Source organism: Pseudomonas tremae, assembly GCF_001401155.1.
Lineage (GTDB): Bacteria > Pseudomonadota > Gammaproteobacteria > Pseudomonadales > Pseudomonadaceae > Aquipseudomonas > Aquipseudomonas tremae.
In genome coordinates, this window is sequence record NZ_LJRO01000352.1 from 1 (window position 1) to 110,465 (window position 110,465).

Annotated in this window: 121 protein-coding genes, 4 tRNA genes and 3 pseudogenes (1 of these 128 running past the window's edge); 83 read left to right on the forward strand and 45 right to left on the reverse strand. The window is 57.5% G+C overall.

The window, feature by feature from the left end:
- The first annotated feature begins 113 nt into the window (after positions 1–113).
- The 48 genes from birA (at position 114) to bfr (ending at position 33,947) form a co-directional block, all read left to right on the forward strand.
- A complete protein-coding gene (gene birA / locus ALO43_RS18850) occupies positions 114–1,073 on the forward strand; it encodes a bifunctional biotin--[acetyl-CoA-carboxylase] ligase/biotin operon repressor BirA (protein ID WP_054989204.1) in 960 nt (319 codons plus the stop codon).
- On the forward strand, positions 1,063–1,812 hold the full coding sequence (locus tag ALO43_RS18855) for a pantothenate kinase (RefSeq protein ID WP_054997914.1): 750 nt from the start codon (positions 1,063–1,065) through the stop codon (positions 1,810–1,812). The genes birA and ALO43_RS18855 overlap by 11 nt, the downstream gene beginning before the upstream one ends.
- A 7-nt stretch (positions 1,813–1,819) precedes the next feature.
- A complete protein-coding gene (locus ALO43_RS18860) occupies positions 1,820–2,248 on the forward strand; it encodes a hypothetical protein (RefSeq protein ID WP_005887062.1) in 429 nt (142 codons plus the stop codon).
- 142 nt (positions 2,249–2,390) lie between these two features.
- Positions 2,391–2,475 (forward strand) — tRNA-Tyr (locus ALO43_RS18865).
- A gap of 24 nt (positions 2,476–2,499) precedes the next feature.
- A tRNA-Gly gene (locus ALO43_RS18870) sits at positions 2,500–2,573 on the forward strand.
- 26 nt (positions 2,574–2,599) lie between these two features.
- Positions 2,600–2,675, forward strand: a tRNA-Thr gene (locus ALO43_RS18875).
- Between the two features lie 166 nt (positions 2,676–2,841).
- Positions 2,842–2,917: transfer RNA gene (locus ALO43_RS18880), tRNA-Trp, on the forward strand.
- A 46-nt stretch (positions 2,918–2,963) separates the two neighbouring features.
- Positions 2,964–3,332, forward strand: coding sequence for a preprotein translocase subunit SecE (gene secE, locus ALO43_RS18885; RefSeq protein WP_005887064.1), 369 nt, complete (start codon positions 2,964–2,966; stop codon positions 3,330–3,332).
- A gap of 9 nt (positions 3,333–3,341) precedes the next feature.
- Entirely contained in the window at positions 3,342–3,875 is a 534-nt protein-coding gene (gene nusG, locus ALO43_RS18890; RefSeq protein ID WP_003186097.1) for a transcription termination/antitermination protein NusG, read from the forward strand.
- 118 nt (positions 3,876–3,993) lie between these two features.
- Positions 3,994–4,425, forward strand: a complete 432-nt coding sequence (rplK, locus tag ALO43_RS18895; RefSeq protein ID WP_002555500.1) for a 50S ribosomal protein L11 — start codon at positions 3,994–3,996, stop codon at positions 4,423–4,425.
- Positions 4,425–5,120 carry a 50S ribosomal protein L1 gene (rplA, locus tag ALO43_RS18900; RefSeq protein WP_003400443.1) on the forward strand — a complete coding sequence of 232 codons (696 nt, stop codon included), beginning with the start codon at positions 4,425–4,427 and terminating at the stop codon, positions 5,118–5,120. Before rplK ends, rplA begins: the two co-directional genes overlap by 1 nt.
- Positions 5,121–5,321: 201 nt before the next feature.
- Positions 5,322–5,822: a 50S ribosomal protein L10 gene (gene rplJ, locus ALO43_RS18905; protein WP_005887072.1), complete on the forward strand. Its 501-nt coding sequence runs from the start codon at positions 5,322–5,324 to the stop codon at positions 5,820–5,822.
- Between the two features lie 79 nt (positions 5,823–5,901).
- Entirely contained in the window at positions 5,902–6,267 is a 366-nt protein-coding gene (gene rplL / locus ALO43_RS18910) for a 50S ribosomal protein L7/L12 (RefSeq protein ID WP_005768921.1), read from the forward strand.
- Positions 6,268–6,488: 221 nt separating this feature from the next.
- On the forward strand, positions 6,489–10,562 hold the full coding sequence (gene rpoB / locus ALO43_RS18915; protein ID WP_005887074.1) for a DNA-directed RNA polymerase subunit beta: 4,074 nt from the start codon (positions 6,489–6,491) through the stop codon (positions 10,560–10,562).
- 64 nt (positions 10,563–10,626) lie between these two features.
- Positions 10,627–14,826, forward strand: a complete 4,200-nt coding sequence (rpoC, locus tag ALO43_RS18920) for a DNA-directed RNA polymerase subunit beta' (protein ID WP_005887076.1) — start codon at positions 10,627–10,629, stop codon at positions 14,824–14,826.
- A gap of 197 nt (positions 14,827–15,023) precedes the next feature.
- The gene (gene rpsL, locus ALO43_RS18925) at positions 15,024–15,395 is read left to right on the forward strand and encodes a 30S ribosomal protein S12 (protein ID WP_002555494.1); all 372 of its coding nucleotides are present in this window, start codon (positions 15,024–15,026) and stop codon (positions 15,393–15,395) included.
- 122 nt (positions 15,396–15,517) lie between these two features.
- The gene (gene rpsG / locus ALO43_RS18930) at positions 15,518–15,988 is read left to right on the forward strand and encodes a 30S ribosomal protein S7 (protein WP_004397077.1); all 471 of its coding nucleotides are present in this window, start codon (positions 15,518–15,520) and stop codon (positions 15,986–15,988) included.
- A 30-nt stretch (positions 15,989–16,018) separates the two neighbouring features.
- Positions 16,019–18,124 carry an elongation factor G gene (gene fusA / locus ALO43_RS18935; RefSeq protein WP_054997915.1) on the forward strand — a complete coding sequence of 702 codons (2,106 nt, stop codon included), beginning with the start codon at positions 16,019–16,021 and terminating at the stop codon, positions 18,122–18,124.
- Positions 18,125–18,154: 30 nt separating this feature from the next.
- Entirely contained in the window at positions 18,155–19,348 is a 1,194-nt protein-coding gene (gene tuf, locus ALO43_RS18940; RefSeq protein WP_024670793.1) for an elongation factor Tu, read from the forward strand.
- A 158-nt stretch (positions 19,349–19,506) separates the two neighbouring features.
- A complete protein-coding gene (gene rpsJ, locus ALO43_RS18945) occupies positions 19,507–19,818 on the forward strand; it encodes a 30S ribosomal protein S10 (RefSeq protein ID WP_002555491.1) in 312 nt (103 codons plus the stop codon).
- A gap of 81 nt (positions 19,819–19,899) precedes the next feature.
- The gene (rplC, locus tag ALO43_RS18950; protein ID WP_005887084.1) at positions 19,900–20,535 is read left to right on the forward strand and encodes a 50S ribosomal protein L3; all 636 of its coding nucleotides are present in this window, start codon (positions 19,900–19,902) and stop codon (positions 20,533–20,535) included.
- 12 nt (positions 20,536–20,547) lie between these two features.
- Positions 20,548–21,150: a 50S ribosomal protein L4 gene (gene rplD, locus ALO43_RS18955; RefSeq protein WP_002555489.1), complete on the forward strand. Its 603-nt coding sequence runs from the start codon at positions 20,548–20,550 to the stop codon at positions 21,148–21,150.
- A complete protein-coding gene (rplW, locus tag ALO43_RS18960) occupies positions 21,147–21,446 on the forward strand; it encodes a 50S ribosomal protein L23 (protein WP_002555488.1) in 300 nt (99 codons plus the stop codon). The genes rplD and rplW overlap by 4 nt, the downstream gene beginning before the upstream one ends.
- A gap of 14 nt (positions 21,447–21,460) precedes the next feature.
- Positions 21,461–22,285, forward strand: coding sequence for a 50S ribosomal protein L2 (rplB, locus tag ALO43_RS18965; RefSeq protein WP_005887086.1), 825 nt, complete (start codon positions 21,461–21,463; stop codon positions 22,283–22,285).
- A gap of 16 nt (positions 22,286–22,301) precedes the next feature.
- Positions 22,302–22,577: a 30S ribosomal protein S19 gene (rpsS, locus tag ALO43_RS18970; protein WP_002555486.1), complete on the forward strand. Its 276-nt coding sequence runs from the start codon at positions 22,302–22,304 to the stop codon at positions 22,575–22,577.
- Positions 22,578–22,590: 13 nt separating this feature from the next.
- The gene (gene rplV, locus ALO43_RS18975; RefSeq protein ID WP_002555485.1) at positions 22,591–22,923 is read left to right on the forward strand and encodes a 50S ribosomal protein L22; all 333 of its coding nucleotides are present in this window, start codon (positions 22,591–22,593) and stop codon (positions 22,921–22,923) included.
- A 13-nt stretch (positions 22,924–22,936) separates the two neighbouring features.
- A complete protein-coding gene (gene rpsC / locus ALO43_RS18980; RefSeq protein ID WP_003176422.1) occupies positions 22,937–23,623 on the forward strand; it encodes a 30S ribosomal protein S3 in 687 nt (228 codons plus the stop codon).
- A 12-nt stretch (positions 23,624–23,635) separates the two neighbouring features.
- Positions 23,636–24,049 (forward strand): 50S ribosomal protein L16, encoded by a 414-nt coding sequence (gene rplP, locus ALO43_RS18985; RefSeq protein WP_002555482.1) that lies wholly within the window; start codon positions 23,636–23,638, stop codon positions 24,047–24,049.
- Positions 24,049–24,240, forward strand: coding sequence for a 50S ribosomal protein L29 (gene rpmC / locus ALO43_RS18990; RefSeq protein WP_002555481.1), 192 nt, complete (start codon positions 24,049–24,051; stop codon positions 24,238–24,240). The genes rplP and rpmC overlap by 1 nt, the downstream gene beginning before the upstream one ends.
- Before the next feature lie 2 nt (positions 24,241–24,242).
- Positions 24,243–24,509: a 30S ribosomal protein S17 gene (rpsQ, locus tag ALO43_RS18995; protein ID WP_002555480.1), complete on the forward strand. Its 267-nt coding sequence runs from the start codon at positions 24,243–24,245 to the stop codon at positions 24,507–24,509.
- A gap of 23 nt (positions 24,510–24,532) precedes the next feature.
- On the forward strand, positions 24,533–24,901 hold the full coding sequence (gene rplN / locus ALO43_RS19000; RefSeq protein WP_002555479.1) for a 50S ribosomal protein L14: 369 nt from the start codon (positions 24,533–24,535) through the stop codon (positions 24,899–24,901).
- Between the two features lie 11 nt (positions 24,902–24,912).
- Positions 24,913–25,227, forward strand: coding sequence for a 50S ribosomal protein L24 (rplX, locus tag ALO43_RS19005; protein WP_005887089.1), 315 nt, complete (start codon positions 24,913–24,915; stop codon positions 25,225–25,227).
- A 20-nt stretch (positions 25,228–25,247) separates the two neighbouring features.
- A complete protein-coding gene (gene rplE / locus ALO43_RS19010) occupies positions 25,248–25,787 on the forward strand; it encodes a 50S ribosomal protein L5 (RefSeq protein ID WP_005887091.1) in 540 nt (179 codons plus the stop codon).
- A 13-nt stretch (positions 25,788–25,800) separates the two neighbouring features.
- Entirely contained in the window at positions 25,801–26,106 is a 306-nt protein-coding gene (gene rpsN, locus ALO43_RS19015; RefSeq protein WP_002555476.1) for a 30S ribosomal protein S14, read from the forward strand.
- Between the two features lie 214 nt (positions 26,107–26,320).
- Positions 26,321–26,713: a 30S ribosomal protein S8 gene (gene rpsH / locus ALO43_RS19020; RefSeq protein ID WP_002555475.1), complete on the forward strand. Its 393-nt coding sequence runs from the start codon at positions 26,321–26,323 to the stop codon at positions 26,711–26,713.
- Positions 26,714–26,725: 12 nt separating this feature from the next.
- Positions 26,726–27,259, forward strand: a complete 534-nt coding sequence (gene rplF / locus ALO43_RS19025) for a 50S ribosomal protein L6 (protein ID WP_003369019.1) — start codon at positions 26,726–26,728, stop codon at positions 27,257–27,259.
- Positions 27,260–27,269: 10 nt separating this feature from the next.
- Complete coding sequence (gene rplR, locus ALO43_RS19030) at positions 27,270–27,620, forward strand: 50S ribosomal protein L18 (RefSeq protein ID WP_002555473.1); 351 nt, start codon at positions 27,270–27,272, stop codon at positions 27,618–27,620.
- 3 nt (positions 27,621–27,623) lie between these two features.
- Complete coding sequence (gene rpsE / locus ALO43_RS19035; RefSeq protein WP_003317099.1) at positions 27,624–28,124, forward strand: 30S ribosomal protein S5; 501 nt, start codon at positions 27,624–27,626, stop codon at positions 28,122–28,124.
- Positions 28,125–28,126: 2 nt separating this feature from the next.
- Positions 28,127–28,303 (forward strand): 50S ribosomal protein L30, encoded by a 177-nt coding sequence (gene rpmD, locus ALO43_RS19040; protein ID WP_002555471.1) that lies wholly within the window; start codon positions 28,127–28,129, stop codon positions 28,301–28,303.
- Positions 28,304–28,306: 3 nt separating this feature from the next.
- On the forward strand, positions 28,307–28,741 hold the full coding sequence (gene rplO, locus ALO43_RS19045; RefSeq protein ID WP_002555470.1) for a 50S ribosomal protein L15: 435 nt from the start codon (positions 28,307–28,309) through the stop codon (positions 28,739–28,741).
- Entirely contained in the window at positions 28,742–30,076 is a 1,335-nt protein-coding gene (gene secY, locus ALO43_RS19050) for a preprotein translocase subunit SecY (protein WP_002555469.1), read from the forward strand. It abuts the gene before it with no gap.
- A gap of 28 nt (positions 30,077–30,104) precedes the next feature.
- The gene (rpmJ, locus tag ALO43_RS29245; RefSeq protein ID WP_002555468.1) at positions 30,105–30,221 is read left to right on the forward strand and encodes a 50S ribosomal protein L36; all 117 of its coding nucleotides are present in this window, start codon (positions 30,105–30,107) and stop codon (positions 30,219–30,221) included.
- Between the two features lie 130 nt (positions 30,222–30,351).
- Positions 30,352–30,708 carry a 30S ribosomal protein S13 gene (gene rpsM, locus ALO43_RS19055; RefSeq protein WP_002555467.1) on the forward strand — a complete coding sequence of 119 codons (357 nt, stop codon included), beginning with the start codon at positions 30,352–30,354 and terminating at the stop codon, positions 30,706–30,708.
- A 30-nt stretch (positions 30,709–30,738) separates the two neighbouring features.
- Positions 30,739–31,128 carry a 30S ribosomal protein S11 gene (gene rpsK / locus ALO43_RS19060; protein WP_002555466.1) on the forward strand — a complete coding sequence of 130 codons (390 nt, stop codon included), beginning with the start codon at positions 30,739–30,741 and terminating at the stop codon, positions 31,126–31,128.
- Between the two features lie 18 nt (positions 31,129–31,146).
- Positions 31,147–31,767, forward strand: a complete 621-nt coding sequence (gene rpsD, locus ALO43_RS19065) for a 30S ribosomal protein S4 (RefSeq protein ID WP_002555465.1) — start codon at positions 31,147–31,149, stop codon at positions 31,765–31,767.
- Positions 31,768–31,789: 22 nt separating this feature from the next.
- Positions 31,790–32,791 (forward strand): DNA-directed RNA polymerase subunit alpha, encoded by a 1,002-nt coding sequence (locus tag ALO43_RS19070; protein ID WP_002555464.1) that lies wholly within the window; start codon positions 31,790–31,792, stop codon positions 32,789–32,791.
- A gap of 41 nt (positions 32,792–32,832) precedes the next feature.
- Positions 32,833–33,219, forward strand: a complete 387-nt coding sequence (gene rplQ / locus ALO43_RS19075) for a 50S ribosomal protein L17 (RefSeq protein WP_005887099.1) — start codon at positions 32,833–32,835, stop codon at positions 33,217–33,219.
- A 263-nt stretch (positions 33,220–33,482) separates the two neighbouring features.
- Positions 33,483–33,947 carry a bacterioferritin gene (gene bfr / locus ALO43_RS19080; protein ID WP_005887100.1) on the forward strand — a complete coding sequence of 155 codons (465 nt, stop codon included), beginning with the start codon at positions 33,483–33,485 and terminating at the stop codon, positions 33,945–33,947.
- A gap of 94 nt (positions 33,948–34,041) precedes the next feature.
- On the opposite strand, the gene uvrA is transcribed toward bfr, so the two are convergent.
- Positions 34,042–36,873, reverse strand: coding sequence for an excinuclease ABC subunit UvrA (gene uvrA, locus ALO43_RS19085; RefSeq protein WP_054997916.1), 2,832 nt, complete (start codon positions 36,871–36,873; stop codon positions 34,042–34,044).
- Positions 36,874–37,002: 129 nt separating this feature from the next.
- Here uvrA and ALO43_RS19090 point away from each other — a divergent pair, with 129 nt between their 5' ends.
- Both ALO43_RS19090 and ALO43_RS19095 read left to right on the forward strand, forming a co-directional pair.
- On the forward strand, positions 37,003–38,397 hold the full coding sequence (locus tag ALO43_RS19090; protein ID WP_005887108.1) for an MFS transporter: 1,395 nt from the start codon (positions 37,003–37,005) through the stop codon (positions 38,395–38,397).
- A 9-nt stretch (positions 38,398–38,406) separates the two neighbouring features.
- On the forward strand, positions 38,407–38,973 hold the full coding sequence (locus ALO43_RS19095) for a single-stranded DNA-binding protein (RefSeq protein WP_024691629.1): 567 nt from the start codon (positions 38,407–38,409) through the stop codon (positions 38,971–38,973).
- Between the two features lie 154 nt (positions 38,974–39,127).
- Here ALO43_RS19095 and ALO43_RS19100 read toward each other — a convergent pair whose 3' ends face one another.
- The 8 genes and pseudogenes from ALO43_RS19100 to ALO43_RS19135 all read right to left on the reverse strand — a co-directional run bounded on the left by ALO43_RS19100 (position 39,128) and on the right by ALO43_RS19135 (position 46,334).
- Positions 39,128–39,427 (reverse strand): hypothetical protein, encoded by a 300-nt coding sequence (locus ALO43_RS19100; protein WP_005887112.1) that lies wholly within the window; start codon positions 39,425–39,427, stop codon positions 39,128–39,130.
- Positions 39,428–39,523: 96 nt separating this feature from the next.
- Positions 39,524–40,627 (reverse strand): annotated as a pseudogene (locus ALO43_RS19105) (endo-1,4-beta-xylanase).
- A complete protein-coding gene (locus ALO43_RS19110) occupies positions 40,627–41,370 on the reverse strand; it encodes an inositol monophosphatase family protein (protein WP_005887117.1) in 744 nt (247 codons plus the stop codon). Before ALO43_RS19110 ends, ALO43_RS19105 begins: the two are co-directional and overlap by 1 nt.
- A complete protein-coding gene (locus tag ALO43_RS19115) occupies positions 41,367–42,128 on the reverse strand; it encodes a glycerophosphoryl diester phosphodiesterase (RefSeq protein ID WP_054997917.1) in 762 nt (253 codons plus the stop codon). The genes ALO43_RS19110 and ALO43_RS19115 overlap by 4 nt, the downstream gene beginning before the upstream one ends.
- A gap of 6 nt (positions 42,129–42,134) precedes the next feature.
- Entirely contained in the window at positions 42,135–43,241 is a 1,107-nt protein-coding gene (locus ALO43_RS19120) for an ABC transporter ATP-binding protein (RefSeq protein ID WP_053932313.1), read from the reverse strand.
- Positions 43,238–44,131: an ABC transporter permease subunit gene (locus ALO43_RS19125; protein WP_054997918.1), complete on the reverse strand. Its 894-nt coding sequence runs from the start codon at positions 44,129–44,131 to the stop codon at positions 43,238–43,240. The genes ALO43_RS19120 and ALO43_RS19125 overlap by 4 nt, the downstream gene beginning before the upstream one ends.
- Entirely contained in the window at positions 44,128–45,021 is an 894-nt protein-coding gene (locus tag ALO43_RS19130) for a carbohydrate ABC transporter permease (protein ID WP_054997919.1), read from the reverse strand. The genes ALO43_RS19125 and ALO43_RS19130 overlap by 4 nt, the downstream gene beginning before the upstream one ends.
- Positions 45,018–46,334, reverse strand: a complete 1,317-nt coding sequence (locus ALO43_RS19135; protein WP_054997920.1) for an extracellular solute-binding protein — start codon at positions 46,332–46,334, stop codon at positions 45,018–45,020. The genes ALO43_RS19130 and ALO43_RS19135 overlap by 4 nt, the downstream gene beginning before the upstream one ends.
- Before the next feature lie 166 nt (positions 46,335–46,500).
- Here ALO43_RS19135 and ALO43_RS19140 point away from each other — a divergent pair, with 166 nt between their 5' ends.
- Complete coding sequence (locus tag ALO43_RS19140) at positions 46,501–47,625, forward strand: ROK family transcriptional regulator (protein WP_005887129.1); 1,125 nt, start codon at positions 46,501–46,503, stop codon at positions 47,623–47,625.
- A 241-nt stretch (positions 47,626–47,866) separates the two neighbouring features.
- Here the strand turns inward: ALO43_RS19140 and ALO43_RS19145 are convergent, their stop codons facing one another.
- A complete protein-coding gene (locus tag ALO43_RS19145) occupies positions 47,867–48,409 on the reverse strand; it encodes a P-loop NTPase family protein (protein ID WP_024669016.1) in 543 nt (180 codons plus the stop codon).
- A 310-nt stretch (positions 48,410–48,719) separates the two neighbouring features.
- Here ALO43_RS19145 and ALO43_RS19150 point away from each other — a divergent pair, with 310 nt between their 5' ends.
- From ALO43_RS19150 to ALO43_RS19160, 3 genes are all read left to right on the forward strand, one after another.
- Positions 48,720–49,346, forward strand: a complete 627-nt coding sequence (locus ALO43_RS19150; RefSeq protein WP_024669015.1) for an FMN-dependent NADH-azoreductase — start codon at positions 48,720–48,722, stop codon at positions 49,344–49,346.
- A gap of 186 nt (positions 49,347–49,532) precedes the next feature.
- Complete coding sequence (locus tag ALO43_RS19155) at positions 49,533–50,234, forward strand: glutathione S-transferase family protein (protein WP_005887134.1); 702 nt, start codon at positions 49,533–49,535, stop codon at positions 50,232–50,234.
- Positions 50,235–50,447: 213 nt separating this feature from the next.
- A complete protein-coding gene (locus ALO43_RS19160) occupies positions 50,448–51,011 on the forward strand; it encodes a TetR/AcrR family transcriptional regulator (protein WP_005887136.1) in 564 nt (187 codons plus the stop codon).
- Between the two features lie 138 nt (positions 51,012–51,149).
- On the opposite strand, the gene ALO43_RS19165 is transcribed toward ALO43_RS19160, so the two are convergent.
- The 11 genes and pseudogenes from ALO43_RS19165 to ALO43_RS19215 all read right to left on the reverse strand — a co-directional run bounded on the left by ALO43_RS19165 (position 51,150) and on the right by ALO43_RS19215 (position 61,273).
- Positions 51,150–51,716 carry a nucleotidyltransferase family protein gene (locus ALO43_RS19165; protein ID WP_032619241.1) on the reverse strand — a complete coding sequence of 189 codons (567 nt, stop codon included), beginning with the start codon at positions 51,714–51,716 and terminating at the stop codon, positions 51,150–51,152.
- Between the two features lie 166 nt (positions 51,717–51,882).
- The gene (locus ALO43_RS19170; protein WP_024669013.1) at positions 51,883–52,653 is read right to left on the reverse strand and encodes an SDR family NAD(P)-dependent oxidoreductase; all 771 of its coding nucleotides are present in this window, start codon (positions 52,651–52,653) and stop codon (positions 51,883–51,885) included.
- A gap of 171 nt (positions 52,654–52,824) precedes the next feature.
- Positions 52,825–53,157 (reverse strand): annotated as a pseudogene (locus ALO43_RS19175) (SDR family oxidoreductase); the annotation flags it as partial.
- A pseudogene (locus ALO43_RS19180) lies at positions 53,132–53,365 on the reverse strand (hypothetical protein); the annotation flags it as partial. The pseudogenes ALO43_RS19175 and ALO43_RS19180, both read right to left, overlap by 26 nt.
- An 82-nt stretch (positions 53,366–53,447) precedes the next feature.
- Entirely contained in the window at positions 53,448–53,687 is a 240-nt protein-coding gene (locus ALO43_RS19185; RefSeq protein WP_024691635.1) for a hypothetical protein, read from the reverse strand.
- A 138-nt stretch (positions 53,688–53,825) separates the two neighbouring features.
- Positions 53,826–56,132, reverse strand: a complete 2,307-nt coding sequence (locus ALO43_RS19190; RefSeq protein ID WP_005887147.1) for a TonB-dependent receptor — start codon at positions 56,130–56,132, stop codon at positions 53,826–53,828.
- A gap of 70 nt (positions 56,133–56,202) precedes the next feature.
- On the reverse strand, positions 56,203–56,607 hold the full coding sequence (locus ALO43_RS19195) for an ExbD/TolR family protein (protein WP_005887149.1): 405 nt from the start codon (positions 56,605–56,607) through the stop codon (positions 56,203–56,205).
- 1 nt (position 56,608) lies between these two features.
- Positions 56,609–57,301, reverse strand: coding sequence for a MotA/TolQ/ExbB proton channel family protein (locus tag ALO43_RS19200; RefSeq protein WP_024669010.1), 693 nt, complete (start codon positions 57,299–57,301; stop codon positions 56,609–56,611).
- Between the two features lie 10 nt (positions 57,302–57,311).
- Positions 57,312–58,124 carry an energy transducer TonB gene (locus tag ALO43_RS19205; protein WP_054997921.1) on the reverse strand — a complete coding sequence of 271 codons (813 nt, stop codon included), beginning with the start codon at positions 58,122–58,124 and terminating at the stop codon, positions 57,312–57,314.
- A gap of 132 nt (positions 58,125–58,256) precedes the next feature.
- Positions 58,257–60,041 carry an IlvD/Edd family dehydratase gene (locus tag ALO43_RS19210; RefSeq protein WP_005887155.1) on the reverse strand — a complete coding sequence of 595 codons (1,785 nt, stop codon included), beginning with the start codon at positions 60,039–60,041 and terminating at the stop codon, positions 58,257–58,259.
- Positions 60,042–60,091: 50 nt separating this feature from the next.
- Positions 60,092–61,273 carry a fumarylacetoacetate hydrolase family protein gene (locus tag ALO43_RS19215; protein WP_054997935.1) on the reverse strand — a complete coding sequence of 394 codons (1,182 nt, stop codon included), beginning with the start codon at positions 61,271–61,273 and terminating at the stop codon, positions 60,092–60,094.
- Positions 61,274–61,387: 114 nt separating this feature from the next.
- On the opposite strand from ALO43_RS19215, the gene ALO43_RS19220 reads away from it, so the two are divergent.
- The 4 genes from ALO43_RS19220 to ALO43_RS19235 all read left to right on the forward strand — a co-directional run bounded on the left by ALO43_RS19220 (position 61,388) and on the right by ALO43_RS19235 (position 65,530).
- Positions 61,388–62,347: a LysR family transcriptional regulator gene (locus ALO43_RS19220; protein WP_054997922.1), complete on the forward strand. Its 960-nt coding sequence runs from the start codon at positions 61,388–61,390 to the stop codon at positions 62,345–62,347.
- 162 nt (positions 62,348–62,509) lie between these two features.
- Entirely contained in the window at positions 62,510–63,907 is a 1,398-nt protein-coding gene (locus tag ALO43_RS19225) for an MFS transporter (protein ID WP_054997923.1), read from the forward strand.
- Positions 63,904–64,644: an SDR family oxidoreductase gene (locus ALO43_RS19230; protein ID WP_005887164.1), complete on the forward strand. Its 741-nt coding sequence runs from the start codon at positions 63,904–63,906 to the stop codon at positions 64,642–64,644. Before ALO43_RS19225 ends, ALO43_RS19230 begins: the two co-directional genes overlap by 4 nt.
- 37 nt (positions 64,645–64,681) lie before the next feature.
- Positions 64,682–65,530 carry an ureidoglycolate lyase gene (locus tag ALO43_RS19235; protein WP_053932321.1) on the forward strand — a complete coding sequence of 283 codons (849 nt, stop codon included), beginning with the start codon at positions 64,682–64,684 and terminating at the stop codon, positions 65,528–65,530.
- Between the two features lie 50 nt (positions 65,531–65,580).
- Here ALO43_RS19235 and ALO43_RS19240 read toward each other — a convergent pair whose 3' ends face one another.
- Positions 65,581–66,399 (reverse strand): alpha/beta fold hydrolase, encoded by an 819-nt coding sequence (locus ALO43_RS19240; RefSeq protein ID WP_005887170.1) that lies wholly within the window; start codon positions 66,397–66,399, stop codon positions 65,581–65,583.
- Between the two features lie 287 nt (positions 66,400–66,686).
- Between ALO43_RS19240 and ALO43_RS19245 the strand changes: the two genes are divergently transcribed.
- The 3 genes from ALO43_RS19245 (at position 66,687) to ALO43_RS19255 (ending at position 70,921) form a co-directional block, all read left to right on the forward strand.
- Positions 66,687–68,972, forward strand: coding sequence for a mechanosensitive ion channel family protein (locus ALO43_RS19245; RefSeq protein ID WP_024669004.1), 2,286 nt, complete (start codon positions 66,687–66,689; stop codon positions 68,970–68,972).
- 142 nt (positions 68,973–69,114) lie between these two features.
- On the forward strand, positions 69,115–69,999 hold the full coding sequence (locus tag ALO43_RS19250; RefSeq protein WP_032618329.1) for a sugar nucleotide-binding protein: 885 nt from the start codon (positions 69,115–69,117) through the stop codon (positions 69,997–69,999).
- Positions 69,992–70,921, forward strand: coding sequence for an NAD-dependent epimerase/dehydratase family protein (locus ALO43_RS19255; protein WP_024669003.1), 930 nt, complete (start codon positions 69,992–69,994; stop codon positions 70,919–70,921). Before ALO43_RS19250 ends, ALO43_RS19255 begins: the two co-directional genes overlap by 8 nt.
- Before the next feature lie 108 nt (positions 70,922–71,029).
- Here ALO43_RS19255 and ALO43_RS19260 read toward each other — a convergent pair whose 3' ends face one another.
- The 5 genes from ALO43_RS19260 to ALO43_RS19280 form a co-directional block, all read right to left on the reverse strand.
- Positions 71,030–71,716, reverse strand: coding sequence for an OmpW/AlkL family protein (locus ALO43_RS19260; protein WP_024669002.1), 687 nt, complete (start codon positions 71,714–71,716; stop codon positions 71,030–71,032).
- A gap of 103 nt (positions 71,717–71,819) precedes the next feature.
- Positions 71,820–72,344: a DUF3299 domain-containing protein gene (locus ALO43_RS19265; RefSeq protein WP_024669001.1), complete on the reverse strand. Its 525-nt coding sequence runs from the start codon at positions 72,342–72,344 to the stop codon at positions 71,820–71,822.
- Between the two features lie 8 nt (positions 72,345–72,352).
- Positions 72,353–73,618: an ABC transporter permease gene (locus ALO43_RS19270; RefSeq protein WP_005887183.1), complete on the reverse strand. Its 1,266-nt coding sequence runs from the start codon at positions 73,616–73,618 to the stop codon at positions 72,353–72,355.
- A gap of 1 nt (position 73,619) precedes the next feature.
- On the reverse strand, positions 73,620–74,330 hold the full coding sequence (locus ALO43_RS19275) for an ABC transporter ATP-binding protein (protein WP_024691642.1): 711 nt from the start codon (positions 74,328–74,330) through the stop codon (positions 73,620–73,622).
- Positions 74,331–74,398: 68 nt separating this feature from the next.
- On the reverse strand, positions 74,399–74,992 hold the full coding sequence (locus ALO43_RS19280) for a DUF2796 domain-containing protein (RefSeq protein WP_053480402.1): 594 nt from the start codon (positions 74,990–74,992) through the stop codon (positions 74,399–74,401).
- A gap of 300 nt (positions 74,993–75,292) precedes the next feature.
- On the opposite strand from ALO43_RS19280, the gene ALO43_RS19285 reads away from it, so the two are divergent.
- Both ALO43_RS19285 and ALO43_RS19290 read left to right on the forward strand, forming a co-directional pair.
- Positions 75,293–75,715, forward strand: a complete 423-nt coding sequence (locus tag ALO43_RS19285) for a nuclear transport factor 2 family protein (protein ID WP_005887188.1) — start codon at positions 75,293–75,295, stop codon at positions 75,713–75,715.
- A gap of 61 nt (positions 75,716–75,776) precedes the next feature.
- Positions 75,777–76,130: a hypothetical protein gene (locus tag ALO43_RS19290; RefSeq protein ID WP_053480403.1), complete on the forward strand. Its 354-nt coding sequence runs from the start codon at positions 75,777–75,779 to the stop codon at positions 76,128–76,130.
- Between the two features lie 49 nt (positions 76,131–76,179).
- Here the strand turns inward: ALO43_RS19290 and trxA are convergent, their stop codons facing one another.
- The 3 genes from trxA to ALO43_RS19305 form a co-directional block, all read right to left on the reverse strand.
- On the reverse strand, positions 76,180–77,052 hold the full coding sequence (trxA, locus tag ALO43_RS19295) for a thioredoxin (protein ID WP_024668997.1): 873 nt from the start codon (positions 77,050–77,052) through the stop codon (positions 76,180–76,182).
- A gap of 69 nt (positions 77,053–77,121) precedes the next feature.
- Complete coding sequence (locus ALO43_RS19300; protein WP_054997924.1) at positions 77,122–77,847, reverse strand: class I SAM-dependent methyltransferase; 726 nt, start codon at positions 77,845–77,847, stop codon at positions 77,122–77,124.
- A complete protein-coding gene (locus tag ALO43_RS19305; protein WP_005887198.1) occupies positions 77,844–78,293 on the reverse strand; it encodes a hypothetical protein in 450 nt (149 codons plus the stop codon). Before ALO43_RS19305 ends, ALO43_RS19300 begins: the two co-directional genes overlap by 4 nt.
- 176 nt (positions 78,294–78,469) lie before the next feature.
- On the opposite strand from ALO43_RS19305, the gene nrdR reads away from it, so the two are divergent.
- The 9 genes from nrdR to ALO43_RS19350 all read left to right on the forward strand — a co-directional run bounded on the left by nrdR (position 78,470) and on the right by ALO43_RS19350 (position 85,134).
- Complete coding sequence (gene nrdR / locus ALO43_RS19310; RefSeq protein ID WP_005887199.1) at positions 78,470–78,934, forward strand: transcriptional regulator NrdR; 465 nt, start codon at positions 78,470–78,472, stop codon at positions 78,932–78,934.
- Positions 78,931–80,076 carry a bifunctional diaminohydroxyphosphoribosylaminopyrimidine deaminase/5-amino-6-(5-phosphoribosylamino)uracil reductase RibD gene (gene ribD, locus ALO43_RS19315; RefSeq protein WP_081000166.1) on the forward strand — a complete coding sequence of 382 codons (1,146 nt, stop codon included), beginning with the start codon at positions 78,931–78,933 and terminating at the stop codon, positions 80,074–80,076. Before nrdR ends, ribD begins: the two co-directional genes overlap by 4 nt.
- A gap of 44 nt (positions 80,077–80,120) precedes the next feature.
- A complete protein-coding gene (locus tag ALO43_RS19320; RefSeq protein ID WP_005887203.1) occupies positions 80,121–80,783 on the forward strand; it encodes a riboflavin synthase in 663 nt (220 codons plus the stop codon).
- 16 nt (positions 80,784–80,799) lie between these two features.
- Positions 80,800–81,891: a bifunctional 3,4-dihydroxy-2-butanone-4-phosphate synthase/GTP cyclohydrolase II gene (gene ribBA, locus ALO43_RS19325; RefSeq protein WP_005887205.1), complete on the forward strand. Its 1,092-nt coding sequence runs from the start codon at positions 80,800–80,802 to the stop codon at positions 81,889–81,891.
- Between the two features lie 128 nt (positions 81,892–82,019).
- Positions 82,020–82,496, forward strand: coding sequence for a 6,7-dimethyl-8-ribityllumazine synthase (gene ribH / locus ALO43_RS19330; RefSeq protein WP_024646173.1), 477 nt, complete (start codon positions 82,020–82,022; stop codon positions 82,494–82,496).
- A complete protein-coding gene (gene nusB, locus ALO43_RS19335; protein WP_005887210.1) occupies positions 82,493–82,990 on the forward strand; it encodes a transcription antitermination factor NusB in 498 nt (165 codons plus the stop codon). The genes ribH and nusB overlap by 4 nt, the downstream gene beginning before the upstream one ends.
- 16 nt (positions 82,991–83,006) lie before the next feature.
- Positions 83,007–83,972, forward strand: a complete 966-nt coding sequence (thiL, locus tag ALO43_RS19340; RefSeq protein WP_054997925.1) for a thiamine-phosphate kinase — start codon at positions 83,007–83,009, stop codon at positions 83,970–83,972.
- 134 nt (positions 83,973–84,106) lie between these two features.
- Entirely contained in the window at positions 84,107–84,724 is a 618-nt protein-coding gene (gene ribA / locus ALO43_RS19345) for a GTP cyclohydrolase II (RefSeq protein WP_005887214.1), read from the forward strand.
- A complete protein-coding gene (locus ALO43_RS19350; protein ID WP_005887216.1) occupies positions 84,721–85,134 on the forward strand; it encodes a hypothetical protein in 414 nt (137 codons plus the stop codon). Before ribA ends, ALO43_RS19350 begins: the two co-directional genes overlap by 4 nt.
- Positions 85,135–85,166: 32 nt before the next feature.
- Here the strand turns inward: ALO43_RS19350 and dxs are convergent, their stop codons facing one another.
- From dxs to yghU, 6 genes are all read right to left on the reverse strand, one after another.
- Positions 85,167–87,062 carry a 1-deoxy-D-xylulose-5-phosphate synthase gene (gene dxs, locus ALO43_RS19355; RefSeq protein ID WP_005887218.1) on the reverse strand — a complete coding sequence of 632 codons (1,896 nt, stop codon included), beginning with the start codon at positions 87,060–87,062 and terminating at the stop codon, positions 85,167–85,169.
- Positions 87,063–87,217: 155 nt separating this feature from the next.
- Entirely contained in the window at positions 87,218–88,105 is an 888-nt protein-coding gene (locus ALO43_RS19360) for a polyprenyl synthetase family protein (RefSeq protein WP_054989637.1), read from the reverse strand.
- Positions 88,102–88,347: an exodeoxyribonuclease VII small subunit gene (locus ALO43_RS19365; RefSeq protein WP_024668991.1), complete on the reverse strand. Its 246-nt coding sequence runs from the start codon at positions 88,345–88,347 to the stop codon at positions 88,102–88,104. Before ALO43_RS19365 ends, ALO43_RS19360 begins: the two co-directional genes overlap by 4 nt.
- A gap of 102 nt (positions 88,348–88,449) precedes the next feature.
- Complete coding sequence (gene metC / locus ALO43_RS19370; protein ID WP_053932327.1) at positions 88,450–89,616, reverse strand: cystathionine beta-lyase; 1,167 nt, start codon at positions 89,614–89,616, stop codon at positions 88,450–88,452.
- 65 nt (positions 89,617–89,681) lie between these two features.
- Positions 89,682–90,701 carry a PDDEXK nuclease domain-containing protein gene (locus ALO43_RS19375; protein ID WP_024668989.1) on the reverse strand — a complete coding sequence of 340 codons (1,020 nt, stop codon included), beginning with the start codon at positions 90,699–90,701 and terminating at the stop codon, positions 89,682–89,684.
- A 201-nt stretch (positions 90,702–90,902) separates the two neighbouring features.
- Entirely contained in the window at positions 90,903–91,745 is an 843-nt protein-coding gene (gene yghU, locus ALO43_RS19380) for a glutathione-dependent disulfide-bond oxidoreductase (protein ID WP_054997926.1), read from the reverse strand.
- Positions 91,746–91,923: 178 nt separating this feature from the next.
- Between yghU and ALO43_RS19385 the strand changes: the two genes are divergently transcribed.
- From ALO43_RS19385 to ALO43_RS19420, 8 genes are all read left to right on the forward strand, one after another.
- Entirely contained in the window at positions 91,924–92,700 is a 777-nt protein-coding gene (locus tag ALO43_RS19385; RefSeq protein ID WP_005887232.1) for an ABC transporter permease, read from the forward strand.
- Positions 92,697–93,401, forward strand: a complete 705-nt coding sequence (locus ALO43_RS19390; protein ID WP_054989639.1) for an ABC transporter ATP-binding protein — start codon at positions 92,697–92,699, stop codon at positions 93,399–93,401. The genes ALO43_RS19385 and ALO43_RS19390 overlap by 4 nt, the downstream gene beginning before the upstream one ends.
- Positions 93,402–93,468: 67 nt before the next feature.
- Positions 93,469–94,230 carry a glycosyltransferase family 2 protein gene (locus ALO43_RS19395; RefSeq protein ID WP_054997927.1) on the forward strand — a complete coding sequence of 254 codons (762 nt, stop codon included), beginning with the start codon at positions 93,469–93,471 and terminating at the stop codon, positions 94,228–94,230.
- Between the two features lies 1 nt (position 94,231).
- On the forward strand, positions 94,232–94,846 hold the full coding sequence (locus ALO43_RS19400) for a PI-PLC domain-containing protein (RefSeq protein WP_054997928.1): 615 nt from the start codon (positions 94,232–94,234) through the stop codon (positions 94,844–94,846).
- A 7-nt stretch (positions 94,847–94,853) separates the two neighbouring features.
- Complete coding sequence (locus tag ALO43_RS19405; protein WP_005887241.1) at positions 94,854–95,492, forward strand: HAD family hydrolase; 639 nt, start codon at positions 94,854–94,856, stop codon at positions 95,490–95,492.
- Positions 95,489–96,220, forward strand: a complete 732-nt coding sequence (locus tag ALO43_RS19410; protein WP_024668985.1) for a glycosyltransferase family 2 protein — start codon at positions 95,489–95,491, stop codon at positions 96,218–96,220. Before ALO43_RS19405 ends, ALO43_RS19410 begins: the two co-directional genes overlap by 4 nt.
- On the forward strand, positions 96,217–96,537 hold the full coding sequence (locus ALO43_RS19415) for a cupin domain-containing protein (RefSeq protein ID WP_005887245.1): 321 nt from the start codon (positions 96,217–96,219) through the stop codon (positions 96,535–96,537). Before ALO43_RS19410 ends, ALO43_RS19415 begins: the two co-directional genes overlap by 4 nt.
- A gap of 229 nt (positions 96,538–96,766) precedes the next feature.
- Positions 96,767–97,810 (forward strand): WavE lipopolysaccharide synthesis family protein, encoded by a 1,044-nt coding sequence (locus ALO43_RS19420; protein WP_054997929.1) that lies wholly within the window; start codon positions 96,767–96,769, stop codon positions 97,808–97,810.
- 339 nt (positions 97,811–98,149) lie between these two features.
- Here the strand turns inward: ALO43_RS19420 and ALO43_RS19425 are convergent, their stop codons facing one another.
- From ALO43_RS19425 to exaC, 7 genes are all read right to left on the reverse strand, one after another.
- The gene (locus ALO43_RS19425) at positions 98,150–98,881 is read right to left on the reverse strand and encodes a LexA family transcriptional regulator (RefSeq protein WP_005887249.1); all 732 of its coding nucleotides are present in this window, start codon (positions 98,879–98,881) and stop codon (positions 98,150–98,152) included.
- A gap of 358 nt (positions 98,882–99,239) precedes the next feature.
- Positions 99,240–99,767 (reverse strand): inorganic diphosphatase, encoded by a 528-nt coding sequence (gene ppa / locus ALO43_RS19430; RefSeq protein ID WP_003366402.1) that lies wholly within the window; start codon positions 99,765–99,767, stop codon positions 99,240–99,242.
- Positions 99,768–99,876: 109 nt separating this feature from the next.
- On the reverse strand, positions 99,877–100,686 hold the full coding sequence (locus ALO43_RS19435; protein ID WP_054997930.1) for a M90 family metallopeptidase: 810 nt from the start codon (positions 100,684–100,686) through the stop codon (positions 99,877–99,879).
- Between the two features lie 3 nt (positions 100,687–100,689).
- Positions 100,690–101,337, reverse strand: a complete 648-nt coding sequence (locus ALO43_RS19440; RefSeq protein WP_005887254.1) for a DedA family protein — start codon at positions 101,335–101,337, stop codon at positions 100,690–100,692.
- A 297-nt stretch (positions 101,338–101,634) separates the two neighbouring features.
- Entirely contained in the window at positions 101,635–102,498 is an 864-nt protein-coding gene (gene eutC, locus ALO43_RS19445; RefSeq protein WP_005887255.1) for an ethanolamine ammonia-lyase subunit EutC, read from the reverse strand.
- The gene (locus tag ALO43_RS19450; protein ID WP_005887257.1) at positions 102,495–103,889 is read right to left on the reverse strand and encodes an ethanolamine ammonia-lyase subunit EutB; all 1,395 of its coding nucleotides are present in this window, start codon (positions 103,887–103,889) and stop codon (positions 102,495–102,497) included. Before ALO43_RS19450 ends, eutC begins: the two co-directional genes overlap by 4 nt.
- 319 nt (positions 103,890–104,208) lie before the next feature.
- Positions 104,209–105,729 (reverse strand): acetaldehyde dehydrogenase ExaC, encoded by a 1,521-nt coding sequence (gene exaC / locus ALO43_RS19455; RefSeq protein ID WP_005887259.1) that lies wholly within the window; start codon positions 105,727–105,729, stop codon positions 104,209–104,211.
- A 225-nt stretch (positions 105,730–105,954) separates the two neighbouring features.
- Here exaC and mpl point away from each other — a divergent pair, with 225 nt between their 5' ends.
- Genes mpl through ALO43_RS19470 form a run of 3 tightly spaced genes read left to right on the forward strand, consistent with a single transcriptional unit; the run spans position 105,955 to position 108,207 of the window.
- Entirely contained in the window at positions 105,955–107,304 is a 1,350-nt protein-coding gene (gene mpl, locus ALO43_RS19460) for a UDP-N-acetylmuramate:L-alanyl-gamma-D-glutamyl-meso-diaminopimelate ligase (RefSeq protein WP_054997931.1), read from the forward strand.
- Entirely contained in the window at positions 107,301–107,930 is a 630-nt protein-coding gene (gene ubiX, locus ALO43_RS19465; protein ID WP_005887265.1) for a flavin prenyltransferase UbiX, read from the forward strand. The genes mpl and ubiX overlap by 4 nt, the downstream gene beginning before the upstream one ends.
- A complete protein-coding gene (locus tag ALO43_RS19470; RefSeq protein ID WP_054997932.1) occupies positions 107,923–108,207 on the forward strand; it encodes a YceK/YidQ family lipoprotein in 285 nt (94 codons plus the stop codon). The genes ubiX and ALO43_RS19470 overlap by 8 nt, the downstream gene beginning before the upstream one ends.
- A 101-nt stretch (positions 108,208–108,308) precedes the next feature.
- Here the strand turns inward: ALO43_RS19470 and ALO43_RS19475 are convergent, their stop codons facing one another.
- Complete coding sequence (locus ALO43_RS19475) at positions 108,309–108,950, reverse strand: oxidoreductase (protein ID WP_024670264.1); 642 nt, start codon at positions 108,948–108,950, stop codon at positions 108,309–108,311.
- Positions 108,951–108,976: 26 nt separating this feature from the next.
- On the reverse strand, positions 108,977–110,465 hold the 3' portion of the coding sequence (locus ALO43_RS19480) for a C13 family peptidase (protein ID WP_053480412.1). It continues 239 nt past the right edge of the window; the window shows 1,489 of its 1,728 coding nt (coding positions 240–1,728); its start codon lies off the right edge, out of view; its stop codon occupies positions 108,977–108,979.

A 110,465-nucleotide genomic window follows, 5' to 3' on the forward strand; every position in this document is an offset into this window, starting at 1 on the left:
AGGGTTTTTGTTTTTATGGCATTCGCCATTTCTGCTTTGAAAACACGTTTTCGTTTCTATGCATCATGCCATTGCGTGGCTATGATGCGTGCCTTACTGCCGGGCGAATTTAAATGCTGACTTTGTTAACGCTTCTTGCTGATGGTGCATTTCATTCCGGCCAGGCTCTGGGCAAGACCTTGGGGGTGAGTCGCAGCGCCGTCTGGAAGCAGCTGCAGCAGGTTGAGGCCGATCTCGGTATTGCAGTTCACAAGGTGCGAGGCCGTGGGTATCGACTTGCGACGCCCATCTCTCTTCTTAGTCCCTCAGCCATAGAGAAAGCGGGCCTCCCTGCCGACTGGTCTGTCCGGACTTATGACTCAATTGACTCCACCAATGCCGAAGCAGTAAGGCTGATTGGTCAAGACGTTTCCATGCCCTTGCTTGTTCTTGCGGAACGGCAGACCTCCGGAAGGGGGCGGCGAGGCCGCAAATGGGTAAGTCCATTTGCTGAAAATCTATACTACAGCCTGGTCTTGCGAATTGACGGTGGTATGCGCCAGCTTGAAGGCCTCAGCTTGCTGGTAGGGCTCGCTGTGATGAATGTGCTGCGTGACATTGGAGTTCATGGTGCCGGCCTCAAATGGCCTAACGATGTGCTTGTGGGAAGACAAAAGATAGCCGGCATACTTCTAGAACTTATCGGTGACCCGGCAGATGTGTGTCACGTGGTCATCGGCATAGGGGTCAACGTCAATATGCGGGCTTCTGCCGAGGTTGATCAGCAGTGGACATCTGTACGGTTGGAGACAGGGCACTTTGTAGATCGAAACGATATTGCCGCTCGAATAAGCAGCCAATTGAATGCGCTGCTGGCTGTGCATCGTAAAGAGGGTTTTGCTGCTTTCCGGGAGGAGTGGGAGCAAGGTCATCTCTGGCAGGGCGCCAAGGTCACATTGCTCTCTGGCGTGGGGGCCGTTGAGGGGGTGGTATTGGGAATCGACTCGCTTGGAGCATTACGCTTGGAAGTCAGTGGTATAGAAAAAAGCTTTAGCGGTGGCGAGCTCAGCCTGAGGTTGCGTGATGATTCTTGAGCTCGATTGCGGCAACAGCTTCATCAAATGGCGGATAACGACCAGCGATCACGCAGTGATGGTCGGTGGTGGTGTAGTGGACTCGGACGCTGCCTTGCTTGAGAGTCTCGGCAAGCTTCCTGGGGTGCCGTTCAATCAGTGCCGCTTGGTCAGTGTTCGTAGCGCAGACGAAACGGCGAAGCTTGTTGCGCTGCTGATTGATGCCTTCTCGGTAACGCCCGTGTGCGCTGCTCCGGCGCGCCAGCTTGCGGGTGTGATCAACGGCTATGAAGATTTCGGGCGTCTGGGTCTGGATCGCTGGTTAGCTTTAGTGGGCGCCTATCATCTCGTTCGTCGCGCATGCCTGGTGATTGATCTGGGGACTGCGGTGACCTCTGATTTCGTCGATGCTACAGGAGGCCATCTTGGCGGGTTCATCTGCCCAGGCATGCCTCTGATGCGCAATCAATTGCGTACGCATACTCGCCGTATCCGCTATGACGATGTCGAGGCCGAAAAGGCTCTCGCTCATAGGGTGCCCGGACGTGCCACAGCGGAAGCAGTGGAGCGCGGTTGTTCTCTGATGCTCCGCGGGTTCGCTTTGACGCAGATCGAAATTGCACGCGGTTACTGGGGGGCTGACTTTGTTATCTTCGTGACTGGAGGTGATGCTGCGCTGGTTGCAGATGTGTTGCCAGAGGCTCGAATTGTTCCGGATCTGGTGTTTGTTGGCCTGGCTCTCGCTTGCCCTTTGCGCTGAGGTACTTATGCGTTGGTTATTTCTTCTCCTTTTGATGCTAAACGGCCTTTATTACGTATGGCACCAGCAAGAGGCTCCTCTCAGGGCAAAAGAGGTCATGCCCTTATCATTGCATAGCGCCCCACGGCAGGATATTCGACTACTGAGTGAGTCGGAGGGAGGCAAGGCAGTAGGTAGTCCCGAAGCAAAATGTCTGTATGTGGGTGGCTTCGCCAGGCAGGAAGAGGCTCGTCTGGTGGAGCAGCGACTGAATAGCCTTGATATTCAGTCGCAGTTTCGGCCCGTTCAGTCGGGTGGTTCTACGGTGTACTGGTTAAAAATCACCCCGGAAAGTCGGCGTCTTGTAGAGGCAGATACAATCAGCCGGTTGAGCCAGGATTTTCCCCTGTTAAAAAATCAAATAATGTCATGTGAGGGCATTGCAACTGCTGAGTAGTTTGCATAGAATGGCGCCCGCTTCGCAGTGAGGTGAAAGTCTCATTAACGAAGCTGCAGTAGTCAACGCATGTAACCTCAGGTTTTTACTGAGAAAAAGGTTGACAGAAGGGCAGCATGAGTTGAGAATGCTGCCTCGCTTAGGAGGGGTTCCCGAGCGGCCAAAGGGATCAGACTGTAAATCTGACGTCTACGACTTCGAAGGTTCGAATCCTTCCCCCTCCACCAGATTTAGCGCAAGCTGCAAATTGCGCGGGTATAGTTTAGTGGTAGAACCTCAGCCTTCCAAGCTGATGATGCGGGTTCGATTCCCGCTACCCGCTCCAAGCTTGCAGCTTATGCATTGTGATTTGCTCTTGTAGCTCAGTTGGTAGAGCACACCCTTGGTAAGGGTGAGGTCAGCGGTTCGAATCCGCTCAAGAGCTCCATTGCTAAAGGCAGATATGAAAATATCTGCCTTTGTTTTAGGTGGTTCGGTTGTGTTGGTCCGCCTGATGTCTTGTTTGGATTCTGCTTTTGGGGCAGGTTAATCCTGAATAAGTCATTGAAAAACTCTCGTCAGGTCAGCATAATGTTCGGCCTGATTTTGCTTTTAGGTCAGTAGCTCAATTGGCAGAGCGACGGTCTCCAAAACCGTAGGTTGGGGGTTCGATTCCCTCCTGACCTGCCAGATTTCCTAGATGTAATCTGGCTTTCTTTTCACAGGATCTCCGTAGATGAATCCCAAGGCTGAAGCATCAGACTCTCGCTTTGACTTGCTGAAGTGGCTCCTGGTAGTCGTTTTGGTTGTCGTGGGTGTTGTCGGTAATCAGTACTACTCTGCTGAGCCGATCCTGTACCGCGTTCTTGCTCTCCTTGTGATTGCCGCTGCTGCTGCTTTTGTAGCGCTGCAGACTGGCAAAGGTAAGGCTTTCTTCGTTTTGGCGAAAGAAGCCCGTGCAGAGATCCGTAAAGTCGTTTGGCCTACTCGCCAAGAAACCACGCAAACCACGTTGATCGTTGTGGCTGTTGTGCTGGTTATGGCGTTGCTGCTGTGGGGGCTAGATTCCCTGCTCGGCTGGCTTGTTTCCTTGATAGTTGGCTAAGGGTGTCCCGTGGCTAAGCGTTGGTACGTAGTGCATGCTTACTCGGGTTACGAGAAGCATGTCATGCGCTCGTTGGTCGAGCGTGTGAAGCTGGCAGGCATGGAAGATGGCTTCGGCGAAATTCTGGTTCCCACTGAAGAAGTGGTTGAAATGCGTAATGGCCAGAAGCGCAAAAGCGAACGCAAGTTCTTCCCTGGTTATGTGCTTGTACAGATGGATATGAATGAGGGTACTTGGCACTTGGTCAAGGACACTCCTCGTGTCATGGGTTTCATCGGCGGTACTGCCGATAAACCGGCACCGATCACCGACAAGGAAGCGGAAGCGATTCTGCGTCGTGTCGCTGACGGTAGCGACAAGCCGAAGCCGAAAACGCTGTTCGAGCCGGGTGAGGTTGTTCGCGTCACCGACGGTCCGTTCGCCGATTTCAACGGTACGGTTGAAGAAGTTAACTACGAAAAGAGCCGTATTCAGGTGGCGGTGCTCATTTTCGGACGCTCTACTCCGGTAGAGCTAGAGTTTAGCCAGGTCGAAAAGGTCTAGCTGAGCTGAAATCCCATACCCCGCAGCTTATAGGCTGTGGGGTTTTTTCGTCACTGGGATATACGTGTAAGTAACCGGGGAGCCTTTTTGGCGCTTGAACCCGTAATTGGAGTGCCTCATGGCCAAGAAGATAACCGCGTACATCAAGCTGCAAGTGAAAGCCGCTCAGGCTAACCCAAGCCCGCCAGTTGGTCCTGCTTTGGGTCAGCACGGTGTGAACATCATGGAATTCTGCAAAGCGTTCAACGCCCGTACCCAGGGTATCGAGCCAGGCTTGCCGACTCCAGTGATCATCACTGTATACAGCGACCGTAGCTTCACCTTCGAAACAAAAAGTACCCCTGCATCGGTTCTGCTGAAGAAAGCTGCAGGCTTGACCAGCGGCTCGGCTCGCCCGAACACCGTTAAAGTTGGCACCGTGACTCGTGCTCAGCTGGAAGATATCGCTAAAGCAAAAAATGCGGATCTGACTGCAGCTGACATGGAAGCGGCCGTGCGTACCATCGCCGGTTCCGCTCGTAGCATGGGCCTTAACGTGGAGGGTGTGTAATGGCTAAGCTGACCAAGCGTCAAAAGGCAATCGCCGAAAAAATCGAAGCTGGCAAGTCTTACAATTTCGTAGACGCCGCTGCGCTGCTCACTGAGCTGTCGACTGTCAAGTTCAGCGAGTCCATCGACGTCGCTGTCAACCTGGGTGTTGATCCTCGTAAATCCGACCAGGTTGTTCGTAGCGCTACCGTCCTGCCGCACGGCACCGGTAAAACTGTACGCGTTGCAGTTTTCACCCAGGGCCCGGCTGCTGAAGCTGCTCTGGCTGCAGGCGCTGATCGCGTTGGTATGGACGATCTGGCTGCTGAAATGAAAGCGGGCGATCTGAACTACGACGTCGTTATTGCTTCTCCTGATGCAATGCGTGTTGTTGGCCAGCTGGGTCAGGTTCTCGGTCCTCGTGGCCTGATGCCTAACCCTAAAGTCGGCACCGTTACTCCTGACGTCGCTAACGCCGTCAAGAACGCCAAGGCCGGTCAGGTTCGTTATCGCACCGACAAAAACGGCATCATTCACACTTCGGTTGGCAAGGTCGGTTTCGACGCTGTCAAGCTGAAGGAAAACGTTGAAGCCCTGATCGCTGATCTGAAGCGTATCAAGCCTGCTTCCTCGAAAGGTATTTACGTCAAGCGCATCACCCTGAGCACCACCATGGGCCCAGGCCTGGTCATCGACCAAGGTTCTCTGGAAGCGTAAGACAGAATGGCGCGGTGTTGTTTGCCGCGCTGTTTGAAAGATTGGGGTCCCTGCATGGCGGGGGCTATCCAAGACCGTAGGCGACGCAAGTCTTAAACCACAAGCCTACGCAGATGGTGCTCCCGGTTCCTTACCGAATCAGACACCAAAACGACATCTGGCTTCGGTCGGATGAAACGGTAACAAGCAGGAGTTAAACCCGTGGCAATTAAACTCGAAGACAAGAAGGCCATCGTCGCTGAAGTCAACGAGGCTGCCAAAGCTGGTCTGTCCGCTGTCGTGGCTGATGCCCGTGGTGTGACGGTTAGCGCAATGACCGGACTCCGTAAAGAGGCTCGTGAAGCTGGCGTTTACGTACGCGTTGTACGTAACACCCTGCTCAAGCGCGCTGTTGCTGACACTGAATTCAGTGTCCTCAACGACGTGTTCACCGGCCCGACCTTGATCGCGTTCTCCAACGAACATCCTGGCGCTGCTGCCCGTTTGTTCAAGGAATTCGCGAAAGGTCAGGACAAGTTCGAGATCAAGGCAGCTGCGTTCGAGGGCAAGTTCCTCGCAGCTAATCAGATCGACGTACTGGCAACCTTGCCGACCCGTAACGAAGCAATTTCTCAGCTGATGAGCGTGATTCAAGGCGCTACCAGCAAATTGGCTCGTACTCTGGCGGCTGTTCGCGACCAAAAAGAAGCAGCTGCAGCTTAAGGCTGAGTCAGATCTTTTCGCGTATTTTTGTTTATTTTGATGGTCGCGTAGGCCGTCCCCCAATTCAGGAAATTGAGTCATGTCTATCTCTCAAGACGATATCCTTAACGCCGTAGCTGAAATGTCCGTAATTCAGGTTGTAGAACTGATCAAGGCATTCGAAGAGAAGTTCGGCGTTACTGCTGCTGCCGGTTCTGCTGGTCCAGCCGCTGCTGCTGCTGTTGTTGAAGAACAAACTGAATTCAACGTCATGCTGCTGGAAGCTGGCGAGAAGAAAGTTAACGTGATCAAGGCAGTACGTGAGCTGACCGGTCTGGGCCTGAAAGAAGCCAAGGCAGTCGTTGACGGCGCTCCAGGCATCGTTCTGGAAGCTGTTGCCAAAGACGCAGCTGACAAAGCCAAAGCTACTCTGGAAGAAGCAGGCGCTAAAGTCGAGCTGAAATAAGCATCGATTTTGAGTGTCCAGCCCACGCGTTTAGCGAAAGGCTGATGGCTGGTGGCTTTTGCCACCGGCCTTTTTCCGTTATAGACGATTGGCGCGGTCAACGTTTATAGCGTGTGGTATCCACCGATGGCGGTGGCGCAAACCAAGGGGTTTGCAAGATTTTCTGGCTGCTTCCGTCGGGAGGGAGCCAAACAAGCAGGTGACCAAGCTGGGGAACGCTGATGGCTTACTCATATACTGAGAAAAAACGTATCCGCAAGGACTTTAGCAAGTTGCCGGACGTAATGGATGTGCCGTATCTCTTGGCCATCCAGCTGGATTCGTATCGCGAATTCCTGCAGGCGGGAGCGACCAAAGATCAGTTCCGCGACGTCGGTCTGCATGCAGCCTTCAAATCCGTTTTCCCGATCATCAGCTACTCCGGCAATGCTGCGCTGGAGTATGTAGGTTATCGCTTGGGCGAACCGGCATTTGATGTCAAGGAATGCGTGCTGCGCGGTGTGACTTACGCAGTACCTCTGCGAGTCAAGGTCCGTCTGATCATTTTCGACAAAGAATCGTCGAACAAAGCGATCAAGGACATCAAAGAGCAAGAAGTCTACATGGGTGAAATTCCCCTGATGACTGAAAACGGTACCTTTGTAATCAACGGCACCGAGCGCGTTATCGTGTCTCAGCTTCACCGTTCGCCTGGCGTATTCTTCGACCACGACCGTGGCAAGACTCACAGCTCCGGTAAGCTGCTTTACTCCGCGCGTATCATTCCTTACCGCGGTTCGTGGCTGGACTTCGAGTTCGATCCGAAAGACTGCGTATTCGTCCGTATCGACCGTCGTCGCAAGCTGCCTGCGTCCGTACTTCTGCGCGCTCTGGGTTACACCACCGAGCAAGTGCTCGATGCTTTCTATACCACCAACGTATTCCATGTGCGCGGTGAAAACCTCAGCCTGGAGCTGGTGCCTCAGCGCCTGCGTGGTGAAATTGCCGTTCTGGATATCCTGGACGACAAAGGCAAGGTCATTGTCGAGCAGGGGCGCCGTATCACTGCCCGTCACATCAATCAGCTGGAAAAAGCCGGGATCAAAGAGCTGGAAGTACCTCTGGACTACGTCCTGGGTCGTACGACTGCCAAGGTCATTGTGCATCCGGCCACTGGTGAGATCATTGCTGAATGCAACACCGAGCTGAACACTGAAATCCTGGGCAAGATCGCCAAGGCTCAGGTTGTCCGTATCGAGACGTTGTACACCAACGACATCGACTGTGGTCCGTTCGTCTCCGACACATTGAAGATCGACTCCACCAGCAACCAGCTGGAAGCCCTGGTCGAGATCTATCGCATGATGCGTCCTGGCGAGCCGCCTACCAAGGATGCAGCTGAAACGCTGTTCAACAACCTGTTCTTCAGCCCTGAGCGTTATGACCTGTCTGCTGTAGGTCGTATGAAGTTCAACCGTCGTATCGGTCGCACCGAAATCGAAGGTTCGGGCGTACTGTGCAAGGAAGACATCGTTGCGGTCCTCAAGACCCTCGTTGACATCCGTAACGGCAAAGGCATCGTCGATGACATCGACCACCTCGGTAACCGTCGTGTTCGTTGCGTAGGCGAGATGGCCGAAAACCAGTTCCGCGTAGGTCTGGTCCGTGTCGAGCGTGCGGTTAAAGAACGTCTGTCTATGGCAGAAAGCGAAGGCCTGATGCCTCAGGACCTGATCAACGCCAAACCGGTTGCGGCAGCGGTCAAGGAATTCTTTGGTTCCAGCCAGCTTTCCCAGTTCATGGACCAGAACAACCCGCTTTCCGAGATCACCCACAAGCGCCGTGTTTCTGCACTCGGCCCTGGTGGTTTGACTCGTGAGCGTGCTGGTTTTGAAGTTCGAGACGTTCACCCGACTCACTACGGGCGCGTGTGCCCTATCGAAACGCCGGAAGGTCCGAACATCGGCCTGATCAACTCCCTGGCGGCCTATGCCCGCACCAACCAGTACGGCTTCCTTGAAAGCCCGTACCGTGTGGTCAAGGAAGGTCTGGTCACCGAAGAGATCGTTTTCCTTTCAGCGATCGAAGAAGCTGACCACGTCATTGCACAGGCTTCGGCCGCAATGAACGACAAGCAAGAGCTGATCGACGAGCTGGTTGCCGTGCGTCACTTGAACGAGTTCACCGTCAAGGCGCCAGCCGATGTCACCCTGATGGACGTTTCGCCCAAGCAGGTTGTTTCGGTAGCCGCTTCGTTGATTCCGTTCCTCGAGCACGATGACGCCAACCGTGCATTGATGGGTTCGAACATGCAGCGTCAGGCTGTACCGACCTTGCGTGCCGACAAGCCGCTGGTTGGTACTGGCATGGAGCGCAACGTTGCACGCGACTCCGGCGTTTGCGTCGTGGCTCGTCGTGGTGGTGTGATCGATTCGGTTGATGCCAGTCGTATCGTGGTTCGCGTTGCCGATGACGAAGTTGAAACAGGTGAGGCGGGTGTAGACATCTACAACCTGACCAAATACACCCGCTCCAACCAGAACACCTGCATCAACCAGCGTCCGCTGGTCAGCAAGGGCGATCGCGTTCAGCGTAGCGACATCATGGCTGACGGCCCGTCCACCGATATGGGTGAACTGGCGCTGGGTCAGAACATGCGCATCGCGTTCATGGCCTGGAACGGTTTCAACTTCGAAGACTCCATCTGTCTTTCCGAGCGCGTTGTTCAGGAAGACCGCTTCACCACGATCCACATTCAGGAACTGACCTGCGTGGCTCGTGACACCAAGCTTGGGCCTGAGGAAATCACAGCTGACATCCCTAACGTGGGTGAAGCTGCTCTGAACAAGCTGGATGAAGCAGGTATCGTTTACGTAGGTGCCGAAGTTGGCGCTGGCGACATCCTGGTCGGTAAAGTCACTCCGAAAGGCGAGACCCAGCTGACTCCGGAAGAAAAACTGTTGCGCGCGATCTTCGGTGAGAAGGCCAGCGACGTTAAAGACACTTCCCTGCGCGTGCCAACCGGCACCAAAGGTACAGTGATTGACGTTCAGGTCTTCACCCGTGATGGCGTTGAGCGTGATGCACGTGCCCTGTCCATCGAGAAGTCGCAACTCGACGAGATCCGCAAGGACCTGAACGAAGAGTTCCGTATTGTCGAAGGCGCTACTTTCGAGCGTCTGCGTTCTGCGCTGGTGGGTCGTGTAGCGGAAGGCGGTGCTGGCCTCAAGAAAGGTCAGGAAATCACTAACGAAGTACTCGATGGTCTTGAGCATGGTCAGTGGTTCAAACTGCGCATGGCTGAAGACGCTCTGAACGAGCAGCTTGAAAAGGCTCAGGCCTACATCGTTGATCGTCGCCGTCTTCTGGATGACAAGTTCGAAGACAAGAAACGCAAACTGCAGCAGGGCGATGACCTGGCTCCAGGCGTTCTGAAAATCGTCAAGGTCTACCTGGCAATCCGTCGTCGCATCCAGCCGGGCGACAAGATGGCCGGTCGTCACGGTAACAAGGGTGTGGTCTCCGTGATCATGCCGGTTGAAGACATGCCGCACGATGCCAATGGCACGCCGGTGGACATCGTCCTCAATCCGCTGGGCGTACCTTCGCGTATGAACGTTGGTCAGATTCTCGAAACTCACCTTGGCCTCGCGGCCAAAGGTCTGGGCGAGAAGATCAACCGCATGCTCGAAGAGCAGCGTAAAGTGGCTGAGCTGCGCAAGTTCCTTAACGAGATCTATAACGAAATCGGCGGTCGTCAGGAAACCCTGGAAGACCTCACCGACAACGAGATTCTGGACCTCGCGAAGAACCTGCGTAACGGCGTACCGATGGCTACCCCGGTTTTCGACGGTGCCAAGGAAAGCGAAATCAAGGCAATGCTCAAACTGGCAGATATGCCGGAAAGCGGCCAGATGCAGCTGTTCGACGGTCGTACTGGCAACAAGTTTGAGCGCCCGGTAACGGTCGGCTACATGTACATGCTGAAGCTGAACCACTTGGTGGACGACAAGATGCACGCGCGTTCCACTGGTTCTTACAGCCTGGTTACCCAGCAGCCGCTGGGTGGTAAGGCACAGTTCGGTGGTCAGCGTTTCGGGGAGATGGAAGTGTGGGCGCTGGAAGCATACGGCGCGGCGTACACTCTGCAAGAAATGCTCACAGTGAAGTCGGACGATGTGAACGGTCGTACCAAGATGTACAAAAACATCGTGGACGGCGATCACCGTATGGAGCCGGGCATGCCCGAGTCTTTCAACGTGTTGATCAAAGAAATTCGTTCGCTCGGTATCGATATCGATCTGGAAACCGAATAACACGTGACGCGAATCGGGGGCAGGGCGGTATTGCCTGCTCCCCTGCTCCGCCAGGAGGAAAGCCTTGAAAGACCTACTGAATTTGCTGAAAAACCAGGGTCAAGTCGAAGAGTTCGACGCAATCCGTATCGGACTTGCATCGCCTGAGATGATCCGCTCTTGGTCGTTCGGTGAAGTTAAAAAGCCGGAAACCATCAACTACCGTACGTTCAAGCCTGAGCGTGATGGTCTGTTCTGCGCCAAGATCTTTGGCCCGGTAAAAGATTACGAGTGCCTGTGCGGTAAGTACAAGCGCCTGAAGCACCGTGGTGTCATCTGCGAAAAATGCGGTGTTGAAGTGGCCTTGGCCAAGGTTCGTCGTGAGCGCATGGCCCACATCGAACTGGCTTCACCAGTTGCCCACATCTGGTTCCTGAAATCGCTGCCGTCTCGTATCGGCTTGCTGATGGACATGACCCTGCGTGATATCGAACGCGTTCTCTACTTCGAGAGCTATGTCGTTATCGATCCAGGCATGACCACCCTCGAAAAGGGTCAGCTGCTGAACGACGAGCAGTATTTCGAAGCGCTCGAAGAGTTCGGTGATGATTTCGACGCCCGTATGGGTGCCGAAGCTGTCCGCGAACTGCTGCACGCTATCGATCTTGAGCACGAAATCGGCCGTCTGCGTGAAGAAATTCCGCAAACCAATTCCGAGACCAAGATCAAGAAGCTGTCCAAGCGTCTGAAGCTGATGGAAGCGTTCCAGGGTTCCGGCAACCTTCCTGAATGGATGGTGCTGACCGTTCTGCCGGTTCTGCCGCCAGATCTGCGTCCTCTGGTTCCGCTTGACGGTGGTCGTTTCGCGACCTCCGACCTCAACGATCTGTATCGTCGAGTGATCAACCGTAACAACCGTCTAAAGCGTCTGCTGGATCTGTCTGCTCCTGACATCATCGTGCGCAACGAAAAGCGTATGTTGCAGGAAGCAGTCGATGCACTGCTCGACAACGGTCGTCGTGGTCGTGCAATCACCGGTTCTAACAAGCGCCCTCTGAAATCCCTGGCTGACATGATCAAGGGTAAGCAGGGTCGTTTCCGTCAGAACTTGCTCGGTAAGCGTGTTGACTACTCGGGTCGTTCGGTAATTACCGTAGGTCCGACCCTGCGTCTGCACCAGTGCGGTCTGCCGAAGAAAATGGCTCTCGAGCTGTTCAAGCCGTTCATTTTCGGCAAGCTGGAAATGCGTGGCCTCGCCACGACCATCAAAGCTGCCAAGAAAATGGTCGAGCGCGAGCTGCCAGAGGTCTGGGACGTTCTTGCTGAAGTCATTCGCGAACACCCGGTGCTTCTGAACCGTGCGCCTACGCTTCACCGTCTGGGCATCCAGGCATTTGAACCGGTTCTGATCGAAGGTAAGGCTATTCAGCTGCACCCGCTGGTCTGTGCTGCGTACAACGCCGACTTCGACGGCGACCAGATGGCTGTTCACGTGCCTTTGACGCTGGAAGCTCAGCTCGAAGCGCGCGCGCTCATGATGTCGACCAACAACATTCTGTCGCCAGCCAACGGTGAGCCAATCATCGTTCCTTCGCAGGACGTTGTACTGGGTCTGTATTACATGACTCGCGAAGCGATCAACGCCAAGGGCGAAGGTCGTGTGTTTGCGGATCTGCAGGAAGTCGACCGCGTATTCCGCGCCGGCGAAGCGGCTCTGCACGCCAAGGTCAAGGTTCGTATCCACGAAACGGTCAACGACCGTGATGGTGGCAGCGTCAAGAACACTCGTATCGTCGACACTACTGTTGGCCGTGCGCTGCTGTTCCAGGTGGTTCCGGCCGGCCTGTCCTACGACGTCGTCAACCAGCCTATGAAGAAAAAGGCGATCTCCAAACTGATCAACCAGTGCTACCGCGTGGTTGGTTTGAAAGAGACCGTTATCTTCGCTGACCAGTTGATGTACACCGGTTTTGCCTACTCGACCATTTCGGGTGTTTCCATCGGCGTTAACGACTTCGTTATCCCTGATGAGAAAGCTCGCATCATCGACGCGGCCACCGAAGAAGTTAAAGAGATCGAAAGCCAGTACGCATCGGGCCTGGTTACTCAGGGCGAGAAGTACAACAAGGTAATCGACCTTTGGTCCAAGGCGAACGACGAAGTCTCGAAAGCGATGATGTCGAACCTGTCCAAAGAGCGTGTTATCGATCGTCACGGCGTCGAAGTTGATCAGGAATCCTTCAACTCGATGTACATGATGGCTGACTCCGGCGCGCGTGGTTCTGCTGCACAGATTCGTCAGCTGGCCGGTATGCGTGGTTTGATGGCCAAGCCTGATGGCTCCATCATCGAAACGCCGATTACTGCGAACTTCCGTGAAGGTTTGAGCGTACTTCAGTACTTCATCTCCACTCACGGTGCTCGTAAGGGTCTTGCGGATACTGCATTGAAAACCGCTAACTCCGGTTATCTGACTCGCCGTCTGGTAGACGTGGCTCAGGATCTGGTCGTTACCGAAGTGGATTGCGGTACCGAGCATGGCTTGCTGATGACTCCGCATATTGAAGGCGGTGACGTTGTAGAGCCGCTGGGTGAACGCGTATTGGGTCGAGTGATCGCCCGCGACGTATTCAAGCCGGGTACCGAAGAAGTCATCGTGCCTGCAGGTACGTTGGTCGACGAGAAGTGGGTCGAGTTCATCGAGCTGAACAGCATCGACGAAGTGATCGTTCGTTCGCCAATCAGTTGTGAAACCCGCTACGGCATCTGCGCCAAGTGCTACGGTCGCGACCTGGCTCGTGGTCACCAGGTCAACATTGGTGAAGCTGTCGGCGTAATTGCTGCACAGTCCATCGGTGAGCCGGGTACACAGCTGACAATGCGTACGTTCCACATTGGTGGTGCGGCAAGCCGGACTTCGGCAGCCGACAGCGTTCAGGTCAAGAATGGCGGTACCGTCCGTCTTCACAACCTGAAGCACGTCGAGCGTGTCGACGGTCATCTGGTAGCGGTATCCCGCTCTGGTGAGCTGGCAATCGCCGATGACTTCGGTCGCGAGCGCGAACGTTACAAACTGCCTTACGGTGCAGTGATTTCGGTGAAGGAAGGCGACAAGGTCGACGCTGGTTCGATCGTGGCCAAGTGGGATCCGCACACCCACCCAATCGTCACCGAGATGAAAGGTACTGTTACCTACGTTGGCATGGAAGAGGGCATCACGATCAAGCGTCAGACAGACGAACTGACCGGTATGACCAACATCGAAGTGCTCGACGCAAAAGACCGCCCGGCCGCTGGCAAGGACATTCGTCCTGCTGTGAAGATGGTAGGTCTGGATGGCAAGGATCTGCTGCTGCCAGGTACTGACGTACCGGCTCAGTACTTCCTGCCGGCTAACGCCCTGGTTGGTGTAGCTGACGGTGCGCAGATCGCGATCGGTGATGTTATCGCTCGTATTCCGCAAGAGACTTCGAAGACACGTGACATCACCGGTGGTCTGCCGCGTGTTGCCGACCTTTTCGAAGCACGTCGTCCGAAAGAGGCGTCGATCCTTGCAGAAGTCAGCGGTACCATCGCATTCGGTAAAGAGACCAAAGGCAAGCGTCGTCTGGTCATTACCCCGAACGATGGCAGCGATCCGTACGAAGAGCTGATTCCGAAGTGGCGTCACCTGAACGTCTTCGAAGGCGAACAAGTGAACCGCGGCGAAGTTATCTCCGACGGTCCTAGCGATCCACACGATATCCTGCGTTTGCTGGGTGTCAGTGCGCTGGCCAAGTACATCGTCAACGAGATTCAAGACGTATACCGTCTGCAAGGCGTGAAGATCAACGACAAGCACATCGAGACCATTCTGCGTCAGATGTTGCGTAAAGTTGAGATTGCCGAATCCGGCGATTCCAGTTTCATCAAGGGCGACCAGATGGAATTGACTCACGTCCTGGTAGAAAACGAGCGTTTGGGCGCAGACGACAAGTTTGTTTCCAAATTCACTCGCGTGTTGCTGGGTATCACCAAGGCATCGTTGTCCACCGAGTCGTTCATCTCCGCGGCCTCCTTCCAGGAGACAACCCGCGTACTGACCGAGGCGGCTGTGACAGGCAAGCGCGACTACCTGCGTGGCCTGAAAGAAAACGTGGTTGTGGGTCGTCTGATCCCGGCCGGTACCGGTCTGGCTTATCACAGCGAGCGCAAGCGTCGTCGTGAAATGGACAAACCGACCCGAGTCAGTGCAAGTGAAGTTGAAGCTGCCCTGACGGAAGCGTTGAACTCCAGCGGTAACTAAGACCAAAGCCTCGGCATTTTCTTCCGGCAACCCGCACATTTCGTGCAGGTTGCCGGGCGAGGCGGCCGGGGCTTTGTCTTGACTGGGCACAGGATCCTCTTTAGACTCTTGTACCCCTAAATTTGGCGGGGCGTTTGTCTCGTCAATTGCTTTTCTTGTAAGACAATAGCGTCGCAAGACAACAGTGGAGCTAGTAGATGGCAACTATCAACCAGCTGGTACGTCAGCCGCGTAAGCGTATCGTCGAGAAATCCGACGTGCCTGCGCTGCAGAACTGCCCGCAACGTCGCGGTGTTTGCACTCGTGTGTATACCACCACGCCGAAAAAACCTAACTCGGCATTGCGTAAAGTCTGCCGTGTTCGCCTGACCAACGGTTTCGAGGTTTCCTCGTACATCGGTGGTGAAGGTCACAACCTGCAAGAACACAGCGTGGTACTGATCCGTGGCGGTCGTGTAAAAGACTTGCCAGGTGTTCGTTATCACACCGTTCGTGGTTCTCTGGATACTTCCGGCGTTAAAGGCCGTAACCAGGGTCGCTCGAAATACGGTACCAAGAAGCCTAAGTAGTATTTGGCTTCTGTTTGAAATTGCAGATTTCTATTTTTCTGAGTCGATAAGAGTAAGGTCGGGCGCATCCTTTGTTGGATGGTGGTCCCGAGCTAACCTGAAGACCGTTTGAGGGCTTATCCATGCCAAGAAGACGCGTAGCAGCCAAGCGCGAAGTGCTTGACGATCCAAAATACGGCAGCCAGATCCTGGCCAAGTTCATGAACCACGTAATGGAAAGCGGCAAAAAAGCCGTTGCCGAGCGTATCGTTTATGGCGCGCTGGAAAAGGTTAAAGAACGCAAGAACAGCGACCCCCTGGAAATCTTCGAGAAAGCTCTCGACGCCATCGCTCCGCTGGTCGAAGTGAAGTCGCGCCGTGTAGGCGGTGCTACTTACCAGGTTCCTGTCGAAGTTCGTCCGTCCCGTCGTAATGCTCTGGCAATGCGTTGGCTGGTAGACTTCGCGCGCAAGCGCGGTGAGAAGTCTATGGCTCTGCGTTTGGCTGGCGAACTGATGGACGCCGCCGAAGGTAAAGGTGCTGCGGTCAAGAAGCGTGAAGACGTGCACCGTATGGCCGAGGCCAACAAGGCTTTCTCGCACTACCGCTTCTAATTTCAGCGTCACTATATTTGCGAGGGCTTTATGGCTCGTACTACTCCGATTAGCCGTTACCGTAACATCGGTATCGTCGCTCACGTGGATGCTGGTAAAACCACCACCACCGAGCGCGTCCTTTTTTACACCGGCAAAAGCCACAAAATGGGCGAGGTGCATGACGGCGCCGCGACCACGGACTGGATGGTTCAGGAGCAGGAGCGTGGTATTACCATTACTTCTGCTGCTATCACTGCCTTCTGGCAGGGTTCCGAGAAGCAACACAAAGACCAATACCGTTTCAACGTTATTGACACCCCGGGCCACGTAGACTTCACCATTGAAGTTGAGCGTTCCCTGCGTGTACTCGACGGCGCGGTCGTTGTGTTCTGCGGTACTTCCGGTGTAGAGCCTCAGTCCGAAACCGTATGGCGTCAAGCCAACAAATACGGCGTTCCACGTATCGTCTACGTGAACAAGATGGACCGTGCCGGTGCTAACTTTCTGCGCGTAATCGCTCAGATCAAGCAGCGTCTGGGTCACACTCCGGTGCCTATTCAGTTGGCCATCGGTGCTGAAGACAACTTCCAGGGTCAAATCGACCTGATGGCTATGGAAGCTGTTTACTGGAATGACGCTGACAAAGGCATGGTTCCTGTTCGCAAGCCTATCCCTGCTGAAATGCAGGAACTGGCTGATGAATGGCGCGCCAATATGGTTGAGGCTGCAGCCGAAGCCAACGAAGAGCTGATGAACAAGTATCTTGAAGGTGAAGAACTCACCAACGAGGAAATCAAGGCCGCTCTGCGTCAGCGTACTATCGCTGGTGAGATCGTTCTTGCTGTTTGCGGTTCTTCATTCAAGAACAAGGGTGTTCCCCTGGTTCTCGACGCCGTGATCGACTACCTGCCGGCTCCAATTGACATTCCAGCTATCAAGGGTACCGACCCTGATAACGAAGAAATTCAGATGGAGCGTCATGCGGACGACAGCGAGCCGTTCTCGGCTTTGGCGTTCAAGATTGCTACCGACCCATTCGTGGGTACTTTGACCTTTGTCCGTGTTTACTCGGGCGTGTTGGCATCCGGCGACGGCGTGATCAACTCGGTCAAAGGCAAAAAAGAGCGTGTGGGTCGTATGGTGCAGATGCACGCAAACGCTCGCGAAGAGATCAAGGAAGTACGCGCTGGCGACATCGCGGCCCTGATCGGCATGAAGGACGTCACCACTGGTGAAACCTTGTGCAACGCTGACAAGCCAATCATCCTGGTTCGCATGGACTTCCCGGAGCCGGTTATTTCGGTCGCCGTTGAGCCGAAGACCAAGGATGACCAGGAAAAAATGGGTATTGCACTGGGCAAACTTGCTCAGGAAGACCCGTCTTTCCGCGTCAAGACTGATGAAGAGACTGGTCAAACGATCATCTCTGGCATGGGCGAGCTCCACTTGGACATCCTGGTTGACCGGATGCGCCGTGAGTTCAACGTCGAAGCCAACATCGGCAAGCCTCAGGTTTCCTATCGTGAGCGCATCACGAAGAATTGTGAAATCGAAGGCAAGTTCGTTCGTCAATCCGGCGGTCGTGGCCAGTTTGGTCATTGCTGGATCCGTTTTGCGCCTGCTGACGAAGGTCAGGAAGGTCTGCAATTCGTAAACGAAGTGGTAGGTGGTGTTGTTCCGAAGGAATACATCCCGGCTATCCAGAAGGGTATCGAAGAGCAGATGAAGAACGGTGTTGTTGCCGGTTATCCGCTGATCGGCCTGAAGGCTACCGTGTTTGATGGTTCCTACCATGACGTCGACTCGAACGAGATGGCGTTTAAGGTGGCTGCTTCCATGGCGACCAAGCAACTGGCCCAGAAGGGCGGTGGTGAGTTGCTTGAGCCGATCATGGCGGTAGAGGTTGTTACGCCTGAAGACTATATGGGTGACGTGATGGGCGACCTTAACCGTCGTCGCGGCATGATCTTGGGTATGGAAGATACGGTTTCCGGTAAAGTGATTCGTGCCGAGGTTCCGTTGGGTGAGATGTTCGGTTATGCGACTGACGTTCGCTCCATGTCCCAGGGTCGCGCAAGCTACTCTATGGAATTCAAAAAATACAATGCAGCTCCGTCGCACGTCGTCGAAACTGTAACCAAAAAACAAGGCTGATTCAGCGCCTTAGGCTAGGAGTTATTTGTCGTGGCTAAAGAAAAATTTGATCGTTCCCTTCCGCACGTCAACGTTGGCACTATCGGTCACGTTGACCACGGTAAAACTACACTGACTGCTGCTCTGACTCGCGTTTGCTCCGAAATTTTCGGTTCTGCAGTCGTCGATTTCGATAAAATCGACAGCGCACCAGAAGAAAAAGCTCGTGGTATCACCATCAACACCGCGCACGTTGAATACAACTCGCTGATCCGTCACTACGCTCACGTTGACTGCCCAGGTCACGCTGACTATGTGAAGAACATGATCACCGGTGCTGCCCAGATGGACGGCGCGATCCTGGTTTGCTCGGCCGCTGATGGTCCGATGCCGCAAACCCGTGAGCACATCCTGCTGTCCCGTCAGGTAGGTGTACCGTACATCGTTGTCTACCTGAACAAGGCTGACCTGGTAGACGACGCTGAGCTGCTGGAACTGGTTGAGATGGAAGTGCGCGATCTGCTGAGCACTTACGACTTCCCAGGTGACGACACTCCGATCATCATCGGTTCTGCTCGTATGGCTCTGGAAGGCAAAGACGATAACGAAATGGGCACCACGTCCGTTCGTAAACTGGTTGAGACTCTGGACAGCTACATTCCAGATCCAGTACGTGTTATCGACAAGCCGTTCCTGATGCCAATCGAAGACGTATTCTCGATCTCCGGTCGCGGTACTGTTGTAACTGGTCGTATCGAGCGCGGTATCGTCAAGGTTCAAGATCCACTGGAAATCGTTGGTCTGCGTGACACTACCGTCACCACCTGCACCGGTGTTGAAATGTTCCGTAAGCTGCTCGACGAAGGTCGTGCTGGCGAGAACTGCGGCGTTCTGCTGCGTGGTACCAAGCGTGACGACGTTGAGCGTGGCCAGGTTCTGGTTAAGCCAGGTTCGGTTAAGCCGCACACCAAGTTCGAAGCTGAAGTGTACGTGCTGAGCAAAGAAGAAGGCGGTCGTCACACTCCGTTCTTCAAAGGCTACCGTCCACAGTTCTACTTCCGTACTACCGACGTAACTGGTAACTGCGAACTGCCAGACGGCGTAGAAATGGTAATGCCAGGCGACAACATCAAAATGGTTGTCACCCTGATCAAAACCATCGCGATGGAAGACGGTCTGCGCTTCGCAATCCGTGAAGGCGGCCGTACCGTTGGTGCTGGCGTTGTAGCTAAAATCCTCGAGTAAGCTCTTTTTTGAGTGACCTTTAGTGTTTTGAAGGGGCCCCCGCTTAGCGGGGGCCTTTTTTATTGGGTTGACACCCTGTTAGGTCGTCTATAGAATTGCGCCTCCTTTTAACGGGCGTATTGCGCTCGGTGGGAACAGCAATCTGGAGTCTGAATCCAATGCAAAACCAGCAAATCCGTATCAGGTTGAAGGCTTTTGACCATCGCCTGATCGACCAATCAACCCAGGAAATCGTGGAAACCGCGAAACGTACTGGTGCACAGGTGCGTGGTCCGATTCCACTGCCGACTCGTAAAGAGCGGTTCACCGTTCTGGTTTCTCCGCACGTCAACAAAGACGCGCGCGACCAGTATGAGATCCGTACTCATAAACGCGTTCTGGACATTGTTCAGCCAACGGAAAAAACCGTTGATGCGCTTATGAAGCTTGATCTTGCGGCCGGTGTGGAAGTTCAGATCAGCCTCGGCTAAGACTTGGGTCTTAGTCGTGTAACGCTCTGAAATGGGCGGCCATAGCGGGTGAAAGCCCCGTACACTCATGAGGTTTACAACATGACTATTGGTGTAGTCGGTCGTAAATGCGGTATGACCCGTATTTTCACCGAAGAAGGTGTCTCCATTCCGGTCACGGTCATTGAGATCGAGCCGAATCGCGTCACTCAGTTCAAAACCGAAGAAACCGATGGCTATCGTGCAGTGCAAGTCACTGTCGGCGAGCGTCGTGCTTCGCGTGTTACAGCCGCTCAGGCTGGTCACTTCGCTAAAGCGAACGTAGCCGCCGGTCGTACCGTCATGGAGTTCCGTCTTGAAGAAGGCGACTACCAGACTGGCGATCAGATCAACGCTGAAATCTTCGCCGCTGGTCAACTGGTCGATGTGACCGGTCAGTCCAAAGGTAAGGGCTTCCAGGGTACGATCAAGCGTTGGAATTTCCGTGGTCAGGACAATACCCACGGTAACTCCGTCTCCCACCGCGTCCCGGGCTCTATCGGCCAGTGCCAGACTCCTGGTCGTGTATTCAAGGGCAAAAAAATGTCCGGTCATATGGGCGCTGAGCGCGTGACCGTGCAGTCCCTCGAAGTAGTGCGCGTGGACGCTGAACGCAATCTGTTGTTGGTCAAGGGTGCTGTTCCTGGCGCTACTGGCGGCAACCTGGTTGTACGTCCGGCAGCCAAGGCTCGCGGTTAAGGGGAAGCTGACATGCAATTAAATGTAAATGACGCTCAGGCAATCGAAGTTTCCGAACTGACATTTGGCGGCGAATTCAACGAGACGCTGGTTCACCAGGCAGTCGTGGCCTACATGGCTGGCGGTCGTCAGGGTAGCAAGCAGCAAAAGACCCGTTCCGACGTTCGTGGTGGCGGTAAGCGCCCTTGGCGTCAGAAAGGTACTGGCCGTGCTCGTGCCGGTACTATCCGTAGCCCAATCTGGCGTGGCGGCGGTACCACTTTCGCAGCTCGTCCTCAGGATCACACTCAGAAGCTCAACAAGAAGATGTACCGCGCAGCTCTGCGCTCCATTCTTGCTGAACTGGTCCGTACTGATCGTCTGGTCGTGGTTCAGGACTTCGCTGTTGAAGCACCGAAAACCAAAGATTTGCTGAACAAGCTGACTGGCATGGGCCTGACTGACGTCCTGATCGTGTCTGACGCTGTTGACCAAAATCTGTACCTGGCTGCTCGTAACCTGCCTCACGTCGATGTGCGTGATGTTCAAGGTTCCGATCCAGTTAGTCTGATCGCATACGACAAAGTGTTGATCACTGTGTCGGCCGTGAAGAAATTCGAGGAGCTGCTGGGATGAACCAGGAACGCGTATTTAAAGTTCTGCTTGGCCCGCACGTTTCCGAGAAGGCTACGGTTCTGGCAGACAAGAAAGGTCAGTTCGTTTTCAAGGTTGCTACTGACGCAACCAAGCTGGAAATCAAGAAGGCCGTCGAAAGCCTGTTCAGCGTGAAAGTAGAGCGTGTTACTACCCTGAATGTTCTGGGTAAGAGCAAGCGCACTGCTCGCGGTCTGGGCAAGCGTAATGACTGGAAGAAGGCAGTTATCTCCCTTCAGCCAGGCCAAGATCTCGATTTCAGCAGCAGTGCTGAGTAAGGAAGGGGTGCATCATGGCAATCGTTAAATGCAAACCGACTTCCCCTGGCCGCCGTTTTGTGGTCAAGGTGGTCAACAAGGAGCTCCATAAAGGCGCTCCTCACGCACCGCTGCTCGAGAAAAAATCGAAGTCTGGTGGTCGTAACAACAATGGTCGCATTACTACCCGTCATATCGGTGGTGGCGCTAAACAGCATTATCGTCTGGTCGACTTCCGTCGCAACGACAAGGATGGCATCGCTGCCACCGTCGAGCGTATCGAATACGATCCAAACCGTACTGCACACATTGCCCTGCTGCTTTATGCAGACGGCGAGCGCCGCTACATCATCGCCCCTAAAGGCGTGAGTGCTGGCGACCAGCTGGTTGCAGGTGCTTTGGCACCAATCAAGCCAGGCAACGCTCTTCAACTGCGCAACATTCCAGTTGGTAGCACCGTACACGGCATCGAATTGAAGCCAGGTAAAGGCGCACAGATCGCTCGTTCCGCTGGTGCTTCGGCACAGTTGATCGCTCGTGAAGGTGTGTACGTTACCCTGCGTCTTCGCTCCGGTGAGATGCGTAAAGTATTGGCTGAGTGCCGTGCGACGCTGGGCGAAGTCTCGAACTCCGAGCACAGCCTTCGTTCGCTGGGTAAAGCTGGTGCCAAACGCTGGCGTGGCGTTCGCCCAACCGTTCGTGGTGTTGCCATGAACCCGGTTGACCACCCACATGGTGGTGGTGAAGGTCGTACCTCTGGTGGTCGTCATCCGGTATCGCCGTGGGGCTTCCCGACTAAGGGCGCGAAGACTCGTGGTAATAAGCGTACCGACAAAATGATCGTCCGTCGTCGCAAGTAAATAGAGGGATACGACAGTGCCACGTTCTCTGAAAAAAGGTCCTTTTATTGATCTTCACCTACTGAAGAAGATCGAAGTGGCGGCGGAAAAGAATGATCGCAAACCAGTTAAAACCTGGTCGCGTCGTTCTATGATCCTGCCACAAATGGTCGGTTTGACCATTGCAGTGCATAACGGTCGTCAACATGTTCCAGTTCTCGTGAACGAAGACATGGTCGGCCATAAACTAGGCGAGTTTGCCGGTACCCGCACATATCGTGGGCACGTGGCAGACAAGAAAGCCAAGCGTTAAGGGGTAAGGAACGATGGAAGTAGCCGCTAAGTTGTCGGGCGCTCGAATCTCCGCCCAGAAAGCCCGCTTGGTCGCCGACCAGATCCGCGGGAAGAAGGTGGGCGAAGCGCTCAACCTGTTGGCTTTCAGCAGTAAGAAAGCCGCCGAGATCCTGAAGAAAGTGCTGGAGTCGGCTGTAGCCAACGCCGAGCATAACGAAGGCGCAGACGTTGATGACCTTAAGGTCTCCACCGTTTTCGTCAACGAAGGGCGTTCGCTGAAGCGCATCATGCCACGTGCTAAAGGCCGTGCTGATCGCATCGTCAAGCGGTCTTGCCATATAACTGTCAAGGTTGCTGACAAGTAACGGAGTCGAAGAGATGGGTCAGAAAGTACATCCCATTGGCATTCGCCTGGGAATCGTCAAGGAGCACACCTCCGTCTGGTACGCAGACGGTCGGACTTATGCGGACTATTTGTTCGCTGATCTGAAAGTGCGTGAGTACCTCCAAGACAAATTAAAAAGCGCGTCCGTCAGCCGTATCGATATCCATCGTCCGGCTCAGACAGCACGTATCACCATCCACACCGCTCGTCCCGGCATTGTTATCGGGAAGAAAGGTGAAGATGTTGAGAAACTGCGTCAGGACCTGACCAAGCAAATGGGTGTGCCTGTGCACATCAATATCGAAGAGATCCGCAAGCCGGAGCTTGACGGTATGCTGGTTGCGCAGAGCGTAGCTCAGCAGCTGGAGCGTCGTGTAATGTTCCGTCGCGCGATGAAGCGCGCTGTTCAGAACGCCATGCGCATTGGTGCCAAAGGCATCAAAATCCAAGTGAGCGGTCGTCTCGGCGGTGCTGAAATCGCACGTACTGAATGGTATCGCGAAGGTCGTGTGCCACTGCACACCCTGCGTGCCGACATCGACTATGCCAACTACGAAGCTCACACCACTTACGGTGTGATCGGTGTAAAGGTTTGGATCTTTAAAGGCGAAGTAATTGGTGGTCGCCAAGAAGAACTGAAACCACAAGCACCAGCGCCTCGTAAAAAAGCTGCTAAGTAAGGGGTACGCCAAATGTTGCAACCAAAGCGTACGAAGTTCCGCAAGCAGATGACCGGCCACAACCGTGGTCTGGCGCTGCGCGGTAGCAAAGTCAGCTTCGGCGAGTTCGCGCTGAAGTCTGTAGCTCGTGGTCGTCTCACCGCTCGTCAGATCGAGTCAGCGCGTCGTGCACTGACCCGTCACGTTAAACGTGGCGGCAAGATCTGGATCCGTGTATTCCCGGACAAGCCTGTCACCAAGAAGCCACTCGAAGTTCGGATGGGCAAAGGTAAGGGTAACGTGGAGTACTGGGTTGCCCAGATTCAGCCAGGCAAAGTCCTGTATGAAATCGAGGGTGTTACTGAAGAGCTGGCGCGTGAGGCTTTCGCCCTGGCTGCTGCAAAGCTGCCGCTCGCCACCTCCTTTGTTAAGCGGACGGTGATGTGATGAAAGCGAATGAACTTCGTGAAAAATCAGCACAGCAGCTGAACGAGCAACTGCTCGGCCTGCTGCGCGACCAGTTCAATCTGCGTATGCAGAAAGCAACTGGCCAGTTGGGGCAGTCTCATCTGCTCTCGCAAGTTAAGCGTGACATCGCTCGCGTGAAAACTGTGCTCAACCAGCAGGCAGGTAAGTAATCATGGCTGAAGCCGAAAAAACTGTCCGTACGCTGACTGGCCGTGTTGTCAGCGACAAGATGGACAAGACCATCACCGTTCTGATCGAGCGTCGCGTTAAGCACCCGATCTACGGTAAATACGTTAAGCGTTCGACTAAGCTGCACGCACACGACGAAACCAATCAATGCCATATCGGCGACAAGGTCACTATTCGTGAAACCCGTCCCGTAGCCAAGACCAAGTCTTGGGCATTGGTTGATATCCTCGAACGCGCTGTGGAAGTCTAAGGGCTAGGGGTCGGAGAAATTATATGATTCAGACTCAATCCATGCTCGATGTGGCCGATAACAGCGGCGCTCGCCGTGTTATGTGCATCAAGGTGCTGGGTGGCTCCCATCGTCGTTACGCTGGTATCGGTGACATCATCAAAGTGACCGTCAAGGAAGCAATTCCGCGCGGCAAGGTGAAAAAAGGCCAAGTGATGACTGCTGTCGTAGTCCGCACTCGCCATGGTGTTCGTCGTGCAGACGGCTCCATCATCCGCTTCGATGGCAACGCTGCTGTTCTGTTGAACAACAAGCAAGAGCCGATCGGTACCCGTATCTTTGGGCCAGTGACCCGTGAACTTCGTACTGAGAAGTTCATGAAGATCGTCTCGCTCGCCCCTGAAGTGCTTTAAGGAGATCCGACATGCAAAAGATTCGTCGTGACGACGAGATCATCGTGATCGCCGGCAAAGACAAAGGTAAGCGCGGTAAGGTGCTCAAGGTTCTCGCTGACGACCGTTTGGTCGTTGGTGGGGTCAACCTGGTGAAGCGTCATACCAAGCCAAACCCGATGTCGGGCGTACAGGGCGGTATCGTCGAGAAAGAAGCGCCACTGCACGCTTCCAACGTCGCCATTTTCAACGGCGCAACCAACAAGGCTGACCGCGTTGGTTTCAAAGTTGAAGACGGCAAGAAAATTCGTGTCTTCAAGTCGACCCAAAAAGCGGTTGATGCTTGAACACTGCTAGGTAGAAGACCATGGCACGACTAAAAGAGATTTACCGGAAGGAAATCGCTCCGAAACTTAAGGAAGAACTTAAGCTTTCGAACGTGATGGAAGTTCCGCGCGTTACCAAAATCACCCTGAACATGGGTCTGGGCGAAGCGATCGGTGATAAGAAAATCATCGAGCACGCTGTTGCTGACCTGGAAAAGATCACCGGTCAGAAAGTCGTTGTGACTTACGCTCGGAAATCCATCGCTGGCTTTAAAGTCCGCGAAGGCTGGCCGATCGGCGTCAAAGTGACTCTGCGCCGCGATCGTATGTATGAATTCCTGGATCGTCTGCTGTCGATCTCCCTGCCTCGGGTTCGCGACTTCCGCGGCCTGAATGCCAAGTCCTTCGATGGTCGTGGTAACTACAGCATGGGCGTAAAAGAGCAGATCATTTTCCCGGAAATCGATTACGACAAGATCGATGCTCTCCGCGGTCTGGACATTACCCTGACCACCACTGCCAAGAACGATGACGAAGGCCGCGCATTGCTGCGTGCTTTCAAATTCCCGTTCCGCAACTGATTGGAGTAGGACTATGGCCAAGAAGAGCATGAAAAACCGTGAGCTGAAGCGTCAGCTCACCGTTGCCAAGTACGCCAAGAAGCGTGCAGAGCTGAAAGCTATCATCGTTGATCTGAACGCAAGTCCAGAAGCGCGTTGGGAAGCTACCGTAGCCCTGCAGAAGCAACCACGTGACGCAAGCGCTGCGCGCATGCGTAACCGTTGCCGCATCACTGGTCGTCCACACGGCGTCTATCGCAAGTTCGGCCTCGGCCGTAACAAGCTGCGTGAAGCAGCAATGCGTGGCGACGTTCCAGGTCTGGTCAAAGCCAGCTGGTAAGGCGCACCTCTCGTTTTGGCCCGGCTGGTTACGAAAGTCACCGGTCGGGACGGAGCCTGAATTTGAATCAAGCCCCTTTTGGGGCTTGATTCATTTCCGGGGTAGGACTAGAATTGCCGGCTCGCCTGAGCCCGTGTTTTTACATGCCCGGAAGTTCTCGGCGATCAAGCTGTAGCCGCAAGGCTAATTATTTTGTTTTAGGAGCGTCTAGCCCATGAGTATGCAGGACCCGTTAGCGGACATGCTAACTCGTATCCGTAATGCCCAGATGGCTGAAAAGCCCGTCGTAAGCATGCCATCTTCCACGTTGAAGGTTGCTGTAGCAAAAGTCCTGAAGGACGAAGGCTACATTGCGGGTTATCAGATCAGCAGCGAAGTTAAATCCTCGCTGTCCATCGAGCTTAAGTACTTCGAAGGCCGTCCGGTCATTGAAGAGGTTAAGCGCGTCAGCCGCCCAGGCTTGCGTCAGTACAAGTCCTCCGATGATCTGCCGAAAGTTCGTGGCGGTCTTGGTGTGTCTATCGTCTCCACCAGTAAAGGTGTGATGACGGATCGTGCTGCGCGCGCTGCCGGTGTCGGTGGCGAAGTGCTTTGCACTGTGTTCTAAGGGGGGATAAGCATGTCACGCGTAGCTAAGAACCCCGTTAAGTTGCCATCCGGCGTCGAAGTCAAACTCGTCGGCCAGCAACTTTCGGTGAAGGGTGCCAAGGGCACTCTAGAACTGAACATCCATTCGTCCGTTGAGATTGTTGAAGAAGCTGGTGAGCTGCGTTTCGCTGCTCGCAATGGCGATCAACAAACTCGCGCAATGGCAGGCACCACTCGTGCACTGGTTAACAACATGGTCCAGGGCGTAAGCCAAGGCTTCGAGCGTAAGCTCCAGCTGGTCGGTGTTGGTTACAAGGCGCAAGCAAAAGGCACGGTCCTGAACCTTGCACTTGGCTTCTCGCACCCGGTGGACTATGAATTGCCGAATGGCATCACCGCTGAGACCCCCAGCCAGACCGATATCCTGATTCGCGGTATCGATAAGCAGTTGGTTGGTCAAGTGGCCGCTGAGATCCGCGACTTCCGCCGTCCTGAGCCTTACAAAGGCAAAGGTGTGCGTTACGCGGACGAAGTCGTCCGCCGTAAAGAAGCCAAGAAGAAGTAGGGCATAGCAAATGACCGTCAAAAAAGTTACCCGACTGCGTCGCGCTCGCAAAGCACGCCTGAAAATGCACGAGCTAGAAGTCGTGCGTCTCTGCGTGCACCGCTCTTCGCAGCACATTTATGCCCAGGTCATCTCGGCCGACGGCAGCAAAGTTTTGGCAAGCGCCTCGACTTTGGACAAAGAACTGCGTGATGGCGCCACTGGCAACATCGACGCGGCCACTAAGGTTGGCAAGCTGGTCGCCGAGCGCGCGAAAGCCGCGGGCGTATCGCAAGTCGCTTTCGACCGTTCTGGCTTCAAGTACCACGGCCGTGTCAAAGCGCTGGCTGATGCTGCTCGTGAAGGCGGGCTGGAGTTCTAAGTTATGTCAAATCACGACCAAAAACGCGACGAAGGCTACATCGAGAAACTGGTTCAAGTTAACCGCGTGGCCAAAACCGTAAAAGGCGGCCGTATCTTCACTTTCACTGCGTTGACCGTAGTGGGTGATGGTAAAGGGCGCGTTGGCTTCGGCCGTGGCAAGTCACGTGAAGTGCCTGCTGCGATCCAGAAAGCGATGGAAGCTGCTCGCCGCAACATGATTCAGGTTGATCTGAACGGCACTACCCTGCAGTACGCAATGAAGTCTGCTCATGGCGCCTCCAAGGTGTACATGCAGCCTGCTTCCGAAGGTACCGGTATCATCGCTGGCGGCGCAATGCGCGCAGTGCTGGAAGTTGCTGGTGTCCAGAACGTATTGGCCAAGTGCTATGGCTCGACAAACCCTGTAAACGTGGTTCACGCCACATTCAAGGGTTTGAAAGGCATGCAGTCTCCTGAGTCGATCGCTGCCAAACGTGGCAAGCGTGTTGAGGAGATCATCTGATCATGGCTACCGTTAAAGTAACGCTGATCAAAAGCATGACCGGCCGCATCCCTAATCACAGATTGTGCATTAAGGGTTTGGGTCTGCGTCGCATCGGTCACACTGTAGAAGTCCTGGATACTCCCGAAAATCGCGGGATGATCAACAAGGCTTACTACATGCTGCGAGTCGAGGGTTAATCGATGAAACTCAATGATCTGAGTCCAGCGCCGGGTTCCCGTCGCGAAAAGCATCGTCCGGGCCGTGGTATCGGTAGTGGTTTGGGCAAGACCGGTGGCCGTGGCCACAAAGGTCAAAGCTCCCGCTCCGGTGGCACAATTGCTCCGGGCTTTGAGGGCGGCCAACAGCCGCTGCATCGTCGCCTGCCAAAATTCGGTTTCGTTTCCCTGAAAGCCATGGACCGCGCAGAAGTGCGTTTGTCCGAGCTGGCCAAAGTGGAAGGCGACATCGTAACTGTGCAGTCCCTGAAAGATGCCAACGTGATTAACCAGAACGTTCAGCGTGTGAAAATCATGCTGTCGGGCGAAGTTACTCGCGCTGTCACTATCAAAGGTATCGCTGCCACCAAAGGTGCGCGTGCGGCTATCGAAGCAGCTGGCGGCAAGTTCGAGGAATAAATGGCTAAGCAAGGTGCTCTCTCTGCGCTCGGCAAGGGCGGTATGTCTGAACTCTGGGCTCGTCTGCGTTTTCTGTTCCTGGCGATTATCGTCTACCGAATAGGCGCACACATCCCGGTTCCAGGTATCAACCCTGATCGACTCGCAGAACTGTTTCGACAGAATGAGGGGACCATTCTTAGCTTGTTCAACATGTTTTCCGGTGGCGCGCTGGAGCGGATGAGCATCTTTGCACTGGGTATCATGCCGTACATTTCGGCATCGATCATCATGCAGCTGATGACAGCCGTAAGCCCGCAACTGGAGCAGTTGAAGAAGGAAGGTGAAGCTGGCCGTCGCAAGATAAGCCAGTACACCCGCTATGGCACCGTTGTCCTGGCTCTGGTCCAAGCTATCGGCATGTCCGTTGGTCTGGCGAGTCAGGGCGTCGCGTTTTCTGGGGACCTGGGTTTCCATTTTGTCGCCGTAACCACCTTCGTGGCAGGTGCGATGTTCATGATGTGGCTGGGCGAGCAGATTACCGAGCGCGGTGTCGGCAACGGTATCTCGATGTTGATCTTCGCAGGTATCGTCGCCGGTCTTCCGAGAGCAATAGGGCAGTCTTTCGAGTCTGCACGTCAGGGTGATATCAATATCTTCGCTCTGGTTGCTATCGGTTTGCTGGCAGTAGCGATCATCGGTTTTGTGGTGTTCATTGAGCGTGGTCAGCGTCGTATTGCTGTTCACTACGCCAAGCGTCAGCAGGGCCGCAAGGTCTTTGCTGCACAGACAAGCCACTTGCCGCTGAAAGTGAACATGGCTGGTGTAATCCCAGCCATTTTCGCAAGCAGCATTTTGCTGTTCCCGGCTTCGTTGGGGTCCTGGTTTGGTCAGTCTGAAGGTTTGGGCTGGTTGCAGGACATCTCGCAGTCGATTGCTCCTGGTCAGCCGTTGAATATTCTGCTGTTTAGTGCAGGGATTATTTTCTTCTGCTTCTTCTATACGGCGTTGATGTTCAATCCGAAAGACGTAGCGGAAAACCTGAAGAAGTCCGGTGCCTTTATTCCGGGTATTCGTCCAGGCGAGCAGTCAGCGCGCTATATTGATGGCGTTTTGACTCGCTTGACCATGTTCGGTGCTCTCTATATGACGGCCGTGTGTCTGCTTCCCCAGTTTCTGGTGGTCGCAGCAAACGTACCGTTCTACCTTGGCGGGACCTCGTTGCTGATCGTGGTCGTGGTTGTGATGGACTTTATGTCGCAAGTGCAATCTCACCTCGTTTCGCACCAGTATGAATCCCTGATGAAGAAAGCCAACCTGAAGGGCTACGGTGGCAGCGGCGGTATGCTGCGCTGAAGCACCCCTAAGGTTCGAGGAGTTGGTGATGAAAGTTCGTGCATCGGTGAAAAAGCTGTGCCGTAACTGCAAGATTATTCGCCGCGAAGGTGTTGTTCGAGTAATTTGCAGCGCGGAACCACGTCATAAGCAGCGCCAAGGCTGATTGTGATTTGTGCTTAAGCCCAGCAGCTAGTGCGCTGCTGGGTTGATTATTTGTTACTACAGCGATATTATCTCGCGCCCTATTTCTTGGCTTCCGGGGCGTAGGTAGCTGTCAATTGGAGTCCCACTGAATGGCCCGTATTGCAGGCGTTAACATTCCAGATAACAAGCATACTGTTATCTCGCTGACCTACATCTATGGTGTTGGTCGCACCACTGCACAGAAAATTTGTGCAACCACCGGGGTTAACCCGGCGGTGAAAATCAAAGATCTGAGCGACGAGCAGATTGAACAGCTGCGTGGCGAAGTGGCGAAGTTCACCACTGAAGGTGACCTGCGTCGCGAAATCAACATGAAAATCAAGCGCTTGATGGACTTGGGCTGCTACCGCGGTCTGCGTCATCGTCGGGGTCTTCCAGTACGCGGTCAGCGTACCAAGACCAACGCGCGTACTCGCAAAGGTCCGCGTAAGCCGATCCGCAAGTAATCGCACCAGCGCAACGACAGGAATTTAGTCATGGCAAAACCTGCTGCTCGTCCTCGTAAAAAAGTTAAAAAGACAGTGGTTGATGGCATCGCCCACATCCACGCGTCGTTTAACAACACAATCGTCACCATTACCGATCGTCAAGGTAACGCTCTTTCGTGGGCTACCTCCGGCGGTTCGGGTTTCCGTGGTTCGCGCAAGTCCACCCCGTTCGCTGCTCAAGTAGCTGCTGAACGTGCTGGTCAAGCTGCGCTGGAGTACGGTCTGAAGAACCTCGACGTCAATGTCAAGGGTCCAGGCCCAGGTCGTGAATCCGCTGTCCGTGCATTGAACGGCTGTGGCTATAAGATCGCCAGCATCACCGACGTGACGCCAATCCCGCACAACGGGTGCCGTCCGCCGAAGAAGCGCCGCGTGTAATCCAGGAGACTGTAAGAAATGGCTCGTTACATTGGTCCAAAATGCAAACTTGCTCGTCGTGAAGGCACCGATCTCTTTTTGAAGAGCGGCGTTCGCGCTATCGAATCCAAGTGCAACATCGAAGCAGCTCCAGGTATCCACGGCCAACGCCGCGGTCGCCAGTCCGATTACGGTACTCAGCTGCGTGAAAAGCAAAAAGTCCGTCGTATCTACGGCGTTCTCGAGCGTCAGTTCAGCGGCTACTACAAAGAAGCCGCCGGCAAGAAAGGTGCAACAGGCGAGAACCTGCTGCAACTGCTCGAATGCCGTCTGGACAACGTTGTATACCGCATGGGCTTCGGCTCGACGCGTGCCGAATCCCGTCAATTGGTTTCGCACAAGTCGGTCAGCGTAAACGGCAAAACCGTTAACGTTCCTTCTTATCAGGTTCGTGCTGGCGACGTTGTTGCTATCCGCGAAAAAGCTAAGAATCAGCTGCGTATTGTCCAGGCTCTCGATCTGTGTGCCCAACGTGGCCGCGTAGAATGGGTAGAAGTAGACACTGAGAAGAAATCGGGCGTTTTCAAGAACGTACCAGCTCGCAGTGATCTGTCCGCCGACATCAACGAAAGCCTGATTGTCGAGCTCTACTCCAAGTAAGGGCTAGAAAATAGGTGCATCCATGCAGATTTCGGTAAATGAGTTCCTGACACCCCGCCATATTGATGTGCAGGTTGTCAGTCCAACCCGCGCCAAAATCACTCTCGAGCCTCTCGAGCGTGGTTTCGGCCATACCCTGGGCAACGCGCTTCGCCGCATTTTGTTGTCCTCCATGCCCGGCTGTGCAGTAGTCGAGGCCGAGATTGACGGTGTGCTCCATGAGTACAGCGCCATCGAAGGTGTACAGGAAGACGTCATTGAAATCCTGTTGAACCTTAAAGGTCTGGCTATCAAGCTGCACGGTCGAGACGAAGTTACGCTGACCTTGTCGAAGAAGGGTTCGGGGGTGGTTACCGCTGCCGATATTCAGCTGGATCATGATGTCGAGATCGTTAACCCCGATCACGTAATCGCTAACCTGGCGTCTAACGGCGTCTTGAACATGAAGCTCACCGTAGCTCGTGGTCGTGGTTATGAACCGGCAGACTCGCGTCAAAGCGATGAAGATGAAAGCCGCAGCATTGGTCGCTTGCAGCTCGATTCCTCGTTCAGCCCGGTTCGCCGTATCGCATACGTGGTGGAAAACGCCCGTGTCGAGCAGCGCACTAACCTGGACAAGCTGGTTATTGATCTGGAAACCAACGGTACTCTGGACCCTGAAGAGGCAATCCGTCGCGCTGCAACCATTCTGCAACAGCAGTTGGCTGCGTTCGTCGACCTCAAAGGTGACAGCGAACCAGTGGTTATCGAACAGGAAGACGAGATCGATCCGATCCTGCTTCGTCCGGTTGACGATTTGGAACTGACCGTGCGTTCGGCCAACTGCCTTAAGGCGGAGAACATCTACTACATCGGCGACCTGATTCAGCGCACCGAAGTAGAGTTGTTGAAGACTCCGAACCTGGGCAAGAAATCCTTGACCGAGATCAAGGACGTTCTGGCTTCTCGTGGTCTCTCCCTCGGCATGCGCCTCGACAACTGGCCGCCGGCAAGTCTTAAGAAGGACGACAAGGCTACGGCCTGATCGTCGTAATCACCGAACGCGAGTTTGGTAAGGAATGAACCATGCGTCATCGTAAAAGTGGACGTCACCTGAGCCGTACCAGCTCTCACCGCAAAGCCATGTTTCAAAACATGGCGGTGTCGCTGTTCCAGCACGAGTTGATCAAAACTACCCTGCCGAAAGCCAAGGAACTGCGCCGCGTTGCCGAGCCGCTGATCACCCTGGCCAAGGAAGACAGCGTTGCCAACCGCCGTCTGGCTTTCGACCGTACTCGTTCGAAAGAAATCGTCGGCAAGCTGTTCAACGATCTGGGCAAACGCTATGCAACCCGTCAGGGCGGCTACCTGCGTATCCTCAAGTGCGGTTTCCGCGCTGGCGACAACGCGCCTATGGCGTACGTCGAGTTGGTTGATCGTCCTGTCGGTGGCTCTGTAGAAGCCGCTGAATAAGACACCAGTTTGAACAGAAGACCGGGCCCAGTGCCCGGTTTTTTGTTATCTGCATTTCAGTAAAGCCAAATGTCAGTGCCAATCATCCGTATTGCCATTCTCGGATTGAGTCGAAGTGAGAAACAGAACCGCCCTCATTTAGGCGGTTTTTCGCTTCTGAACGGCGTAGTTTCCCCGCTTTTTGTCGGTTTATTGCGTTTTTTCGGATGACCTCGTGCGGCGCTTGGTTCAAACTATCGGCTTTGAAGCAGGAGTTCGTTGCGATGTTAGGCCACCCGGAAGTAATCGATTATCTCAACACGTTGCTCACGGGCGAATTGGCGGCTCGTGACCAATATTTCGTTCACTCGCGCATGTACGAAGACTGGGGCTTTTCCAAGCTCTACGAGCGCATCAATCATGAGATGGAAGAAGAGGCACAACACGCTGATGCGTTGATGCGTCGTATCCTGATGCTGGAAGGTACGCCGCGCATGCGTCCGGATGATCTGGATGTGGGCACGACGGTCCCTGAGATGCTCGCCAGCGACCTTCGTCTGGAATACAAGGTACGTGCCGCCCTGTGCAAGGGTATCGAGCTCTGTGAGCTTCATGGCGACTATGTCACCCGTGAAATCCTGCGCGTGCAGTTGGCGGACACCGAAGAAGACCATACCTACTGGCTCGAACAGCAAATGGGTCTGATCAAGTCCATAGGTCTGCAGAATTACCTGCAATCCCAGTTCTGATTCAACGCCCCATAAAAAAGCTCCTGCACGCACGTGACAGGAGCTTTTTTGTTTCCGGACCTGAATGAACCTAGGTCCTTCATTAGCGTATTCGCTACGCTTTGTCTCGGGTCAACAGAGGCTTGAGGTAGTGCCCTGTGTATGACTGCTTCATCTCGGCAACCTGTTCAGGCGTGCCGGTTGCGATGATCTGGCCACCTCTCGAGCCACCTTCCGGACCGAGGTCCACCAGCCAGTCTGCTGTTTTGATGACATCCAGGTTGTGTTCGATCACCACCACCGTGTTGCCGTGGTCGCGCAGACGATGCAGCACATCGAGCAACTGCTGAATATCGGCAAAGTGCAGCCCTGTCGTCGGCTCGTCGAGGATGTACAGCGTCTTGCCCGTGTCACGCTTGGAAAGCTCGCGTGACAGCTTGACGCGCTGCGCCTCGCCACCCGACAGCGTCGTCGCCGACTGCCCCAGCTTGATGTAGGAAAGCCCTACATCCATCAAGGTTTGCAGTTTGCGAGCCAGCGCAGGGACCGCATCGAAGAATTCACGCGCTTCTTCGATGGTCATTTCCAGCACTTCGTGGATGTTCTTGCCCTTGTATTTGACCTCAAGCGTTTCGCGGTTGTATCGCTTGCTCTTGCACACGTCACACGGCACATAAATGTCCGGCAAAAAGTGCATCTCTACCTTGATCAGGCCGTCGCCCTGGCACGCTTCGCAACGCCCGCCCTTGACGTTGAACGAGAAGCGACCCGGACCATAGCCTCGCGAGCGAGATTCCGGCACGCCGGCGAACAGCTCACGAATAGGCGTGAACAACCCGGTATAGGTCGCCGGGTTAGAGCGCGGCGTACGACCGATCGGGCTTTGGTCGATGTCCACGACCTTGTCCAGATGCTGCAGGCCATTAATGCTGTCGTGAGTAGCCGCTTCAAGCGTTGTTGCCCCGTTAAGGGCTGTCGCGCTGAGCGGGAACAGCGTGTTGTTGATCAGCGTCGATTTGCCCGAACCGGAAACGCCCGTCACGCAGGTCAGCAAGCCAATTGGGATTTCCAGATTGACGTTCTGCAGGTTATTGCCGCGCGCGCCCTTGAGGGTCAACGAGAGCTTCTTGTTGCGCGGCGTGCGTTTGGCTGGCACTGCAATTTTCACGCGGCCTGACAGGTATTTGCCTGTCAGAGAATCCGGGTGAGCCATCACTTCGTCCGGCGTACCTTGTGCAACGATATGGCCGCCATGCACGCCGGCGCCAGGGCCGATATCGACCACGTAATCGGCCAGACGAATCGCATCTTCGTCATGCTCGACCACAATCACCGTATTACCGATATCACGCAGGTGCTTGAGCGTACCGAGCAGTCGGTCATTGTCGCGCTGATGCAGGCCAATAGAAGGCTCATCGAGGATGTACATCACCCCGACCAGGCCCGCACCGATCTGGCTGGCCAGACGGATACGCTGGGCTTCGCCGCCAGACAGCGTGTCCGCGCTGCGATCCAGGGTCAGATAGTCCAGCCCGACGTTGACCAGAAACTGCAGGCGCTCGCGAATTTCCTTGAGGATCTTGTCGGCAATTTCGCCGCGTCGTCCGGTCAGTTTCAAAGTGTCGAAATAATGCGTGGCATCGCCAATCGGCAGACTGGTGACTGCGGGCAACGTCTTTTCACCTACCCACACATGACGCGCCTCGCGACGCAGACGAGTGCCGCGGCAATCAGGGCATGGCTGAGTACCGAGAAACTTGGCCAGCTCTTCGCGCACGGTCGCAGATTCGGTTTCGCGGTAACGACGTTCCAGATTCGGCACGATGCCTTCGAACGGGTGCGCACGTTTGACGATATCGCCGCGGTCATTCAGATAACGGAAATCCACACTTTGCGATCCACTGCCGTTGAGCAGGATCTTCTGCATGTCAGTCGGAATTTCCTTGAAGGGCACTTCCAGGCTGAAGCCATAGTGCTTGGACAACGAGCCGAGCATCTGGAAGTAATAGACATTACGCCTGTCCCAACCACGTATTGCGCCCTCGGCCAGCGTCAGTTCGGCGTTGACCAGTCGCTTGATGTCGAAGAACTGCTTCACGCCAAGACCATCGCAGGTCGGGCATGCGCCAGCCGGGTTGTTGAAGGAGAACAGCTTGGGTTCAAGCTCGCTGATCGCATGGCCACAGATCGGGCAGGCGAAGCGCGCGGAGAAAATTACTTCTTCGCCAGGCTCGTCCATCGGTGCGACCAGCGCAATGCCGTCTGCCAGCTTCAATGCCGTCTCGAAAGACTCGGCCAGACGCTGCTGCAGATCTGCGCGTACCTTGAAGCGGTCCACCACCACATCGATGGAGTGCTTCTTCTGCTTGTCGAGCTTGGGCAGCTCATCCAGCTCACACAACTTGCCGTTGACCCGAGCGCGAACAAACCCTTGCGCGCGAAGTTCTTCGAAGACTGAAAGGTGTTCACCTTTGCGCTCGCGAATGACCGGGGCCAGCAGCATCAGCTTGCTGCCCTCAGGCTGGGTAAGCACCAGGTCGACCATCTGGCTGACAGTCTGGGCTTCCAGCGGAATATCGTGATCCGGGCAGCGAGGCTGTCCGACCCGCGCGTACAGAAGACGCAGGTAGTCGTAAATCTCGGTAATGGTGCCCACGGTCGAACGCGGGTTGTGCGACGTGGACTTCTGCTCGATGGAAATAGCGGGCGACAAACCTTCGATCGTATCGACGTCCGGTTTTTCCATCATCGACAGAAACTGCCGGGCGTAGGCCGACAGCGACTCGACGTAGCGGCGTTGCCCTTCGGCGTACAGCGTATCGAAAGCCAGTGAAGACTTGCCTGAGCCGGAGAGCCCGGTAATAACGATCAGTTTGTCGCGGGGAAGTGTCAGGTCAATATTTTTCAGGTTGTGGGTTCGTGCCCCACGTATCAGGATCTTGTCCACTGCGGCCTCGCTTGGCGGGCATAAACGACGGAGTATAAGGCTCCGAGCCATTACGCGGCAAAGCGTCGCGTATGTGCTGTACAACGATGGGACTGGTAGAATCGCCGCCGGTTCACACGAGGTTATTCCATGCACGACACCCACAGCGAGCGTATGAGTAGCGGCGAGACCCGCGCAGCAGGCGGTCTGGCCCTGGTGTTCGCGTTCCGCATGCTTGGCATGTTTATGGTTTTGCCGGTTCTGGCAACCTATGGCATGGACCTGGCGGGCGCGAGTCCTGCACTGATTGGTCTGGCAATTGGCGCCTATGGCCTGACCCAGGCGGTGCTGCAGATCCCGTTCGGAATACTTTCCGACCGGATCGGCCGACGACCGATCATTTATTTCGGGCTGATCATCTTCGCGATCGGCAGCGTGGTGGCGGCCAATGCCGACTCCATCTGGGGGATTATCGCCGGGCGCGTCCTGCAGGGCGCAGGCGCGATCTCTGCCGCCGTCATGGCGTTGCTTTCTGACCTGACTCGCGAGCAGCATCGTACCAAGGCAATGGCCACTATCGGCATGACCATCGGTCTGTCTTTTGCCATCGCGATGGTCGTCGGCCCGGTGATCACCGGCGCATTCGGTTTATCGGGACTGTTCCTGGCAACCGGTGGCATGGCGCTGCTGGGTATCCTGATCGTCGCCTTCGTTGTGCCCAAGGCCAATGGTCCCTTGCTCCACCGAGAGTCCGGGGTTGCGAAGCAGGCTCTGGGGGCAACCTTGCGTCATCCGGACCTGCTGCGTCTGGATTTGGGTATCTTCGTGTTGCACGCCATGCTCATGTCCAGCTTCGTTGCGTTGCCGCTGGCTTTGGTCGAAAAAGCCGGTTTGCCCAAGGAGGAGCACTGGTGGGTGTACCTGACCGCCTTGCTGGTTTCTTTCTTCGCCATGATCCCGTTCATCATCTATGGCGAAAAGAAACGTCAAATGAAGCGTGTTCTGCTCGGCGCCGTGACAGTTTTGATGCTGGCTGAGCTATTCTTCTGGGCATTCGGAGACACGTTGCGGGCACTGGTCATCGGAACAGTGGTATTCTTCACGGCATTTAATTTGCTGGAAGCGTCCTTGCCGTCGCTGATCAGCAAGGTTTCACCGGCCGGCGGAAAAGGCACGGCGATGGGCGTTTATTCAACCAGCCAGTTTCTTGGTTCGGCCGCAGGTGGGATACTGGGCGGCTGGTTGTTCCAGCACGGTGGTCTGGATGTGGTGTTCCTTGGCGGTGCAGCCATGGCCGCCGTCTGGCTCGTCTTCGCAGTCACCATGCGAGAACCGCCTTACGTGACCAGCCTACGTCTGCCGTTGTCGCCGCAAGCGCAGCGTGAAGCAGGCCTGGCAGAGCGTTTGATGTCCGTAGCCGGCGTGACAGATGCAGTGGTGGTTGCTGAAGAGGCAGCCATCTACATAAAACTAGACACAAAATTATTGGATCGCGCCTCTCTCGAGAAGCTGGTCAACCCAGCATCAGAAGCGTGCGAAGCCTAGGAGAACGTTATGGCCCGTGGGGTTAACAAAGTCATATTGGTCGGTACATGCGGCCAGGATCCCGAAGTTCGCTACTTGCCTAACGGTAACGCCGTGACCAACCTGAGTCTGGCAACCAGCGAACAATGGACTGACAAGCAGACCGGCCAGAAGGTCGAAAAGACCGAATGGCACCGTGTTTCGATGTTCGGCAAGGTTGCCGAAATCGCCGGCGAATACCTGCGCAAGGGTTCGCAGGTGTACATCGAAGGCAAGCTGCAAACCCGCGAGTGGGAAAAAGACGGCATCAAGCGCTACACCACTGAAATCGTCGTAGACATGCAAGGCACCATGCAGCTGCTGGGTGGCCGTCCACAGGGCGACGCTCAACAGGGCCAGGGTGGCGGCAACTACAACCAGTCTGCACCTCGTCCACAGCAGTCGCGCCCCCAGCAATCGGCGCCGCAGCAGTCCGCACCTCAGCAAAACTACAACCAGCAGCCGCCACAGCAACGCGACTCGCGTCCTGCGCCGCAACAGCAAGCGCCGCAGCCAGCTGCTGATTTCGACAGCTTTGATGACGATATTCCGTTCTAGGATATAGCTGACATCGATGACACAAAGGCGATGGATTGTCTGGCAGGAAAAGCCTGAATAATCACCTTTAGTCATTAAAAAAACCTCTTCGCCGTAAAGCCAAGAGGTTTTTTTTTGCCCTGTGCAACGCTACCAAGGGGTAGGCCCAGAACGATTATTGATGGGTGTCGACTTTCTCGGCCGGGTAAAATTCGCCCTCTCGGCCCATTTCTGCCAAACGCTCGCGCACGATAACTTCGGCGCTGGCCACGGCGGCTTTGTCGTCAGGGTTTACCAGTTGCAGGCACAGGCGCCGCGTATTCTGATCGTGGGTACCTTCGCTGAGCATGTCGTGGGTGAAGACCTGTTCACCACGCCACAGGCATAACTGGGTATGCGTCCCTCCGAGCCATATTTCGTTGATTGAATCGAGGTCGGTGGTGGCCAGTTGGTCCACGGTGATCGTCTTGTCCATTACGCTGTACCTTTCAGTGAGTCGATAAGGGTCTGACGTGCAGGCGCAGCGGGTCGTTCCCGGCATCGGCTGTTTGATCGCGCCAACGGTGGCCGATCAATCAGAAACAGGCAGCGCTCGCTCCAGACAATGCTCAACCACCCAACTCGCGGGCTTCACCTCGCCCTGCGGCCCGAATACCAGTGCTCGCTGTGCCAATGGCCCATTGTGCAGCGTAGCTCCGGCAACATGCGGGCTGTCCCATACGCCCCAGGCAATGACGGTAGATACAGACCGCGTGGCAAGGATCAGGTCGAGATACCGTTTGTAGGTTCCTGCAACCTAGTTATCACGGTCTGCGACAGAGCCGGTGAGTCGGCTGTCATCCACGTCCAGTTCGGTGACGTGGACCGATAAGCCCATATCCCGAACTGCCAGGATGAAGCGCGACAGGCCCGGACCAAATGTGTCTCCAGCACGCAGGTGTGACTGGATGCCAAGACCATGCACCGGTACGCCGCGCTGCTTGAGCCCACGCAGCATGGCGAGTACCGCTGCGCGTCTGCCTTCGCCGTAGGGCGTGTCCTTTTCCAGTCCATAGTCGTTGTAGCAAAGCAGGGCGTCCGGATCGGCTTTGTGCGCTGCTTGAAAAGCGATATCCAGATAGCGGGGGCCGAGTTGCTGATACCAGAATGAGTTGCGCAGCCCGCCTGGCTGGCCGTCTTCTGGCTGGATGGCTTCATTGACAACGTCCCACGCGCTGATCAGGCCGCGGTAATGACTGGCGACAGTCGTGATGTGCGCAGTCAGCACATCTTCCGCATTGGTTGATGTGACTGTCCTATGAACCCAGTCGGGCAGAGACCGATGCCAACAGAATGCATGCCCGCGCATGCGCTGATCATGCGCTTTCGCAAAAGCTGCAATGGTGTCGGCAGGCGTGAAGTCATAGCGCTCCGGCTCTGGATGGATCGAGTTCCATTTCAAGGCATTCTCGGGCACCAGGATATTGGCTTGGCGGGCGACCAGATCACGGTAGACCGCATCGTCTTTCAGCTTTGCCGGATCAACAGCGAAACCTGTCCATATGCCTTTTTTGGCTGCGAGCTCACGCAAGGGGGTCAGGGTTTCAGCAGCAGACAGCAGCCTGCTGCCCACGAACGGCGCGCAGGCCAGCAGGCGCAGAAATACTGTCAGAAAACTACGTCGGGTAGGGCGCATTACGCACCAAAAATCCCCATCAACTCTTCATGCCCGACCATTACGGTCATCGAGCCTTGCTTCTGTTCGCCCTCGATCTCACACAGCAACCCTGCCTCACGACAAATTACCGCACCCGCGGCGATGTCCCACAGGCTGGTGAATTTCTCCATGTACCCATCCGTCTGCCCCAATGCGGCAAAGGCCAGGCCGATGGTAGCGCAGCGATAGCCTGCGAGCCCCCAGCCTTGTTGGCGCAAGGTCAGTTGTAGTCGGCCCAGTTCTTCAGCGTCCCAGCGGGTGTTTTCGCCTATGCCGGCAATGCGCAGGTGCTCTGGTGGTTGTGGTCGCACGAAAGGGACGCCGTTGCGCAGCAGGCCATCGCCAGTGCGGGCTGCCAGTGTGTAACCCAGCGCCGGGTAGGCGACAACGCCGATTTCCGGCACGCCGGCCGACATGTACGCGACTGCGATGCCCCACAGCGGTGTGCCGCGCAGGTAGTTGCCGGTGCCGTCGATGGGGTCGATGACCCAGCCGTCGGTGATGAATTCACCGCCCATTTCTTCGCCGAGGATTGCGTCGTCCGGGAAATGCTTGCTCAGTTCTGCGCGAAGCAACTGTTCCACTTCAAAGTCGGCACGGGAGACAAGGTCTTGCGGGCTTTTGGTGGTGACGTCTAGCGTATGGCGGTCGTTGAAGTAAGCCATGGCCAGGCCAGTGGCCTTTTCTACGGCTTGCATGGCGACGCTGAGTCGGTTGTTCATTGCAGACGGTCTCCGTTTGGCAGGCTCAGCAGGTCCGGGTAGTCGCTGAGTATTGACTGCGCGCCGCGTTCAAGCAGGTAGCGCGCGCGCTCCGGGCTGTTGATGGTCGCAACGGCGAACTCGATGCCGCTGCTTTTCAGGCGCTCAAGGTGATGGTCATCGAGCATGTCGTCAAGTACATGAAGTATTCGACAGTCATATTCGGCGAGCAGGGCGACCGGATCGGCCGGCGCCACTACCGAAGCTATGGCCAGTGGCACGTCGGCCCATAAACGGCGAGCAGCCGTGAGCGAGCGTACTGAAAAACTGGAAACAAATAGCGATTCGTTGTCGGCTGGCCACAGTCGTTTGAGAATGGGCATGACAACTTCCGCTGTCTCGACGTCATCACCGATAGTCGGTTTGAGTTCAACCTGCAGGCCAAGCTTCAGGCGTAAGGCGCAGTTCACGACCTCTTCAAAAGTGGGGACCTGCAAGCCAGCGAATTCAGGTGCGAACCAGCTGCCTGCATCGAGTTGGCGGATGGCATTCAGGTCATGCAGCACCACAGCGCCGCGACCGTTGGTGGTTCTGTCCAGCAGGTCGTCATGAATGACAACGGGCTGACCGTCGCGCGTCAGTTTGACATCGATCTCGACCCAGCGAGCGCCGCGTTGCGCAGCTGTCTCAAGGGCCAACAAAGTGTTTTCCGGCGCGTAGGCCTTGGCACCGCGGTGAGCGATCAGCGGCGAGCGGACGAGGGGAGCGTGTTTGGGCATGGACGATCACTTGGCGGGTTGGGAAAAGGAGACGAGCTGGCGCTTGCCACTCTCGACATCGAACAGCAAGGGTGTGGCATTGAGCCCCAGTCGGACCTGGGTGCCAGGCATCAACTGCTGACGCCCGGCAAGGCTGACAACGCAGCGTGTCCCGGCCAGTTGGCAATAGAGCAGGCTGTGGCTGCCGAGGTTTTCAGAGGACTCGACCGTCGCCGTGACACCTTCCTGGTTCAGCGTGAGTGTTTCAGGCCGCAGCCCGAGCAGCCATTTGCCCACGTGGTTGGTGGCAAAGCCGAGTTTGACGGGCAGGCGTTGCCCGTCTGCGAGCATCAGCACGTTGTCGTGATGACAGGTCACGGGCAGCAGGTTCATGGGCGGCGTACCGATGAAACCGGCGACAAAGGTGCTGGCCGGCTGATCGTAAATATCGGCGGGCGTGCCCACCTGCTCGATGTGTCCCCGGTTGAGAATCATCACGCGATCTGCGAGCGTCATGGCTTCGGTCTGGTCGTGAGTGACATAAAGGATCGTGGCACCGGTCTGTTGATGCACGTTACGGATCAGCAGACGTGTTTCGTGACGCAAGGCGCTGTCCAGATTGCACAGTGGTTCGTCGAACAGCAGCACCGGCGGCTTGCGAATCAACGCCCGTCCTATGGCCACACGCTGGCGCTGACCCCCTGAAAGCTCTCCGGGCTTGCGTTGCAGCAGGTCCAGCAACCCCAGCGAAGCGGCGCAGGCTTGAATGCGCTCATCCCGGTCCTTGCGTGAAACGCCTTCAAGCTTCAGCGCGTAGCCTATGTTTTGGGCCACGCTCATGTGCGGGTAAAGCGCGTAGTTCTGAAAAACCATCGCGCAGCGGCGTTCTTTGGGCGCAAGCCGGGTGACATCGCGGCCACCCATCATGACCTGCCCTTGGCTAACCTCTTCCAGACCGGCAATCAGGCGCAGCAGTGTGGACTTGCCGCAGCCGGACGGGCCAAGAATGACGCTCAGTTCACCCGCCTTGAAGGTCAGGTCCAGACCGTGAAGAACAGGCTCCGCACCGTATGTCTTATGCAGGCCGCTGAGAACGATAGCCGGAGCGCATGCAATGGGGGTGAGGGCGGTCATTTACCGACTCCAATCAAGCCTTTGACGAACCATCGCTGCATGAGCGCGATGACGAGGACTGGTGGCAGCATGCTGACTACAGCGGCGGCCATCAGCAGGTTCCATTCGGGGATTTGCGTATTGTCGGTTGGCAGGAAGCTGGCGACACCCAGTACCAGTGTGCGCATGTCCTCACGATTGGTCGCAACCAGCGGCCACAGGTAGTCTTTCCAGGCACCGATAAACACCAGCGTGCCCAGCGCTGCGAAGTTGGTTTTGGACAGTGGCAGCAGAATGTCGACGAAAAAACGCCACGGCCCTGCGCCATCCATTCGCGCGGCTTCGACCAGTTCGGCGGGCAGCGTCTGGTAGAACTGTCGAAACAGAAAGGTACCGGTAGCCGATGCAATCAGCGGCAGCGCCAGGCCGGGGTAGCTGTCCAGCAGATTGATGGTCGGCACCGGGAGCCACTGGATGCCCAGCCATTGCAATACGCTGCGCACTGGGCCGAGCAAATCACTGGCGACCGAGTAAGTCGGGATGATGCGCACCTCCAGCGGCAGCAACAACGCGCCCAGTACGGCGAAGAAAATCACCGAGGTGTAGCGGCTGCGAAAGTACACCACCGCAAAGGCGGTCAGCGCCGAGAGCGTCAGCTTGCCGATTACCACGAGTGTGGCGACCAGCAGGCTGTTGCCGAGCAAACGCAGCAAGTCCAGCCGCTGTGTCACTTGCGCAAGATTTGTCAGCAATTGGTCGCCAGGTATCACTGCCAGCCCTTGGCTGAACAATTGCGAATTGCTGACCGTCGCCGAGCAGAACGCCAGGTACAGAGGCCCCAGCGCGAATATCAGCCCCAGAATCAGCAGCAGGTAGGCGCCTGCGTCGAGCAGCCGGTTGCGCTCGTTCATGTTTTCACCCCGCGTCGCTTGAGGCGCGTCATGAGCTTGAACTGGGCAACGCTCAGCCCTACGACCGTCAACAGCATGAGCACCGAAAGCGCGGATGAACCTGCCAGGTCCAGCCCCATGAAACCGTCGGTGTAAATCTTGTAAGCCAGCACGTTGGTGGCATCGCCAGGCCCGCCGTGGGTAAGGGTGTCGACCAGGCCGAAGCTGTTGGACAGGCTTTCCAGCAGGTCGATGACGAACACGAACAGCAGATAGGGCGCTATCAGTGGCAACTGAATATCGAGCATGCGCCGGAACGGGCCTGCACCGTCCAGTGCCGCAGCGGCAAGGTAATCGTCGGGTACTGATTTCAGGCTTGCGACCAGCATCACGAAATTGAACGGCACCAGGCACCACGCATAGGCCACGATCAACAACAGCATGCTTTGCATCGGGCTGGCGTAGGGCGCCCAAGTGCCGGGAGCGATTGCGTTGAGCCAGGCAAAAATGCCCATAACCGGGTTGGCCAGCACGTGAAAGACAATGCCGATGGTGGCGCCCGACACTGCGTAGGGCCAGATCAGCAGGTTACGAAACACAGCGTTGCCGCGCAGTTTCAGCTCAAGGCACAGCGCAAGCACCAACGCGATGAGGATCGAAAGCACCACACTCGACAGGCTGAACACCAGCGTCGAGCCCAACGATGCGAGCACGCCGGGGTCTTTCAGTACACGCCAATAATTGCTCAGGCCGACAAATACCTCGTTGCCTCCGAAGGGCGGTACAAGGTGAAACGACCACCAGACCGCCTGCACCGCAGGCCAGTAGAAAAACAGCCCGAGCGCCAGCAGTTGCGGCAGGGCAAACAGCAGCGCTGTACGTGGCTGAGGAAAGTGTGCGGTCGGCTTCATGGCGTCGCCTCGTCAGTCGGGTGGCTGGCCTGGCTCTGGTGCATCTGTTGAAACAGACTGAGCAACTCGTTGGCGCGCAGGGTTGACTGGTGCAGCGCGTGATCAACGCTTTGTCGGCCTGCGAGTGCGTTTTCCATCTCCTGCGACCAGATCAGGCGCATCAGCGTGATGAAGCCGCAGCGCAGCGGGGTAGATGGCTGGCCGTCAATGTCATTGAGTGCAGCCAGGCCGACCGTCACCGCCGACGGTTGCTGTGCAGTGGATTGCAGCGTCGCCGCTGCAGCCTGAGTGACTGGCAAGTAGCCGGTCCGGGCGCTGAACATCAATTGGTTTTCCGGTTGCAGTAAGAACGTCAGGAATTGCGCTACCAACTGGTCATCCTGAACAGAATGCCCACGCATCACCCACAACGAGGAACCTCCGGGAACGTTGGCGCGCCGCTGGCTATTCGCATAGACCGGTAGCGCTGTGACGTCGATATCGGATTTGAGCGTGCTGCTTACAACATTCCAGGCGCCCGTGGAATCAATCAGCATGGCGCAATCGTCAGTGGCGAACGCCAGCGCCTGCTGGCCACTACGGGTTGAGTCCTCGTATCTAACCAGCCCTTCGGCAGTCCATTGAGCAAGGTCATTCATCAGGCGCAAATGCGTGCCTTTATCGAACTGGTAACGATCCGTTCCGTCGACACGTATCGCGACATCAGTACCCTGCGCTGCGCTGGTTTGCTCCAGCCAGATCCACGACGCGAACTCGGTGGCGACAGGGCAGGCATGACCATTTTTCTTCAGGGCACGCAGGGCCGTGGCAAATGCTTCCCAAGTGGCGGGCGGCTGTTGAATGCCTGCTGCGGCCAACGCGTGGCGATGGGTGTACAGCACGGCGGTCGACACAGCGAAAGGCTGTGCTGCCAGAGCGCCGCTATCGTCTGCGTAGTAGCGGCGCAGCGCAGGCAGAAACGTGTCGGTCGAATAGGCTCTCTGATGTTCGGCCATCATGGTTTCGACAGGCTGCGTGGCGCCACCCAGCAGCATGTCCGGCGTGGCTACGTCATAAATCTCCACCAGAGCGGGACCAATGCCCGCTCGATAAGCCGCTACGGTTTTTTGTAACGTCTGCTCGTAGGTTCCCTGGCGGATACAGTGCAGGCGATCGCCTTCTTCATGCTGTGCATTGAAACGTTTGCACAGGTCAGCGATGGCGCTACCGGCCGCACCACCGTGGCTGTACCAGAATTCGGCTGGCGCAGCACAGGTCTGGGCGGCGAGGGGCAGCAGAGCCAGCACGGATAGAATTTTATGGATGAAAGGCATGAGGACACTCACAGGATCTGAGTGTTATTTAATACAGGTAGTGTGTAGTATTTGTGACCTGCGTGGTTTTTATTAAATTTTCATGATTGAGGCGTGTAATCGGCGACGAGCGATACACTGCCCCACACGCCGACAGTTTTAACCCTCTTCTGACACGTTGACCCTCATGCCCCTCGACCTTCAAACGCAGCCGCACCCGCTATTGAGCCTCAACGAGCGCAAGTTGCTGGACATCCTTCGGCGGCGTGGCGCCATCACCCGCGCTATCGTATCGACCGAAATGGATCTGGCTCAGCAGTCGGTTCATCGTCTGATCGAAGAACTGATCAGCCGAGGTCTGCTGCGCAGTGGCGAACGTGTGAAGAACGGTCGCGGTCAGCCCAGCCCGCGTATCGAACTGGTCAATGAAGCGGTGTACGCAATCGGCGTGTCGATCAACACTGACTCGGCGGTGGTCTGCGTTGCCGATCTTGGCTGCAACGTCTTGGAGCAAGTCACCCTGCGTACGCCACCGTTGAGTCGCAACAGCACGCTGGATTCGCTGGAAAAAACCATCGAGCGCATGCTGCAACGCAATGGTATCGACGCTGAGCGTGTCATCGGAATTGGCTTTGCCATCGCCGGTTTCTTCCTCCAGAACCGCCAGGTCAATGCCCCCGAACCGCTGCGTGACTGGTCATTGATAGACTTGCAGCCAGTCCTCGAAGAGCGCTTCGGCATGCCGGTCTGGCTGGAAAACAACGCCACTACAGCGGCCATCGGCGAAAGCCTCGTGGGGGCAGGGGCCTGGGCGTCCAACTTCATCTACCTGTCGTTCAACTTCGGCTTCGGCGCAGGCGTGGTCATCAACGGCAAACCGTATTTTGGCAGTCACGGCAACGCAGGGGAGATCACCCTGTACAACGATGAAGAGTCGGTAAACCGCCCGGCGTTGCGCTACCTGCTGGAAGAGTTGCACCAGAACGGCGTGCAGGTCGACTCAATCGAAGACCTGCGCTTGCGCTTCGATCCCTACTGGCCAGGCGTGGACAACTGGCTGAAACGCATCCAGCCAACCCTCGACCGTCTGGTCAACGCACTGGCAGGGCTGTTTGACCCTCAGGCCGTGGTGTTTGGCGGGCAGTTGCCACCTGAACTGGGCAGGCGCCTGATTGCCGCTACAACGTTCTGGGGCACCCACCGCTACAACTCGCCACCGCCTCGGCCGCAGTTATTGCTGAGTGAGACCAATGGAGATGCAGCGGCTATTGGTGCGGCGCTAGTGCCGTTGAAAGAGCGGTTTTTTGTTTGATCAAGTGGTACGCGCTCGGGTCTGGTAAGCGGCTTGCCGATAGTCGACGACTCCCGGACCTCGATCTCTGCGTGATCAGCGCCGTCGCTTTTACCACCAGCGTCATAGAACACGCGGAGAAATGCCTGGTCCGCAAGCTCATGCCGGCCATGCGACTGGCGCAAAGCGTTACCGCTTATGAGTCAAAACGCATATTACGAACGTGTGCTGAAAGTCGTGCTTTTCCTTTTCCAGTTTCTAGCTATGGCAATACTTTTGACAAAGCCTGAATAACATCCGCTGCCATCTTTTCAGCACTGCTCAACCCATCAACTCTAATAATTGGAACTGTTTGCCTGGACAGCCACGCCTCGTGCCACGCCCTGTTGCGTCCTGAAAAAGTCGGGTCGTCATACTTCGATGCCCATTCCCGGAAGGCCAGATGAATCTCATGCATGTCGCCACCTGGCGCGATCCGGTCTCCAAAGCGCTTCTTTTCACGCGCTGCTAATCTTTCAAGGCGAACGTGTGTTGGCGTTGCGACAAACACAATCACGTCGGCGTTGTTAATTAATGCATCTCCCCAACCCATACAGGATCCGGTCAGTACCCAGTTGTCTTCCTCTTGGCTTTGCTGAATCAGGGCCACGCGCTCACTGGGCGCGCGTTTGGTTGTAAAAGGTGGGTCGGTAGGCAGCCAATAGAAGTCATCCACGTCTAGATGACGAAGGCTGAGCAAGGAGGCGAGGGTATGACCCAGCGTCGTCACGCCGGCACATGAGGCACCTGTGATGTAGGTCCGCAATTTTTTACTCCATAAGTAACTGCCAGCGTTGAGCAGTCTGCTGTTAATACCATCCAAAGTCGTACATTTTTGTGGATTATCGATTACAGCTTTAGCCGATTTTGTAAAAAATCACTCACTCAGGTTTGAATTTAAGGCGCCTGAAACAGACAGCAAGCATTCGTGAATGCGGTCTGACGAAGTCGCCGCGTCGCTTTCGGTCAGCGGCAGACTTCCAGATATCTCCGCATTACCACCGGGAACATCAGCGACCGCCTGATGGACTAAATTAAGTTACTTCTGCGGCTGTCCCCCAACAGGAATGAAATCGATGCATATTCTTCACATCGCCAGTTCTCCACGCGGGGAGCGCTCAGCCTCCCTGAAATTGGCCTCGCGCTATCTTGAGACGCTAACCTCGCTTCATCCCGGCGCTACCATAGATGTTCTGGATGTCTGGACGACAGAGCTGTTGCCGTTCGACGGTCCTGCCCTGAATGCGAAGTACGCGGACCTCCAAGGCTTGCAAATGAGCCCTGAACAACAGGCGGTGTGGAAGCAGATACATGCATTGAGCGAGCGTTTCCATCTGGCCGACGTCATCCTCTTTAGCGTGCCTATGTGGAATTTCGGTATCCCTTACCGGCTCAAGCATTTGATTGACGTAGTTTCCCAGCGTGGCGTGCTGTTCGAGTTCGACGCCCAAGGCATGCGAGGTCTTCTTAAAGGCAAGCAGGTAGTGGTGTTCGCCACCCGCGGTGTGGCGCTTGGGGAAGACTTCCCTACTGAAGCTTACGATCATCAGGTCGCGTACATCAGAACCTGGGCGCGGATGGTGGGCATCACGACCATTGATGCGGTCCTGTCAGAAGCAACGCTTGCGGATCCTGCAACTGCAGATGCCAATTTTGCTGCAGCGCTGACAGAGGCGTCTAAGCTGGCTACAAGCGTTGTATGAAACGTCAGCGTCTAAGGTCGATGGGCAGGGCGCTCTGACCGGGGCGAAAGCACGCGCTGCAGCTAATGCGGCGCTCGCGGCTACCTAACAAATGTTAGGTGGCCTATTGACGCAGGCCACTTATCATCCTATGGTTTACCTAACTAACAACCGTTAGGTAGATTTTTCTCACTCCAAGGTATGCCCATGAATTCGAAATTGCAGCTGTTTACGTCCCCTTCGGCTTTCCCCAATCCCCAGCGACTGCGCTTATTCATTCATGAAAAAGGCATCGCCGACCAGTTTGATGAAATCATCTATGACATGGCCCCGGGAGGCGAGCAGCGCGGCTGGCGTCACCTGAACATGAATCCATGGGGTGAAACACCAACTCTCCAGCTAGCCGATGGTGGCTATATTTCCGAAACCCCGGCAATCGCTCGTTTTCTCGATCAGTCCTACCCTGGTCGCAAGATCATGGGCGATGGGGCCCTTGAGCAGGGACTCGACAATATGTGGGATAACCGCATATGGGTGCATATCCTCTATCGGATTGTTACGGCTTTCCACGTATTGCACACAGGACTCGGATTCAAGCTCGAACTGACCAAGAATGAGGCGTGGGGTGAGCACTGCCGCAAGGAGGCGCTTACACACGCGGCACTGGTTAATCGTCATTTGTCTGATGGTCGCGAATGGCTGCTCGGCGGCACTGAGCCCACGTTTTCCGATATAACGCTGGCTACCGCCATCGCATTCTCCAAGTTCCCCGTCAACGCTACCCCTCTGGATGAGCGTTTCGAACATCTGGACGCTTACTGGAAACGCTGGCAGAAACGGCCAGGCTTTCAGGCTGCTTATGCTGATCGCAGCAGCGGTATACCAGAACTGGATTCTCCCACTGTGTAATGTCCGCTCGTTAAACACTGAGCAATCGTCGAGACAGCGGCTGGATGGCAGTCTCGGCGTAAATACTTTGGGCGCGCTCGACGTTTGCCAGCCATGCAGACGTCAGGTAGATACTTTTTGCAGCCCGATCTTGCCTACCTGACAAATGTTAGTTTTTTTGCTTTACCATGCCCGGCTTCCTCGAAACTCGCCCGAAGTGCGAAAGGCACGACAATGAGCACCAACGCCCGAGAGGCCATACTCATGGCCGCCAGGAACATCGCCCAGTCACAGGGTTACAACGGACTGAATTTTCGCGATCTTGCTCATGAGGTCGGCATTAAGCCAGCCAGTATTTATTACCACTTTTCCAGCAAGGCCGATTTGGGTGTCGCTGTTGCCAAACGGTACTGGGAAGACGGTGCAGCTGCGCTCGAAACTATCTCTGAGCAAACTCCGAATCCTGTCGAAGCACTTCATCGTTTCCCCGAAATTTTTCGGCGCTCGCTTGAAGCTGGAAATCGCCTGTGCCTGTGCAGTTTCGTGGGGGCTGAAACCGATAATTTACCCACCGAAATGTCCCAGGAGATACAAGCATTCACAGAGGTCAATGTTGACTGGTTGAGTAAGCTACTTGTCGCCGCACACGTCTGCGAGCCAGTTGATAGCGACGCGCGCGCGCGAGCTATTTTTTCTGCTGTGGCGGGCGCCCAGCTCATCGCAAGAAGCAGGTCAGACATCTCGCTTTTCGATACCCTGATCGACGCCTACCGAATGCATGGGCCGCTCCCGGCATAATTTAAAACCATCCGCCGGGTACCTCGGCAAGAGTCCGCATTCGTTCGAGACACTCTGCTCAGAAGATTTGGCATGCCGGAAGAAGCGGCGTCTGTAGCCCAATAAATTCGTTCATCGGCATACTCCGCGCGTTCCGATTCAACTTTGCGGATCTACGATCCTGAGCCAAGGCCAGCGAGCTTGATAACTTTTCGCCTTCTGATCGAACATATCCGGCTTGGGATTCTTTGGATTGATACGAAGTAGCCCTTGCTCGGTGTCTGCCAGGCCATTGGGAGCATAGACTTCGCCAGTTTCAACATCCCAACCAATGCAGGTACCGGCAATCAGGTAGCGATCAATCCCTTCTTTAGCAGAATGAAGCTGAGGATAATCCCCGCCAAACCGCTGGTTGTACCACAGGTGAACGCGAGCCTGATTCTTGATCTCAATGTTAACTTCGAGATCCTGGAAGAGACGCTGAACAGAGCCGATGACCTTATTCTCGGCCTCCCAGGACAGATCATTGTCGAAGTAAAAAACGTCGTAATCCTTCACCCCCCAGGCTGACGGCAGGCGAGCCTGATGATTCCAGAATGCTTGGAACAGGCAGCCAGCAGTGAGCATGCATTGATTCAAACCGAGTGAAGGCAAGCGTGAGATGATTTCAGCGTTTATCGGATTGGCCATTGCTATCCTGGCAAACTTCTCGACAGTCAACGTCATTTTCATCCTTTTGGAATCAATCTAATCCTGGCGACCGGCAATACATCTTGGCCTTGTAAAACTCCGCCAAGGACAGCGTTTTTACACACTATGACTATGGGCCAAACCAGCCGCTCAAATAGGCAGGTCAGGCCGGCAGCGATCCTGTTTTCGCGAGCGACATAAGTCACCAGACAATAGGTTTGTCGTCCCACGCCCAGAAGGACCCGCTGTCGGCTGGTCCATGTACTCCTACCAGCTCAATAATGCGATCCGCCGAGAACGCCGGTTCGAACAGTTGGCCATCAGGCACGTTCGCCTGGAATGGCTGAGACAGATCCGTGTCCGTCGTGCCTGGGTGTATTGCCAGAACAGTGGAAGCAGGATTCAGGCGTTTCAATTCGATACTGGCTGTGTGCAGCAACTGGTTGAGCGCGGCTTTGCTGGCTCTGTAGCTGTACCAGCCGCCCAATCGATTATCGCCGATAGAGCCGACTCTGGCAGAGAGCGCCGCGAAGGTAGATGGTTGTTTGCGCAATAACGGGAGCAGGTATTTGAGCAAAAGGATTGGAGCAAACGTATTGGTCACAAAGCTTGCTTGCATGCCCGCAAGGGTCAATTGTGCCAGACCCTTTTCTGCTCTTGCGCCGTCCTGATGAAGAATGCCTAGCGTACTGATGACAAGGTGCAGATGATCACATCCTTCAAGTATCTCGCTCGCGAGTGCTTCAAGGGATTGCTCATTGCGCGCGTCGCAGTTGACCCGTTTCAGGCGGTCGCCATATTGCTCTGCAAGCTTTGTCAGTTCCAGGGAAGTGCTGGCTTCTCGCGCTACCGCCCATACCTGAGCCACATCATCGCGAGCAAGCAAAGCCGCGCACAGTGCCAAACCGATACCTCGGCTGGCTCCGCATATCAGCACGTGAGCTTCGCTGTTCAGTTCGGGTATCAAACTCATAAGGCACCTTGAGGAGCGTGGTTACGCTGGTTGCTTTGTCACGATAAGCAGCATTTAGTCCAGAGACCGCAGAGAGTAGCAGTCGAAGCAAATGATGGGCAGCTTCTGGCTGATTGCTGTCTGTCGTAAGGGGCAGTTATCGACCCGTTACAGCCATTCGTGCGGCAGTGTTCAAGTTTCGCTGTCATCCAATACCACTGGCGTCGCTGCCGACCCTGCCAGCAGACCTCCATCAATGTTGAACTCACTGCCGGTAATGTATGTAGCCTCATCGGTGGCCAATAACAGGGCCACAGCCGCCACTTCTTCGGGCATGCCAAATCTTCTGAGTGGAGTGTGTCGAACGAGTGCAGCCATTCGCTCTTCACGACCCGCATCAGCACCCAGCATGGGCTCCCACATGGGGGTGAGGATGGCGGCCGGGTGGATAGAGTTGCATCGAACTTTCAATCCTTGCTCGGCGCAGTAAAGCGCCACCGTCTTGGATGTCTTGCGTGATGCTGCCGCTAGGGGATGTCACAGGATTACCCCGCACTTGCAGAGAATCCTGACCTGCCGCGGCGCTGACCTGAGTCTGACGGATCGGTTGAAGGGGAGGGTTTTACTTGAGCTTCTGGACGTTATCGAAACTTGACTCGTAACGCGTCATGGTCACGCCACAGCCTTGCATCAACAGTGCAAGCAACGCAACCACCAGAAGGCTTCCTTTCACTGCGTTTCCTTGCTTGAGTTATTTGAGGGCGTGATTATCAGAAACCTCAAATTCAAGGGCAATGCTTGATAGCAGGCGTGCCCTACATCTTCAGCGCGATAGCCTCGGCCACAAGGCACTCCAGTGCAAACTGCTCGGTATAGGTCATCTGAATCGGCGTGGTTTCGCCCTTGACGGTCCTTTCACCATCAAGAATGTAGCGAATACGTTTGTCAGTCACACCGATACGCTTGGCGATCCACGAGGGGGTTTGCCCGATGCGCGAGATCAGTTTGTCGGCGTATTCGGTTGAAGGGTTATAGAGTTCTGCGTTGGGTGTCATGGGGTGTCCAGATATAAGTCGGCGCTATGTAGATGGGGAGTATGCAGCACCGTGCGCTATTCGTCGCCAGTCGCCCGGCTCACTCCCGCAAGCAAGTGAGCAGCAGGCCGGGCAACACACGTCCACCATCAGCAACAATTACAACTTCACCCCCAATGTCACAAACGCACTACGTGGCGTCCCCACTTGAAGAATCTGCAAGTTGCCTGACGGGTCGGCAGCGGCGCTGGCGTCGGTGTTAAGGGTAGAGATGTAGCGCTTGTCGAACAGGTTGACCATGTTCAGCGAAACGGTGGTGTCCTTGAGGGCGCCGAGTTTGCCGAAGTCGTAACCCAGGTTGGCGTTTGCCAGCCAGTAGCCGCTGACGCTGGAGTCGTTGGTGTAGGTGTAATAGCGTTTGCTGACGTAATTGCCTTGCAGGCCGGCGTTCCAGTGTTCCCAGTTCCAGTCCAGGTTGCTTGAATACATCAGCTTCGGCGAGTCGACCACGGTTTTGTCTTTGACATGCACGGTGCTGCCTCCGCTGGAGTAATCATCATCGTAAGTGCTGCGGTTATAGGACATGGAGTTGCTCCAGCGCCAGTGTTCGTCGGGTGTCAGGCCGAATGACAGCTCCAGCCCTCGACTGGTGACCGAGCCGACGTTGGCCACGCCGTTCTGGCAGATCACGATCCCGGTGCAATTGGTGATAGCGACCAGGCGATTGTCGAACTTCGTGCTGTATACCGCCGCCGATGCCGAATACAGCTTCGTGCTGCGACGCAGGCCCAGTTCGACGGTTTTCGAGGTTTCGGGTTTCAGGTCCTTGAAGCCATTTTGCGCGTCTACGGCAGTCTGGGTGGTGAAGAACGGGCTGTAACCGCCGCTCGGAAAGGCTGCCATGTTTTCCGAGTAGGAAGTGAAGACCTCGTCGTCTTCGTCGAGCTTATAGGTCGCGCCCACCTGCGGCAGGAAGCGGTCCCGGGCTTCCAGTGAGCCATTGGCGTAACCGCCACCCTTGCCTTCGGCGGTAGATGTGGTGACCGTATTTTTCGCGCCGAACTCGAGTTTGAGGCGGTCATCGAGCAGAGTGTAGGTATCACGCAAGTAGAACTGTCGGGTCAGGTCGTTGTAACTCTGGTCCAGCACAGTAGCCGCCAGCGGCAGGCCGTTGGTTTTGACGATGTGGTTCTGCGGTGTCGCATTGGTGGTGTCGAACAGGTAACGAGCAATGTCGTTCTTGTTGGACTGAATCCAGAACCCGCCCTGAATTTCATGCTGGCCCAGATAGTAGGTCAGCGAGCTCTGGAACCCGGTTCTATCAATGCCGTACTGCGTGCTGCGAATCGAGTTGCTGGGCACCGTGTTAGCGCCGGTGGTGTAGATGAACGGATAATAAGAGTTGCCCCGGCCCGAGTCGTGATGGTGATAGACAGTGGCGTCGAGGACCAGATCATCGGTCAGCGAGAAGTTGCCATTGAGAATATCCAGCTCGTCGTCGCGCAGGCTGCTGGCGTTGTAGGTTGCATCGCCTGCGCTGGTTACACCACCGGTATAAATGCCGTTGGCAGCGTTGACTGCGCGGGGCCAGTCGGGTGTGTAATAGCTCCAGTTGTAGCCCAGTCGCTGGATAATGCTTTGCGACATGTTCGGCAAGTTGGCTTCGTCATGCGACGAGGTGCTGTGAAAGAAACTCACGCGGTTGTCGCCGAAGTTGTAATTGACCTTGGCGTTCACAGCATCGGACTTTTGCGGGTTGTTGTGGCCTTTCCAAGCGTCGGCATCGTATTTTTCTCCCGACACGTAAGCCGACAGGCCGTTGTATTCCCCTGTGTCGACCCGCATGAACGTGCGCGAAGTGTCGTAGCTGCCCATGGTCTGCGACAGCCGCGCGCCGAACTCTTTATCGGGGTTGGAACTGGTGAACTGGATAGTGCCGCCCAGGTCACTGTTTGACGCCGTGCCGAGCGAACCGATGCCGGGAGCCACTTCGCTGGCTGCAATGTTTTCCGCAATGATCGCTCGGGTAATGCTCAGGCCGTTGAAGTTGCCGAAGCTCATGTTGCCGAGTGTGACGCCGTCCAGTGTGTAGCCCAGGTGGTGCATGTCGAAGCCGCGCAGGCTGATGCGCTGGCTGCCTTCTTCACGGCCCAGCGGGTCGCCGGACTGGAAGTTGACTCCCGGCAGGCGCTGCAGAACCTTCAGCGGGCTGGTGCCTGCGGAATAAGCCTTCACGTCTTTTTGTGTGACGCGTTGCACCTGACGGGTTTCGCCCTGGCCGATCACCGAGACGGTGCCCAGCGTCGTGGCCGTGGCATCGTCGCTGGCTGGCGGCGTGACAGCCACTGGCACATTGTCGTCGGCCCGAATGAACGGGCTGATCAGGCACAGTGAATTCAATGAAATCAGCAGCGCAAGACGCGTTACTGGAAATCGAGAGGCGCGCGGTATTGATCGAGTGTTCATGAAAGGTTTTCCTGGGGCGTCAGGGGGCCGCACTGGCGGCATGTGTCATTAGGGAGCGGCAGGTTTTATATCAGGGGCTTTCGGTTACGACCGACAGGCGACTGATCCCGGCTTTCTGGACATCGGCCAACACCTGAGCGACTCGGCCATAGCCCGTCGCCTGGTCGGCGCGCAGGTTGATCGCGACGTCCGGATCCTTGTCGTGAAGGTTTTGCAGCGCGTCCGGCAGTTGTTCCAGCGCTACCGCTTCACTGTCGATAAACACGCCACCGCTGGCATCGACGCTCACCACTACCGGGCTGGCCTGATCCTGTGAGGGCGTGGCGACCGTTTGTGGCAGATCCAGCGGAATGGAATTATTGAGCAGCGGCGCGGTGATGATGAACGTCACCAGCAGCACCAGCATCACGTCCACCAGCGGCGTGATGTTGATGTCGCTGATTGCATCGTCATCACTGGAAGTTGAAAAGGACATGTCAGATCACTCCTTTCAGGTTGGGGGCTGCCTTATCGCGCTTCCCGGGTTGCAGCCGGAACGCGTTGCGTTGCGAGAGGTTGAGAAAGTCCACGGCGAACTCGTCCAGATCCGCGATCACCAGTTTCATGCGTCGTCCGAAAAAGTTGTAAGCCAGCACCGCAGGCACGGCGACTGCTATGCCGACGCCGGTCGCGACCAAGGCTTCGCCGATAGGCCCGGCGACCACAGCGATGCTGGCAGACTTGGCCTGGCTTATCGCAGTGAGCGCATGAATGATTCCGAACACGGTGCCGAACAAACCAATGAACGGCGCGGTGCTGCCGATAGAGGCGAGCAGGATCATGCCGCTTTCAAGATGACGTCGTTCCTTGTGGATCTGCTGGCGCAGGCTGCGCTCCAGCAGGTCTTGGCGATTCCAGCTGTGGCCAAGGTCTGGCGAGTCATGAGGCGCGGCGAGGGCTTGTGCGCCAGCATCGGTCAGGCGCGCCAGGCTGCCTTCGCCGTGGGGCAGCTGCAGTGCATTTTGCAAGTCGCGTGCGGCCCAGAACTGCGTGGCGTAACGTCGATTCTGCCGCGACAGTCGCCAGTGCTGGAACGTCTTGCCAAGCAACAGCGCCCAGGTCACCAGCGAGAAGATCACCAGCAGGATCATCGAGGTCTGGGTAATGATTACGGAGTAAGCGGTGTTCATGACGTAAGCCTCAGGGTGCGAGTTTGAAAGCCAGGGGCACGTTGACCCAGCCTTCGACCGGGGTGTCGCCGCGTTTGGCGGGAATAAAGGTCCACTGCCGAACAGCCGCTTGCGCGGCTTCATCCAGCGCTGGCACGCCGCTCGATTGCTGCACCTGTACCTGGTCGGCACGTCCGTTGGGCAGCACGTGGACGCGCAGCAGCGTCGTGCCTTCCTGGTGTCGGCGTGCGGCGGCGGGCGGGTATACCGGCGGCGGGTTATTCAGGTAACCCGCCCGGCCAATTGGCGCGGTAGTTGACTGCGTCGCAGCCGCGGCAGGCGCTGGCGCCGCTTTAGTCGCCGCAGGTGCGGGTGGCGCTGCGGAAGGGGCTTGCGCAGCCGGTTTGGCCACGGCTTTTATCGGCGGTGATTTTGCTTGGGCCTTGGGCCTTGGCAGCTCGGCTGGCGCAGGTTTGGGAGGCGGCGTGGGCGCAGGGCGCGGCGCTTCTGGCTGAGCTACAGGTTCGGGTGGCTGCGGTGTCGGCTGGGCTGACGGCGGAGCAGGCGGAGTAGGCGGCGGCACCCATTGCACGGTGATCGGTATCGGTGGAGTCGGTTCGGGCGCTTGCGGATGATCGGCCGTCAGCCACAGCACCAGTGCCGCATGCAGCCCGAGCGCTGCCAGAATCGCCGATGTATTGCCCAGCCACGCTTTCGGAACGTTGCCTCCATGAGGCGGGACGAACAGCGAAGATGGCGCCACACAGCGCGTGCCGACAGGCGGTTCAGGCCAGGAGCGGCATTCATGCGGCGGCAGTCGGCGGGGCAGGATCAGCGTTGACATGGAATCGGCTCACCATCGAAAGAGTACGAACCCGCGACGTAACAATGCGGGCTCGTTTCAACTGGTGAGGATATTAATACTCATTGTGTGTATTAATTATGACCGCCTCCGTTCGATCCGATTTTCTTTCGCTTAATGCGAATGCCTTGGCGGCCCATTGCGGGCGATGATTCTCATGTGCAGGGTGGCCGGTTCCAGGCAGCCGCCGGTGGACAACTGCCCGACCAACTGTCGGTAGAGTTCCTGCCAGGGCGTTTGTGACGGCGCCATTGACGGTGTCCAGGCTTGTCGACGTACTGCAAGTTCCTCGTCGTCTACCAGCAGGTTCACCGAACGGGCATTGAGGTCCACCCGCAAACGATCATTGGTGCGCAGCAATGCAAGGCCGCCACCGATGGCGGCCTCCGGAGACATGTTGAGTATTGACGGGCTTGCCGAGGTGCCGCTCTGGCGCCCATCACCCAGACAGGGCAGCGAGTCGATGCCGCGTTTGATCAGTGCGGCGGGTGGGTCCATGTTCACCACTTCAGCGCTGCCAGGGTAGCCGACGGGGCCTGCGCCACGGATTACCAGAATGCAGCGCTCGTCGATATCCAGCGTCGGATCATCAATGCGCGCGCGGTAATCCTCGGGCCCCTCGAACACGATAGCGCGCGCTTCAAAGCTGTTTTCGGCTCCGGGTTCGGACAGATAGGTTTTGCGGAAGGCCTCGCCGACGACTGACATTTTCATGATCGCGCTGTCGAAAAAGTTGCCGCTGAGCACGATAAACCCGGCACCGTATTTGAGCGGTTTGTCGTAGGGCAGGATGACTTCGGTGTTGCTGGTGACTGCGGTGCGGACAATGTCGCCTATGGATCGGCCGCTGACCGTGGCGCAGTCTTCATGCAGGCGCCCGGCTTTTTGCAGTTCGTGCATCACGGCAGGTACACCGCCTGCATGGTGAAAACCCTCGCCAAGGTATTTGCCGGCCGGCATGCAGTTGACCAGCAAGGGGACATCGACGCCGATACGCTGCCAGTCTTCCAGGCTCAGTTCGACGCCCATATGGCGGGCGATGGCGATCAGATGTGGCGGACAGTTGCTCGACGCACCCAGTGCCGAAGCGACAGCAATAGCGTTTTCGAACGCTTCTCGGGTCATGATTTGCGAAGGGCGGACGTCTTCCATTACCAGTTCACAAATGCGTTTGCCGGTGGCGTAGGCCATCTGCCCGCGTTCGCGATAAGGTGCAGGAATACTCGCGCAGCCGGGCAGCGACATGCCCAAGGCTTCAGCGATCGCGTTCATCGACAGGGCAGTGCCCATGGTGTTGCAGTGGCCGATCGAAGGCGAGGCGGCGGTGGTCATTTCCATGAAGCCTTCGTAGTCGATCTCTTGAGTCGCCAGCAGCTTGCGCGCATGCCAAAGCACTGTGCCGGAGCCGATCAATTCGCCTTTGTGATGGCCGTCGAGCATCGGCCCGCCGGACAGCACAATGGACGGCAGGTCGGTAGTCGCGGCGGCCATCAGGCAAGCGGGCGTTGTCTTGTCGCAACCGGTAGTCAGCACGACCCCGTCCAGCGGGTAGCCATGCAGAATCTCCACCAGCCCCAGGTACGCCAGGTTGCGATCCAGCGCAGCAGTCGGGCGACGGCTCTGTTCGGCAATCGGATGCACCGGGAACTCCATCGGGATGCCGCCCGCGTCGCGAATGCCGGCCTTGACCCTTTGGGCCAGTTCGATGTGATGGCGATTACAGGGCGTCAGGTCGCTGCCGGTCTGGGCGATCCCGATGATCGGACGACCCGATTGCAGCTCACTGCGTGTCAGTCCGTAATTCATGTAGCGCTCGACATACAGCGCAGTCAGGTCGGCATGCTCAGGGTCGTCGAACCATTGCTGGCTGCGCAGAGAGCGTTTGGGTGGCAGGCTCATGGGCGTGTTCTCTTGTTATGTGGTGAAGCCGGAAGATTGCGCAACGTCGCTTAGCGTTTCAGAAGGCCTCGGGCTGACAGGTTATGAAACAGCGCGCCGATCCCGAACGTCCACGGCGCGGCGGCATTGCTGTACGTCACCTCGTTGTGCAGGCTGCCGAGAAAAGGGCTGCTGATGCGCACCAGGTCGCCGGGTTTGTGAGTGAAGCCGGCGCCAGGGTGATCGCGATCCTGGGTCGGGGCGAACAGCGTGCCAAGGAATAGCACCAGGCCGTCCGGGTACTGGTGACAGCCATTGAGGGTCTGCGCCACGATATCCAGCGGGTCGCGACTGATTTGATCCATCGAACTGGCCCCTTGCAGCCGGTAAGCATCGGCCCCCTCAACCGTCAGGTCGATCACGCAGTGGCGCACGTCATCAAGGCTGAAATGCTCGTCGAACAGCCGAATAAACGGGCCGATGGCGCATGAGGCGTTGTTGTCCTTGGCCTTGCCCAGCAACAGCGCGCTTCGTCCTTCGACGTCACGAAGGTTCACGTCATTGCCCAGCGTCGCGCCTACAACATGACCGCGACTGTTGACCGCGAGCACCACTTCGGGCTCGGGGTTATTCCAGTGCGAATGCGGGTGAATGCCGATCGGGCTGGCGCTGCCAACGGCTGAAAGCACAGGGGCCTTGGTGAAAATCTCTGCGTCGGGGCCTATCCCGACTTCCAGGTATTGCGACCACATGCCTTTTTCGAGCAGCACCGCCTTCAGCAGCATAGCCTGCTCGGAGCCAGGCTTGACCGCGCGCAGGTTGTCGCCTATGACCTTGCGCACCGTCTCGCGGACACTGTCGGCAAGCGTTGCGTCGCCTCCGGCTTTTTCCTCGATGACTCGTTCGATCATGCTGGCGGCGAAGGTCACGCCGGCAGCCTTGATCACCTGTAAATCCAGTGGCGCCAGCAAGCTGGGACGGTCACGGTTGGTGTGTACGCCACTGTTCGCCAGCAGCGCCGCAATGCTTGCGACAAAAGTACCCGAAGCGTTGCGCACAGCCTCGACTGGGGAGTCCTGCTCCAGCAATTCGCTGACCGTGGCGAAGTGCGCCGACAGGTCGAACACCCCATCAGCGCGCAGTACCACAGGCGAGGGGCCAGCCACATTGCCGGGGATCCATGCGCGTCCGATAAGGGTGGCAGGCGAGCCATCGGTTGGCAGGGTGTTTTCAGGCGTAAGACGGATGGGCATGGCGAACGCTTCCTGGTCCATAAAAACTGCACGCTAGGTGGCTGCCTGGATAAACTCCAATGGCAAATATTCACTTATCGATAACCTGGCGTTATTACTGCGCAGAGGGAACCCATGTCGGACCTGTCGTTTTCGAGCTTCTGTAACTGGTTGAAATATCGCCATCTGATTCTGATCGACACCCTCGGGCGTACCCAGAACATGCACCTTGCTGCGCAGCAGATGAACCTCAGCCAGCCTGCGCTGAGCAAGATGCTCAAGGAAATAGAGAGTCTGCTGGGTTTCGCGATTTTCGAGCGTTTGCCGCGCAGCATGGTGCCGACTTCACTGGGCGTGCAGGTGGTGCGTTACGCCCAGCTTGCCTTGAACGATGCGCGTACGTTCGTCGAACAGATCAACAACCTCAGCGCCGGTGGCCATGGACACCTCAAGGTCGGCGGCATCTTCGCTGCCACGGCGGTGGTGCTGCCCGAGGCCATCGTGCAGATCAAGGAACGGTGGCCGTTGCTGTCCATCGAGGTGGTCGAGCAGACCAGCGATCACCTGATGGAAATGCTGGAAGAGCGAACACTCGACTTGGCCATCGGCCGATTCACCGAAAAGGGCCAGCAGCAGCGTTATGATTTTCAGGCACTGGCGCCCGAACCGTTCAGTATCGTGGTCAACAGCCGTCATCCGTTGTGCGATGCAGGGCCGATGAGCTTGCAGCAATTGGTGGACTGGCCATGGATGCTGTATCCGAAAGGCACGCCGATACGCGGACGTATGGAAGCAGCATTTGCCGAGGCCGGTGTCGGCGTGCCGCGCAATACCATCGATACCATCTCGATGCAGACCTTCCTCAAGGTGCTGCAAAGCGGCCCGATGATCGGCATGTTGCCTGACGCGATGGTTGCACCTCATCTCGAAAGTGGGCTGCTCAGGACATTGCAAACGCAGATGCATCTGGTGCCGCAGTTCTACGGGATTCTGACCCGCAAGAGCGAGCCACTGACCGGCCCCGCTCAGGAATTCGCCAATATCCTGCTGGAAAACGCGCGTCTGGTTCAGGAAAAGCAAGCGCCAGGTTCATGAGGTAGAGCAATAACCGTGCGTTATCGATTAATCCAAAAATGCCATTGGGATTGAATCACTCCCTGACCTAGATTACTGGCCAGCACATGCAATGGGGCATTCAGTGATTTAGCTGTGTCTGCCCGCACGACCCACTCAATAAAAACAATGAGGCATGCCCGCATGCCAAGGGTTATTCACATGCAGACCAATGCCGAACCGCAGGGCTCCGACGCAGGATTTGAAGACCGCACTTATCGCAAGGTTATCTTGCGAACTCTGCCGATCCTGCTGCTGTGTTACATGGCCGCCTATCTGGACCGGGTCAATATCGGTTTCGCCAAGCTCGACATGCTCAACGATCTGCAATTCAGCAATACCGTCTATGCGCTGGGCGCGAGCATGTTCTTCTGGGGTTACTTTCTGTTTGAAGTACCCAGCAACCTGCTGTTGCACAGGCTTGGCGCGCGTTTCTGGATTGCCCGGATCATGTTCACCTGGGCACTGGTGTCCATTGCAGTCGCCTTCACCGTACCCCTCGCACAGTTCTTCCGCATTGAATCGAGCAGCATGTTCTACGTGCTGCGCTTTTTGCTGGGCATCTGTGAGGCAGGTTTCTTTCCCGGGGTCATTCTGTACCTCAACTACTGGTTTCCAACGCACCGTCAAAGCCGCGTGATGTCCGGTTTTCTGATGGCGCTGCCGGTCAGCCTCACGCTCGGCGGCATGCTGTCCGGCTGGCTGATGAACAGCATGAACGGCATACACGGCATGGCCGGATGGCAGTGGATGCTGATCATCGAGGGTATCCCGTCAATCATCATGGCGGTCGTGGTGATCGTTTACCTGTGTGACAACATCGACTCGGCCAAATGGTTGTCGGCACCTGAGAAAGCCATGCTCAAGGCCAATCTGGTCAGCGACAATCACGGCAAGGCCTCGCGCCTGAGCGAGGTGTTTTTCAACCCGCGCGTCTGGCTGCTGGTGTTGATTCTGCTGACATTCAACACCGGTTTTTATGGCCTGGCGTTCTGGATGCCGTCGATCATCAAAAGCGCAGGTATTGCCAATACCTTTCATATCGGTTTGTTGACCGCCATTCCCTACAGCATCGCCACCGTTGCCATGTTGCTCAATGCACGGCACTCCAATCGCACTGGCGAGCGGCGTCTGCACGCGGCAGTGCCCGCGTTCATTGGTGGCGTCGGTCTGATTCTGAGTGCTTACTTTGCTCACAATCTGGTGCTTTCGGTGCTGTTTCTCAGCGTGGCGGCGTCAGGGCTGCTCAGCCTGATGCCGATATTCTGGACGTTGCCGGGGACCGTGCTGTCAGGCGTTGCGGCAGCAGCCGGGATCGGGATGATCAATGCGATCGGCAACCTGTCCGGTTTCACCGGCTCGATGATCACTGCTGTCGCTGAGACCATGACGGGTGACATCAATAACGGCACGTACGTGCTGGCCCTGTGCCTACTGGTCAGCGGCGGGTTGATTCTGTTGATCCCGCGCAGCATGCTCGACAAGACCGGCGCTGCTCCGGTAATGGTTACTCCCACTCTTTCTGGCATGGAGAAAGTATGACCATGAGCGACAAACGAGTACTGATTACCGCGGCTGGCCAAGGTATCGGGCTGGCCAGTGCCAAGGCGTTCGTCGAGGCTGGCGCTGAGGTCATTGCAACTGATCTGGACCTGAGCAACCTGAGCGGTATAAGCGGACTGCAAGCCATTAAGCTGGACGTTACCTCGGCCCAGGCGATCCGCGAACTCAGCGAGCAGATCGGCCCCATCGATGTGCTGTTCAACTGCGCAGGCTATGTGCATTCCGGCACCATCCTGGAATGTGACGAGGCAGCCTGGCTGCACTCGATGGATCTCAATGTCACCGCCATGTACCGCATGATCCAGGCCTTTCTGCCGGGCATGCTGAGCCGCGGTGGCGGTTCGATCATCAACATGGCGTCGGTGGCGTCCAGCGTCAAAGGCGTGCCCAATCGCTTTGCCTACAGTGCCAGCAAGGCGGCGGTGATCGGGCTGACCAAATCGGTAGCTGCAGATTTCATTGGTCAAGGCATCCGTTGCAATGCTATTTGTCCGGGCACGGTGGATTCACCGTCTCTGCGAATGCGCATTGCCGCGCAGGCCAGACAGCAGGGCATTACCGAGGCACAGGTCTATCAGCAGTTTGTGGATCGACAGCCCATGGGACGTATCGGCAGCGTGGAGGAAATCGCGCAACTGGTTATTTATCTGGGCTCTGATGCCTCGTCCTACACCTCCGGTGCTGTGCATGTGATCGATGGTGGAATGAGCATCTGAACCCATTTTTGCAGCCTCGACAGAACAGGAGAACTCGATGAAATTGCTACGTTACGGTGAAAAAGGTGCTGAAAAGCCCGGCCTGCTGGATGCAAGCAACCAGATCCGCGATCTCTCCGCGCACATCAAAGATGTTGCAGGCGATGCGTTGAGCCCAGCCAGCCTGGCCAGCCTTGCGGCACTTGACCCTGCAAGCCTGCCGCTGGTGCCGGGTCAACCGCGTATCGGCGCCTGCGTCGGGCAGGTCGGCAAGTTCGTCTGCATCGGCCTGAACTACGCCGACCACGCTGCCGAATCCAATATGGAAATCCCGAAAGAGCCGATCATCTTCAATAAATGGACCAGCGCCATCTGCGGCCCGAACGATGACGTCCAGATCCCGCGTGGCTCGCTCAAGACCGACTGGGAAGTGGAAATGGGCGTCGTGATAGGCAAGGGCGGGCGTAACATCGACGAAGCCAATGCAATGGAGCACGTCGCTGGCTACTGCGTGATCAATGATGTGTCCGAGCGCGAGTGGCAGCTCGAGCGCGGCGGCACATGGGACAAGGGCAAGGGCTTCGATACCTTCGGCCCGCTTGGCCCCTGGCTGGTGACCCGCGATGAGATCGCCGACCCTCACTCGCTTGACCTGTGGCTTGAGGTCGATGGCCATCGTTACCAGCAGGGCAATACCCGCACGCTGATTTTCTCGGTGCCGCAATTGATCGCTTACCTGAGCCGGTGCATGAGCCTGCAGCCGGGTGATGTGATCTCGACCGGCACGCCACCGGGCGTCGGCCTTGGCGTCAAACCCGAGCCCGTGTTCCTGCGTGCCGGGCAGCGTATCCGCCTGGGCATCGCCGGGTTGGGCGAGCAGAATCAGTTGACCGTTCAGGCCGACTGATTCTGTGTGAGAGGGGAGTCGGCAATCGACTCCCTGTTGTACGCAGGGCTTCAGCTCTGCAGAAACGTCAGCAAATCCTCGTTCAGTTGTTGCGCATGGGTCACTGCAAAACCATGCGGAGCGCCAGGATAAACCTTCAGCACGGCGCCCTTGATCATCTCGGCAGCCCGCTTGCCCGACGCCTCGAATGGCACGACCTGGTCACCATCGCCATGAATCACCAGGGTCGGCACATCGATTTTGGCCATGTCCGGACGGAAGTCTGTGGCGGAAAACGCCGTAACGCAATCCAGCGTGCCCTTGAGTGAGGCGAGCAGGGCGATGTTCAGGGTTTGGGTCTGAACGCCTTCAGAAACTTCCTGACCTTTATTCAGGCCGTAGAACGGTGTCGCAAAGTCACTGATGAACTGGGCGCGGTCCTTCATCAGGCCGTCCTTTATGCCATCGAAAACGGATGCGTCGACACCTTCAGGGTTGTCTTCGGTCTTGAGAAAAAACGGCGTGACGGAGCCCAGCAAGGCGAGCCTGGCGACTCGTTCGCTGCCATGCCTGGCAATGTAGCGAGTCACGTCGCCGCCGCCCATGGAGAAGCCGACCAGCGTTACGTCGCGCAGGTCGAGGTGCTCGATCAGCTCAGCGATATCGTCAGCAAAGGTGTCGTAATCGTAACCGCTCCACGGCTGGCTCGAACGGCCAAAGCCGCGCCGGTCAAAGGCGATGGTGCGGTAGCCTTTGCTGCTGAGGTGCTCCATCTGGTATTCCCACATGTCGCCATCCAGCGGCCAGCCGTGGCTGAACAGCACCGGTGTGCCCGTGCCCCAGTCCTTGTAATAGATATCGGTGCCATCTTTGGTCTTGAACGTACTCATGCCGATTCCTCTCGTTTCAGATGATCTGGCTTGCCAGTCAGGTTGCCACGTGTCGAGCCTGTTGACTGTACGCATGCAGATGTTACGGCTCTCGTCTTTTCCGGCATTTGGCCTGTTGCATAGTTCAGTCCGAATGTCCGAGAGGCATGCCTGACTCGTGCTGCAGAGCGCTCCGCTGAAACATCGGCTCATTGTATTTCCCTGTGCAAACCGAACTTGCCGGGCAAACAGGAATCAGTTCCTTGGGTTGAGGCTTCCTGAACCTGAACATTGAAGGAGAAAACGGCGTGGCGTCTCAGCTGAAAATCTTGATCCTGTCGGGTCTGTTGTTATTCGCAGGCAGCTTCAACCTTCAGGCGGCCGATGTACCCGCACTGCCAATGGGCGCTGCGGTGCCCGCCGATGACAAGGCGGCGGACAAGGCCGACAGCAAGGCAGCCGACAAAGCGCCCGCCAAGCCGGACGACAAGGCCGCAGCCAAACCGGATGCAGCGTCAGACGCTGCTGCAGACCCCGCCGCCGCTGACCCGGCTGCCGAACTTCTGGTGCAGGGCGGTTTGCTCGGCGCTATCAGTACCAGCATTGATGACGTGCAGGAAAAGCTCAATCTGGATGACAACCTGTTCGATGCCTGGCGATTGCGTGCCGACCGTGCAGCCGACGAACTGGAAAAGCTGGTCAACAAGCGCACCACGCGTTCGCCCTGGAGCGTGGTCGGCGACTTCCTGGCCTTGTCGTTCGTGTGGATGGGGGCGTTCGCGGTTCTGACGACATTGGGTCGCTTTCTCGCCGTTCGCTTGTGCAAAACCCCCTTCATGCAGGTTCGCGAGCGCAGTCAGGCGCTGCTCAAATACGTCTTGCCGTTTACTTTGCCAGCCATCATCTGCCTGCCACTGACCCTCTATGTCAGCCACTTCATGCCGTCCTCGGTCGGTCGCGCCCTGGCGCTGTGTTTTGCCTACGCCACCAGCAGCGGCATCGTTTCCACGTCAGTGCTGCTGTGCGTGATCGTGATGTTCAACGCAGGGCACAAGCGCGCTGCGGTGCGCATGATTCGCCGTTATTCACCCAAGCCGTTGTTCGTGGTGGGCTTTCTGGCAGCGCTGAGCGATGCGCTGACCAGCCCGCAGATCGCCCGGCAACTGGGCAGCAACGTCACCACCAGTGTTGCGGTGTTCACCGGCCTGTTCGCGTCGGTGGTGTTCTGCATGCTGATCATCAAAGTGCGTCGGCCAGTGTCGCATCTGATCCGTAACCGGTCGCTGAGCAGCCGCTTGCAACGGCCTGCACTGCAACAGTCGCTGAAGATATTCTCCAACCTGTGGCACCTGCCTATCCTGCTGATGATTCTGGTCTCGGCGATCAACCTCGTCGGCGCCGGTGAAGACAGCCAGGAGGCTCTGCGTTGCGCGCTGTTCACCACCATATTGCTGATTGCCACGGTTTTCCTCAGTACAGTGTTCCAGCACCTCTTCAAACCCGCCGAATCCCTCGGGCGCGGCGGGCATGTGTACAAGGCGCGCTTGCTGAGCCTTGTGTACGCCGTGTTGCGTATCGCACTGGCGCTCACCTTCATCGAAGTGTTGGGGCGTATCTGGGGGTTCTCGATGTTCGAGTTCGCCCAGCGCAATACGCTGGGTCGGGTGATCAGCGATTCACTGAGCAGTATCGGGCTGATCTTTGTGGTCACCTGGCTGCTGTGGGTGGTGCTGGACACTGCGATTCAGGAAGCCCTCAAACCACCGATCAATCATCGCAGCGGTCGTCAGCCCAGTACGCGGATCAAGACCATCCTGCCGTTGCTGCGCAATGCGGTAAAAATCATTCTGGTGGTGATCTGCGCGATCACCACCATGGCCAATCTGGGGATCAACGTTGCGCCACTGCTGGCGGGTGCCGGTGTGGTCGGCCTGGCGATCGGTTTTGGCTCGCAGCAATTGGTTCAGGATGTGATCACCGGCCTGTTCATCATCATCGAAGACACGTTCTCGGTGGGCGACTGGGTGGTGCTGAGTACCGGCCATTCGGGGTCCGTGGAAAGCCTCACCATCCGCACCGTGCGTCTGCGTGACGGCAAGGGCTTCGTCCACTCGGTGCCGTTCGGGCAGATCAAGGCGGTCACTAACCAGTCACGCCAGTTCGCCTATGCGTTCTTCTCGGTGCAGTTCACCTACGACTCGGACATCGATGACGCGCTGGCGCTGATCCGCGAAACCGGTCAGTCGATCAGCGAAGACATCCTGCTCAAGCACAACCTGCAAGGCCCGCTGGAAGTGTTCGGGGTCGATCGCATGGACCTGAATGGCGTGGTGCTGACCGCGCAGTTCCGCACCTCGTCAGGCGGGCAGTATGCGGTCGGGCGTGCGTTCAATGAGCGCCTCAAGCGGCTTGTGGACAAGAACCCCAACGTGCGCTTCGCGCAGACTTATCCACAGATGGTCATGGGGCCGGGCTTCAATAATCCTCAGGCTGGCGTTGAAGCCGAAGGGCCGCCGGCGCCATCGGACCCTGCCGTCGCTACGCCATCTGCGCCTGCACCTGCGCCGCTCGGTCTGCCCAAAGGAAATGCATGAGGCCAAGGCGCTGCAACGTGTTGTTGTAGCGCCATCGCCCAGCCAGACTGCGCAACTGTTGGGGGTTGGCAGCCAACGTGTTATGTTTGCAGGCGTTTTTCAATTGTTTGTTTGATTACCTGATTCCGAGCCTGCTGACTCTATGCGAATGCGCCTTATGCTGTTGGGCGGCGGGAATGCCCTCGGGCAGGCGCTGATTCGTCTGGGTGCCGAGGAAGACATTGGCTTCCTCGCACCACGTCCACCGCAAGACGGCTGGGACGTGGCGAGCCTCACGCAACTGCTTGACGACACCCGTCCCGATGCCTTGATCAACCTTGCTTACTACTTCGACTGGTTTCAGGCAGAGGTGGTCAGCGAAGCGCGTCTGACTCACCAGGAGCGCTCTGTCGAGCGTCTGGCCGAACTGTGTCAGCACCACAACATCACTCTGGTACAGCCTTCCAGCTACCGTGTGTTCGATGGCTCGCGTGCGACCGCCTACAGCGAAAAGGACGAGCCAGTGCCGTTGGGCCTGCGTGGCCAAGCGCTGTGGCGTATCGAACAAAGCGTGCGCGCGACCTGCCCGCAACATGTGCTGGTGCGTTTCGGCTGGCTGCTGGACGACAGCGCCGACGGCGTATTGGGTCGCTTTCTGTCGCGCGCCAAAGAGCCTGGCGAAATACTGCTGGCCGATGATCGACGTGGCAATCCGACGCCCGTCGATGATGCTGCGCGAGTGCTTATTTCGGTGGTCAAGCAACTCGATTGCGAAGCGCCGCTGTGGGGCACTTACCACTATGCCGGGCACGAGGCGACCACGCCATTGGCGCTAGGACAGGCAGTGCTCACCGAGGCGCGTATTGCGCATCCGCTGGCCATCGAGTCGCCTACCGCGCAGGCCCACGCCGCGCGCCCCGATGCAGCCGAAGAGCCGCAGCACGCGGTCCTCGCCTGCAAGAAGATTCTCCACACTTTCGGCATCAAGCCTCGCGCCTGGCGGGCCGGCTTGCCAAGCCTGCTGGATCGGTATTATCGACATGTCTGACGCTCCTGTTCTGATCACTGGGGGGGCTGGCTTCATCGGCTCGCACCTGACCGACGCATTGCTCGCCAGCGGGCACAGCGTGCGCATTCTCGACAACCTTTCGGCGGGCAAACGCAGCAATCTTCCGCTCGACAACCCACGGGTCGAACTGATCGAGGGAGACGTGGCAGACGCCGCACTGGTCAAGCGTGCCGCACAGGGCTGCCAGGCAGTTGTACACCTTGCTGCCGTAGCCTCGGTGCAAGCGTCAGTCGATGACCCCGTACGTACCCATCAGAGCAACTTCATCGGGACGCTGAATGTATGTGAAGCGATGCGCGAAGCCGGCATCAAACGTGTGATCTTCGCCTCCAGCGCGGCGGTCTACGGCAATAACGGCGAAGGCGATGCGATCACCGAGGACACCGTCAAAGCGCCGCTGACCCCTTATGCGTCGGACAAGCTGGCCAGCGAGTTCTACCTGGATTTCTATCGCCGCCAGCATGGTCTGGAGCCAGTGATCTTTCGCTTCTTCAACATCTTCGGCCCGCGCCAGGATCCATCTTCGCCATATTCCGGGGTGATCAGCATCTTTGCCGAGCGTATCCAGAACGGTTTGCCGATTGTCGTGTTTGGCGATGGCGAGCAAACGCGCGACTTTTTCTACGTAGGGGATCTGCTCAAGCTGCTGCTGCAGGCCCTGTCGCGGGAAAGTGCGATTGAAGGTGCGATCAACGTGGGTCTGAACAACACCACCTCGCTCAATGAGCTGCTGTCGGCGCTCTCGCAAGTGGTCGGCAAGCAGCCGGAAGTCAGCTACCAGGCGCCGCGCTCGGGCGACATAAAACATTCCCGCGCCAGCAACCGGCGTTTGCTGGAGCACTTCACGGTGGATGAGCCGACACCCTTGCATCGCGGCCTTGAGCTGTTGATAGGGCAGTGAATCCGGCATTCAGCGTTACACACACACACAAATCTGGCTGATTACTAAAAACGACAAAGGCACCCGCTGAGGGTGCCTTTGTGTTTGTGGCGCTTGAAACTGTGCAGGTCAGAACTTGTAACCCACGCCCACCATGTACACCCACGGGTCGATATCCACATCCACTTTGGTCTTGCCGACAGCCAGCGCAGAAGGCCCGTCGACGGTAGCTTTGGTGTCGATGTCGACGTACCAGACCGAGGCGTTGACCAGAACGTTTTCGGTGATCATGTAGTCCATGCCCAACTGTGCGGCCAGGCCTACCGAGTCCTTGAGCTTGAGGTTACTGAAACCCTGATTCTTGCGGTCGCCGGTCAGGTCGGTGTCGAAGAACGTGGTGTAGTTGATACCCACGCCCGCGTAAGGCTGGAATCTGGACGAGGGTTCCATGGGGTAGTACTGCAGCGACAGGGTGGGCGGCAGTTGTTTGATGTCCGCCAGCTTGCCATCCAGTCCAGGGCCCAGGCCTTTGACCGATACGGTGTGGCTGAATGGCGTGGCGGCCAGCAGCTCGATGCCGACATGTTGAGTCAGCATGTAAGCGAAGGTCAGGCCCAGCTGGTTTTCGCCATCGACAGTGGCTTTGGTGCCGGAAACCTTGGCGCCGTCGAGCCTGACTTCGCTGCTGTCTTCGTTAGGCTGGACGTGCGCGACACCGGCACGGACGATGAAATCGCCTTTTTCGTAGGCGTGTGCCGCAACCGGGGCAGTGATGGCGAGCGCGACAAGGGACGCGCTTAGCAGGTGCTTGTTCATGGAGGCTCCAGAGATCAGTCAAAATTTATGGGCGTAATGTTAAAGCGCTGTCGAGCGGCGGCTTTGACTCAGCTCAATGAAATCGCTGGGAACCTCGTCATCCTCATGAATCCGGCAACTCGTAGACAAGGATCTTGTCTGCCTGCATCTGATAACCCGCTTCTGCCAGTTCGCTGCTAGACGACTTGGCCTGCATCGGTCCTTCGATCCAGTACGGCTGATACAGCTCATCGACCTTCACGCCCAGCTCACTCGTGACATGCACGATCTGGTTCGCTGGTGGCGGCGGCACATGGATGCAGGCACCGAAATACGGCACCAGCAAAAACTCCGTCACTCTGCCTTCTTCACTGACCTCGAGCGGCACGATGTAGCCCGGCAAACGCACCATTTGTCCATCCAGTGCCTTGACCACCGGCGCATGCGGTGCCAATTGATGGGCCGCAGGCGCTGCCTCCATGGCCAGTGCATCGGACAGCTTGGACATATCGTGTATGGGAGCCGTTACCGGCTTCACCACAGGTGCATCGGGCGGAATCATGTCATTCCAGGTCAGTATCCGCGGCTCTGCGGCCCACAGTTGAGTGGTCACCGAGAGCAGCAGAGTGAGTAGCATGCGCCGCATCATGAAGGTCCTCATAAACGAATCGACAGTCCATCGGCCAGTGACTGCCTGTAGGCTCGCCAGGCTGGCACGGTTCCCATCAACAGCGCGCAACCGAGAATGCCACCCAGTAAAGTCCATTCATATTGGCCAGGTGGCATAGACGAGAGGTACAGGCCGTAGTTGTCCAGTACGTAGTCACGTGCCGCAAAAATGCCGATATAGAGCAGTGCAAGGCCGCTGATGACACCGGCCAGCGCGAGTGCGAAGGCCTCGAGTATAAGCAGGCTTGCGACGTGCCAGGGACGCGCGCCGACCGAGCGTAGAATCGCCATTTCCCGGCGTCGCTCGTTGAGGCTGGTGAGAATCGCGGTGAGCATGCCGATCAGGCCGGTCAGCACCACAAACAGAGAAATCACGAACAGCGCTTTCTCGGCGGTGCCCATCAAGCCCCACAGTTCTTGCAACGCCACACCTGGGAGAATCGCCAGCATGGGTTCGCCTCGGTATTCATTGATCTCGCGTTGCAGGCTGAACGTCGAAATCTTGCTGTTCAGGCCCAGCATGAATGCAGTAATTGCGGTGGGTGTCAGGTCCATGTTGCGCGCCTGATCGGCCGAGATTCGCTCATTGCCGCGTGCCGGAGCGCCGTTATGCCAATCGATGTGAATGGCCTCCATGCCGCCCAGGCTGATGTGCAGTGTGCGGTCAACCGGCGTGCCGGTCGGTTTGAGAATGCCGACCACAGTGAACGGCTTGTCGTCATGCTTGACCAGGCTGATCGCCGCCACACCGTGCGCCAGTACCAGCTTGTCGCCCAGCTTGTAATGAAGCGCCTTGGCCACTTCAGAGCCCAGCACCACTTCGAACGGGTCGGTGTTGAACTCGCGCCCATCGGCCATCTGCAAGTGCTGCTGGCGGCCGAATTGATAGTGTTCGAAGTACGAGGCATTGGTGCCCATTACCCGATAGCCGCGGTGCGAATCGCCGAGGGAGATCGGGATTGCCCATTTGACCTGCTTGTTCTCGGCAAAATGCTCGAAGCTGTCCCAGCGAATATTATTGGTGGCGTTGCCGATGCGGAACACCGAATACAGCAATAAGTTGATGGAGCCGGAACGTGCGCCGACGATCAGGTCGGTGCCGCTGATGGTGCTGGCGAAACTGGAACGGGCTTCGGTGCGCACGCGCTCGACGCCGAGCAACAGGCAAACCGAGAGAGCGATGGCGAAGGCGGTGAGAAACGCAGTGAAGCGGCGATTGGCGAGGCTGGCGAGCGCCAGACGAAACAGATACATCTCAAATCTCCACGGCAACGGCGGCGCGATTCAGGTCGCTCAGCGACAGGTTGCGATCAAACAAGGGCGCCAGGCTCTGGTCATGACTGACGAACAACAGGCTGGCCCCGGCTTCGCGGCATTCGGCGAACAACAGGCGAATGAACGCCTCGCGCGAATCGGCATCCAGCGCAGAGGTGGGCTCGTCGGCAATCACCAGCTCCGGCTGACCGATCAACGCCCGTGCGGCGGCCACACGTTGCTGCTGGCCGATGGACAGGGAATCGGCGCGGCGGGCGAGCAGTGCCGGATCTTTCAAGCCTAGATGGGCGAGCAGGGTAGTGGTGGCTTTTTCAACGCTGCCGTGACGTTGCCTGGCGCGTTCTGCACGGACGTTGGAAAAGTGGCAAGGCAGCTCGACGTTCTCCCGGACCGACAAAAAGGGCAGCAGGTTGAACTGCTGGAAGATGTAGCCGGTGTGATCGACACGGAAGCGATCACGGGCTGCCGACGACAGGCTCGATAACTCCTGATTCAGTAGTTTGATGCTGCCACTGGCGGGTTTTTGAACGCCGCCCAGCAGGCCCAGCAATGTGGTTTTGCCGCTGCCACTGGGGCCTTTGAGGAACAGGGTTTCGCCGGTTTCCAGACGAAACGCCGGGATGTCCAGCAACTGCGGTTGGCCTGGCCAGTTGAAGGTCAGGTCCGACAGCTCGATCAGTGCTTGGGTCATGGCTGACTCACGCTCGGTTGGAAATTAAAAGACCGGGCCATGCCCGGTCGTTGTGCCGCAAAATGCGATCAGAATTTCAGCGTAGGGTTGGCCGCTATCACTTCCGCGCCCGACTGGCCGCCTGGCGAGATCAGTTGTACCTGAAGCTTCTTGGTGTCGGGGAAGGTTTTGAAGATTTGCGACAGGTCGAGCTTCTTCAAAACGGACGGTGCGTCGCAGACGAACTTGTAGTGACCATGAATTTCACTGTGCTCATGATGATCTGCGTCGCCTGCTGCGGCGTGTTCCTCGTGGTCATCATCCTTGTCGCCAAACAGCGGGCTTTCCAGCTTCACCGAGGTGGCCGAGCAGTTGGCTGCATCGGCAATGCTGAACAGTGCGTTGGGCTTGAGCAGCAACTCACGTGCCTTGGCCACTTTGGCCTTGTCTTCGGCAGAGGTTGCCACGTGCTCGAAGCCCACGATATTCATGGCCGGGCTGTCAAACTCGAACTCCAGCGTCTTGCCTTCCAGCACCACGTCCAGACGCCCTACGCCGTGCTCATGGGCGCCAAGGCTGCCATGTTCCTCACCATGGTCGTGGTCATGATCGTGTTCTTCTGCCGCATGAGCGGCAACGAGTGGCAGCAGGGCGAAAGGCAAAGCGAGTAGCAGGGGGCGCATAGCGAACTCCGGAACAATATTCAAAAAACTGTTATGTGATCTTATAACAAGTGTCGATGTGGTGGACGTGTTTTTATCCTGGGCGTGGCCTGACGAGCCTCTTTGGGGGCTGAGTTGTTGGTGCTGACTGGAATACCTTGCCCAGTGCTTATGCAGAAGTAGTCTCACACTTTGCGTCATCAAGTCCTACTCTGAAAGATGAAAGTCTCTACACCTGCGCCGGATGCGTCAGGAAGGTTTTCAGCGCCAGCCGAGCCATGTGTTCGACGTCGGTCGAGTGCGACATCAAGGAAGATACCCATGAACAAGCTCCATCCGAACAGAGAAATCCTGCGCGCGGTGTACAAGGATCTGACACGCATTACCGAATTCGCCGACGCTGACATCGTGCTGCACAAGGCTGATCAGGGCGCGGGTGGCGGTCTTTCCATTGCCATCGGTAGAGACGCGGTGCTGTCCCACGAGCTGAACCTGCTCAAGCGTACGCATCAGACGCTGTACATGGATGTTCACGAGATCGTTGCCAACGCACATTTCGGTTCGGTGGTGGGAGAGATACGCGCTCGCTGCGAGGGGCGGAAAATCATCATGCCGTTTTGCGGCCTGTGGCGGTTTCGTGATGGACGGATCGTCGAGCACTGGGAAAACGTCTACGACGTGCGGTCGCTTGGCGACTTCATGAACGGCAAGGCGCCGGCAGCCAATCAGTGGCATTACGGTTGAGAATGGGAATGTGCGTCTGCCTGTGGGAGCATGTGCGCCTGACTGTCAGCAGGTACACATCATGTTGCGTATTCGTGGAACCGTAGGCCAGTGGCCGGTGGATTTGACCCTGGAACTGGATGAAGGTGACTGGGCTCAGCTGGGCGCGCAGCTCAAGGCTGCCGCGCCTGATATATCGGTCGCGGAGGTTGAGAGCAAGCAGCTTGGCCAGGACGACAGGCTATGGCAGGTCGCTCAGGAGCTGCTGCAGAAGGCCGGGCAGATGAGTGGGCCGGATTTACTGGGGCAACTGGAAGGGCTGGCCGGCAGCACGGCAGCCGGCAAGCATCTGCTGGTGCGTCTGAGGCATAACGCAAACGTGAAGGTAGAAAGCGGCGGAGATGCGCCGCTTTACAGCTGGATCGAAGCTGTTTGATCTGACGCCGTCCACACACTGGCACCCATGCGGTGCCAGTGTGTTGAGCTTAGTACAGCGCGGCGAACAGCTTGCGACGATAGGCAGTGACCAGCGGGTGATCATTGCCCAGCAGGTCGAACACTTGCAGCAGCGTCTTGTGCGGCAGGCCCTCGGCGTAGCTGCGGTTGCGAATGAACAGCTTGAGCAGGCCTTCCAGTGCAGCTTCGTACTGCTGGCGCGATAACTGCTGAATAGCCAGTTGGTGTGCAGCTTCGTCATCCTGCGGGTTTTGCGCCAAGCGGCTTTTCAGCTCGGCGGCATCCGGCAGGGTCGCAGCTTCAGCCAGAAACGTCAGCTGTGCCTTTGCACCGGCCAGTTCGGCCTTGTGTTCGTCACCCGTGACCGCGTCCAGCACTGCTTTGGCTTCGCTCAGCTCGCCACGTTCGGCCAGGCAGCGTGCATACAGAATCAGCGCGGCAGCGTTGGTGTTGTCCTCGCCCAGCAGCAGCTTCAGTACTGCTTCAGCCTCGGAAAAACGGCTTTCGGCGAATAAGGCCTGTGCCTGCTTGAGCGGGTCGGCAGCCGGTGGCGGCGGCATTACCACATGTTGTTCGAGAATTTTGCGAATCTCCGACTCCGGCTGCGCACCGGCAAAGCCATCCACCGGCTGACCGTCCTTGAACAGCACCACGGTCGGCAGGCTGCGAATACCGAAGCGCGCTACGACATCCGGCTCGGCATCACAATTGACCTTGGCTAGCAGCAGTTCGCCCTGATAACTCTCGGTGATCTGCTGCAGCAGCGGCATCAAGACCTTGCAGGGCGCACACCACTCGGCCCAGAAATCGACCAGCACTGGTTGATCGAATGACTTGTCGATCACCATCTGATCGAACGTAGCCGTGGTGGCGTCGAAGATGTAAGCAGTGTCCTGGCTCATTGCGCGTCTCGAAGAATCTGAATGCCGCCAACTATAAAGCCCGCAGCGCAATGCGCAAAGCGGCGTCGGCTATAGCGCGCCGAATGCAGGCTGATCCAGCGTGGTAACGCCGTTCCGGGCGCTCTGCGTCTGGTCCTGAGTGCATCGCACGGCGTGATACACACTCACGTCGCGAAACTCGTAGGGTTCTGCCAGGTCCGGCAACGTGTGTGCATGCAGCATCGCCAGGCGCTGGTAGGCAGCGTGCCTGAAGTCGCGCACGCGCGAGTCTGCCACCAGGGCCTGGCGGCCCCGAGAGAGAAACTGATCAAGCAGCGGCAGGTTGGCGCGGTCGTACAGCACGTCGGCGACCAGGATCAGGTCAAAGCGATCAGCTTCGGCGAAGAAGTCAGCGGAGTAATTCAACTGCACCTGATTGAGCTCGGCATTGGCCCGACAGGCGGCAATAGCCAGTGGGTCCAGATCACACGCCACCACCTCGATTGCCCCGGCTCTGGCCGCCGCAATGGCCGCCACACCTGAACCTGCGCCGAAATCCAGTACTCGCTTGCCTGTTACCCATTGCGGGTTTTCAGCCAGAAAACGAGCCAAAGCCAAGCCGCTGGCCCAGCAAAAGCTCCAGTACGGCGGATCTTCCAGGATGCGGCGCGTTTCATCCGGGCTGAACGCTCGGTCCATGTTGGCATCGTCGATCAGCCACAGTTTCAGTGCCGTGCCCGGCAGTGCCGTTACCACCAGTCGGGCGTCGCCGAGCAATTCTCCCAGCGCGTCTTGCAGATGTTGCGGGGCGATCATGGCGCCTTGACGAACTGCAGTTGGCCGAGCATTTGAGTGGTGGGCTGATCGATGCGCATCGACGGCAGGTGCAGAATGAGCTGCCCTGACTGGCTGGCTCGACCGCGCAGCTCCACTCGTCCGCCTACCGGAAAGGCCTCCGGGTTGAAGCGCAACTGGAAGGGCAGCGACTTGCCGTTGCCTTTAAGCAAGGTGTTGGTCAGCAGCTTTTGCGGACGACCGCGATCGTCGATCACCAGCATTGCCAGTTCGACCTCGGCCCCGGCCGGCACGCCCAGCAACTGACCGCTGATCTCGCGCTGATAAGGTTGCAGCGGCCCTGGGCCGGCAGGCAACTTGATCGCCGGCGCAACGGGAGGAGCGGCAACAGGTTTCGGGGCATCGTTGCTGCTGCACGCGGCGAGCAGGCCAACGAGGCCTAGCAAAAACAGGGGGCGTAGCGTCATCAAAAGCTCCATAAAACAAATATCGAAAGGCTGTGCGACGCCAGAGGTGCAGTATTACCGAGCCAAGGCAATTTAACATCGCTTTAATGCGCGTCTATATACCGCAAACCCTCAGCCTTGTCTTGCCGACAGGATGCGCTAACATGGCGCTCCTCATTCTTTCGTTGCCAGCCACCATGCACTGTCCCTTCTGCGGTGCCAATGACACCAAAGTCATCGACTCCCGCCTCGTCGCCGAAGGCGAGCAAGTACGCCGCCGACGTGAATGTCTGGCTTGTGGCGAGCGCTTCACCACGTTCGAGACCGCCGAGCTGGTCTTGCCGCGCCTGATCAAGCAAGACGGCAGTCGTCAGCCTTTCGATGAAGAAAAGCTGCGCGCCGGCATGCAGCGGGCTCTTGAAAAGCGCCCCGTGAGTGTAGAGCGTCTTGAAGCGGCGCTGGCCCATATCAAGCACAAGTTGCGCGCAACCGGCGAGCGTGAAGTCAAATCCCTGGTGGTGGGCGAACTGGTCATGACCGAGCTGCAAAAGCTCGATGAAGTGGCCTATATTCGTTTCGCTTCGGTGTACCGCCGCTTTCAGGACCTCAACGAGTTTCGTGAAGAAATCGACCGTCTGGCCCGCGAGCCGGGTAAGGAATGAGTGCATTGTTGACTGAGCAGGCTGCCCTTGACGTTCATTACATGGCCCATGCGCTGGAACTGGCGCGCAAAGGCCTGTACTCCACCCACCCCAACCCGCGAGTCGGTTGCGTCATCGTGCGCGATGGCCAGATCGTCGGTGAAGGCTGGCACGCCCGCGCGGGCGAGCCTCACGCCGAAGTGCATGCCTTGCGTCAGGCTGGCGAGCTGGCAAGAGGCGCCACCGCCTACGTCACGCTGGAACCGTGCAGCCACCAGGGCCGTACGCCGCCCTGTGCCGATGCGCTGGTCGAGGCCGGGCTGTCCCGCGTCGTTGCTGCCATGCAGGACCCCAATCCCGAAGTTTCCGGTCGCGGACTGCTACGTTTGATGAACGCGGGCATCGGTGTTCAATGCGGTGTGCTGGAAAACGAAGCGCGAGCACTGAACAAAGGCTTCCTCAAGCGCATGGGAACCGGACGTCCCTATATCCGGGTCAAGCTGGCAATGAGCCTGGATGGCCGCACTGCGATGGCCAGTGGCGAAAGCCAGTGGATCACCGGCCCCGAAGCCCGTTCTGCGGTGCAGCGTCTGCGCGCGCAGTCGAGTGTCGTTCTGACGGGCGCCGACACCGTGCTGGTGGACAGCGCCAGGCTGACCGTTCGCCCTGAAGAACTGGGGCTGAGCGCAGAGTTGACCGCATTGGCTGCTGCGCGTCCTCCCTTGCGCGTATTGATCGACGGAAGGCTGCGCGTGCCACTGGACGCGCCGTTTTTTCAGGCAGGTAATGCCCTGGTTGTGACCTGCGCCGCTGCGTCGGCGCGGGGTCGCTATCAGGAAGACGGCCACGAAATGCTGGCGCTGGCCGACAGCGCGGGCCATGTGGACCTGCGCAAGTTGATGGGCGAGCTGGGCGCGCGTGGCGTCAACGAGGTGCTGGTCGAGGCTGGCCCGCGTCTGGCGGGTGCTTTTGCGCGTCTCGGGCTGGTCGACGAATTTCAGATATTCATTGCCGGGAAGTTTCTCGGCTCATCGGCCCGGCCGCTGCTGGATCTGCCACTGGCGCAGATGAGCGAAGCGCTGGAGCTGAACATCGTGGAAATGCGAGCCGTCGGCAATGACTGGCGAGTCATTGCTCTCCCAGTCTCCGTACCCGGCGTATAATTCCCGGCTTCGCCTAGCGCAGCCTTTGTTCCCCCGGAGGACCCATGTTTACCGGCATCATCGAATCCATTGGCAGCATCCGCGCCCTGACTCCGAAGGGTGGCGACGTCCGCGTTTACGTGGAAACCGGCAAGCTCGACCTGAGCGACGTCAAGCTCGGCGACAGTATTGCCGTCAACGGCGTGTGCCTGACCGCAGTGGAACTGCCCGGCGATGGCTTCTGGGCTGACGTCAGTCGCGAAACGCTTACCGTTACCGCGTTTGTCGATCTGAAAAGCGGCAGCCGGGTCAATCTGGAAAAAGCCCTGACACCGACCACGCGCCTGGGTGGCCATCTGGTCAGCGGCCATGTCGACGGCGTAGGCGAAATCGTCGCCCGTGCCGACAACGCCCGCGCCATTCAGTTTACGGTGCGTGCGCCGCGTGAACTGGCCAAATACATCGCCCATAAAGGTTCGATCACGGTCGACGGCACCAGCCTGACTGTCAATTCGGTCAATGGCGCGGAGTTCGAACTGACCATCGTGCCTCATACCTGGAGCGAAACCATCATGGCCGACTACCAGCCTGGTCGTAAGGTCAATCTGGAAGTCGACCTGCTGGCGCGCTATCTGGAGCGTCTGCTGCTGGGCGACAAGGCTGCCGAGCCGGGTCATGGCACGATCACCGAAAGCTTTCTGGCCGAGAACGGCTACCTGAAATCCTGAACCAAGGGGGTGCCGCGTGGCGCTCAACAGTATCGAAGAACTGGTCGAAGACATTCGCCAGGGCAAAATGGTCATCCTCATGGATGACGAAGACCGCGAGAACGAAGGCGACCTGATCATGGCCGCCGAGTGCGTTAGGCCTGAAGACATCAACTTCATGGCGCGCTTTGCCCGTGGCCTGATCTGCATGCCGATGACCCGCGAGCGCTGCGAAACCCTCAAGCTGCCACTGATGGCGCCGCGCAACGGTTCAGGTTTCGGCACCAAGTTCACCGTGTCCATCGAAGCCGCCGAAGGCGTGACGACCGGCATTTCCGCCGCAGACCGCGCGCGCACCGTACAGGCAGCGGCAGCCAAGGAAGCCAGAGCTGAAGACATCGTCAGCCCGGGGCATATATTTCCGTTGATGGCCCAGGCCGGTGGCACGCTTGCTCGTGCCGGCCACACTGAAGCCGCCTGCGACCTTGCACGGATGGCCGGGTTTGAGCCCACAGGCTTGATCTGTGAGGTCATGAACGACGACGGCACCATGTCGCGTCGCGCCGAACTTGAAGCATTTGCCCAGCAACACGACATCAAGATTGGCACCATCGCCGACCTGATTCACTACCGGATGATTCACGAGCGTACCGTTCAGCGGATTGCCGAACAGCCAATGGACAGCGAACTGGGCAGTTTCAACCTGGTTACTTACCGCGATTCGGTCGAGGGTGATGTGCATCTGGCACTGACTCTGGGCAAGATCTGCGCAGAAGAGCCGACCCTTGTGCGAGTCCATAACATGGACCCGCTGCGCGACCTGTTGATGGTCAGGCAACCCGGCCGCTGGAGCCTGCGCGCCGCCATGAGCGCGGTCTCCAAGGCAGGCAGCGGTGTGGTCCTGTTGCTCGGTCATCCGCTGGACGGCGATGTATTGCTGGCCAATATTCGCGAAACCGCCGGGCAACAACCGATCAAGACGCCGACCACGTACAGCACGGTCGGTGCAGGTTCGCAGATCCTTCGTGACCTCGGCGTGCGCAAAATGCGCCTGATGAGTTCGCCAATGAAGTTCAATGCGATATCCGGTTTCGATCTGGAAGTTGTAGAATACGTGCCCTCCGAATAAATACCGGCAGGCCGATGCGTGCGAAAGAAGGTTTTCGCAGGTTTTGGCCTGACAGTTGCGATTCGTGGCCTACTATCCCTCAAAGTCCGCCTCAAGGCGCGCTTGCTCTTTAATACGAGACTCACCGAATGACCTTGAAGACCATCGAAGGTACTTTCATCGCCCCCCAAGGACGCTACGCCCTGGTAGTTGGCCGTTTCAACAGCTTCGTCGTGGAAAGCCTGGTTAGCGGTGCCGTCGATGCGCTGGTACGCCACGGCGTCAGCGAAAGCGACATCACCATCATCCGCGCGCCGGGTGCCTTCGAAATTCCGCTGGTAGTGCAGAAAGTTGCTCAGCGCAGCGAGTTCTCCGCCATCGTCGCGCTGGGCGCGGTGATCCGTGGTGGTACGCCGCATTTCGAATACGTTGCAGGCGAATGCGTCAAAGGCCTGTCTCAGGTTTCCATGGAGTTCGGCATTCCGGTCGCCTTTGGCGTATTGACTGTCGATTCCATCGAACAGGCCATCGAACGCTCCGGCACCAAGGCCGGTAACAAAGGCGCTGAAGCTGCCCTGTCCGCGATTGAAATGGTCAGCCTGCTCTCGCAGTTGGAGGCCAAGTGATTTCCGACGACACCGATCAGTTCAATCCGCGCGACGCCAAATCGCCGGAAGCCGCCAAGGGCAAGAGTGCCAAGCGTCGCGAAGCGCGTCAGATGGCAACCCAGGCGCTGTATCAATGGCACATGGCCGGCCATGCACTGAACGAGATCGAAGCACAGTTTCGCGTTGACAACGACTTCAGCAACGTCGATGGCACCTACTTCCATGAGCTGTTGCATGGCGTGGCGACCAACAAGACCGAGATCGACACCGCGCTCTCGCCTTGTCTCGACCTGACCATCGAAGAGCTTGATCCGGTTGAACTGGCGGTATTGCGCCTGTCCACCTTCGAGCTGCTCAAGCGTATCGATGTGCCTTATCGCGTGGTGATCAACGAAGGCATCGAGCTGGCGAAAGTCTACGGCTCCACTGACGGCCACAAGTTCGTCAATGGCGTGCTGGACAAGCTGGCGCCGCGCCTGCGTGAAGTCGAAGTGAAGGCCCACAAGCGCTGATCCGCGCCTGACCTTCATGGGAGAGTTCGAGCTGATCCGCAACTACTTCGCTGCCGCGCCCTGTGCGCAGGCAAGTGAAGAGGTTGCCTTGGGGATTGGCGACGACTGCGCGCTGCTGGCGTTACCGCCCGGCGAGCAGTTGGCGATCTCGACCGATACCCTGGTGGCCGGGGTGCATTTTCCCGATACCTGTGACCCCTTTCTGCTCGGCCAGCGTGCGCTGGCGGTGTCTGCCAGCGATCTGGCCGCGATGGGCGCTCGTCCTGTTGCCTTCACTCTTGCCTTGACCTTGCCGCGCGTCGATGGCGAATGGCTGCAGGCGTTTGCTCTTGGCCTCAACCTGATGGCGCAAGGCTGTACGCTACGCCTGATCGGAGGAGACACCACTCGCGGTCCTTTGAGCCTGACGCTGACAGTGTTTGGCAGTGTGCCCGCCGGGCTCGCCCTGACGCGCGGCGGCGCTCGCGAGGGCGAGCTGTTGTGTGTTGGCGGCACGCTCGGTGACGGCGCAGGAGCACTGCCACTGGTGTTGAATCAGCGCAGCGCGCAGGCGTCGATTGCCGAGCCGTTGCTGGCTCGCTATTGGTCGCCACAGCCTCAATTGGCGCTGGGCCAGGCTTTGCGCGGCAGTGCGACGTCGGCGCTGGATATCTCCGATGGCTTGCTCGCTGACTGCGGGCATATCGCACGCGCTTCTGGTGTGCGTCTGGTGATCGAGCGTGACAGGCTGCCCTTGTCGCAGCCACTGCTGGCGCTGCTTGGTCTGTCGGGCGCGCAACAGGCTGCGCTGAGTGGCGGCGATGATTACATACTGGCATTTACTCTACCGTCCGAGCAGCTTGCCGCTTTACAGGCACAAGGCTTGCCGGTGCATGTGATCGGACGGGTGGAAGCCGGGCAGGGCGTGGTTCTGCTCGACGGCGCCGGCGCCGATATCACTCCCGATAACCTTGGCTACCAGCATTTTGGCGGCGCGCAGTGACGCGATGCCTCCAGTCTATGTATCGAACTTTATGATCTAAACCCCCGATAATTCAGCCTGAGCGTCCGCAGGAACCTGCTGTTACAATGCAAATCTTGCGAATTTCCAGTCTTCATACTGATCAGGAGCACACGGTGCCCGTCGTATTTGTCGCCGCTTCCAAACTGCCCACCCCTTTTGCAGAGTTCGCCATGCACGGCTTTATCGAGTCGGCAACCGGCCGCGAACATGTCGTCCTGAGCCTGGGCGACGTGGCGGATGGAGCCCCGGTTCTGGGCCGCGTTCACTCGGAATGCCTGACAGGTGATGCCCTGTTCAGCCAGCGTTGCGATTGCGGCTCTCAACTGGAGGCTGCACTGCGTGCCATTGCCAGCGAGGGGCGCGGGGTTTTGCTGTATCTGCGCCAGGAAGGGCGCGGTATTGGTTTGATGAACAAGATCCGTGCTTATGAATTGCAGGACGGCGGCGCCGATACGGTCGAAGCCAACGAACGTTTGGGCTTTGCCGCCGATCAGCGGGATTACGCCATTTGCCTGCCAATGCTCCAGCACCTTGGCGTGCAATCGTTGCGCCTGATGACCAATAACCCTCGCAAGGTCAAGGCGCTGACCGACATGGGCATCAACGTCGCCGAACGCGTGCCGCTGCACACCGGGCAAAACCCGCACAACCGCCTCTATCTGGCGACCAAGGCCGGCAAGCTCGGGCACATGATGGGCAATGAGCATCAAAGTGAGGTAGGCCCCGCGTGACACGCAGCGAGGTGCGTCAGAAGCTGGAGATGGCCTGGTGGCGACAACTGGGCCTGACCCTGGCGCCGTTACTGGTGATTTGTCTGTTTTTCGGCTCAAGCGAAGCGCTTGTTCCGGTGCTGGCGGTGCCGCTGTTCATCGCTGGAATAGGCTCGATGTTCGTCAGCCTGAAACCGTTCGGTTCATACAAACGCGCATTGGCTGCTACTCAAGCTGCGATCGACACCCCGGAAGAACCGGCAGCCTGGATCAGGCTTGCGGCGGTTCGACGTCTAGCCTTCCTGGCAGCCGGCCTGCCCGCCTGGATCGCGGCCATCGCGGTACTGTTCGGGCTGCACCCGCTACCGGTCTGCCTGCTGGCGTTTTCCAGCGTGGTGCTGCTTTATTTGTATCGGCTTCCTACAGCCTGATAAGCCAAGGAGCGGAGGGTGTCCGCTCTCCATCAGCCGATTAACGCCAATCGCTCGTTGATCGCCGCTTCTATCCCTTCAGCATTCAGCCCGCACTCGGCCAGCATCTGCGCTGGCTTGGCATGCTCGACATAAACGTCCGGCAGGCCCAAATGCAGCACTGATTTGAGGATGTTGACGCGGGCTAGGAATTCGCTGACCGCTGCACCGGCACCGCCCATCACTGCGTTTTCTTCCAGCGTGACCAGCAGTTCGTGACTGGCTGCAGTTTCGCGTACCAGTGCCTCGTCCAGCGGTTTGACGAAGCGCATGTCGATGACCGTGGCGTCGAGCTTCTCGGCAACGACCATTGCGTCGCTCAGTTGCACACCAAACACCAGTATCGCGACGCCCTGACCTTGTCGACGCACAACGCCTTTGCCGATTTCGACCGGCTTCAGGCTGGCCTCAATCTCCGCGTTGGGCCCCGTACCGCGCGGGTAGCGCACTGCCGCAGGTCCGGTATGCAGATAGCCGGTGCTGAGCAATTTGCGCAGTTCGTTCTCGTCGCTCGGGGTCATCACCACGATGCCGGGGATGCAGCGCAAGTAAGAAAGATCGAAGCTGCCCGCGTGCGTCGGACCGTCTTCGCCGACCAGTCCGGCACGGTCGATGGCGAACAGCACGTCGAGGTTCTGCACCGCGACGTCATGCACCAATTGGTCATAGCCACGCTGCAGGAATGTTGAGTAGATCGCCACCACCGGCTTGCTGCCTTCGCAGGCCATGCCCGCCGCCAGCGTCACGGCGTGCTGCTCGGCAATGGCGACATCAAAATAACGCTCGGGGAAACGCTCGCTGAACTCCACCAGGTCCGAACCTTCCTTCATTGCTGGCGTAATGCCTACCAGGCGCGAGTCGGCCTCGGCCATGTCGCATATCCACTGGCCGAACACACCCGAGTACTTCGGTGCACTGACTTTTTTCTGGATGCTGACCGGCGCATTCAACGGTTCGAGTTTGGTGATCGCGTGATAGCCGATCGGATCAACTTCCGCCGGTGCGAAGCCTTTGCCTTTCTTGGTCACAACGTGCAGAAATTGCGGGCCTTTGAGATCGCGCATATTACGCAGCGTGGCAATCAGGGTCGGCAGGTCATGGCCGTCGATAGGGCCGATGTAGTTCCAGCCCAGCTCTTCGAAAAGCGTGCCCGGAACCAGCATGCCCTTGGCGTACTCTTCGGTTCGGCGCGCTATTTCCCAGGCACCCGGCAGACGCGAAAGCACTTTCTTGCTGCCTTCGCGCATGCTCGTGTAGGTGCGGCTGGAGAGAATCTTGGCCAGATAATTCGACAGCCCGCCGACATTGCGCGAGATCGACATGTCGTTGTCGTTGAGGATCACCAGCATGTTCGCTGCCACTTCCGGCGCATGGTTCAACGCTTCGAAAGCCATGCCGGCGGTCAGTGCGCCATCGCCGATCACTGCAATGGATTTGCGCTCACTGCCTTGCAGACGCGAGGCAATGGCCATGCCCAACGCGGCACTGATGGAGGTGCTGGAGTGGCCGACACCAAATGTGTCGTACTCGCTTTCGCTGCGACGCGGGAAGGCTGCAACTCCGTCTTTCTGGCGCAGGGTGGACATGCGCGCGCGGCGGCCGGTCAGAATTTTGTGCGGATACGCTTGATGGCCCACGTCCCACACCAGACGGTCGTCCGGCGTGTCGAAGACGTAATGCAGCGCAATGGTCAGCTCGATGACCCCAAGACCGGCACCAAAATGCCCTCCGGTCTGGCCGACGGAGTACAGCAACTCCAGGCGCAGTTCATCGGCCAGGGTTTCCAGCTCGGCTTCGCCCAGTCGGCGCAAACCGTCCGGGGTGTCTGCTTGATCGAGCAACGGAGTAACCGGGCGCTCGCGGGGGATCTCTTTGAACGTCGTGGGCATCAGGCGAATCGTTATAAGTAAAAGAGGTGGCAGTTTACCTTATGCATCGCACGCTGCCCATGAAGTGAGTCGGCGGATAGTCCGTCGATTGATACGCTTGAAGATTCAGACCGGATGAACCGTGGTTGATTCATCGGTTTTCAGGTGGATTGTGATCAGTGTCGGCGTTCGACGATATAACGGGCCAGATCGCGCAACGGCTCTGCGGCCGGACCGAACGGGTTCAAGGCGTCGAGCGCCATGTCACGCAATTCCAAGGCATAGCTTTTGGCTGCGTCCAGGCCCAACAGCGCAGGGTAGGTGGGTTTGTCGCGGGCAATGTCGGCGCCTTGGCGTTTGCCGAGCGTCGCGGTATCGCTTTCGACGTCGAGAATGTCGTCCTGAACCTGAAAGGCCAACCCGACCGCCCGTGCATACACCTGCAGCGAGTCAAGCCGGGGCTGATCCGCCTGACCGCTGGCCAGAGCTCCGAGCCGTACACTGGCTTCGATCAATGCGCCGGTCTTGTGGCGATGCATGTATTCCAGCGCAGCCTGATCCAGCTTCAGCCCCACCGAACCCAGATCGATCGCCTGTCCGCCGACCATACCGGCCGGCCCGGCTGCTGCTGCCAGCGTGCTGACCATCTGCAGTCGAGTGTCGGCGTCACGTGAGGTCAGGTGCGGGGCGAGCAGGGCAGTAAAAGCGAGGCTTTGCAGACCATCGCCAGCAAGAATCGCACAGGCTTCATCGAATGCCTTGTGCGTGGTGGGCTGGCCGCGGCGCAGATCGTCATCGTCCATCGCTGGCAGGTCATCGTGTACCAGTGAATAAGCATGGATCAGCTCGACTGCGCAGGCCGCACCGTCAGCATCCCTGGCCTCGCCGCCCAGTGCTTCGCATGCCGCGTAGGCCAGCAATGGGCGCACTCGTTTGCCGCCATTCATCACGCTGTAGCGCATGGCATCGTAGAGGCGCGCCAGTTCCGGGCCTGGCGCTTGAAACAGGCTTTCCAGAGCAGCGTTCACACGGGTCTGGCTCAGTGCCTGGTAGCTCGCGATCATTCAGGCAGTTCCGCAGTGTCAAAGGGCTCTTCGGTCAATTCGCCATCGCGCTCCAGGAGTACCTGAACCTTCTGTTCAGCCTGCGTAAGGGCGCTCTGACACTCGCGGGTGAGGCGCACGCCCTGCTCAAAGGCGGTCAGAGAATCTTCCAGCGACAGTTCGCCATTCTCCAGGCGCTCTACCAGCGCTTGAAGATCAGCGAGGGACTGTTCGAAATCCAGTGCAGCTTTCTTGCGGGCCATGAGGGCATTTCCGGTAGAGACTAAACCGCGCGACACTAGCAGAGCGATGGCCTCGGGGCAAATGGCGGCGATGGGCGTCTGCCTTTGGTGCGAGCAAAAGGTCTACCCCGCTGCGAAACCGTTCTGCAGGTCGGCGATCAGATCTTCCGGGCTTTCCAGACCTACCTGCAGGCGCAGCATAGGACCGGCACCGCGATCAGGTCCGTGCTGTTCGACCTCGGTAATCAGGCTTTCAAAGCCGCCCCAAGAGTAGCCGATTCCAAACAGCTTCAATGCGTTGACAAAGCGGTCCGTAACCTGGCGATCGGCGGACTTGAACTCGAAGCTGAGCAAGCCGTTGCAACCGTGGAAATCACGTTTCCAGATGGCATGACCCGGATCATCCGCCAGCGCAGGGTACAGAACCCGGGCAACCTGAGGCTGAAGCTGCAGCCATTGGGCGATCTGCAGTGCATGGCGTTCATGCATGGCCATGCGCGCAGCCAGGCTGCGCGCTCCGCGGAGTACGAGATAGGCGTCGTCCGGGCTGACGGTGTTGCCCACAGCGGTGCTCATCGCCTTCAGGGTTTTCCAGTGCGCCTCGGTGGTGCTTACACTGCCCATCATGACGTCCGAATGCCCGGCCACGTATTTGGTGAGGGCCATCAGGGAAATATCTGCACCCAGCTCAAGCGGTTTGAACAACACGCCCGACCCCCACGAGTTATCCACAGCCAGCAGCAGGTTTTTCGATCTGCACAGCTGCGAAAGCGCGGGCAGGTCGCACATGTCGAAGGTCAGCGAACCCGGGACCTCGGCGTAGATCATGCGTGTATTGGCTTTGATCATGGACGCTACGTTGCTGCCGTCGGCGGCATAGAAGTCGAACTGAATGTCGAAAGCCGTCAGCATCGTGTTCGCCAGCCGCCGCACCGGACCGTAGACCGATTCGGTGATCAGCACGTGATCGCCAGGTCGCAGAAACGCTTGAAACATTTGCGCTACCGCTGCGAGCCCGGTGGGGTACAGGCAAGTGCCGTGAGCGCCTTCAAGCTCGGAAATCAGGTCCTGCAAGGCAAACGCGGTCGGGTTGCCATTGGCGCCGTAGGTCAGCGAACGTTCCGGGCCTGCAGTACGAACCTCGGCTTCCCGCAGGCTCTCCAGGCTGTCGAACAGCACCGTACTGAGGCGAACCACTGGTGGATTGACCGCACGCCCCGGACCGCTGCTGGCGCTTCGGCCACGTTGCGACAGAGCGGTGTGGGCGCGAGGGTCTTTGCTGTGCGGCATCTAAGGCTCCGTGAGGTGAAGTTGTCGTCCGCACAAGCGTAATGCATCCATGCAGTTGTCAGGTATTACTGATCGTCCTTCGCGACGTCCAGGGCGTAGAACTCGTGAAGTTTGGCCTGCAACAACTGTCGGTCCGGTAATCGAGTCTGGTATTCGGCAATCAACGCAGGTGACAACGAGCGATTCAGAGCGTACTCGACCACCTCATCGTTTTTGCTGGCACACAGCAAGACGCCAATGGCGGGGCTTTCATGGGGTTTGCGCTCGGTCTGGTCCAGTGCTTCCAGATAGAAGTTCAGCTTGCCCAGGTATTCCGGTTCAAAGCATCCCACTTTGAGTTCGATGGCAACCAGGCAGTTGAGGCCCCGATGAAAGAACAGCAGGTCGAGTGCGAAATCCCGTCCGCCCACCTGCACTGGGTACTCGGAGCCGACAAAGCAGAAGTCGCGGCCCAGCTCGATCAGAAACCCCTTCAGGCGTTGCAGCAAACCGCGATGCAGGTCCGCTTCGGCGTGTCCTGCAGGTAGCTCCAGAAACTCCACCAGGTAGGCATCACGGAATACATCCATAGCCGCCGGTCGGGTCTCCTTGAGCATGGCCGAGGCTTTGGCTGGCTGGGTGACACTGCGCTCGAACAAGGCGGTTTTGAACTGGCGCTCCAAGTCGCGGCTGGACCATTTTTCCCTGATTGCCATTTGCAGATAGAACTCACGCTCTTCGGGGCGTCTGCTTTGAGTGAATATGATCAGATGGTGGGTCCACGGCAATTGTGTCAGCACTGCTGACACTTTCTCATTGTCACGGTAAACCTCGAAGAATTGGCGCATACGGAACAGATTTCGGCGGGTAAACCCGCGCAATCCCGGCTGGGTGGTAGCCAGATGTGCGGCGAGCTGGCTGACTACAGCATCACCCCATTCGGCGTTTTCAATCTTGCGGCTGATGTAGGCGCCGACTTGCCAGTAAAGCTCGATCAGGCGCGTATTGACAGCTTGTGCTGCCTGCTGCCGGGCGCCTTGAATCATGGCGAGCACTTCATCAAAACGATCGGTTGACGGTGCCTGCGGAACGTCGGAAGTACTCATGCTGCAAGTACTCCACAACGTATCGAATTGGCAACCAGTTGCGAGAGAAGAGTCGAGCGGGTGGTTCCATGATCCATGTGAGCGCGTCCTTGGGGGGCAGTAAGGCCGGCTACTTTACGTGCAGATCACTCCCCTCGGGCCCAGCATTTTCGCTGGTTTTGTCACATCAGGTTTCTCTTCGTGCCGGCCTTGACTTGCGCTTTATTTTTCCAGGTCGGATGCGTCATGCCGTTCTGGAACCTGATCCGATTCCTCTCCCCATGTGCGATTGACCTTTTGCCCTTTCACCACTGCCGGGCGTGCTGCGATCTCTTCTGTCCAGCGGATCAGGTTCGGGTATTCGTGTACCGACAGGAACTCGGCAGCCGAATAGACTTTGTTCCGCACCAGCGCGCCATACCAGGGCCATACGGCGATGTCGGCAATGGTGTAGGTGTCGCCAGCCAGATAGCGATGCTCCGCAAGGCGACGGTCCAGTACATCGAGTTGCCGCTTGGCCTCCATCGCAAAACGGTTGATGGGGTACTCGAGCTTCTCGGGGGCATACGCGTAAAAATGCCCGAACCCGCCGCCCAGGTAGGGTGCCGCGCCCATTTGCCAGAACAGCCAGTTCAGCGTTTCAGTGCGCCCTGCATGGTCTGCAGGCAGGAAGCTGGAAAACTTCTCTGCCAGATACAGCAGGATCGAGCCGGACTCGAATACCCGTACAGGCGTTTCATGGCTTCGGTCCACTAATGCCGGGATCTTGGAGTTAGGGTTGATCCCTACAAACCCACTGGAAAACTGATCTCCCTCGGAGATGCGGATCAGCCAGGCATCGTACTCCGCGCCGCTGTGCCCCAACGCCAGCAATTCCTCCAGCATGATCGTGACCTTCACGCCATTGGGCGTTGCCAGCGAGTACAGCTGCAGCGGGTGCTTGCCGAAGGGCAGTTCCTTGTCGTGGGTGGGACCTGCGACGGGCCGATTGATGCTGGCAAACGCGCCCCCCGACGAAGTATCTGGTCGCCAGACCTTGGGCGGCGTGTAAGAAGTACTGGTCATGGAAAGCCTCGCTTGTTCGATGATGATCGCTGGCGGATGCCTTTTATTGATTCGGGAGTTTGTGGAATGTTCCTACGATAATCAAGGCGGCGTCCTATAGCTGGCGTTCATCGAAAGAGAGGAACATGTGCCTGCAGCACAAAGTTGCAAGGTTCTCTCTCAACAGCTAGGCACTCGTATGTCGTCACTTCGTAGCGCAGGCATCATCAAATGGCGTGATCTCGTCATCAATCTTGTCTCCAAAGAAATCAAGATCCGCTACATGGGCGCGACGTTAGGGTTTGTATGGTCGTTGGGTAACCCGCTGGTCGTCACCCTCACGTACTACACCGTATTCACTTATATCCTGCCAAGCAGCCAGGATCGTTTTGCGCTTCATCTGGTGACAGGCGTCGTTCACTGGATGCTGCTGGCGCAAATCGTTTCGCAAGGCGGCGAATGGCTTATCAATAATGGCAATCTCATTCGGAAGTTACGCTTTCCGCGCCTGTTGCTGCCTGTCTCCGGGGCGATCACGATCCTGGTGTTCTGGAGTGGGTGCCTGATCATCTATGCGTCATTGTTTATTGCCCTTGGCGGTGTGCCTACACAGGCGTTGCTGTTCTATCCGGTCGTGCTGCTTTCGTTCATTTCTCTGGTCATGGGCATCGGTCTGGCGTTGAGCATTATTCAAATAACTGTCAGGGACGCCAGGCACTTCATCGACGTGTTTTTACCCCTCCTGTTCTGGTTGACGCCAATTGTGTGGGTCACCTCTTCATTGCCTGAAGGTATTGCACGTATTGCGGCCTATAACCCGTTCGCCCTGTACTTCAACAGCTTCAGCAGCATTCTGCATGCCGGAGTTGTCCCGGACACCCGCGATCTGGTGCTTTGTGTGCTGCTGGGTGCTGCATCACTTGGAGCAGGGCTATGCCTGTTCCGAAAAGTGGATCGTATGGTGGAGTACCTATGAGCAACGTCGTCATCAAGGCGGAACATCTCTCCAAGCAGTTTGTTCTTCGCCACAACAGGGGCGGTCTGAAGAAGAAGTTTCTGGGGCTGTTTGATGCCCGGCACCGCGAGCGTGTCGAAGACTTCACCGCCGTCGATGACGTGTCGTTTACTTTGTGCAAAGGGGAGTCGCTGGCGCTTGTAGGGCATAACGGGTCTGGTAAAAGCACGCTTTTGCAACTGGTGTCACGCATCCTGTTGCCTACCAGCGGACGCCTGACCACTGTGGGCCGTGTAGCGCCGTTGATAGAGATTGGAGTGGGCTTTCACCCTGAGCTGACTGGCGAGGAAAATATTTACCTGAATGCCAGCCTGTTCGGATTGAGCAATAAGGAAATACGTAGTCGCTTCAATGAAATCGTTGATTTTTCCGGCCTGGGAGATTTCATCGATACACCGGTAAAAAACTACTCGTCGGGCATGTACATGCGACTGGGGTTCTCGGTAGCGGTCCACGTCGAGCCACAGACGTTGCTGGCTGACGAGGTGCTTGCAGTCGGCGACGAAACGTTCAAGCGCAAGTGCCACGAGCGAATCCGGAGCATGCAGGAGGAAGGCATGGCCTTGATTCTTGTTACTCACGCGGTAGACGAGGGCAGAGAATTTTGCCAGCGATATATGACCCTCGAGCGTGGCCGGATGATTGGGCAGGGCTGTTATTAATGCCGTTGCCCATGCAGTTGAAAGTTGCCTCCCTGCGTATCTGAACGACTATTCATAAGGTATTTCCATGTTGCAAATAATCGTTCCGATGGCCGGGGCCGGGAGCCGCTTTGCCGTCGCCGGGTACCCGGAACCAAAGCCGCTGATCCCTGTGCATGGCGTACCGATGATCAAGGTCGTGATCGACAACCTGATGCCGGACTGTCCACACAAATTCATCTTCATCTGCCAGTCGGAACATGTTGCGAGGTATGGGCTGAAAGAGAAGTTGAGTGCCTGGGCACCCGGTTGCGATATCGTCGAATTGGATGGCGTAACCGGGGGCGCAGCATGTTCCGTCTATGCTGCAAGGCACCTGATCAACCCTGACCAGCGCGTCATGATTGCCAATAGCGATCAGTACGTCGACGTGGACATCAATGCCTATCTGCAGGCAATGGACGAGACTGATGCAGCGGGCCTGATCATGACCATGAAAGCCAATGACCCGAAGTGGTCATTTGTCGGCATCGACGCAGAAGGTCTGGTCAATCGTGTGGTCGAGAAGCAAGTCATTTCCGATGAGGCCACTGTCGGCATCTACAACTTTCACAACGGAGCCCAGCTGATATCCGCCATCGAGGCGATGGTCATGAAAGACCTTCGCGTAAATGGTGAGTTTTACATCGCACCGGCCTACAACGAGATCATCGCTCAAGGCGCCAGGGTCATCCATTACAGCATCGGCTCAGAAGGACACGGCATGCATGGCATGGGCATTCCTGCAGATCTGAACCTGTTTCTGTCGTTACCGCTCAGCCAGCTTGCAGCTTCAGGCAGTGGAGGCTGACATGCAGATCATCAGTCATCGCGGCTACTGGCTGCACAAGCCCGAGCGTAATTTGTCGCAGGCATTTCACCGCTCCTTCGATCTTGGCTTCGGCACTGAAACCGATGTTCGTGACGTCGCCGGTCAACTGGTCATTTCCCATGACATGCCGGTGGGCGGCGAGCTGACGCTTGATGGCTTGCTTGACATCATGGCCGGTCGCGACCTGCCGCTGGCTATCAATATCAAGGCCGACGGCATGGCGCAGGCCATCAAGAATACCTTTGCACGTCATGGGCATACCCGATGGTTTGCCTTCGACATGGCCATTCCCGACATGCGTACTTATCTGCAGGAAGGGATGGTTACCTACACGCGTCTCAGCGAAGTCGAGCCTTCGCCGGTCTGGATCGACAAGGTCTCTGGTGTCTGGCTGGACGGGTTTGAAAGCGAATGGTTCTCCAATCAGGTCATTGCCGATCTTCTGGCCTTGGGTAAGCACGTGTGTGTGGTATCGCCGGAACTGCACGGACGCGACTGTGACCCGTTATGGAAGCGATTGCTCGACTTCAGGTCGCAGACGCGTCTTACGCTCTGTACCGACACTCCCACAGATGCGGCCAGTTTTTTCAAGTGAGGCAGTCATGATCAAGGCGGTGATATTCGATATGGACGGTGTCCTGATCGAGGCCAAGGAATGGCATTACGATGCACTGAACAAAGCACTCGGCCTGTTCGGCTACAACATCAGCCGCCACGAACACCTGACGGCTTATGACGGTCTGCCCACCTCCAGAAAACTCGATATGTTGAGCGTCGAGCGTGACCTGCCAGTGGCCCTGCACGGGTTTATCAACGAGATGAAACAGCAATACACCCTTGAAATCGTCTATGCCCGGTGCAAGCCTACCTTCGTTCATCAGTATGCGCTGTCATCCCTGAAAACACGGGGCTACAAGCTGGCCGTGGCGTCAAATTCCATTCGCAACACCGTCGATGTGATGATGGACAGGGCGGACCTCAGCCGCTACCTGGACCTGCAACTTTCCAATGAGGATGTGAAGCACGCCAAGCCAGCGCCGGACATCTACGTCAAAGCCATTCGGCAGCTGGGTTTGCAGCCAGAGGAATGTCTGATCATCGAAGACAACGAGAACGGCATCAAGGCTGCCCGGGCTTCCGGCGCGCATGTTCTGGTCGTGGCGGAAACCTGTGACGTGAACCTCGGCAACATCCTTGGCACGCTGGAAACAATAAATGTCGGCGAGGTAGCCAGCCTGTGAGTACGCTCAACATCATTCTTCTCTCGGGCAAAACGGGGTATGCCCGACGCGATGACGGTGAGTACCCAGAATACCTTCGTGAGTGCAATGGCAAACCCTTGATCCACTCGCTGATCGACAACTGCGCAGCGCTGGCACCCGCGAGACTGATCTGCACGTTTTCAAACGACGATGTCGTCAGGCTGCACCTGCGTAACATGATTCAGCAAATGCACACGTCTGCCAGTGTCCTGCCGGTTCACAACCTCACCCAAGGTGCGGCCTGTACCGCTCTTCTGGCGAGTGAGCAAATCGACAACGATGACGAACTGCTGATTCTGAGCGTGAGTGATTTTCTGGATACAGACCTGCAAGCGGTCGTGCGCTGGTTTCGTGAACGAGGTGATGATGCCGGCATTGTCATCTTCAACTCCCTGCACCCTCGTTATTCGTTCGCGCGCCTGGATGGTGACAACCGGGTTATCGAAGCTGCCGAGAAAAACCCGATCAGCCCTAATGCCATCGCCGGCATGTACTGGTTCAGGTCCGGCTCGCTGTTTGTCGCGGCGGCCAAGGAAATGATCCGCAAGGACGCTCGGGTCAACGGCAACTTCTACATTGCCCCGGTACTTAACGAACTGGTGCTTTTGCAGAAGATAATCGGTGCTTTTCGTGTTGAGCCCAACCAGTATCGCCCCCTGAAAACCCAGCGCCAGCTGCATGCGTTCGAAGCAGGGGACGCACGATGAAAACAGCGAAGCTGGAAGAGATGATCAAAGGCTGGTTCGTGGGGGGGTTCCAGCCCGCAGCGTTCAGCACCAACGCCTGTGAAGTCGGGGTCAAAAGCTACCAGGCTGGCGATAACGAAGCAGCCCATTATCACAAGGTCGCAACGGAGATTACTCTGGTGCTCTCCGGGACAGTTCGCATGCGTGATCAGGTCTGGCAGGCGGGTGACATCATTGTTCTTGAACCAGGCGACGTCACTGCGTTTGAAGCGCTTTCCGATACGACAACAGTGGTTGTGAAGGTGCCAGGTGCGCTTGATGACAAGTACGTTGTCTGACCCATGAAAACCACCTTGCTTCAGTATCACTGCCGTCCTGGCTGCACCCCGGCAACCTTCCTGCGCAGCTGCTGCTAACCCTTTAGTGGTCGAGCATCATCTCGTTCCGCAAGCATCCGGCCCGCAAGCCGGAGCTACTCAAGAGCCCTCAACGCGTCTTTCAGTGTGCCTTCTGATCAATATTCATCGCCGGTTCACAGTTGTCGTTTTCCGATTGCAAGGTTGAAATATGCACCATCTTGTACCTGTCGACTCCAGGCAGATCAGCGTCGTGATTCAGGGGCCTCTCTGTCTCAATGTGGGACCTGATCGAAATATTTTCGCGTGCATCCGTTCCATCAGAACACACCTGCCTCACGCCGAAATCATCGTGTCTACTTGGCACAATGAAGATGTTTCAGCCGTTGAAGCTGAGCGGATAATAGTCTCGGATGATCCGGGAGCTTTCATTGATGATGCCGGTAATCAGATCAACACCAACCGCATGCTGCAGTCGACGCTGTACGGCATTCAGGCGGCCACAAGACGTTATGTCATGAAAATGCGCGCAGATCACAACCTGACCAGCGCAGCACTTGCCGTTATAGGCAGCGCGGAGGATACCGGGTCTGACAATCCGCCTCTTTTCGACACGCCCATCACCACAACGACGCTTTATATCCGCAACCCCGAACGCTTTCCAATGCTGTTCCATATTTCGGACCTGGTTCAGTTCGGCGCCCGCGACGCCATGCTCTTCATGTGGGAGCACCCGCTGTACGAAAGAACAGATCTTTTCAACAAAAAACCGTCCCGTAACCCGTTCGGAAACTTCATCGGGTATACGTCCGCGCGTATGGTGAGCGAACAGGCACTCATGCTGAGCGTCATGCGCAAGGGAGGTATCGATGCGCGACTCGCAAAGCCCTGTCAGGTAGGCCTCGGCAATCTGAAACTGTGGGATAACATCCTGAGGTGTAATTTCAGTGTGTTGAACCATTACGAAGCGGGGGTCGATTTCCCGGAGCGCTTTACCGCAAACGAATACATGCTGAACACACTCTATACATCAGATGACATAGACCAACTTAAGCGTCTGGGGCCGGGTGCTTACAGACTGAGGTTAGCGCGCATCTGGCTCAATCAATACGCACTGAGCTGCTTGCGCCCCGGCTGGTGGATCTCGTTCGTCACCATCGTACTCTTCAGCACCTCGCCACCGCTTGCCCGAGCCGTGCGGTCGTGTTGGCGGAAATACCGGAAACTGGTGCATGCAGCGTCGTATCGGGTTTAGACGGCGCTACGCCACGTAAATGCGTGTGCCGGCGGCGCATCTGCCGTGGTGGAATCAGTACGCTTGCATCGCGTCCAGTTTGATTTATTTGTGACAGGCATTAAAAAGCCGGCTTGTGGCCGGCTTCTCGTAGGTGATTCCGATCTATTTTTGATAAACCGCAATCGCCTTCAACAGGTGCGCTCCTGAAGAAGCGCGAATAGACAACAGGGCAAACGGATCACATGCCTCGTTCAAGCACCACACCGCTGAACAGCGCCGGGTACTCTGGATGGCGCACAGGATACTAAAACTCACCCCTCATGCCCAGCCTCAATACCTCGCCGCTCCAAAGTCCTCTCACAACAGCAGCATCGCATTGCGGCGGCTATTCAGGGTCGACCACCAGAATATCCAGCCCAGGATGCGGATTTTTTCCCGGTCTATGTCCTCGGCGCTGAACACTTCGTCAGGGTATTCGGCGTCGTTGTGGCTGCGCAGGCGCAGGCCGCCGTTGGGCAAGCGGTAGAGGTAGCGGACGCGCAGGATGCCGCCGTGCTCGAGGGCGTAGATTTCGCCGTCGATGACCTGGGTCAGTTCGCGGTCGACGCCGAGGATCGAGCCGTCCTGGATCTTGTCGGCCATGCTGTTGCCGACCATGGCGACGCACATGCAGCTTTTCGGGTCGATGCCCATGGTCTGCAGAACTTGCAGGGGCAGGCGTATCTTCTGGCCGGGGGCTTCGGACAGGACGGTTTTGCCGACGCCGTGGGTGGATTCGACCTCCATGTAAATCTGGATTTCCACGTCACCGCGCAGGACGTTTCTCGTTTGCTGGATAACCATTCGGGTATCGCCAGCGGTGTGTTCATGGGCGGGTTCATTGGGGTGTTTCGGGCCATCACCGGTACGCAGCCAGCGTGCGTTGACGGTTAATAATTCAGCCACCTCGTCAATGCGCGCCATGGGTACGCCGCGTTTGAACCAGTTATTGACGTGCTGCGGCGTGATTTTGCGGTTGGCGGCAAAATCAGTCGCTGTGAGGTGGCACTCCCGAAGGAGGATGCGGAGTCGATCGCCTGATGTATTCATGGGGCGAAGTTTACGGGCGTCGCTTGGGCGTTTAAATGAACGAGGTGTTGAGGTCGACGTTATCCCAAGGGGCTGGCGGCTATCTGGACTACGGATGGAATCAATGTTGTGTAGGCAGATTCCGTAATAGCGTTTTTTCGACTAAACGGCGTATCTGGCGTTTACCCCGGCTATACGGGCATTAACGGACTGTTTATGGAATGGCTAAAAGGACAACGCATTTTTAAACGTGCTATTTGCAAAAAAGCTTGAGGGGGAAGTTCTCAGGGGAGGTTGGTGGATACGGCGGGGATCAGGCGGGAAGGTGAAGCGTGTTTCCGGACACTGTGTGCAGTGCCCGGAAACGCTTGATCGATGATCAGCCTTTGAAAGCTGCAACCGATTTGGTGATCTCAGCGCGGGCAGCGTCAGCGTTGCCCCAACCTTCGATTTTCACCCATTTGCCTTTTTCGAGATCCTTGTAGTTCTCGAAGAAGTGTTTGATCTGCTCAAGCAACAGCGGTGGCAGGTCGGTGTACTCTTTCACGTCGACGTACAGCTGAGACAGCTTGTCGTGTGGTACTGCGATGACTTTGGCATCGCCGCCGCCGTCGTCAGTCATGTGCAGGATACCGACCGGGCGTGCGCGGATGACCGAACCAGGGGTAACCGGGTAAGGGGTTACTACCAGGACGTCCAGCGGGTCGCCGTCGTCAGCCAGGGTGTTGGGAATGAAACCGTAGTTGGCCGGGTAGAACATCGGGGTTGCCATGAACCGGTCAACGAACAGGCAATCGGAGTCTTTGTCGATTTCGTATTTGATTGGCGCGTGGTTGGCCGGGATTTCGATCGCGACGTAGATGTCGTTCGGCAGGTCTTTGCCTGCCGGAATCTTGCTGTAGCTCATTGGGCATTGTCCCCTGGTTGACCAGACAGATTGTGGCGCGAACCGCCATAAAGTGGTCCGGATTATAGGCATATTCTGTTTTGGTTGCCACGCATGGCCTTGGCAGCGGTCAGTTGTCCTGACAAACCGAGGCGTGTTGGCGAGCTGTGTTCAGGCGTGCCAGAGGGTCCTGGCGGTAGAACGCCTTGAGTTGTGCGTAGACCGCCGGGTACTGCTCGTGCAACAGGTCGGGAGCGCTGAAGAAGTACTCGCTGGTCACCGCAAAGAACTCGGCGGGGTCTTGAGCAGCATAAGGGTCAATGGCGGTTTCTGTATCCGGGTCCTGATCCAGTTGCTGGTTGAGATCATCGAACGCGCTCTGCATGACACTGGCCCATTCGGTCACCTGCATGTCACTGTGCAGCGGCGGCAGGCCGTTGGCGTCGCCGTTGAGCATGTCTAGTTTGTGCGCCAGCTCGTGAATGACCAGGTTGTAGCCGTCCCAGTCGCCGCTGCTCAGCACGCCTGGCCAGGCCAGAATGACCGGCCCTTGCAGCCACGCCTCGCCACTGTGTTCGCCGTCCCACTCGTGCTCTACGCCGCTGGCGTCGCGATGGCGTTGCGGGCTGACGAAATCGTCGGGGTACAGCACGATCTCGTGAAAGCCCTGATACCAGTTGAGGTCACCAAGGCTCAGCAATGGCAGTTGCGCCTGAGCTGCCAGGAACAGCCTTTGCTCGTCATCGAGCTCTACGCCCGGCAGCGCGCTGAGGTATTTGTCATTCAGAAACAGCACGCAGGCATCGCGAAGGTGTGCGTCTTGCTCAGCGCTTAAACCGTCGAGAATGGGCAAACGCTCGCGCACTTTTTGCCACAGCTCGGCAGCAACCGGGTGCCTGGCAATGGTGCGTCGCCTGCGCCAGTTGCTGAGTGACCACATGGGTCAGCGAGCGTCGACCGGGGGCGCGCTGCGGCTGCGCACCACACCGATGATCATCGGCACCAGCGAAAGCACAATGATCGCCAGCACCAACAGGGTCAGGTTGTGTTTGATGAACGGCACGTTGCCGAAGAAGAAACCCAGCGTGACCAGGCTGCCGACCCACAGTACCGAGCCCAGCACGCTGAAGCCCACAAAACGCGGATAGGACATTCTGCCGACACCCGCCACGAAGGGCGCGAACGTGCGGATGATCGGCAGAAAGCGCGCCAGCGTCACGGTCTTGCCGCCGTGGCGTGCGTAGAAGTCCTGGGTGCGCAGCAGGTAGTCGCGGCGAAAAATGCGCGATCTGGAGTTGCTGAACAGTTTTTCGCCAACGGTGCGGCCGATGACGTAGTTGGTGCTATCGCCCAGAATAGCCGCGAGCATCAGCAGCCCGGCCAGCAATACCGGGTCCATGCCGCCGCCAGCAGCTACGGCACCGGCAATGAACAGCAATGAATCGCCCGGCAGGAAGGGCATGACCACCAGCCCTGTCTCGCAGAAAATCACCAGAAACAGAATCGCGTAGACCCAGGGGCCATAGTTGGTCACCAGCAGATCAAGGTAGACGTCGAGATGCAGAATAAGGTCGAGCGGGTTGAATTCCATTGAAGCACCTGAGGCGATCACCCTGTCCGGGGTCGCATGCGGAAGAAGCGGCTGCGCGGCATTATAGAAGCAGAATGCGCAGAAGAGGTTCCGTAATAATGCGCGGGCAGGTTTGTGTGATCATCGATGACCAACTGGCGACGGTCGACCTTGGCTAGGCAGACGTCGGTGAGAATCCGTTCGCGTTTCAACAAAAGCGATGAGTCGCTCGACAGAGCTGGCAAAAGCCCGGAAGTCTTACTTCGTCTTTATTGGCCAGCGCCAGATAGATGGCCGACTCATCGAGTCGCAGGCAAGCTAATGCGGATCAGTCGGACCATCGAGCAGGAAATTGCCGATCTGCTTGCCTGAATTGTCGGCAGATCCATCGGACTCCAGGGTCTTCAACTCGGCTTCATCCTTAAGGCTGACGCCGGAAATCTTCCGTCGGCAGGCTTCGCGCATCAGGTACAGCAGGCGGTGCGCGGCCATCGCGTAACTCAGCCCTTCCAGACGCACGTTGGAAATGCAATTGCGATGCGCGTCATTCAGGCCTGCCTTGGGGGCGTAGGTGAAATACAGCCCCAGGCTGTCAGGGGAACTCAGGCCGGGGCGTTCGCCGATCAGGATGACCACCATCTTCGCGCCGAGCAGCTCACCGATTTCGTCCGCGACGGCCACGCGGCCCTGTTCGACCATGATCACAGGCGACAGCGTCCAGCCGTCGGAACTGGCTTGTTCTTCGAGCCGGGTGAGAAAGGGCACGGCATGCCGATGCACGGCGAGGGCCGACAGGCCGTCGGCCACCACCACGGCAAGATCAAGACCGCCTGGGTGAGCTGCAGCGTAGTCGCGCAGTGTCTGCGCAGACTCGTCGTTCAGGCGACGGCCCAGGTCCGGGCGTTGCAGGTAGCAGTGCCGGTCGGCAGCAGCGCTGTGCAGCAGCAAGGTTTCGCGGCCTTTTTCAGTCAGTTGAGCGCTGATCGCCGCGTGATCGAACGCGAGATGCACGGCGTCGCGCGCTTGGGCATGTGCGGCTTGAAAGTCGAGCTGCGCGGCGGTAGGCAAGCTGGTACCGGTGCGGCCCAGCGCAATGCGTGCCGAGGTCAGGCGGCGCAGTTCCAGCCAGGGGTTGGCTGGCTGGGTGCTGTCTTGGATCTCGTTCATCGGCTTGTCACTCATGCGATGTGCGCCAGTGCCTGGCGAAAGGCGAGCGGAAGGCTGTCACCGAAGCGCACGCGGCCGTCGGCCTGAGTGAAGATGCCCATTTTTTCCAGCCACGCTTCGTATTCCGGTGCGGGACGCAGGCCCAGGCTTTGTCGGGCGTACAGCGCATCGTGGAACGAGGTGGTCTGGTAATTGAGCATGATGTCATCGGAGCCGGGAATACCCATGATGAAGTTGATCCCGGCCACCCCCAGCAGCGTCAGCAGGGTGTCCATGTCGTCCTGGTCGGCCTCGGCGTGGTTGGTGTAGCAGATGTCGCAGCCCATCGGCACACCCAGCAACTTGCCGCAGAAGTGATCCTCCAGACCTGCACGGATGATCTGTTTGCCGTTGTATAGGTACTCCGGGCCGATGAAACCGACCACGGTATTGACCAGAAACGGGTTGAAATGCCGTGCGACGGCGTAGGCGCGGGTCTCACAGGTCTGCTGATCGACGCCGTGGTGGGCGTTGGCTGACAGCGCGCTGCCTTGCCCGGTCTCGAAATACATCAGGTTATTGCCGAGGGTGCCACGGTTCAGGCTCAGTCCCGCTTCATAGCCTTCCTGCAGCAACTTGAGGCTGATGCCGAAACTGGCATTGGCGGCCTCTGTGCCGGTGATCGACTGAAAAACCAGGTCTACCGGCACGCCCCGGTTGATCACCTCAATGGACGTGGTGACGTGGGTCAGTACGCAGGACTGGGTCGGGATTTCATAGCGCTGGACGATGGCGTCGAGCATTTCCAGCAACGCGACGATGGATGAAGTGCTATCAGTGGCCGGATTGATGCCGATCATGGCGTCGCCGTTGCCGTACAGCAGGCCGTCCAGCACGCTGGCGGCAATGCCGGACGGGTCATCGGTGGGGTGATTGGGCTGCAGGCGGGTCGACAATCGACCGCGCAGGCCCATGGTGTTGCGAAAACGGGTGACGACACGGATTTTCTGCGCCACCAGCACCAGATCCTGCACACGCATGATCTTCGATACTGCGGCGGCCATCTCCGGTGTCAGGCCCGGTGCCAGCGCACGCAAGCTGGTTTCGTCGGCCAGGTCGCTGAGCAGCCAGTCACGAAAGCCGCCGACGGTCAGGTGGCTGACCGGCGCGAAGGCCGCTTTGTCGTGAGTGTCGATGATCAGGCGGGTGACTTCGTCCTGTTCGTAAGGGATCAGGGCTTCCTGGAGAAAATGAGTGAGCGGAATATTCGCCAGCGCCATCTGTGCGGCTACTCGTTCGCCGTCATTTTGCGCCGCGACTTCCGCGAGGTAATCACCGGAACGCGCCGGGCTGGCCTTGGCCATGACTTCTTTGAGGCTGTCGAAGCGGTACGTCTGCGCACCGACAGAATGGGAAAAGCTCGCCATACAGATTCTCCATGACGTCGCGCTGCTCGCGTCGAACGTAGTCTTTCGGCCAAACCGGTGACGTCCCGGTTCATACGACTGTGGGAAGCGATGTAAGCAATTAATACTCCATTCGGGCCGCAAGTGCGATTTTGTAGGCTTAAACGGAGGGTCCAGGGGCGGGTTGCATCATCCAGGAGCGATGAGCGGTCGTATGATGCACAGCGTTGGTGCGCGTGTTTTTAATGGCGCAGAGCTTCAGAAACAGCGTTACCACGCCGGAGCGTGGTAACGATCATCGATCTCGAAATGACTATCGATCATCAAGCTATCAGCGGGCTTAGAAAAAACCCAGCGGATGGGTGTCGTAGCTCACCAACAGGTTTTTGGTCTGCTGGTAATGCTCAAGCGCGACTTTGTGGGTTTCGCGGCCGACGCCGGATTTCTTGTAACCACCGAATGCGGCGTGCGCCGGGTACAGGTGGTAGCAGTTGGTCCAGACGCGTCCTGCCTTGATCGCTCGGCCCACGCGGTAAGCGCGGTTGATGTCACGGGTCCACAGGCCGGCGCCCAGACCAAACTCGGTGTCGTTGGCGATCGCCACAGCTTCTGCTTCGTCCTTGAAGGTCGTGACGCTGACTACCGGGCCGAAGATTTCCTCTTGGAAGACGCGCATCTTGTTATTGCCTTTAAGCAATGTCGGCTGGATGTAGTAACCCGTCGACAGATCGCCCTCCAGCTTCTCGACCTTGCCACCGGTCAGCAACTCGGCGCCTTCGCCCTTGGCGATGTCGAGGTACGAAAGAATCTTGTCGAATTGTTGCTCGGACGCCTGGGCACCGACCATCGTGTCGGTGTCGAGCGGGTCGCCACGCTTGATCTTCTCGACCTTGCGCAGCACTGCTTCCATGAACTGCGGGTAAATCGATTCCTGCACCAGTGCGCGGGAAGGGCAGGTGCAGACTTCGCCCTGATTGAAGAACGCCAGCACCAGACCTTCGGCGGCTTTGTCGATGAACTCCGGTTCGGCGCTCATGATGTCTTCAAAGAAGATGTTCGGCGACTTGCCGCCCAGCTCGACGGTAGACGGGATGATGTTGTCCGCGGCTAGTTTCATGATATGCGAGCCGACGGGTGTCGAGCCGGTGAAGGCGATTTTGGCGATACGCTTGCTGCTGGCCAACGCCTCACCTGCCTCGCGGCCATAGCCCTGGACGATGTTCAGTACGCCAGGAGGCAGCAGGTCGCCGATGAGTTCGATCAGCACGCTGATCCCCAGCGGGGTCTGTTCGGCAGGCTTGAGCACGATGCAGTTACCGGCAGCCAGCGCCGGGGCGAGTTTCCAGGCGGCCATCAGGATCGGGAAGTTCCACGGGATGATCTGCCCGACCACGCCCAGCGGCTCGTGAATGTGGTACGCCACGGTGTTGCCGTCTATTTCGGCAGCGCTGCCTTCCTGAGCGCGCAGCACCCCAGCGAAGTAGCGGAAGTGGTCAGCGGCCAGCGGAATATCGGCGTTGAGGGTTTCGCGAATCGCCTTGCCGTTGTCCCAGGTCTCGGTGATGGCCAGAACTTCCAGATTGGCTTCGATGCGGTCGGCGATTTTCAGCAGGACCAGCGAACGGGCCTGTACTGAGGTCGAGCCCCAAGCGTCGGCGGCAGCGTGCGCAGCGTCGAGTGCTTTTTCGATGTCTTCGGCAGTAGAACGCGGGAATTCGGCAATGGGCTTGCCGTTGACGGGCGATGTGTTGGTGAAGTACTGACCTTTGACCGGCGCGACGAATTCGCCGCCAATATAGTTACCGTAGCGTTCCTTGAAGTTGACGATAGCGCCTTCGGTACCGGGATGAGCGTAACGCATGGTATGTCTCCTGGTTCTTGTTGTGAGGGAGTCTGTGTCGATTCTGCTTTCGGGTGTGTGGCAACAGGCGTTCAAGAATAGGCCATTTGTATTCAGCCGTGATCAGGACTTTAGGCTTATCTGCCGCGCATTGAAATGCCCCGCGCGCGCAATCCGGCGCACAAACTCAGGGTGCCATTTCACCGCCCCTACGTTAACCTGCGTGGATGTTCTGAGAGGTTGGTCATGCACATTCATATCCTTGGTATCTGCGGCACGTTCATGGGTTCGCTGGCGGTACTCGCCAAAGAGTTGGGCCATCGGGTTACCGGGTCCGACGCCAATGTCTACCCGCCGATGAGCACCCAGCTCGAAGCTCAGGGCATCGAGTTGACGCAGGGTTACGATCCTGTGCAACTGATTCCGGCACCGGATCTGGTGGTCGTCGGCAACGCGCTGTCGCGTGGCAACCCGGCGGTTGAATATGTCTTGAATCAAGGCTTGCCCTACGTGTCTGGTCCGCAATGGCTGGCGGACCACGTGCTGCAGGGCCGCTGGGTATTGGCGGTGGCCGGTACGCACGGCAAGACCACCACCAGCAGCATGCTGGCCTGGGTACTGGAACACGCGGGCATGAGCCCCGGCTTTTTGATTGGCGGCATCCCACAAAACTTCGCGGTATCGGCTCGTCTGGGCGGGACCCCGTTTTTCGTGGTGGAAGCCGACGAATACGACAGCGCCTTCTTCGACAAACGCTCCAAGTTCGTCCACTACCGTCCGCGCACTGCGATCCTCAACAATCTTGAGTTCGATCACGCCGACATTTTTCCCGATCTGCCAGCCATCGAGCGCCAGTTTCACCACTTGGTGCGCACCATCCCGAGCGAAGGTCTTGTGATTCACCCGACCACAGAGCCCGCGCTGTCACGCGTCATCGAGATGGGCTGCTGGACGCCGGTGCAGACCACGGGTCAGGGCGGTCAGTGGCAGGCGCGGCTGTTGAGCGAAGACGGTTCGCGATTCGAAGTGCTGTTCGAGGGTGAGCTACAGGGCGCCGTCGAATGGGACATGACCGGTCAGCACAACGTCGCCAATGCGCTGGCGACCCTCGCTGCCGCGCGCCATGTCGGCGTGGTGCCATTGCTTGGCGTGCAGGCATTGAGCGCGTTCAAAAGCGTCAAGCGCCGTATGGAAAAGGTCGCCGACGTTCGCGGCATTACCATTTATGACGATTTTGCTCACCACCCGACTGCGATCGCGACCACCCTGGATGGTCTGCGCAAGAAGGTCGGCGCTGCGCCGATCATTGCGGTTATCGAGCCACGCTCCAATTCCATGAAGCTCGGCGCACACCGCGACGGTCTGCCGGAAAGCGTGAACCAGGCCGATCAGGTGGTCTGGTATGCGCCGCCCAATCTGGGCTGGGACCTTGCTGCCACCGTAGCTGGGGGAACTGTACCAGCGCAGGTATGTGATTCGATTGAAGCGATTATCGATCAGGTGAAGAGCCATGTGCAGCCCGGCACGCACATCGTGATCATGAGCAACGGCGGCTTTGGCGGTCTGCACGGTAAACTGGCCGAGGCGCTGAAATGAGCGGCCCGGATCGCGTCACGGTTGCCATGACCGGCGCATCGGGGGCGCAATATGGCCTGCGTTTGCTGGATTGTCTGGTGCGAGAGGATCGGGAAGTACACTTCCTCATTTCCAAGGCTGCGCAACTGGTGATGGCCACCGAGACAGATGTGCGCCTGCCGCCCAAGCCGATGATGATGCAAGCCTTCCTGACTGAGTACACCGGCGCCTCAGCCGGGCAGATTCGTGTGTATGGCCGTGACGACTGGATGTCGCCAGTCGCTTCGGGTTCGGGTTCGCCCAGCGCAATGGTGGTAGTGCCGTGTTCCACAGGGTCGCTGTCGGCAATTGCCACCGGCGCGTGCAACAACCTGATCGAGCGTGCCGCCGATGTGACGCTGAAAGAGCGTCGTCAGTTGATTATTGTGCCTCGCGAGGCGCCTTTTTCCAGCATTCACCTGGAGCACATGCTCAAGCTGTCGAACATGGGGGTGGTGATTCTTCCGGCATCTCCCGGTTTTTATCATCAGCCGCAAACCATCGACGACCTCGTGGACTTCGTGGTTGCGCGAATTCTCAATCTGCTGAATATCCCTCAGGACATGCTGCCGCGCTGGGGGGAGCACCATGTGGGCGCGGATGAGTAAGCTGCTGCTGGTGGCGTTGGTGCTGACACTGACCGGCTGCGCCACGGCGCGCACCCTGAATCCGGCGAAGCCTGGCGCGCCAGTGGTGTATGCGGGTACCCGGCTGAACATGTACGCGCTGCAGGGCGGCTGCTGTGCCGCCGACCGTTTTGGTGCAGAAGCCCCGAGCTATCCGGGCCTGGACCTGCCTGGCAGCGCGCTGCTCGACACCTTGTTGCTGCCGCTGTCGTTGCTGACGGCGGCGGGCTTCGGAGTGCAGGCTACGGGTGGGCTTTAGGGGGTTGATCTTCTTGCACTAGTACCAGGACGACTATCGTGCCATTGCTCTGCGTCACGAATCGTCAGTCTGGGAACGATCATCAAGCTCCTGCCGCCGGCTTATTTGCCCAGCTTGCGCAGCTCATCCGACTCGACAATCCGCACACCATTCTGTTCTTCCAATGCAAGACGCCACATCGCGCGGGCCAGTTGGCAGGCTTCGATGGCGCCGTATTTGCCCGGGATCAGTTTGGCGATGGGGGCGGCCAATTGTTCGACCCAGCGGGTTTCACTGCGGCTTCCCACCAGCAGGGAAGGGCGGGCGATGGTCAGTTGCGGCCAGTCCTGGGCACGAAGCGCCTGTTCCGTTTCGCCTTTGATGCGGTTGTAGAAAGTGCTGGATTTGGGGTCTGCCCCAATGGCGCTGATGACCAGTAAATGACGCGCACCCAGCTCGCGTGCCCGCTGCGCGAAGGCAACTACCAGGTCCAGGTCGACCGCCTTGAAAGCGTCCTGCGAACCTGCTTGCTTGATCGTGGTGCCCAGGCAGCAGAAAGCAATGTCCACACGCCCATCCAGTGCAGGCAGCAGCGCAGTCAGATCGCCGACCGGGTTCTCGAGGTGGGGATGTTCCGCCAGCGGGCGGCGCGTCGGGGCCAATACGCGGCTGACGGTTGGCTCGTTGAGCAGGCGATCAAGCAAATGCTCGCCGGTAAGCCCCGTGGCTCCTGCAAGCAGGATGTGTTGCGGCGTCAGATACATAGACTTCTCCCTTGATTCTGATAAGCCTAGCGGCTTGTCGAGGTCTTCGCTTCCGTGCGATTCAACGCCGTATTCAAAGCGCGTTCGGCCTGGCTTCTGCGCAACTGCTGCCAGCGCGCCAGAACTCCTTTGGGTGCCCATATCTGCGGCTCGGAGGCCTCGAAACTCTCTTCGGTCTCGCGTCGCGCGACATAGGTTTTGGCATCATTGAAAGCTTGTTGCAGGTCATCGGTTTCGACCAGTGCCCGGGCAAATAGTGCATCGCCGAAATAAGTGAAGTCGGCTTCTTCCGAGCAGCCGAACGAGACCCTGTCTTCGCGTGAGGCGGTCATGATCAGGGTACGCTCGTCTTTGAGGTCCGGGATGAAACCACCGGAGTAACAGGCCGAAATCACCACTACCTTGTCGCGATTTTTCAGCGGTGCAAGGGCGGCAGCCAAGGCGTCGGCGGGCAGGTCGGCCAGCGACAGGCGTGGTTGATCCAGCACCAGCTCGTGGTCCTGAGTGCCGTGGCTGGTCAGGTAAATGAACACCAGGTCTTCCGGGCCGGAGCGCTGGGCGATGGTCTGGACTGCGCGCGTGATGGTCTCACGGGTGGCCATCGGGCGGTCAGCCATGTGGTCGCGGTGGTTGACCAGGCTGATCTGGCCGGCAGCGCCGAATCGGGATTTGAGCAGGTTGCTGACGTAGTCCGCCTCGCGCATGAACACACTTTGCTTGCCGTCGCCCCCCACAACCAGCGTGTACAACTCGGTTGCCGGCGTGGAGGCTGGCACGGCAGCGAGAGCCTTGTCCAGAAGGCTGCCTTGCGCCAGCAACCCGGCTTCCAGCGGATCGGGCAGTAGCTTGCCTTTGGCATCACGCACGCGTTGGCCGTTGGTCCAGATGCCTCTTTCTTCCTTGCCTTCCGGCGATATCAGTACGCCGTTGCCCTGATAGGTGTCATCGGCGAATTGACCGACATAGCGGCTGCCGTCAGCCAGTTGCAACTGACCTTGGCCCGAAAAGCGCCAGTTGTCGAAGTCGCCCTTGTAGCGACTGCCGTCGGAGCCGATCAGTTCGCCCTTGCCGGTCAGCGCGCCCTCTTTGAATTCACCGCTCCAGACATCGCCATCGCTATTTTCATAGCGGCCCTGGCCGTCAATCTGGCTGTTGCGGAAGTGGCCGACGTATTGATCGCCGTCAGCGCTGGTAAAGCTGCCGACGCCTTGCAACTGGCCGTTGACGAAGTTGCCACTGTATTGGTTACCGCTGGCGTCACTGCGTGAGCCCTCGCCGTTGGCTTTGCCATTGGCGAACATGCCTTGGTGCTGGCTGCCGTCTTCCAGCTCCAGACGACCAGGGCCGTCGTACAGCCCGGCCTTGAACTGGCCTCGGTACAGCACGCCTTTGTCTTTTTGCGTGCCTTCGCCATCGCGCAGCCCGAGTTTGAAGTTCCCCACATAGCTCGCGCCGTTGTGGCTTGTCAGTCGGCCCTGGCCGTGAAACAGGCCTAGTTCAAAGCCGCCTTTGTAG

What these genes read in the sequence shown, in the direction of transcription:
- ALO43_RS19130 (WP_054997919.1), bottom strand. Translation starts at nt 45,021, where the DNA reads ATGAAGCCGACCGCACACTTTCCTCAGCCACGTACAGCGCTGCTGTTT.
- ALO43_RS19070 (WP_002555464.1), top strand. Translation starts at nt 31,790, where the DNA reads ATGCAGATTTCGGTAAATGAGTTCCTGACACCCCGCCATATTGATGTG.
- ALO43_RS19375 (WP_024668989.1), bottom strand. Translation starts at nt 90,701, where the DNA reads ATGAGTACTTCCGACGTTCCGCAGGCACCGTCAACCGATCGTTTTGAT.
- rpmD (WP_002555471.1), top strand. Translation starts at nt 28,127, where the DNA reads ATGGCTACCGTTAAAGTAACGCTGATCAAAAGCATGACCGGCCGCATC.
- rplL (WP_005768921.1), top strand. Translation starts at nt 5,902, where the DNA reads ATGTCTATCTCTCAAGACGATATCCTTAACGCCGTAGCTGAAATGTCC.
- ubiX (WP_005887265.1), top strand. Translation starts at nt 107,301, where the DNA reads ATGAGCGGCCCGGATCGCGTCACGGTTGCCATGACCGGCGCATCGGGG.
- ALO43_RS19220 (WP_054997922.1), top strand. Translation starts at nt 61,388, where the DNA reads ATGTCGGACCTGTCGTTTTCGAGCTTCTGTAACTGGTTGAAATATCGC.
- ALO43_RS19095 (WP_024691629.1), top strand. Translation starts at nt 38,407, where the DNA reads ATGGCCCGTGGGGTTAACAAAGTCATATTGGTCGGTACATGCGGCCAG.
- fusA (WP_054997915.1), top strand. Translation starts at nt 16,019, where the DNA reads ATGGCTCGTACTACTCCGATTAGCCGTTACCGTAACATCGGTATCGTC.
- ribD (WP_081000166.1), top strand. Translation starts at nt 78,931, where the DNA reads ATGAGTGCATTGTTGACTGAGCAGGCTGCCCTTGACGTTCATTACATG.
- ALO43_RS19400 (WP_054997928.1), top strand. Translation starts at nt 94,232, where the DNA reads ATGCAGATCATCAGTCATCGCGGCTACTGGCTGCACAAGCCCGAGCGT.
- ALO43_RS19090 (WP_005887108.1), top strand. Translation starts at nt 37,003, where the DNA reads ATGCACGACACCCACAGCGAGCGTATGAGTAGCGGCGAGACCCGCGCA.
- rpmC (WP_002555481.1), top strand. Translation starts at nt 24,049, where the DNA reads ATGAAAGCGAATGAACTTCGTGAAAAATCAGCACAGCAGCTGAACGAG.
- ALO43_RS19230 (WP_005887164.1), top strand. Translation starts at nt 63,904, where the DNA reads ATGACCATGAGCGACAAACGAGTACTGATTACCGCGGCTGGCCAAGGT.
- ALO43_RS19255 (WP_024669003.1), top strand. Translation starts at nt 69,992, where the DNA reads ATGTCTGACGCTCCTGTTCTGATCACTGGGGGGGCTGGCTTCATCGGC.
- ALO43_RS19160 (WP_005887136.1), top strand. Translation starts at nt 50,448, where the DNA reads ATGAGCACCAACGCCCGAGAGGCCATACTCATGGCCGCCAGGAACATC.
- ALO43_RS19110 (WP_005887117.1), bottom strand. Translation starts at nt 41,370, where the DNA reads ATGAACAACCGACTCAGCGTCGCCATGCAAGCCGTAGAAAAGGCCACT.
- ALO43_RS19170 (WP_024669013.1), bottom strand. Translation starts at nt 52,653, where the DNA reads ATGAGTTTGATACCCGAACTGAACAGCGAAGCTCACGTGCTGATATGC.
- rplK (WP_002555500.1), top strand. Translation starts at nt 3,994, where the DNA reads ATGGCCAAGAAGATAACCGCGTACATCAAGCTGCAAGTGAAAGCCGCT.
- ALO43_RS18860 (WP_005887062.1), top strand. Translation starts at nt 1,820, where the DNA reads ATGCGTTGGTTATTTCTTCTCCTTTTGATGCTAAACGGCCTTTATTAC.
- ALO43_RS19100 (WP_005887112.1), bottom strand. Translation starts at nt 39,427, where the DNA reads ATGGACAAGACGATCACCGTGGACCAACTGGCCACCACCGACCTCGAT.
- ALO43_RS19205 (WP_054997921.1), bottom strand. Translation starts at nt 58,124, where the DNA reads ATGTCAACGCTGATCCTGCCCCGCCGACTGCCGCCGCATGAATGCCGC.
- rplV (WP_002555485.1), top strand. Translation starts at nt 22,591, where the DNA reads ATGGAAGTAGCCGCTAAGTTGTCGGGCGCTCGAATCTCCGCCCAGAAA.
- rplR (WP_002555473.1), top strand. Translation starts at nt 27,270, where the DNA reads ATGACCGTCAAAAAAGTTACCCGACTGCGTCGCGCTCGCAAAGCACGC.
- rpsN (WP_002555476.1), top strand. Translation starts at nt 25,801, where the DNA reads ATGGCCAAGAAGAGCATGAAAAACCGTGAGCTGAAGCGTCAGCTCACC.
- rplP (WP_002555482.1), top strand. Translation starts at nt 23,636, where the DNA reads ATGTTGCAACCAAAGCGTACGAAGTTCCGCAAGCAGATGACCGGCCAC.
- rpsK (WP_002555466.1), top strand. Translation starts at nt 30,739, where the DNA reads ATGGCAAAACCTGCTGCTCGTCCTCGTAAAAAAGTTAAAAAGACAGTG.
- ALO43_RS19235 (WP_053932321.1), top strand. Translation starts at nt 64,682, where the DNA reads ATGAAATTGCTACGTTACGGTGAAAAAGGTGCTGAAAAGCCCGGCCTG.
- ALO43_RS19135 (WP_054997920.1), bottom strand. Translation starts at nt 46,334, where the DNA reads ATGCCTTTCATCCATAAAATTCTATCCGTGCTGGCTCTGCTGCCCCTC.
- nrdR (WP_005887199.1), top strand. Translation starts at nt 78,470, where the DNA reads ATGCACTGTCCCTTCTGCGGTGCCAATGACACCAAAGTCATCGACTCC.
- rplE (WP_005887091.1), top strand. Translation starts at nt 25,248, where the DNA reads ATGGCACGACTAAAAGAGATTTACCGGAAGGAAATCGCTCCGAAACTT.
- secY (WP_002555469.1), top strand. Translation starts at nt 28,742, where the DNA reads ATGGCTAAGCAAGGTGCTCTCTCTGCGCTCGGCAAGGGCGGTATGTCT.
- yghU (WP_054997926.1), bottom strand. Translation starts at nt 91,745, where the DNA reads ATGACCAGTACTTCTTACACGCCGCCCAAGGTCTGGCGACCAGATACT.
- ALO43_RS19440 (WP_005887254.1), bottom strand. Translation starts at nt 101,337, where the DNA reads ATGGAATTCAACCCGCTCGACCTTATTCTGCATCTCGACGTCTACCTT.
- ALO43_RS19240 (WP_005887170.1), bottom strand. Translation starts at nt 66,399, where the DNA reads ATGAGTACGTTCAAGACCAAAGATGGCACCGATATCTATTACAAGGAC.
- rplN (WP_002555479.1), top strand. Translation starts at nt 24,533, where the DNA reads ATGATTCAGACTCAATCCATGCTCGATGTGGCCGATAACAGCGGCGCT.
- ALO43_RS19225 (WP_054997923.1), top strand. Translation starts at nt 62,510, where the DNA reads ATGCCAAGGGTTATTCACATGCAGACCAATGCCGAACCGCAGGGCTCC.
- metC (WP_053932327.1), bottom strand. Translation starts at nt 89,616, where the DNA reads ATGCCGCACAGCAAAGACCCTCGCGCCCACACCGCTCTGTCGCAACGT.
- rplB (WP_005887086.1), top strand. Translation starts at nt 21,461, where the DNA reads ATGGCAATCGTTAAATGCAAACCGACTTCCCCTGGCCGCCGTTTTGTG.
- ALO43_RS19415 (WP_005887245.1), top strand. Translation starts at nt 96,217, where the DNA reads ATGAAAACAGCGAAGCTGGAAGAGATGATCAAAGGCTGGTTCGTGGGG.
- ALO43_RS19155 (WP_005887134.1), top strand. Translation starts at nt 49,533, where the DNA reads ATGAATTCGAAATTGCAGCTGTTTACGTCCCCTTCGGCTTTCCCCAAT.
- ribH (WP_024646173.1), top strand. Translation starts at nt 82,020, where the DNA reads ATGACCTTGAAGACCATCGAAGGTACTTTCATCGCCCCCCAAGGACGC.
- ALO43_RS19450 (WP_005887257.1), bottom strand. Translation starts at nt 103,889, where the DNA reads ATGGCGAGCTTTTCCCATTCTGTCGGTGCGCAGACGTACCGCTTCGAC.
- rplF (WP_003369019.1), top strand. Translation starts at nt 26,726, where the DNA reads ATGTCACGCGTAGCTAAGAACCCCGTTAAGTTGCCATCCGGCGTCGAA.
- ppa (WP_003366402.1), bottom strand. Translation starts at nt 99,767, where the DNA reads ATGAGCTACAGCAAGATTCCGGCAGGCAAAGACCTGCCGAACGACATC.
- ALO43_RS19270 (WP_005887183.1), bottom strand. Translation starts at nt 73,618, where the DNA reads ATGTATCTGTTTCGTCTGGCGCTCGCCAGCCTCGCCAATCGCCGCTTC.
- rpsE (WP_003317099.1), top strand. Translation starts at nt 27,624, where the DNA reads ATGTCAAATCACGACCAAAAACGCGACGAAGGCTACATCGAGAAACTG.
- thiL (WP_054997925.1), top strand. Translation starts at nt 83,007, where the DNA reads ATGGGAGAGTTCGAGCTGATCCGCAACTACTTCGCTGCCGCGCCCTGT.
- rpsG (WP_004397077.1), top strand. Translation starts at nt 15,518, where the DNA reads ATGCCAAGAAGACGCGTAGCAGCCAAGCGCGAAGTGCTTGACGATCCA.
- ALO43_RS19390 (WP_054989639.1), top strand. Translation starts at nt 92,697, where the DNA reads ATGAGCAACGTCGTCATCAAGGCGGAACATCTCTCCAAGCAGTTTGTT.
- rpsJ (WP_002555491.1), top strand. Translation starts at nt 19,507, where the DNA reads ATGCAAAACCAGCAAATCCGTATCAGGTTGAAGGCTTTTGACCATCGC.
- ALO43_RS19420 (WP_054997929.1), top strand. Translation starts at nt 96,767, where the DNA reads ATGCACCATCTTGTACCTGTCGACTCCAGGCAGATCAGCGTCGTGATT.
- ALO43_RS18855 (WP_054997914.1), top strand. Translation starts at nt 1,063, where the DNA reads ATGATTCTTGAGCTCGATTGCGGCAACAGCTTCATCAAATGGCGGATA.
- ALO43_RS19365 (WP_024668991.1), bottom strand. Translation starts at nt 88,347, where the DNA reads ATGGCCCGCAAGAAAGCTGCACTGGATTTCGAACAGTCCCTCGCTGAT.
- ALO43_RS19395 (WP_054997927.1), top strand. Translation starts at nt 93,469, where the DNA reads ATGTTGCAAATAATCGTTCCGATGGCCGGGGCCGGGAGCCGCTTTGCC.
- rpoB (WP_005887074.1), top strand. Translation starts at nt 6,489, where the DNA reads ATGGCTTACTCATATACTGAGAAAAAACGTATCCGCAAGGACTTTAGC.
- ALO43_RS19360 (WP_054989637.1), bottom strand. Translation starts at nt 88,105, where the DNA reads ATGATCGCGAGCTACCAGGCACTGAGCCAGACCCGTGTGAACGCTGCT.
- ALO43_RS19115 (WP_054997917.1), bottom strand. Translation starts at nt 42,128, where the DNA reads ATGCCCAAACACGCTCCCCTCGTCCGCTCGCCGCTGATCGCTCACCGC.
- trxA (WP_024668997.1), bottom strand. Translation starts at nt 77,052, where the DNA reads ATGAGCCAGGACACTGCTTACATCTTCGACGCCACCACGGCTACGTTC.
- ALO43_RS19300 (WP_054997924.1), bottom strand. Translation starts at nt 77,847, where the DNA reads ATGATCGCCCCGCAACATCTGCAAGACGCGCTGGGAGAATTGCTCGGC.
- ALO43_RS19275 (WP_024691642.1), bottom strand. Translation starts at nt 74,330, where the DNA reads ATGACCCAAGCACTGATCGAGCTGTCGGACCTGACCTTCAACTGGCCA.
- ALO43_RS19475 (WP_024670264.1), bottom strand. Translation starts at nt 108,950, where the DNA reads ATGTATCTGACGCCGCAACACATCCTGCTTGCAGGAGCCACGGGGCTT.
- ALO43_RS19290 (WP_053480403.1), top strand. Translation starts at nt 75,777, where the DNA reads ATGTTGCGTATTCGTGGAACCGTAGGCCAGTGGCCGGTGGATTTGACC.
- rpmJ (WP_002555468.1), top strand. Translation starts at nt 30,105, where the DNA reads ATGAAAGTTCGTGCATCGGTGAAAAAGCTGTGCCGTAACTGCAAGATT.
- ALO43_RS19195 (WP_005887149.1), bottom strand. Translation starts at nt 56,607, where the DNA reads ATGTCCTTTTCAACTTCCAGTGATGACGATGCAATCAGCGACATCAAC.
- rplA (WP_003400443.1), top strand. Translation starts at nt 4,425, where the DNA reads ATGGCTAAGCTGACCAAGCGTCAAAAGGCAATCGCCGAAAAAATCGAA.
- secE (WP_005887064.1), top strand. Translation starts at nt 2,964, where the DNA reads ATGAATCCCAAGGCTGAAGCATCAGACTCTCGCTTTGACTTGCTGAAG.
- ALO43_RS19320 (WP_005887203.1), top strand. Translation starts at nt 80,121, where the DNA reads ATGTTTACCGGCATCATCGAATCCATTGGCAGCATCCGCGCCCTGACT.
- ALO43_RS19190 (WP_005887147.1), bottom strand. Translation starts at nt 56,132, where the DNA reads ATGAACACTCGATCAATACCGCGCGCCTCTCGATTTCCAGTAACGCGT.
- ALO43_RS19385 (WP_005887232.1), top strand. Translation starts at nt 91,924, where the DNA reads ATGTCGTCACTTCGTAGCGCAGGCATCATCAAATGGCGTGATCTCGTC.
- ALO43_RS19435 (WP_054997930.1), bottom strand. Translation starts at nt 100,686, where the DNA reads ATGTGGTCACTCAGCAACTGGCGCAGGCGACGCACCATTGCCAGGCAC.
- birA (WP_054989204.1), top strand. Translation starts at nt 114, where the DNA reads ATGCTGACTTTGTTAACGCTTCTTGCTGATGGTGCATTTCATTCCGGC.
- rpsC (WP_003176422.1), top strand. Translation starts at nt 22,937, where the DNA reads ATGGGTCAGAAAGTACATCCCATTGGCATTCGCCTGGGAATCGTCAAG.
- rpsM (WP_002555467.1), top strand. Translation starts at nt 30,352, where the DNA reads ATGGCCCGTATTGCAGGCGTTAACATTCCAGATAACAAGCATACTGTT.
- eutC (WP_005887255.1), bottom strand. Translation starts at nt 102,498, where the DNA reads ATGAGTGACAAGCCGATGAACGAGATCCAAGACAGCACCCAGCCAGCC.
- ALO43_RS19250 (WP_032618329.1), top strand. Translation starts at nt 69,115, where the DNA reads ATGCGAATGCGCCTTATGCTGTTGGGCGGCGGGAATGCCCTCGGGCAG.
- ALO43_RS19425 (WP_005887249.1), bottom strand. Translation starts at nt 98,881, where the DNA reads ATGAATACATCAGGCGATCGACTCCGCATCCTCCTTCGGGAGTGCCAC.
- ALO43_RS19285 (WP_005887188.1), top strand. Translation starts at nt 75,293, where the DNA reads ATGAACAAGCTCCATCCGAACAGAGAAATCCTGCGCGCGGTGTACAAG.
- rplO (WP_002555470.1), top strand. Translation starts at nt 28,307, where the DNA reads ATGAAACTCAATGATCTGAGTCCAGCGCCGGGTTCCCGTCGCGAAAAG.
- ALO43_RS19125 (WP_054997918.1), bottom strand. Translation starts at nt 44,131, where the DNA reads ATGAACGAGCGCAACCGGCTGCTCGACGCAGGCGCCTACCTGCTGCTG.
- ALO43_RS19140 (WP_005887129.1), top strand. Translation starts at nt 46,501, where the DNA reads ATGCCCCTCGACCTTCAAACGCAGCCGCACCCGCTATTGAGCCTCAAC.
- rpsD (WP_002555465.1), top strand. Translation starts at nt 31,147, where the DNA reads ATGGCTCGTTACATTGGTCCAAAATGCAAACTTGCTCGTCGTGAAGGC.
- ALO43_RS19210 (WP_005887155.1), bottom strand. Translation starts at nt 60,041, where the DNA reads ATGAGCCTGCCACCCAAACGCTCTCTGCGCAGCCAGCAATGGTTCGAC.
- ALO43_RS19120 (WP_053932313.1), bottom strand. Translation starts at nt 43,241, where the DNA reads ATGACCGCCCTCACCCCCATTGCATGCGCTCCGGCTATCGTTCTCAGC.
- exaC (WP_005887259.1), bottom strand. Translation starts at nt 105,729, where the DNA reads ATGCGTTACGCTCATCCCGGTACCGAAGGCGCTATCGTCAACTTCAAG.
- rplX (WP_005887089.1), top strand. Translation starts at nt 24,913, where the DNA reads ATGCAAAAGATTCGTCGTGACGACGAGATCATCGTGATCGCCGGCAAA.
- mpl (WP_054997931.1), top strand. Translation starts at nt 105,955, where the DNA reads ATGCACATTCATATCCTTGGTATCTGCGGCACGTTCATGGGTTCGCTG.
- rplD (WP_002555489.1), top strand. Translation starts at nt 20,548, where the DNA reads ATGCAATTAAATGTAAATGACGCTCAGGCAATCGAAGTTTCCGAACTG.
- ALO43_RS19185 (WP_024691635.1), bottom strand. Translation starts at nt 53,687, where the DNA reads ATGACACCCAACGCAGAACTCTATAACCCTTCAACCGAATACGCCGAC.
- ALO43_RS19280 (WP_053480402.1), bottom strand. Translation starts at nt 74,992, where the DNA reads ATGCGCCCCCTGCTACTCGCTTTGCCTTTCGCCCTGCTGCCACTCGTT.
- rplC (WP_005887084.1), top strand. Translation starts at nt 19,900, where the DNA reads ATGACTATTGGTGTAGTCGGTCGTAAATGCGGTATGACCCGTATTTTC.
- ALO43_RS19200 (WP_024669010.1), bottom strand. Translation starts at nt 57,301, where the DNA reads ATGAACACCGCTTACTCCGTAATCATTACCCAGACCTCGATGATCCTG.
- rpsL (WP_002555494.1), top strand. Translation starts at nt 15,024, where the DNA reads ATGGCAACTATCAACCAGCTGGTACGTCAGCCGCGTAAGCGTATCGTC.
- ALO43_RS19265 (WP_024669001.1), bottom strand. Translation starts at nt 72,344, where the DNA reads ATGATGCGGCGCATGCTACTCACTCTGCTGCTCTCGGTGACCACTCAA.
- ALO43_RS19470 (WP_054997932.1), top strand. Translation starts at nt 107,923, where the DNA reads ATGAGTAAGCTGCTGCTGGTGGCGTTGGTGCTGACACTGACCGGCTGC.
- rpsH (WP_002555475.1), top strand. Translation starts at nt 26,321, where the DNA reads ATGAGTATGCAGGACCCGTTAGCGGACATGCTAACTCGTATCCGTAAT.
- ALO43_RS19305 (WP_005887198.1), bottom strand. Translation starts at nt 78,293, where the DNA reads ATGACGCTACGCCCCCTGTTTTTGCTAGGCCTCGTTGGCCTGCTCGCC.
- ALO43_RS19215 (WP_054997935.1), bottom strand. Translation starts at nt 61,273, where the DNA reads ATGCCCATCCGTCTTACGCCTGAAAACACCCTGCCAACCGATGGCTCG.
- ALO43_RS19150 (WP_024669015.1), top strand. Translation starts at nt 48,720, where the DNA reads ATGCATATTCTTCACATCGCCAGTTCTCCACGCGGGGAGCGCTCAGCC.
- rplW (WP_002555488.1), top strand. Translation starts at nt 21,147, where the DNA reads ATGAACCAGGAACGCGTATTTAAAGTTCTGCTTGGCCCGCACGTTTCC.
- ALO43_RS19165 (WP_032619241.1), bottom strand. Translation starts at nt 51,716, where the DNA reads ATGACGTTGACTGTCGAGAAGTTTGCCAGGATAGCAATGGCCAATCCG.
- ALO43_RS19260 (WP_024669002.1), bottom strand. Translation starts at nt 71,716, where the DNA reads ATGAACAAGCACCTGCTAAGCGCGTCCCTTGTCGCGCTCGCCATCACT.
- rpsQ (WP_002555480.1), top strand. Translation starts at nt 24,243, where the DNA reads ATGGCTGAAGCCGAAAAAACTGTCCGTACGCTGACTGGCCGTGTTGTC.
- dxs (WP_005887218.1), bottom strand. Translation starts at nt 87,062, where the DNA reads ATGCCCACGACGTTCAAAGAGATCCCCCGCGAGCGCCCGGTTACTCCG.
- rplQ (WP_005887099.1), top strand. Translation starts at nt 32,833, where the DNA reads ATGCGTCATCGTAAAAGTGGACGTCACCTGAGCCGTACCAGCTCTCAC.
- ALO43_RS19405 (WP_005887241.1), top strand. Translation starts at nt 94,854, where the DNA reads ATGATCAAGGCGGTGATATTCGATATGGACGGTGTCCTGATCGAGGCC.
- bfr (WP_005887100.1), top strand. Translation starts at nt 33,483, where the DNA reads ATGTTAGGCCACCCGGAAGTAATCGATTATCTCAACACGTTGCTCACG.